This window comes from Streptomyces sp. LBL (genome assembly GCF_029893585.1).
Classification (GTDB): domain Bacteria; phylum Actinomycetota; class Actinomycetes; order Streptomycetales; family Streptomycetaceae; genus Streptomyces.
Window position 1 is genome coordinate 57,672 of record NZ_JARXYX010000023.1, and the last position, 90,813, is coordinate 148,484.

Sequence of the window (90,813 nt, forward strand, 5' to 3'; positions counted from 1 at the left end):
CGGTGACGCCCCCGACATCCACGTCCTCCCGGTCGGCAACGCGGGCAACATCACCGCGTACTGGAAGGGGTACCAGGAGTACGCCGTCGACGGATTGGCCGGAAAGACTCCCCGGATGTGGGGCTTCCAGGCCTCCGGCAGTGCCCCGATCGTGCGCGGTGAGGTGGTCAAGGACCCGTCGACCATCGCCACCGCGATCCGTATCGGCAACCCGGCCTCGTGGCAGTTCGCGCTCGCCGCCCGGGACGAGTCGGGCGGCCTCATCGACGAGGTGACGGACCGTGAAATCCTGCGCGCCTACCGGCTGTTGGCCGCTCAGGAGGGCGTGTTCGTCGAGCCCGCGTCCGCCGCGTCCGTCGCCGGTCTGCTGAAGATGGCCGAGCAGGGCAAGGTCGACCCCGGGCAGACGATCGTGTGCACGGTCACCGGTAACGGTCTCAAGGACCCCGACTGGGCCGTCGCGGGCGCCCCGCAGCCGGTCACCGTCCCGGTCGACGCGGCGACGGCGGCCGAGCGGCTGGGCCTCGTCTGAGCCGTGCGATGACCTCAGGGAACGGGTGAACTCCTCAGGGAACGGGTGAACCCCGGAGGGAACGGACGAGCCCAGAGGGCGGGGACGGATGAGCCCCAGGACGAGCCCAGAGGGCGGGGACGGGTGAGTTCCAGAAGAGGGGTGCACAAGGGGCTTACGACACGCATCGTGCGCCTCCTGTGCGCCCTATGTCGCCACAGAACCTTCCTTCGATAAGCTGTACCGAACCCGCCCGCCGCATATGCCCTCGCATACGGCCGGGTGCTGCGCCGTTTCCGCGGCCCGGCAGCGGCCCCACGGTTCCCCAGAGGTCCCCAAGGTCCTCAGGTATGTATCGAATGCCGTATGTATCCAATGCCGTATGTATCGAATGTCTTCGACAGTCACGCAGCTCAAGGAGAGTCATCGATCGATGGCCGGTCCAGCTTTCCGCGCCGCCGCCGTCCGGGTGCGCGTCCCCGCCACCAGTGCCAACCTCGGCCCGGGCTTCGACGCCTTCGGCCTGTCGCTGGGGCTCTACGACGACGTGGTCGTCCGGGTGGCCGACACCGGGCTGCATATCGACATCGCGGGGGAGGGAAGCGAGACGCTCCCGCGTGACGAGAACCACCTTCTCGTACGGTCCCTGCGCACCGCCTTCGATCTGCTGGGCGGACAGCCGCGCGGCCTGGAGATCGTCTGCGCCAACCGCATTCCGCACGGCAGGGGACTGGGCTCCTCCTCGGCCGCCATCTGCGCCGGCATCGTCGCCGCGCGCGCCGTGACCATAGGCGGAGACTCCCGGCTCGACGACGCGGCGGTGCTGGAGCTCGCCACCGAGATCGAGGGTCACCCCGACAACGTGGCGGCCTGCCTGCTCGGCGGTTTCACGCTCTCCTGGATGGAGGCCGGAGCCGCCCGGGCGATCAGGATGGAGCCCGCCGATTCCATCGTTCCGGTGGTTTTCGTGCCCGGTAAGCCGGTCCTGACGGAGACCGCGCGCGGACTGCTCCCACGCACCGTGCCGCATGTCGACGCCGCCACCAACGCGGGCCGCGCGGCCCTGCTCGTCGAAGCCCTGACCAGGCGCCCCGAGCTGCTGCTGCCCGCCACCGAGGACCGGCTCCACCAGGAGTACCGCGCACCGGCCATGCCGGAGAGCGCCGCGCTCGTGGAGCGGCTGCGCGCCGACGGGGTCCCGGCAGTGATCTCCGGCGCGGGACCGACGGTGCTGGCCCTCGCCGACGAGGACAGCGCCGACAAGGTCGCCCATCTGGCGGGCGGGGGCTGGGCCGCGAACCGGCTGGAGCTCGACGCCAAGGGAGCGGTCGTACTGCCGCTCGCGCCCACCAGTGACATCTGACAGTGGCAGGGAAATCCGGCGGCGCTCGCCGGATTTCGAGAGGGGGAATGTTTGTTGGATCCGGTAGTGTTAACCTCAAGTCTGCACCCGACCCCACCATGGCGAGGTGCTTCACGTCCCCGTCCGGGACAGACATTCTTCCGGGAGCCTCCCAAGTCGCACTGTGTTCCGTACGACGTACGCGGGCAGTACGCCGTACGCGGGCGCTGAGCGACCTGCCGGGCACGCTCCGGAACCGGTGCGACCAAGCCACGTGACACAGACACTCAGTGCCACTGCTTTGGGAAGCGCCGTCACCACATTTTCCGCCGCCGTAGGCGGACCATCGCCCCGGCACGGTCCACACAGCAAGGACCGAAGCCGGACAGCACAACCGGTCGCCGAGCCAGACAGGCCGACGTCCGCTCCAGGGAAGGACCCTTCGTGAGCGACACCACCGATCTGATGGGCGCACGTGTCGAGGAGACCGCTGCCGCGCCCGCCACGGACGCCTCCGCGCCTGCCACCGGTGCCGGCTCCCGGCGGCGCCGCGGTACCGGCCTCGACGGCATGGTGCTGGCCGAACTGCAGCAGGTCGCATCCGGCCTCGGCATCAGGGGCACCGCGCGGATGCGCAAGAGCCAGCTGATCGAGGTCATCAAGGAGGCGCAGGGGGGAGGGGGCGCCCCGGCCGCGAAGGCCGCGAACGCCGCCGCCGACGCCACCGAGACCAAGCCGAAGCGCCGGGCCACCTCCAAGGCCCGTACCGGCGACGACGCCGCTCCCGCCGCTGAGAAGAAGGCGGTAGCTGTCAAGACCGAGGCGGCCGCCGACAAGGCAGCCGCGCAGCAGCAGATCGAGATCCCCGGCCAGCCGGACGGGGCCCCCTCCCGCGCGAACGCAGCCGAGCGTGGGGGAGAAGCCGAGCGTGGGGGAGACGACGCTCCCACGGAGCGCCGCCGTCGCCGTGCCACGGCCGAGGCCGGCACCCCCGAGACGGTCACCGCCGAGGCCCAGAACGAGCCGAAGGCCGAGACGTCCGCGCAGCAGCAGCCGCAGGGCGACGCCAAGGGTGGCGACGCCGGTGACGGCGAGAACCGCCGTCGCGACCGCCGCGAGCGCGGCCGCGACCGTGACCGCCGTGGCGGCAAGGGCGACGAGCAGCAGGCCGGCCAGCAGGGCGGCCAGGGTGGCGGTCAGCAGGGCGGCCAGGGTGGCGGTCAGCAGCGTCAGGACCGCCCGGACCGTTCGGACCGTCAGCAGCAGAGTGGCGGACGCCAGGACCGTCAGGACCGCCAGGACCGTCAGCGCGACAACGGCCCGCAGGACGACGACGACTTCGACGGTGGACGCCGTGGCCGTCGCGGCCGTTACCGGGACCGCCGTGGCCGTCGTGGCCGCGACGAGATGACCCCCGAGCCGCAGGTCAACGACGACGACGTCCTGATCCCGGTCGCGGGCATCCTCGACATCCTCGACAACTACGCCTTCATCCGTACGTCGGGCTACCTGCCCGGCCCCAACGACGTGTACGTCTCCCTCGCCCAGGTCCGCAAGAACGGCCTGCGCAAGGGCGACCACATCACCGGTGCCGTGCGTCAGCCCAAGGACGGCGAGCGGCGGGAGAAGTTCAACGCGCTGGTGCGGCTCGACTCCGTCAACGGCATGGCGCCCGAACACGGCCGTGGGCGCCCGGAGTTCAACAAGCTGACGCCGCTCTACCCGCAGGAGCGCCTCCGTCTGGAGACGGACCCGGGCATCCTCACCACCCGCATCATCGACCTCGTCGCGCCGATCGGTAAGGGCCAGCGCGGTCTGATCGTGGCCCCGCCGAAGACCGGCAAGACCATGATCATGCAGGCGATCGCCAACGCGATCACGCACAACAACCCCGAGTGCCACCTGATGGTCGTCCTGGTCGACGAGCGTCCGGAAGAGGTCACCGACATGCAGCGGTCGGTGAAGGGTGAGGTCATCTCCTCGACCTTCGACCGCCCGGCCGAGGACCACACCACCGTCGCCGAGCTCGCCATCGAGCGCGCCAAGCGTCTGGTGGAGCTGGGTCACGACGTCGTCGTGCTGCTCGACTCGATCACGCGTCTGGGCCGTGCGTACAACCTCGCGGCGCCCGCCTCCGGCCGCATCCTGTCCGGTGGTGTCGACTCGACGGCCCTGTACCCGCCGAAGCGCTTCTTCGGTGCGGCCCGCAACATCGAGGACGGCGGCTCGCTGACCATCCTCGCCACCGCGCTGGTGGACACCGGGTCCCGCATGGACGAGGTCATCTTCGAGGAGTTCAAGGGCACGGGCAACGCCGAGCTCAAGCTCGACCGCAAGCTCGCCGACAAGCGCGTCTTCCCGGCGGTGGACGTCGACGCGTCCGGTACCCGTAAGGAAGAGCTCCTGCTCGGCAGCGACGAGCTCGCCATCGTCTGGAAGCTGCGCCGGGTGCTGCACGCCCTCGACCAGCAGCAGGCGGTCGAGCTGCTTCTCGACAAGATGAAGCAGACGAAGTCGAACGCCGAGTTCCTGATGCAGATCCAGAAGACGACGCCGACGCCGGGTAACGGTGACTAGTCGCCGCTGAGCGCTGACACAAGGGCCGTCCCTGCCAGGGGCGGCCTTTGCGCTGGCCTTTCAGCTTGCGCCGGCACTTCACCCTGCCGGCCCTTTCTGCCTGTGCCGACCCAGCCTGTGCCGGCCCTGCAGCCTGCGCCGATCCAGCCTGTGCCGGCCCTTCTGCCTGTGCCGGCCCTTCAGCTCGTCATCCCAGAGACCTTTGCCACAGGAACCCTCGCCGGAGGCGATTTCGCGCCGTACGGCATTCATGGTGGTAACCGCAGGTGGACGGGGCTTGTCCCGAAGAGGGCGTTACGCGCTGTTGCTGTCGATGTACAGGGCGGTCGCAGCGCGTTGTGCAACCCTTTGCCGAGTTTCGCCGTCTGACCAGGCGGAGCGACGATGGTGCGGTACCTGTGTCCCGGGTGACCGCGCCTGACCCTGAAAGCAGGGGGTAACCGACCAGACGAGATGCGAGGAGCACATGTCCGCCGAGAGCACGCCGGAACCCGGCATACCGGGTGAGGACGGCACCAACGGGCGCCACCGCGCCAAGGGCGGCCGTCGCAAGCCCCACGGAAGACGCAAGGGTGTCCTGATCGCGGCCTGGACCGCGGCGGGGATCGTCGTGCTGGGCGGCACCGGAGCCGGGTACCTGTACTTCAAGCTCAACGGCAACATCAAGAGCGTGGACATCGACTCCGCCCTCGGCACCGACCGGCCCACCAAGCTCGACAACGGTTCGGAGAACATCCTCGTCCTCGGCTCGGACACCCGCGCCGGCAGCAACAAGAAGCTCGGCGGCGGCACCGACGACGGCAGCGCCCGCTCCGACACCGCGATGGTCGTGCACGTATACGAGGGCCACCGGAAGGCCTCCGTGGTCTCCATCCCGCGCGACACCATCGTCGAACGCCCCCAGTGCACCGACATCAAGGGCGCCCGGCACGACGCCGCGTCCGGTGTGATGTTCAACTCCGCGTACACCACCGGCGGGGCGGCCTGCGCGGTGAAGACCGTCGAGTCCCTCAGCGGCGTCCGCATGGACCACTACCTGGAGGTCGACTTCAACGGCTTCCAGAAGCTCATCGACGAGCTCGGCGGGGTCCAGGTCACCACCACCAAGGCCATCAAGGACCCCGACAGCCACCTCGACCTGAAGGCCGGCACCCACCAGCTCGACGGCGAGCAGGCCCTCGGCCTGGTCCGCACCCGGCACGGCGTCGGCGACGGCTCCGACCTCGGCCGCATCCAGCTCCAGCAGGCCTTCATCAAGGCGCTGATCAACCAGGTCAAGCACGTCGGCCTGTTCGGCAACCCCAAGGGCCTGTACGACCTCGCCGACACCGCGACCAAGACCGTGACCACCGACTCCGACCTCGGCTCGGTCAACAAGCTCATGTCCTTCGCCGGCGGCCTCAAGGGCATCGGCTCCTCGGACATGAAGATGGTCACGATGCCGGTCCAGTACGACCCGACCAACCGCAACCGCGTGATCGTCCTGAAGGCCAAGGCCCAGCAGGTGTGGACTGCCCTGAAGAACGACCGGGCGATCCCGAAGTCGGCCACCGAGGACAACGCCACCGGAAACGCCGACGGCGTCGTGACCTCGTCCTGAGCCCGCGGGAACAGACCCCACGGGAATAGACCGCAGCGGCCCCCGGTTTTGGGGGATGGCACCAGTCCTGGCAGACTGGTACGTCGGCTCCGGTTCACGCCTCCGCACCCCGCGGCTGCGACCCGGCGCCCTCCCGAAACTAGGAGACACCTTGAAGCGCGACATCCACCCCGAGTACGTCGAGACCCAGGTCAGCTGCACCTGTGGCGCGTCGTTCACCACCCGTAGCACGATCTCCAGCGGCGCCATCCGTGCCGACGTCTGCTCCGAGTGCCACCCGTTCTACACGGGCAAGCAGAAGATCCTCGACACCGGTGGCCGTGTGGCCCGCTTCGAGGCCCGCTTCGGCAAGGCCGCCGGCTCCCAGAAGTAGCGAGCCCCCATTCGCCGGTCCACGGTCGCGCCCCCTTCCGGGGCGCACCGGGACCGGCGTTTTTGGTCGCCCGCCGTTCCCTTCACCGCAGTATCAGGAGCACAAGATGTTCGAGGCCGTCGAGGAACTCGTCGCCGAGCAAGCCGACCTGGAGACGAAGCTCGCCGACCCGTCGGTCCACTCCGACCAGGCCAACGCGCGCAAGCTGAACAAGCGGTACGCCGAGCTCACCCCGATCGTCGCGACGTACCGCTCCTGGAAGCAGACCGGCGACGACATCGAGACCGGGCGTGAATACGCCGCCGTCGACCCCGACTTCGCCGCCGAGGTCAAGGAGCTGGAGAAGCAGCGCGAGGAGCTGACGGAGAAGCTGCGCCTTCTCCTCGTCCCGCGCGACCCCAGCGACGACAAGGACGTCATCCTCGAGATCAAGGCGGGCGCGGGCGGCGACGAGTCGGCTCTGTTCGCCGGTGACCTGCTGCGCATGTACCTGCGGTACGCGGAGCGGGTCGGCTGGAAGACCGAGATCATCGACGCCACCGAGTCCGAGCTGGGCGGCTACAAGGACGTCCAGGTCGCCGTGAAGACCAAGGGCGGCCAGGGCGCCACCGAGCCGGGGCAGGGCGTCTGGGCCCGTATGAAGTACGAGGGCGGGGTGCACCGCGTGCAGCGGGTGCCCGCGACCGAGTCCCAGGGCCGTATCCACACCTCCGCCGCCGGCGTGCTCGTCACGCCCGAGGCCGAGGAGGTCGACGTCGAGATCAACGCGAACGACCTCCGCATCGACGTCTACCGCTCCTCCGGGCCCGGCGGACAGTCCGTCAACACCACCGACTCCGCGGTGCGCATCACCCACGTTCCCACCGGAGTCGTCGCCTCCTGCCAGAACGAGAAGAGCCAGCTGCAGAACAAGGAGCAGGCGATGCGTATCCTGCGCTCCAGGCTGCTTGCCGCGGCGCAGGAGGAGGCGGAGAGGGAGGCCGCCGACGCCCGCCGCAGCCAGGTCCGCACCGTCGACCGCTCCGAGAAGATCCGCACCTACAACTTCCCGGAGAACCGCATCTCGGACCACCGCGTCGGCTTCAAGTCGTACAACCTGGACCAGGTCCTGGACGGCGACCTCGACGCGGTGATCCAGGCCTGCGTCGACGCGGACTCGGCCGCCAAGCTCGCAGCCGCGTAAGAGGCGTACCCACACACGAGTACGACACGGAGGACATGCGTGCAGCAATCATTTGGGGGGCGACCCTCAAGCCCCCGCAGCCTGCTGCTCGCTGAGGTAGCTCAGGCCACCCAGCGGCTGGCCGTCGCCGGCGTGCCCTCGCCGCGCAACGACGCGGAGGAGCTCGCCGCGTATGTGCACGGCGTGAAGCGGGGCGAGCTGCACTCCGTGAAGGACCCGGACTTCGACGCCCGCTACTGGGAGGTCATCGCCCGGCGTGAACAGCGCGAGCCGCTGCAGCACATCACCGGGCGGGCCTTCTTCCGGTACCTGGAACTCCAGGTCGGGCCCGGGGTGTTCGTCCCGCGTCCGGAGACCGAGTCGGTCGTCGGGTGGGCCATAGACGCGGTCCGCGCGATGGACGTCGTCGAGCCGCTGATCGTCGATCTGTGCACCGGCTCCGGCGCCATCGCGCTCGCTCTCGCCCAGGAGGTCCCGCGCTCCCGGGTGCACGCCGTGGAGCTGTCCGAGGACGCCCTGCGGTGGACCCGCAAGAACATGGACGGGTCCAGGGTCGACCTGCGCCAGGGCAACGCCCTGGACGCCTTCCCGGACCTCGACGGCGAGGTCGACCTGGTGATCTCCAACCCGCCGTACATCCCGCTCACCGAATGGGAGTACGTCGCTCCCGAGGCGCGGGACTACGACCCCGAACTCTCCCTGTTCTCGGGCGAGGACGGCCTCGACCTCATCCGCGGCATCGAACGCACCGCACACCGGCTCCTGCGCCCGGGCGGTGTGGTCGTCATCGAGCACGCCGACACCCAGGGCGGCCAGGTGCCGTGGATCTTCACCGAGGAACGGGGCTGGGCCGACGCGGCCGACCACCCCGACCTCAACAACCGCCCGCGCTTCGCCACAGCCCGCAGGGCGATGCCGTGAGCACCCCGCGGACTCTCGACCCGCAGACTCTCGACCCGCGGACTCTCGACCCGCACAGACTCGACCCGCAGCAGTTCGTGTACTTCGTGTACGAGGAGGCCCGCTAGACATGGCACGGCGATACGACACCAACGACGCGACCGACCGCACGACCGGTCTGCGCGAGGCCGCGTCCGCCGTCCGCCGGGGCGAGCTCGTGGTACTACCGACCGATACCGTCTACGGCATCGGCGCGGACGCGTTCTCGTCGGAAGCGGTGCACGATCTGCTGGAGGCCAAGGGCCGGGGCCGCAACATGCCCACCCCCGTCCTCATCGGCTCCCCGAACACGCTGCACGGCCTCGTCACGGACTTCTCCGAGCTGGCCTGGGAACTGGTCGACGCCTTCTGGCCGGGCGCGCTCACGCTGGTCGCCAGGCACCAGCCGTCCCTCCAGTGGGACCTGGGCGACACCCGTGGCACCGTCGCCGTCCGCATGCCGCTGCACCCGGTCGCCATCGAGCTGCTGACCGAGGTCGGCCCCATGGCGGTCTCCTCCGCCAACCTGACGGGTCACCCCGCGCCGGAGGACTGTGACGCGGCGCAGGAGATGCTCGGCGACTCGGTCTCCGTGTACCTGGACGGCGGCCCGACCCCGGGCAACGTGCCGTCCTCGATCGTCGACGTCACCCGCGAGGTGCCCCTGCTGCTGCGCGCGGGCGCGCTCACCGCGGACGAACTCAGGAAGGTCGTACCCGACCTCGAGGTGGCGAATTGACGGCCCCTGACGCGGGGCGTGGCATATGGAACGGGGAAGAGACGCGGACCTTCACAGGCCTTCCGCGGGACAGCTTCCGCATCCTCCACGTCAGCACCGGCAACGTGTGCCGCTCGCCGATCACCGAGCGGCTGACCCGTCATGCCCTGGCGGACCGGCTCGGCGACCCGCTGTGGGGCGGGCTGATCGTGGAGAGCGCGGGCACCTGGGGCCATGAGGGCGCGCCCATGGAGGCCAACGCGGAGACCGTGCTGGCCGACTTCGGCGCGGACGCCTCCGGCTTCGTCGGCCGGGAACTGCTCGACGAGCACGTCATCATGGCCGACCTGGTGCTGACGGCCACCCGCGACCACCGCGCCCAGGTCATCTCCATGGGCCACTCGGCGGGCCTGCGCACCTTCACGCTGAAGGAGTTCACCCGCCTGGTGAAGGCGATAGACACGGCGACCCTCCCGCCCCTGGAGGACGGCATGGTCGCCCGGGCCCGGGCCCTGGTCCGCGCGGCGGCCGCGCTACGCGGGTGGCTCCTGGCCCCCACGGCCGAGGCGGACGAGGTCTACGACCCGTACGGCGCCCCGCTGCCGTTCTTCCGCTCGATCGGCGACGAGATAAACCAGGCGCTGGATCCGGTGGTCACGGCGCTCACGGGTGTCCCCGCAAGGACGTAACCCCCGCGCGCCCCCTGCACCCCGGGCCTACATTGGACATACGTCAGGACGCACGTCACCGTCGACGCCCGGAGTCCATCATGTTGGTCACCCCTGCCCTTGAGACCGCCGACGACGTCCTGCGGCGGCAGGATCCCGAGCTGGCCGACATCCTGCTCGGGGAAGCCGACCGGCAGGCGACGACGCTGCAGTTCGTCGCCGCCGAGAACTTCACCTCGCCGGCCGTGCTCGCCGCTCTCGGCTCGCGCCTCGCCAACAAGTACGCGGAGGGCTATCCGGGCGCCCGGTACCACGGCGGCTGCGAGTTCGTGGACGTCGCCGAGCGCATCGCCGTGGAGCGGGCGAAAGCGCTGTTCGGGGCCGAACACGCCAATGTGCAGGCGCACTCGGGGTCGTCGGCCGTCCTCGCCGCGTACGCCGCGCTGCTGCGGCCCGGCGACACCGTCCTCGCCCTGGGTCTGCCCTACGGCGGCCATCTCACCCACGGCTCACCCGCCAACTTCTCCGGCCGTTGGTTCGACTTCCTCGGCTACGGCGTGGACGCGGAGACCGGGCTCATCGACCACGACCAGGTGCGCACGCTCGCCCGTACGCACCGGCCCAAGGCGATCGTCTGCGGGTCCATCGCCTATCCCCGGCACATCGACTACGCCTTCTTCCGTGAGGTCGCCGACGAGGTGGGCGCCTATCTCATCGCCGACGCCGCCCACCCCATCGGACTCGTCGCCGGGGGAGCGGCGCCCAACCCGGTGCCGTACGCCGACGTGGTGTGCGCCACCACCCACAAGGTGCTGCGGGGCCCGCGCGGCGGCATGATCCTGTGCGGCTCCGAACTGGCGGAGCGGGTGGACCGGGCCGTCTTCCCCTTCACCCAGGGAGGGGCCCAGATGCACACCATCGCCGCCAAGGCCGTCGCGTTCGGCGAGGCGGCGACACCGGCCTTCACGGCGTACGCCCACCAGGTCGTCGCCAACGCACGGGTGCTCGCGGCCGGGCTGGCCGCCGAAGGGCTCGTCGTCACCACGGGAGGGACCGACACGCATCTGGTCACGGCAGACCCGGCACCGCTCGGCGTCGACGGGCGCAGGGCGCGGGGGCTGCTCGCGGCCGCCGGGATGGTGCTGGACTGCTGTGCGCTGCCGCACGCCCATGTCCGCGGTCTGCGCCTGGGCACGGCCGCGGTGACCACACAGGGCATGGGAGAGCTGGAGATGGCACGGATCGCGAGGCTGTTCGGGGCGGCACTACGCCAACAGTCCGGGGTTCTTGAAGAGGTTCGGGAGCTCGCGCGCACATTTCCGCCGTACTCCTGAAGGCGCTCTGCAGACACCTTCAGACACCTTCACAGACACCTTCACAACGGCGCGCGTCAGGCCCGCGGGGTTCTGTGAGCCTTGAACTACGGGGAGGGCCGGAGCGCGCTACCGTCTAAGCTACTGGCTCTGATCGACTCCGGAACGCCAGGGAGCAGCCCGTGCGTGAATACCTGCTGACGCTCTGCGTCACGGCCGCGGTGACGTATCTGCTGACAGGGCCGGTGCGGAAGTTCGCGATCGTGGCGGGAGCGGTGCCGGAGGTGCGGGCCCGTGACGTGCACCGGGAGCCCACCCCGCGGCTCGGCGGGATCGCCATGTTCTTCGGCCTGTGCGCGGGCCTCCTGGTCGCCGACCACCTCACCAACCTCAGCGAGGTCTTCGACAACTCCAACGAACCGCGGGCCCTGCTGAGCGGGGCCGCCCTGATCTGGCTGCTGGGCGTCCTCGACGACAAGTTCGGGGTGGACGCGCTCATCAAGCTCGGCGGGCAGATGATCGCGGCCGGCGTGATGGTGATGCAGGGTCTGACCATTCTGTGGCTGCCGGTGCCGGGCGTGGGCTCCGTGTCGATCACACCGTGGCAGGGCAACCTCCTCACGGTCGCGCTCATCGTGATCACCATCAACGCGGTCAACTTCGTCGACGGGCTCGACGGTCTGGCCGCCGGCATGGTGTGCATCGCGTCGGGCGCGTTCTTCCTGTACTCCTACCGTCTCTGGTACGGCTACGGCATCGAGGCCGCCGCTCCCGCCACGCTGTTCTCGGCCCTGCTCATCGGCATGTGCCTGGGGTTCCTCCCGCACAACATGCACCCCGCCCGCATCTTCATGGGGGACACCGGCTCCATGCTCATCGGGCTGGTGCTGGCCGCGGGCGCGGTGTCGATCACCGGCCAGGTGGACCCCGACCGCATCGCCTTCAGCGCGGGTTCCCTGCGCAGCGCGGTCCACACGATGGTGCCGGTCTACATGCCGATCATCCTGCCGCTGACCATCATCGCGATCCCGCTGGCCGACCTGATCCTGGCGATCGTGCGCCGCGCCTGGAAGGGACAGTCGCCGTTCGCCGCCGACCGCGGGCATCTGCACCACCGGCTGCTGGAGATCGGCCACTCGCACAGCCGCGCGGTGCTGATCATGTACTTCTGGTCGGCGCTGATCTCGTTCGGCACGGTGCTGTACTCGGTGCACTCGGCGTCCATGTGGATCGTCTTCGCGGTGGTCGCGATGAGCGCCATCGGTCTCCTCCTGCTGCTCCTGCCGCGTTTCCAGCCGCGCATCCCGCGTTGGGCCGAGGGCTTCGTGCCGCCGCGCTACCGCCGTCGCCGGGCCATCGAGGAGCCGGTGGAGGAGCCGGTGGTGGAGTCGGTGGACCAGCCGGTCGGGGAACCGGTCGAGGAGCCCGCGGCCGGCGGTCCGCGCACGCCGGTCGCCGCCGGAGTGGCAGGGGCCAACGGGGCGACCGCCCTCGGTGCCCGTGCACGGCTCCTGGACGAGCGCAAGGCCGGGACCTCGCGCTGACCGTCGCGCTGTCCGTCGCAAGGTAAGAATCTGACGAGAGCATTGCCAAGTCGTGGGGAAGCAAAGCTCCCCAATACCAGACAAGTCACCCCGGTTCCCGCGCAGACGCGCACTCTCACCCTCATGTGTGACAGCGAGCACACCCACTTGGTAAAGACCGCATCAAATAGTTTGTGATACGGTTCACGAGAACTCGGGGTGGAGCCGAAGGGCCGCGGTGCGACGGTCTCTTGGCGTGAGGCTCACACTCAACCCGGGTCTACGCTCGTCCATGACGACACCCCTGCCCCCTGCGAAAGCGGAGTTGCCGCCATGCCGTCCAACGACGTCCGAATCCTGCTCCAAGCCGCTGTACCCACAGCTGCCGTCGGCGCCATCGCCGCCGTTGTCAGTGGTGTGGTCGCCGGTGGCAAGGGTGCGATCGGAGCGGTCATTGCGACGCTGGTCGTGATCCTCTTCATGGGGCTCGGTCTTTACATCCTGCAGCGCACCGCCAAATCGCTTCCACACCTGTTCCAGTCGATGGGCCTCATGCTGTATGCGGCGCAGATCCTGCTGCTGTTCATCTTCCTGGCCGTCTTCAAGAACACCACGCTCTTCCACCCCAGGGCCTTCGCGGTCACGCTGGTCGCCGGCACGCTCGCGTGGATCGCCGCGCAGACCCGTGCGCACATGAAGGCCAAGATCCTCTACGTCGAACCCGAGTCCTCGAAGGCCAACAACCCTGAGAAGACAGGGCACTCGTCGTGATGGGTAGGGCCGGGATAAGGACGCAAGAGATCTCCTGCTATCGTCCGGTGCCAACTGCGGCATCGCGGGCGCGGGCATCTGAGCTGACGCCTGCTCTAGCGCGAGGCTTGATGCCCCACAGCCGCCCCCACATCCGAAACACCAGTCCCGTGCCGAACCGCGGCTGCACGCCGCGCCGACACAACGAGGTTGCCGTACCTATGCGCCACGATGAAGGAGCCCGCGGTGAGTGCTGACCCGACGCAGGTGCTCGCCTTCGAGACCGACTGCCACCTGTTCGACGGTTGTGGCTTCCCGGCTCCTGGCCTGCACTCGTTCCTGTTCGAGCCGCTCCTCGGCGACGCGGACGGCAACTCGTACTTCAACAAGACGATGCTGCTGGCCCTCCTCGGCTCGGTCATCATCGTCGGCTTCTTCTGGGCCGCCTTCGCCCGACCGAAGGTCGTCCCCGGCAAGCTCCAGATGATCGCCGAGGCCGGTTACGACTTCGTCCGACGCGGCGTCGTCTACGAGACCATCGGCAAGAAGGAGGGTGAGAAGTACGTACCGCTCGTCGTCTCGCTCTTCTTCTTCGTCTGGATGATGAACCTCTGGTCGATCGTCCCGATCGCCCAGTTCCCGGTCACCGCGATCATTTCCTACCCCGCGGTCCTCGCCGGCATCGTCTACATCGTGTGGGTCTCGCTGACCTTCAAGCGTCAGGGCTTCGTCGGTGCCTGGAAGAACTTCACCGGCTACGACAAGTCCCTCGGCGCGGTCCTCCCGCTGTCGATGACGATCGAGCTGTTCTCGAACCTGATCGTGCGGCCCTTCACACATGCCGTCCGACTCTTCGCGAACATGTTCGCCGGTCACACCCTCCTGCTGCTCTTCACGATCGCCACCTGGTACATGCTTAACGGCATCGGTATCGCCTACTCCGGCGTCTCGTTCGTGATGGTCCTCGTGATGACGGCCTTCGAGCTCTTCATCCAGGCGGTCCAGGCCTACGTCTTCGTCCTGCTGACCTGCAGCTTCATCCAGGGCGCGCTCGCCGAGAACCACTGAGCACGCCCGACCCCCAACCAGACATCCGGTGGCCAACCCCCACCGGTCCTTGAAGAGAAGGAAGAACCGGCATGTCCGCTCTCCAGACCCTTGCAGCCGGCGTCGAGATCAAGGGCAACCTCGGCTCGATCGGTTACGGCCTCGCGGCGATCGGCCCGGGCGTCGGCGTCGGCATCATCTTCGGTAACGGCACCCAGGCGCTCGCCCGCCAGCCCGAGGCGGCCGGCCTCATCCGCGCCAACCAGATCCTCGGCTTCGCCTTCTGTGAGGCGCTCGCGCTGATCGGTCTGGTCATGCCGTTCGTCTACCCGACCTCCTGACCAGACGTCGGACCGCCCCTTTCGACGAAAGGCATTGATATGAGCCCCCTGGTTCAGCTGGCGGCTGAGGAAGCGGAAAACCCGCTGATCCCGCCGATTCCGGAGCTCGTGATCGGCCTGATCGCCTTCGTCATCGTCTTCGGCTTCCTCGCCAAGAAGCTCCTCCCGAACATCAACAAGGTTCTGGAAGAGCGTCGCGAGGCCATCGAGGGCGGTATCGAGAAGGCCGAGGCCGCGCAGACCGAGGCCCAGAGCGTCCTCGAGCAGTACAAGGCCCAGCTCGCCGAGGCCCGTCACGAAGCCGCGCGGCTGCGCCAGGAGGCGCAGGAGCAGGGCGCCACGCTCATCGCGGAGATGCGCGCGGAAGGCCAGCGGCAGCGTGAGGAGATCGTCGCCGCCGGTCACGCCCAGATCGAGGCCGACCGCAAGGCCGCCTCGTCCGCGCTGCGTCAGGACGTCGGCAAGCTCGCCACCGACCTGGCCGGCAAGCTCGTCGGCGAGTCCCTTGAGGACCACGCCCGGCAGAGCCGCGTCATCGACCGTTTCCTCGGAGAGCTCGAGGAGAAGGCCGAGGCGACTCGATGACTGCGCACGGAGCCAGCCGCGAGGCACTCGCAGCAGCCCGTGAGCGTCTCGACGCGCTGACGGACTCGACGTCCGTGGACGCGGGCCGGCTCGGCGACGAGCTGGCCGCCGTCACCGCGCTGCTCAACCGTGAGGTGTCGCTGCGTCGGGTCCTCACCGATCCGTCGCAGTCCGGCGAGGCCAAGGCCGAGCTGGCCCAGCGCCTCCTCGGCAGCCAGGTCGGCGGCCCGACCCTCGACCTGGTGTCCGGCACGGTGCGTTCCCGTTGGTCGCAGTCGCGCGACCTGGTGGACGCGCTGGAGGAGCTGGCGGCCGGCGCCGACCTCACCGCCGCGCAGCGGTCGGGCGAGCTCGACGACGTCGAGGACGAGCTGTTCCGGTTCGGCCGGATCGTCTCCTCGAACACCGGGCTGCGCGCCGCGCTGACCGACCGCAAGGCCACGGCCGCGGCCAAGGTCGAGCTGCTGCACCGGCTGCTCGGCGGCCGCGCACGGCCCACCACCGAGCGTCTGGTGACGCGTCTGGTGACCGCGCCGCGGGGACGTAGCCTTGAGGCGGGACTCGAATCCCTGTCCAAGCTCGCCGCCGAGCGCCGGAACCGCCTGGTGGCCGTCGTCACCTCGGCCGTTCCGCTGAGTGACGTGCAGAAGCAGCGCCTGGGCGCCGCCCTGGCGAAGCTCTACGGTCACCCGATGCACCTCAACATCGACGTGGACCCCGAGGTTCTCGGGGGAATCCGGGTGCAGGTCGGCGACGAGGTCATCAACGGCTCCATCGCGGACCGCATCGAGGACGCCGGCCGCCGCCTGGCGAGCTGACAGCAACTTCATAAGCAGTAAGTACGCACAGTACGCACCTACGGCCCATGTTGGGCCGTGCAGAGGATTCACCTCGTTCAGGGGGGAGTCCCCATCCCCCCAAGTGAAACTTCGGGCCCAACAAGGAGAGCAGGGAACCCAGATGGCGGAGCTCACGATCCGGCCGGAGGAGATCCGGGATGCGCTGGACAACTTCGTCCAGTCGTACAAGCCGGACGCGGCCTCGCGCGAGGAGGTCGGTACGGTCACCCTTGCCGGCGACGGCATCGCGAAGGTCGAGGGCCTCCCCTCGGCCATGGCCAACGAACTGCTGAAGTTCGAGGACGGCACCCTCGGTCTTGCGCTCAACCTCGAAGAGCGCGAGATCGGTTGCGTCGTCCTCGGTGAGTTCAGCGGCATCGAGGAGGGACAGCCGGTCACCCGTACCGGCGAGGTGCTCTCCGTGGCTGTCGGCGAGGGCTACCTCGGCCGCGTCGTCGACCCGCTCGGTGCCCCGATCGACGGTCTCGGCGAGATCGAGACGTCCGGCCGCCGCGCCCTTGAGCTGCAGGCTCCGGGCGTCATGGCCCGTAAGTCGGTGCACGAGCCGATGGAGACCGGCTACAAGGCCGTCGACGCGATGACCCCGATCGGCCGCGGTCAGCGTCAGCTGATCATCGGTGACCGTCAGACCGGCAAGACCGCCCTGGCCGTCGACACGATCATCAACCAGCGCGACAACTGGCGCTCGGGCGACCCGAAGAAGCAGGTCCGCTGCGTCTACGTCGCCATCGGCCAGAAGGGCTCGACCATCGCCTCCGTGCGTGGCGCCCTCGACGAGGCCGGCGCGCTGGAGTACACGACCATCGTCGCCGCCCCGGCGTCCGACCCGGCCGGCTTCAAGTACCTGGCGCCGTACACCGGCTCGGCCATCGGCCAGCAGTGGATGTACGAGGGCAAGCACGTCCTCATCATCTTCGACGACCTCTCGAAGCAGGCCGACGCCTACCGCGCCGTGTCCCTGCTGCTGCGCCGTCCGCCGGGCCGCGAGGCCTACCCGGGCGACGTCTTCTACCTGCACTCCCGTCTGCTGGAGCGTTGCGCGAAGCTCTCCGACGAGCTGGGCGCCGGCTCGATGACCGGTCTGCCGATCGTCGAGACCAAGGCCAACGACGTGTCGGCGTTCATCCCGACCAACGTCATCTCCATCACCGACGGCCAGTGCTTCCTGGAGTCGGACCTGTTCAACGCCGGTCAGCGCCCCGCGCTGAACGTCGGTATCTCCGTCTCCCGAGTCGGTGGTTCCGCGCAGCACAAGGCGATGAGGCAGGTCTCCGGCCGGCTCCGCCTCGACCTCGCCCAGTACCGTGAGCTGGAGGCGTTCGCCGCCTTCGGTTCCGACCTGGACGCCGCGTCGAAGTCGCAGCTGGAGCGCGGTCAGCGGCTGGTCGAGCTGCTCAAGCAGCCGCAGTACCAGCCGATGCCGACCGAGGACCAGGTCGTCTCCGTCTGGGCCGGTACCACCGGCAAGATGGACGAGGTTCCGGTCTCCGACGTCCGCCGCTTCGAGAAGGAGCTCCTGGAGTACCTGCACCGCAAGGAGCAGGGCCTCATGACCTCCATCAAGGAGGGCGCCAAGATGTCGGAAGACACCCTCACCGCCATCGCGGACGCCATCGCCGAGTTCAAGAAGCAGTTCGAGACCTCGGACGGCAAGCTCCTCGGCGAGGACGCCCCGGCCGCGGCCAAGTGACGTAAAGGAAGGGACCTGACTCATGGGAGCCCAGCTCCGGGTCTACAAGCGTCGCATCCGATCCGTCACCGCGACCAAGAAGATCACCAAGGCGATGGAGATGATCGCCGCCTCGCGCGTCGTCAAGGCGCAGCGCAAGGTGACGGCCTCCACGCCGTACGCGACCGAGCTCACCCGCGCGGTCACGGCGGTCGGAACCGGCTCGAACACGAAGCACCCGCTGACCACGCAGGCCGAGACGGTCGTGCGGTCCGCGGTACTGCTCCTGACCAGCGACCGCGGTCTGGCCGGTGCCTTCAACTCCAACGCCATCAAGGCCGCGGAGAAGCTGACCGAGCGCCTGGAGCGCGAGGGCAAGCAGGTCGACACGTACATCGTCGGCCGTCGTGGGCTCGCCCACTACAACTTCCGTGAGCGCAAGGTCGCGGAGTCGTGGTCCGGGTTCACCGACGAGCCGACGTACGCGGACGCCAAGAAGGTCGCGGCCCCGCTGATCGAGGCCATCGAGACGGACACGGCGGACGGCGGTGTGGACGAGATCCACATCGTGTTCACCGAGTTCGTGTCGATGATGACGCAGACGGCGCTCGACGACCGGTTGCTGCCGCTCAGCCTCGACGAGGTGGTGCAGGAGTCGACGACGAAGGACGAGATCCTTCCGCTGTACGACTTCGAGCCGTCGGCGGAGGACGTCCTCGACGCCCTGCTGCCGCGCTATGTCGAGAGCCGTATCTACAACGCGCTGCTCCAGTCGGCCGCCTCCAAGCACGCCGCGACGCGGCGCGCGATGAAGTCGGCGACCGACAACGCCGGAGAGCTCATCGAGACGCTCTCCCGCCTTGCCAACGCGGCCCGCCAGGCCGAAATCACCCAGGAAATCAGCGAGATCGTCGGTGGCTCCGCAGCCTTGGCCGACGCGTCCGCGGGGAGTGACAGGTAATGACGACGACAGTTGAGACGGCCGTTGCCACGGGCCGCGTCGCCCGGGTCATCGGCCCGGTCGTCGACGTGGAATTCCCCGTCGACGCCATGCCGGAGATCTACAACGCCCTTCACGTCGAGATCTCCGACCCGGCCGAGGCCGGTAAGAAGAAGACGCTGACCCTGGAGGTCGCCCAGCACCTGGGTGACGGCCTGGTCCGCACGATCTCGATGCAGCCCACCGACGGTCTGGTCCGCCAGGCCCCGGTCACCGACACCGGCACGGGCATCACCGTCCCGGTCGGCGAGTTCACCAAGGGCAAGGTGTTCAACACCCTCGGTGAGGTGCTGAACAGCGACGAGACCTACGACGGTGAGCGCTGGACCATCCACCGCAAGGCGCCGAACTTCGACGAGCTCGAGTCGAAGACCGAGATGTTCGAGACCGGCGTCAAGGTCATCGACCTGCTGACCCCGTACGTCAAGGGCGGCAAGATCGGTCTGTTCGGCGGTGCCGGCGTCGGCAAGACGGTGCTCATCCAGGAGATGATCTACCGCGTCGCCAACAACCACGACGGTGTCTCCGTGTTCGCCGGTGTCGGCGAGCGCACCCGTGAGGGCAACGACCTCATCGAGGAGATGGCGGAGTCGGGCGTCATCGACAAGACCGCCCTGGTCTTCGGTCAGATGGACGAGCCCCCGGGCACCCGTCTGCGCGTGGCCCTCGCGGGTCTGACCATGGCGGAGTACTTCCGCGATGTGCAGAAGCAGGACGTGCTGTTCTTCATCGACAACATCTTCCGCTTCACGCAGGCCGGTTCCGAGGTCTCGACCCTGCTCGGCCGGATGCCCTCCGCGGTGGGCTACCAGCCGAACCTGGCCGACGAGATGGGTCTCCTCCAGGAGCGCATCACCTCGACCCGTGGTCACTCGATCACCTCGATGCAGGCGATCTACGTCCCCGCGGACGACCTGACCGACCCGGCCCCGGCCACCACGTTCGCCCACCTCGACGCGACGACGGTGCTCTCCCGTCCGATCTCCGAGAAGGGCATCTACCCGGCCGTGGACCCGCTGGACTCCACGTCCCGCATCCTGGACCCGCGCTACATCGCGGCGGATCACTACAACACCGCGATGCGCGTCAAGACGGTCCTCCAGAAGTACAAGGACCTCCAGGACATCATCGCGATCCTCGGTATCGACGAGCTGGGCGAGGAGGACAAGCTCACCGTCCACCGCGCCCGTCGCGTGGAGCGCTTCCTGTCCCAGAACACCCACGTCGCCAAGCAGTTCACCGGCGTCGACGGGTCGGACGTCCCGCTGGAAGAGTCGATCATCGCGTTCAACGCGATCATCGACGGCGACTACGACCACTTCCCGGAGCAGGCGTTCTTCCTGTGCGGTGGTATCGAGGACCTGAAGGCCAACGCCAAGGAGCTGGGCGTCTCCTGACTCCCCGGTTCGAAGTGAGCCCTTCGGCTCACGCCTGAGGGGGCGGGGTACGTCCCGCCCCCTCTTCCACGCCCACTAGACTTGTAACCAACACCCGGCACAACCGCCGGGTGGTGACCCGAGGAGCCACCTTGGCTGCTGAGCTGCACGTCGCGCTGGTCGCGGCCGACCGAGAGGTCTGGTCCGGCGAGGCCACCCTGGTCGTCGCGCGCACCACGTCCGGCGACATCGGCGTCATGCCCGGTCACCAGCCGCTGCTCGGTGTGCTGGAGTCGGGCCCGGTGACCATCCGTACGAGTGACGGCGGAACGGTCGTCGCCGCGGTGCACGGCGGTTTCATCTCGTTCGCCGACAACAAGCTGTCGCTGCTCGCCGAGATCGCCGAGCTGTCGGACGAGATCGACGTCCAGCGCGTGGAGCGCGAGCTCGAACGCGCGAAGGCGGAGGGCGACGCCTCCGCGGAACGTCGTGCGGACGTCCGACTGCGGGCGGCGACGGCGACACGCTGACCCCGGCGGGCATATGACGTCACTCAGCCGCGGCAGGCACCGGAGCAATCCGGAGCCGGCCGCGGCTGAGGCAGATAGAGGTGTTTTTTCCGTTCCGTTACCTACTTTCGGTACCTAGGAGACGAGGAGGTCGGTGTCGATGGTCCTCGCTCTGACTGTGTGCGGAGTCGTGGTCGCCTTTGTGGTGCTGGCGCTGTTCGTCTTCGGCCTGCGCCGCAGGCTCATCCAGCGCTCCGGCGGCACCTTCGACTGCAGTCTGCGCTGGGACGTCCCGGAGAAACCCGACACCAGCGGCAAGGGCTGGAGCTACGGCGTCGCCCGCTACAACGGCGACCGCGTCGAGTGGTACCGCATCTTCTCCTACTCCCCTCGCCCGCGCCGCGTCCTGGAACGCTTCGCGATCGAGGTGGCCGGCCGCCGGGTCCCCGAGGGTGAGGAGGAACTGGCGCTGATCTCCGACCACATCGTCCTCACCTGCCTGCACCGGGGCACGCGCCTGGAACTCGCGATGAGCGAGGACGCGCTGACCGGTTTCCTCGCGTGGCTGGAGGCGGCCCCGCCCGGGCAACGGGTGAATGTGGCGTAGCGATGGGGTGGCCACATTCACCCGTCGGCACGTAAGCCGGTTACGACAGCCCGCTGTTGATGGCGCTCACCAGTTCGCCGTTGCTGGTGTCACCGCTGAACTCCCAGAAGAACGCGCCGCCCAGGCCCTGGTTCTTCGCCCACGTCATCTTCCCGGCGATTGTCGAGGGAGTGTCGTAGGACCACCAGTTGGTGCCGCAGTGCGCGTACGCCGTGCCCGCGACGGTGCCGGTGACCGGGCAGGAGTTCTTCAGGACCTTGTAGTCCTCGATGCCGGCCTCGTAGGTGCCGGGTGCCGCGCCGGTCGCCGTGCCGCCGGGCGCGGACTGGGTGACGCCGGTCCAGCCGCGGCCGTAGAAGCCGATGCCGAGCAGCAGTTTGGCGGACGGGACGCCCTTCGCCTTCAGCTTGGCGATGGCGTCGGCGGTGTCGAAGCCGGCGGTCGGGATGCCGGAGTACGAGGTGAGCGGCGCGTGCGGGGCGGTGGGGCCGGTGCTCGCCCAGGCGCCGAAGTAGTCGTACGTCATCACGTTGTACCAGTCGACATAGTTCGAGGCGCCCCCGTAGTCGGCCGCGTCGATCTTGCCGCCGGAGGAGCCGTCGGCGGTGATGGCCGCGGTGACGAGGGACGTGGAGCCGAACTCCGAACGCAGCGCCGACATCAGGTTCCTGAAGGCCGCCGCCCCGCTGGTGTCGCAGGTCAGGCCGCAGGCGTTCGGGTACTCCCAGTCGATGTCGATGCCGTCGAAGACGTCGGCCCAGCGCGGGTCCTCCACCACGGCCTTGCAGGAGGCGGCGAAGGCGGCCGGGTTGGCCGCGGCCTGCGCGAAGCCGCCGGAGTAGGTCCAGCCGCCGAACGAGTACAGCACCTTCAGGTGCGGGTACTTGGCCTTGAGCTGGCGCAGCTGGTTGAAGTTGCCGCGCAGCGGCTGGTCCCAGGTGTCGGCGGTGCCGCTGACCGACTGGTCGGCCGTGTACGCCTTGTCGTAGGCGGCGAAGGTGTCGTCGACGACGCACTTGCCGTCCTTGACGTTGCCGAACGCGTAGTTGATGTGCGTGATCTTCGACGCGGAGCCGGAGGTCACCAGGTTCTTGACCTGGTAGTTGCGGCCGTAGACACCCCACTCGGTGAAGTAGCCGAGCTTGACCTTGGCACCGGTCGGCGGGGGATCGGTGGGGCCGCCGGTGGTGCGCACGGCGACCGCGGCACTGGCCGGGCCGGTCTGGTCGGCGGTGTCGCGGGCCTGGACGGTGTAGGAGTAGTCGGTGCCGGCGGTGAGTCCGGTGTCCGTGTAACTCGTACTGGTGACGGTCGCGACCTTGGTGCCGTCGCGCAGTACGTCGTAGTTCTTGATGCCCTTGTCGTCGGTGGCCGCGCTCCAGGCCAGCTTCACCGAGGTGTTGGTGACGCCGGAGGCGGTGGGTTTGCCGGGGGCGGAGGGGGCCGCGTCACCGGGGACCGTGCCGCCGTCGCAGCTGCCGCCGTTGAGCTTGCAGTTGGCGGGCGAGCCGGTGCCGGCGCCGTTGAAGCCGAAGGAGACGGAGGCGCCGGGGGCGAGGGAGCCGTTCCAGGACTTGTTCCTGGCGGTCCAGTGGGTGCCGGCGGAGGTGACGTCGGCGTCCCAGGCGGAGGTGACGGACGTACCGGAGGGGAAGTCCCACTCGACGGTCCAGGAGCTGAGGGCGGTGGTGCCGGTGTTCTTCACCGTCCATTTGCCCTCGAAGCCGGATCCCCAGTCCTGCGTCTTGGCGTAGGTGGCGGTGGCGCCAGCAGCGGCGGTAGCAGCGGTGGCGGTGGTGGTGGCGCTGGTCGCGGCGTGGGCGGGGCCGGCGAGTCCCATCAGACCGGTGAAGGGGAGCAGCAGGGTGGTGAACCCTGCCGCGGCTCTGTGTCTGAAGCGCATGCTGTGCGCCTCCTTCGGGGAGTGGTGGGGTGTGATCTGAGCCATCACGCCCGCAGTGTCGCGAGAATAGAAAGGTCTGGACCATAGGTCAATAGGTCTGGACCAGTGCCCCGCGTCTCTGCTAGATCCCCAACTCCTGCGCCAGTACGGCCGCCTGGACCCGACTGCGCAGCTCCAGCTTCCCCAGCAACCGGCTGACGTGCGTCTTCACCGTCGCCTCCGCCATGTCGAGGCGGGTCGCGATGCCCGCGTTGGACAGCCCCTCGCCGAGGCACGAGGGCCGGCTCTGGCTGCGTACGGTCCTGGCGGCGGCCGTCGCGTGCGCGCTGCTGCAGGGGGCCATCTGGTACGTCGGCGCCCGCGGCGACGTCTCGTCCCTGCGGGCCTTCCAGTGGACGGCGCTGCGGACCGCCGGCATCCACGGCCTGGTCGCGCTGGGCTACCTGGTCCGGCCGAAGAAGGCACCGACCGGGACCGGGCAGGAGCCGCGGCCCACGTCACCGAAGGAAGAGGTTCGCCGATGAGTCAGACGTCGTCCAGAAACCTGCTGGAAGGAGTCGGCACCTTCGCCGCCGGCCTGGTGCTGTGGCTGTCCACCGAAGGAGTGGAGGTCCCGGTCGTCACCCTGACGAAGGTCGGCGTGGTGATGATGTGCGTCCCAGGCGTGTACATCGCCCTGGGCCTGTACCGGGCGGCACACCAGCGGTCGCGCTGACGCTCCCCGCCGGCACACCACCGGTCGCGTCAACGCTCCCCGCCCGGCACCCACAGCACGTCCCCGATCTCCCGGTTCGCCGCCCTCGCGAGGATGAACAGGAGATCGGACAGGCGGTTGAGGTAGGTCGCGGTGAGCGGGTTCATGGTCTCGCCGTGGGCCTCCAGCGCGAACCAGGTGGAGCGCTCGGCCCGGCGGACGACCGTGCAGGCCTGGTGGAGGAGGGCCGCGCCCGGGGTGCCGCCGGGGAGGATGAAGGAGCGGAGCTTCTCCAGCTGCTCGTTGAAGCGGTCGCAGTCCGCCTCCAGCTTGTCGACGTAGAACTGCTCGACCCGCAGGGGCGGGTACTCCGGGTTCACCGCCACCGGGGTCGACAGGTCCGCGCCCACGTCGAACAGGTCGTTCTGGACGCGGGTGAGGACCTTGACGATCTCCTCGTCCAGGCTGCCCAGCGCGATCGCCGTGCCGATCACCGCGTTCGCCTCGTTGGCGTCCGCGTACGCGGAGATCCGCAGATCGGTCTTGGCGACCCGGCTCATGTCACCGAGGTTGGTGGTGCCCTTGTCGCCGGTCTTCGTGTAGATGCGCGTCAGATTGACCATGAGTCCAGACTAATTACGCCCCGGACGTCCGGAAGACCCGTGTGCCCACTGTCACGGACAGCACGGTGAGCCCGACGGCCACCAGGACGCCGTACAGCATGGCGGCCGTGGTGTACGAGCCCACGTACGCGTCCCGCATCGCGTCCACCAGATAGCGGAACGGCATGAAGTGGGAGAGGACGTCCAGCCAGCCCGGGGCCAGGGTCATGGGGAGCATCAGGCCGGACAGCAGCATGGACGGCATGCTCACCGCGTTGATCATGGGGCCGAACTCCCCCGGGCGGTGGACCTTCATCGCCAGCGCGTACGACAGCGAGGCCAGCGAGACGGTGAGCAGCGCGACGAACGCGAAGCCGATCAGCACACCCGCGAGGGGTGCGCGCAGGCCCGCCACCAGCGCGGCCAGCACCAGCAGTACGGCCTGGAAGACGAACACCGTGGCGTCGCGCAGCACCCGGCCCAGCAGGAGCGCGAGGCGGCTGACGGGGGTCACCCGCATGCGCTCGACCACGCCCTGGCTGTTCTCGACGATGATCATGAATCCCGCGAACAGCGCCCCGAACAGCCCGAGTTGGAGCAGCAGGCCGGGGACCAGTACCTGCCACGAACTGCCCCGCCCGCCCAACGGCAGATCGGTCAGCAGCGGGCCGAAGAACACCAGATACAGCAGCGGCATCAGCATGCCGAAGAGCAGCGCGAAGCGGGAGCGGAGGGACTGGCGGAGGTAGCGGCCGTAGATGAGGGCCGTGTCGTGGAGCAGCATCATGTCGGGGTCCTGTACGGCTGAGGGGTCCTGTACGGCCAGGGGTTCCTATACGGCGACGGGGGCGGCGTCGGTCGGTGTGGCGCTGCGGCCGGTGATCGCGAGGAACGTGTCCTGGAGGGACGCGTCGATCGAGCCGCCATACTCCAGCTTCAGCGCGCTCGGTGTGCCCTCCGCCACGACCACGCCCCGGTCGACGATCACGAGTCGGTCGGCGAGGGTGTCGGCCTCGTCGAGGTAGTGGGTGGTCAGGAAGACGGTCGTGCCGTGCTCGTCGCGCAGCCGCCGGACCAGGTCCCACAGGTCGGCCCGGCTGCCCGGGTCCAGGCCGGTCGTCGGCTCGTCCAGGAACAGCAGCCGCGGGCGGTGGGTGAGCGCCATCGCGATGTCCAGGCGTCGCCGCTCGCCGCCGGAGAGCGCGCCCGCCTTGCGGTCCAGCAGCTCGGTGAGGCCGAGATCGCGAGCCAACTCATCGGCCCGGTCGGTCGCCTGAGCCTTCGTCAGACGGTAAAGGCGGCCCTGGGTGACCAGTTCCTCCCGCACGGTGATCTGCGGGTCGACCCCGCCGGACTGCGCCACATAGCCGCACGCCCGCCGCACTCCGGCCGGGTCGGACACCAGATCGCAGCCGGCGACGGTGGCCGCGCCGCCGGTGGGGGTGAGCAAAGTGGTCAACATGCGCAGGGTCGTGGTCTTCCCGGCGCCGTTCGGGCCCAGGAAGCCGAGGATCTCGCCCTCGCGGACGGTGAGGTCGATGCCGCGCACGGCGTCCACGGGGCCGTTCTTCGTCCGGAAGGTACGAGCCAGACCGGCCGTACTGATGATTGCCATGGCCCCAGAAAAACAGAGTCTCTTAAATTTTGCAATGTCCCCAAAATTTCAGGGAACCCAAGAAGCGCTAGAATCCGGACATGGCTGAGGGACTCAGGGAGCGGAAGAAGCGCGAGACCAGGCAGCGCATCTCGGACATCGCCACCGGGCTGTTTCTGGAGCACGGCTTCGTGACCGTGACCATCGCGGACGTGGCGGAGGCCGCCGACGTCTCCGCGAACACCGTCTACAACTACTTCCCGGCCAAGGAGGACCTCTTCTTCGACCGCTCCGCCGGTGTCGTCGAGCAACTCTCGCGCTGGGTCCGGGCCCGGGACCCGGGGGAGTCGGCCGCCCGGTCCGTCCTGCGTGAGCTGCGCCGTGAGGTCGAGACGGTCTCGCCCCGGGTCGGCCTCATGGAGGGATACGACCGCTTCATGCGCTGCATCCATGACGCGCCGCCGCTGCGCTCCCGGCTGTGGAGCCTTCAGCAGGAGATCCACGAGCACCTGGAGGCGACCCTCCGCGAGGAGACCGGTGCCGCTCCCGACGACCCGCTGCCGGGCCTGATCGCCGGTCAGATCTGCTGGATCCACCAGACGGTTTTCGTCGCCGTCGGCCGAGAGATGGTCGCCGGACGCAATCCGGACGAAGTGTCACGAGAGATACTCGTGCTTCTCGATGGCATCGAGGAGCTGTTGAGTGAGAAGGTGCTCAACTACGGCGCACGAGGCGTCCGGTGATCCGCGCCGGTGTGATGTCCGTCAGATGAGACGTGACGCGCGTTACTTAGCGGTCACAGCACCCCTCGCGAGCGCTATGGTCCGCCGAAGAGCCAATTTGAACAGCGTGTGAGCGCTCGTGTGCAGTCATCAAAGGGGAGTCGCACAGTGGCACGGAAGCTTGCCGTCATCGGCGCCGGCCTGATGGGTTCCGGTATCGCCCAGGTCTCCGCACAGGCCGGCTGGGACGTCGTCCTGCGCGACGTGACCGACGAGGCACTCAAACGGGGCACCGACGGCATCAAGGCCTCGTACGACAAGTTCGTGAGCAAGGGCAAGCTGGAGGCGCACGACGCCGACGCCGCCCTCGCCCGGATCACCGCGACCACCGATCTGGACGCCGCCGCCGACGCGGACATCGTCGTCGAGGCCGTCTTCGAGAAGCTGGAAGTCAAGCACGAGATCTTCCGCACGCTCGACAAGATCGTCCGCGACGACGCCGTCCTCGCCTCCAACACCTCCGCCATCCCGATCACCAAGATCGCGGCCGTGACGGAGCGCCCGGAGCGCGTCGTCGGCACGCACTTCTTCTCGCCGGTTCCGATGATGCAGCTGTGCGAACTCGTGCGCGGCTACAAGACGAGCGACGAAACCCTCGCCATCGCACGGGAGTTCGCCGAGTCCGTCGGCAAGACCTGCATCGTCGTCAACCGGGACGTGGCCGGCTTTGTGACGACCCGTCTCATCTCGGCGCTCGTGGTCGAGGCCGCCAAGCTCTACGAGTCGGGCGTGGCCACCGCCGAGGACATCGACCTCGCCTGCAAGCTGGGCTTCGGCCACGCGATGGGCCCGTTGGCGACGGCGGACCTGACCGGCGTCGACATCCTGCTGCACGCCACCAGCAACATCTACACCGAGTCGCAGGACGAGAAGTTCGCCCCGCCGGAGCTGATGCGCCGGATGGTGGACGCCGGTGACATCGGACGCAAGAGCGGGCAGGGCTTCTACAAGCACTGAGATGCAGGGAGATCCCCGATGCAAGCACCGTGACCTCCGGCGTGAGCACCGGAACCTCCGGCGTAAGCACCGCGACCTCCGGCGTAAGCACTGAAACCTCCGAGACAAGCACCGGGACCTCCGGCGCAAGCACTGAAACCTCCGAGACAAGCACTGACACCTCCGGAACCGCACACGCCCCCGGCGCCGCACACGCCCGGGTGAATTCGGTATCGGTTCGCTTACAGACGGCAACCTCTGAGCGTCGAGCGGCGTCAGAGGTTGCATCACCTGGCACACGGCAAGGCGACACATTCGCGGAGCACGGCACCCAGCCACAGGGGAGCGCATATGTACATCAGGGGCGACCACGCCGAGCTGGTCGTCGGGGGCCGCCTCGACGTCCGCAGCGCGGCGGACGCCCGTACGGTCCTGCACTCGGCCGTCGACGACGGAGTCGGCGATCTGGTACTGGACCTGTCCGAGCTGGACTCCTGGGACGCCACCGGACTCGGGGTGATCATGGGAGCGCACCGACGGGCCGGCCGCTGCGGCCGACGCCTGGTCCTGCGCGACGTACCGCCACAGATGCAGCGCCTGCTCGTCGCCACGAGACTGCACCGCATCCTGGCGATCGAGGGCGGCATCGGGGTGGAGTCCCTGCCCCGGGTGTGACACCCGGAACCGATGTGGTCCGGCGGAGCGGGAGAGAATGTCCGATACGACGCGAAACGTATGACGCTCGCAATCCTGATGAGAATGTAACGTCTCGGACGGCGCGGGGCCCCCGGCTGTCGTGGATACTGTGCCAAGGTTTAGGGTTCGGTCGCCCGCAGTGTGACAACCCTCGAGCGGGCCCGGACCAGAAGCGACAGCGCGGTGTGCAACAGGCCGGGAGGGGCCGGAACTGGCACACGACGCTTTTGGGGGGCTTGAACCTATGGACCCGAACGACCGGGAACCCGAGGAGTACGGCCACGACGATGGGAGCATCTCCCAGTCGAGTGCATTCGAGACCGGTGCAGGCCCCGCGCCGCGCCCGCGTCCGCCCAGGGACTCCCGCACGCCCGACTTCACACCCCACGCACCCGCACCGGCCCGCACGGTGCGGCTCGTCACGGGCGACTACCTGCTCACCGTCAACCCCGTCGACGGCAGCGAGATAGAGCTCCGCCCGCCTGTGCACACCTCCCGCTCGAGCGCGACCGAGAGCGGGGGAGCACCACCTGCCAGGCCCGCGAAACTCACCACCGCCGAACGCGCCGAGGCCGCCCGCGCCGCCACCCCACCGGTCCCGCCCGGCCCGCCCCGGCCCGAGCTGCCACTGCTGGCCCGCCAGGACGTACGCGAACGTCTCGTACGGCTGCTCGCCCGCGGCCGCTCCGTCCGGCTGACCGGCCCGGCCGGCTCCGGCCGCACCAGCCTCCTCGACGTCGTCGCCGAGGACTGCGCGGACCTCGCCCCCGACGGCGTCATCCGCCTCAGCGGCTTCCGCCGCGCCGCGAGCGACCTGCTGTACGACCTCTTCTACGCCGTCCACAACGCGCCCCTGCACCGCCCCGGCCGGGACGAGCTGCTCGGCCTGGTCCGGGAGATCGGTGCGGTCGTCGTCCTCGACGACGTCGAGTTCGGCGGGACCGCCCTCGACGAGCTGCTGGACGCCACACCCGAGTGCGCCTTCCTGATCGCGGCCACCCCCGATGTGCCCGCCCCGTCCGCCGGTTCCGCCCTCGAAGAGGTCTCCCTCGGCGGCCTGGAACGCGCCGACGGCGTGGAACTCCTGGAGCGCGCGGTCGGCCGGGTGCTCACGGAGGAGGAGTCCAACTGGGCCGGCGACCTCTGGTTCGAGTCCGAAGGGCTGCCCCTGCGTTTCGTCCAGGCCGGGGCCCTGCTGCGGCAGCGCGACCGGCTGCGGGCGGGCGCCGGTGCCGTCGACGAGTTCGGTGTCTTCGCGGACGCCCTCCCGGCCGACGTGCCCTTCGAACCGGACGAGAACGAGAACGTCCCCCTGTCCTCGGTCGGCGAGACCGCCGCGCCCGCCCCGCTGCTCGCCTCCCGGCTCAGCGACTCGGCGCGCGCCACCCTGCGGTTCGCCGTCGCCCTCGGCGGCGAGGTGCCCCACCAGGCCCATCTGCCCGCACTCGTCGGCGACACCCACGCGGACGCCGCGCTCGGTGAACTGGCCGTCTGCGGACTGGTCTCCCCGGTCGGCTCCCGCTATCGGCTCGCCACCGGCGTCCAGGCCCAGCTGGAGGCCGCCGGATACGGCGACGAGGCCGAGGCCCGCGCACTCGCCGCCGCCCAGCACTACACCTGGTGGGCCGGACACCCCTCGGTCACCCCGGAGCGGGTGTGCGCCGAGGCGGACGCCCTGCTCGGCGCCCTCACCGGCCTCGTCCCGGCCACGGCCCCGCCCGCCGAGGGCGAGGAGAGCCCCGGTGTTCAGCTGGCCCGCACGGCGGCACCCGCGTTCGCCGCGGGCGGGCACTGGAGTGCCTGGGAGCGAGCGCTGCGCTCCGGCGCCGAGGCCTCCCGGCTCGCCGGTGAGGTCGCCGAACAGGCCTACTTCCACCACGAACTGGGCGTCCTCGCGCTCTGCGACGGACAGCTCGACCGGGCCCGCGCCGAACTGGAGGCCTCCATCGGCCTGCGCGGCGCCCTCTCCGACAAGCGCGGTACCGTCGCCGGCCGCCGCGCCCTGGCCCTGGTCGCCGACCGCTCCGGCGACACCCCCGGCCTGGCCCTTCTGCCCGGCCTCGGTGCCATGGCAGGGGAGGAGGTGCCCGACGCGCGGTCCGAGGAGTCCCAGTCGCCCCCGGGCGGCGTCCTGGCCGCGTTCCCGCCGCTCCAACCGCCCTCCGACAGCGGCACGCTGGTCACGTACCGCTCGTCGTCCTCCGCACCCGCCGCGTCCCGGCCCACCGGGCTGACTCCGTCGACGCACAAGGCGCGCGGCGGTCTCAGGGGCCTGGCCCGGCGCAACCTCGTGGCGGCGGGCGCGGGCGCGCTGCTGGTGGCCGTACTGGGCACGGTGGTGACGCTCGGCGCCACCTCCGACAACGACGCCAACCCGCCGGCCAAGCAGGTCAGCGTGGACCCGTCCGCCAGCCAGGGCACGGACGACGGCAGCCTGGGCGCCGACGTACCGAAGAACGACGACGGCAGCAGCGGCGCCGACACGGTGGCCGTCCGGCCGAGCGACCTGGGCCCCGACGGCATGCTCGGTACGTCCGACGACCCGACGCCGACGGATCCGGCGACGCCGTCCGGCGACCCGAGCACGACGAAGGAACCGAGCAGCGGCCCGTCGAGCTCCTCGAAGCCGTCCACGACGACTCCGCCCACGTCCCCGTCCAAGCCGCCCACGTCCCCGTCGACACCGCCGACGGTTCCCTCGACCGATCCGTCCACGGACCCGCCGACGGGCACCCCGACGGATCCTCCGACGGACCCGCCCACGGACCCGCCGACGACCTCCCCGGGGAGCTCCGACTCGGCCAGCGGCCCCGCGTCCTCCAGCGCCCCCGTGGAGACCAGCAGCTCCGCGAGCGCCGGCGCCCCGCAGAGCAGCGAGGCGGGCTCACCGGGCACCTCGGACCCGGTGATCTGACGACCCGTTCAGCACGGAAGGGCCCGGTCCGCCGACGACAGCGGACCGGGCCCTTCTCGTCGTGGCGGATCGACCGGGTGGGGGAGCGACCGTCAGAACAGCCGCGGCGTGTGACCGTCAGGACAACCGCAGCGTGTGACCGTCAGGACAACCGCAGCGTGTGACCGTCAGGACAACCGCAGCGTGTGACCGTCAGGACAACCCGCAGCGTGTGACTCTCAGAACAGCCGCAGCTTGTCGTCCTCGATGCCGCGCAGCCCGTTGTAGTCGAGGACCGTGCAGCCGATGCCCCGGTCCGTGGCGAGGACGCGGGCCTGGGGCTTGATCTCCTGCGCGGCGAAGACGCCGCGGACCGGGGCGAGATGGGGATCGCGGTTCAACAGTTCGAGATAGCGGGTGAGTTGCTCGACCCCGTCGATCTCACCGCGCCGTTTGATCTCGACCGCGACGGTCTGCCCGTCCGCGTCCCGGCACAGGATGTCGACCGGCCCGATGGCCGTCATGTACTCGCGGCGGATGAGGGTGTAGCCCTCGCCGAGGGTCTCGATGCGATCGGCGAGGAGCTCCTGAAGGTGTGCTTCCACGCCGTCCTTGATCAGGCCGGGGTCCACGCCCAGTTCGTGCGAGGAGTCGTGGAGGACTTCCTCCATCGTGATGATGAGCTTCTCGCCCGCTTTGTTGATGACGGTCCAGACGCCTTCCTCGTCGCCCGCACCCTCCTTCAGCGTGCAGGGCGGCGACATCCAGTTCAGTGGCTTGTAGGCCCGGTCGTCCGCGTGGATCGAGACGCTGCCGTCCGCCTTCACCAGGATCAGACGGGGGGCCGAGGGAAGGTGGGCGGTGAGCCGGCCCGCGTAGTCGACGGAGCAACGGGCAATGACGAGACGCATGGTCGGCAACGCTACTCGACAGCCACAGGTACGCGCGATTCGCCCTCCGACGCCCAGCCCTCCCGGCACCCACCACCCCCCTCACCCGAGGGTCCGCGGCACGTCCCTCCAGCCCTCCCGCCCTACCCAGCCACCCGCACGCGAGGACCTGCGGCACATCCCTCCAGCCCTCCCCTCGCCCACCACCCCCCTCACCCGAGGGCTCGCGGCACGTCCCTCTTGTTCTGGAACATGCCTGTTCGGTTGTGGCCGAAGTGTGCCCAACGAGGCGTGGCTATGTACGCGTTTTCCTGGTGCCGTCACCGTCGGTTGCCTACGGTAGTAAACGGGAGGTCGCGACTCGTGTACGCAGCGTGTTTGAGTCCCGAACTCCCCTTATCTGTCCGGCAACCCCCGTGACCCGGGGGTGCGAGAGGAGAACTCATGTCGCTCGACGTCTCACCGGCCCTACTGGAACAGGCCGAGCGAGGCGAGGTCGACGAAGCTGCCTTCGTCGACTGCGTCCGGACCTCCCTGCCCTACGCATGGGAGATGATCAGCTCTCTGGTGGCCCAACTGAAGGTCGACGGCGGCTCGTTCGCCGACAACCAGACGCCTCCGCCGGACGAGCAGGCACGCGGCCAGTTACTGCGTGCGCTTGCGAGCGACGCGATACGCGGCGCGCTGCAACGGCACTTCGGGGTCAGGCTGGCCTTCCAGAACTGCCACCGCGTGGCCGTCTTCCCGTTGGACTCCTCTGTCGACGAGACGCTGGCCCGCTTCACCTCGGCGCGCAACCAGTTGTTGAACCAGTCCCCGGAACTTCGGGACTGCTGACGCAGTGAGCGTCGGTTTGCCGCTCCGTACCCGGGAGGTGCATTGTGTGCCGGAGCGGCAAGTTCCCTGCCGACCAGATGAGTCGGCGGGGGGCGGTTCAACCAAGGTGCGGGACGACTTCGGCACCGAGCCGCCGTACGTTCTCCTCCGTCGCCGCCAGATCTCCCGAACCCTCGACGAGCAGGGCGAAACGGGAGACACCGGTGCGCTCGCTGGTCGCCGCGAGCCGGTCGGCGCACAGTCGCGGAGGGCCCACCGGGTGCAGCCCGCAGAGCAGTTCGGTGTACGCCAGCGGGTCGCGCATCCCGCGCTCGCGGCCGTCCACCGTGACATGGGCGCCGAGCCCCTGTTTCAGCCAGCTGGGCATCGCCTTCGTCAGCGTCTCCACCGCGTCCTGGCGCCGGTCCGCGATCTGGCAGACGCCCGCCGAGACATGGGCCGCGCCGAGGATCCGCTCCGGCGGATGCCCGCAGACGCGGGCGTGCCTGCGCCACAGGGCGACCATCTCGGCCTTCTCCTCGTCTCCGGAATGCATCCCGAGCAGCATCGGCAGCCCGCGCTCGGCGGCCAGCCGCACACTCGCCGGTGATGTGCACGCGACGATCACCTCGGGGCCCGCGGTGTCGGTCAGCGCCTCCGACGGACGGGGGACGACGGGCACTTCGCGGAACGTGAACCGCTCGCCGGAGGCCGCGACCGCCGGTTCCCGCAGCCAGCGGACCAGCAGATCGAGTGATTCCGGGAACCCCGACTCGTACGCCTCCAGCCCCGTGCCGAAGACCTCCAGGTCGACCCACGGACCGCCGCGCCCCACACCCAGCGAGAAGCGGCCGCCGCTCGTCAGGTGCAGCAGCGCGGCCTGTTCGCCGAGGGACACGGGGTGGGTGGTGGACAGCACGCTCACGGCCGTGCCGACGGTGATGCGGCGGGTGCGGCCGAGCAGTAACGCGGCCAGGGTGACTGCCGACGGGCAGGTGCCGTACGGCACGAAGTGGTGCTCGGCCAGCCAGACCGCGTCCAGCCCGGCCTCCTCGGCGACCTCCGCCGAGCGGACCGCGCGGTGCAGCGCCTCCCCCTGGCCCTGCCCCGGGAACTGGGCCGCCAATACGAAACAACCTACGCGCATCGCTCTTCCTGCTTCCTTGGCTCCGACAGGAGCTCCCCCACACCGCATAACCGTCCGACACGTGCCGAGGACACGGTCCGGCGAAGAGATTTGCAGATTGTCTGCAGAATGGGTCCCCCGGAAGGGGGCTTGTGGGGTCGGTTCTCCCCGCGGGCCCCGGCCCGCGCCGCGTAGGCTGGACATGAGCCCTGCAACCTGAAGAGCCCCGTGAGGTGTCCTGTGTCCCCGCGTCGCAACCGACCCAAGGGAACCGACTCGTCCGGCCGCAGTGCCGAGGACGACCGGCCCCGCAGTTACGGCGGCTGGCAGAGCGTGGAGGACTGGCGGGGCGAGCAGTGGAGCGTACGGAACGTGGCCGGGGCGAGCGCGCAGGGCAAGACGTACCGCTGCCCGGGCTGCGAGCAGCTCATCCCGGACGGCGTCCCGCACGTGGTGGCCTGGCCGGAGCACTCGGGGGTCGACGAGCGCCGGCACTGGCACAAGGCGTGCTGGAACGCCAAGGACCGCCGCACCACGCGGGTGCAGCGGCCCCGTAACGCGCCGAGGTTCTGACCGACCGACCGACCGACCGACCGGACGAACGGCCGACCGAACCCGAGCTCTCGCAGCGGGCTACACGTCCCGCTTCTCCAGCAGCGCGTAGGCGCCGGCGAACGCGGCCGCCGTCACGCCGAAGGCGATCCACAGCGGGTCCCAGCCGGAGGGGCCGGACTCGGTGAGGGAGTTGGAGTAGAAGACGCTGAGCTGGTTCGGGATGGAGTACTCGAACAGGGCCTCACGCAGGCTCTCCAGTGACTGCGAGAACATGAACAGCGCGAGGACCAGCGGGGCCAGCACCAGGCCGATCATGACGGTGATCGCGCCCGCCGAGTGCCGGATGATCGAGCCGATGACCAGCGAGAGCAGCCCGAGCAGCGCGATGTACAGCGAGATGCCGACCGTGCCTTTCAGCCACTCCTGAGCGGTCGGCTCCTTGGCACCGTCCAGCAGGGCGACGTCCACGAGGGCGACGACGACGGCCGACGCCAGCGTGACCACGAACGCGACCGCGAAGAACACGATCGCCTTCGCCGCGAGGACCCGGCCGCGGGAGGGACAGGCGACCATCGTGGTGCGGATCATGCCGGTTCCGTACTCGGAGGCCGTGGTCAGCACGCCGAGCGTGATGACGCACATGCTGCCGAGCAGCAGCCCGAAGAACCCCAACGACAGCGGGTTCTGGCCCTCCATGTCGCCCGTTTCGGAGCTGGAGGCGACCAGTGCACCGGCCCCCAGCCCGATACCGATGACGAGCAGCACGAAGACACCGAGCGTCCACATCGTGGAGCGCACCGACTTGATCTTCGTCCACTCGGAGGCGATCGCATGCCCGAGGTGCGTGCGCACCACCGGGATCGGCGAGGTGTACGAGGGGTACGACGGTCCGGGCGCCGCCGGCCGGCTGGGGGCGGCCTGTGGCATCGGGGGCTGCGGGGTACTCATCGGGCGTCCTCGGGCTCGGTCAGGTCGGAGGCGGGTGCGGAGGGCTGCGGCGCCGCGGACTGCGGGGCCGCCGGCGTCGCCTGCGCGTACGGGTTGGGTGTGCCGCCCGCGGCGGGAGCCCCGCCGGGCGCGGGCGTGAGGGGCGTCCCGTACGGACCGGCGGCCGGCTGCCCGGGAGCGCCCGGGAAGGGCTGTGCCCCCTGCTGGGGCGGCGGCGGGGCGTACCAGCCCGTCTGGCCCTGCCCCGGTACCGGCATCGGCGGCTGCACACCCGGCGGCAGCGGCTGCTGGAGGCCCGCCTTCTCGTCGATGGTCGAGCGGTAGTCGACCGCGCCCTGCGTCATCCGCATGTACGCCTCCTCCAGCGAGGCCTGGTGCGGCGACAGCTCCCACAGGCGTACGTCGGTGCCGTGCGCGATGTCGCTGATGCGGGGGAGGGGAAGTCCCGTCACGCGCAGCGCGCCGTCCTGCTCCGGCATGACGTGGCCGCCCGCCCCGGTGAGCGCGGACGACAGCTTCTCGCGCAGTTGCGGCTCGGTGGCGGGCGTCCGCACGCGTGCGAAGTCGGCCGAGTTCGCCGAGATGAACTCCTTGATGTTCATGTCGGCGAGCAGCTGCCCGCGCCCGATGACGATCAGGTGGTCCGCGGTCACCGCCATCTCGCTCATCAGGTGGGAGGAGACGAAGACGGTACGGCCCTCCGCCGCGAGCGCCTTCATCAGGTTCCGCACCCAGAGGATGCCCTCGGGGTCGAGCCCGTTGACCGGCTCGTCGAACAGCAGCACCTGGGGGTCGCCGAGCAGGGCGGCGGCGATGCCGAGCCGCTGTCCCATGCCGAGCGAGAAGCCCCTGGACCGCTTCCTCGCCACGTCCTGGAGGCCGACCACGCCCAGTACCTCGTCGACCCGGCGGGCCGGGATGCCGGACAGCTGGGCCAGGCACAGCAGGTGGTTGCGGGCGGCCCGGCCACCGTGGACGGCCTTGGCGTCCAGCAGGGCGCCGACCTGGCGGGGGGCGTTGGGCAGCCTGCGATACGGGTAGCCGCCGATCGTCACCTGCCCCGAGGTGGGGTTGTCCAGGCCGAGGATCATCCGCATGGTCGTCGACTTGCCCGAGCCGTTGGGCCCGAGGAAGCCGGTGACGGCCCCGGGCCGCACCTGGAAGGAGAGGTTGGACACAGCGGTCTTGTCGCCGTAGCGCTTGGTCAGGCCGACTGCCTCGATCATGCTGCGCACCCATCGCAATGGTTCAGGACAGCGGGGCACACGCCCCCGTAAGGGTTAGGAGCTTATCGGGGCGTTGACGGTTCCGTTCAAATGAAAGCAAAGCCCGGAGGTTCAGGCGTCTCGCTTCCTGAGCAGGACGTAACCACCGATGAGCGCCACGGCCACCCACAGCGCCATGATCCCGAGGCCGCCCCAGGGACCGTACGGAGTGTCGTCGTCGAGCGGGGTGACGACCTGCATGATCTTGCTGCCGGCCTGGTCGGGCAGGAAGCGGCCGATCTTCTTCGTGGCCGGGACGTTCCCCAGGATGTTGGAGATCAGGAAGAAGAACGGCATCAGGATGCCCAGCGACAGCATCGGCGAGCGCAGCATCGCGGCGACGCCCATCGAGAACATCGCGATGAGGGCCATGTAGATCCCGCCGCCGATGACCGCCCGCAGCACGCCGGGATCGCCGATCGACGCCTTGTGCTCGCCGAGCATCGCCTGCCCGAGGAAGAAGGCGACGAAGCTGGTGACGAGGCCCACCGCGAGGGCCAGGCCGGCGGCCACCACGATCTTGCTGACCAGGAAGGTCGCGCGCTGCGGCACGGCGGCCAGTGAGGTGCGGATCATGCCGGTGCTGTACTCGTTCGACACCACGAGCACGCCGAACACGATCATCGCGAGCTGGCCGAGGCTCATGCCCGCGAAGCTGATGAAGGTCGGGTCGAAGGAGAGCCGGTCGTTGCGGCTCATGTCGTCGAACTGGTTCTTCGACAGTGCCGAGATCAGCATGCCGAGCGCGACGGTGACGACCACGGCCAGCGAGAGCGTCCACACCGTGGACGCCACCGACCGGATCTTGGTCCATTCGGACCGGACGACCTGGATCGCCGCCATGCTCAGTTCCCCTTCCAGCCGTCGCCCCACGGCTGCGGTGCCGCCGAGGGCGCGTCGGAGTGTGCGTGATACTCGACCGACTCCGCGGTGAGCTGCATGAACGCCTCCTCCAGGGAGGCCTGCTGGGGGCTCAGCTCGTGCAGCACGATGTGGTGCTGCGCGGCCAGCTCACCGATGTACTCCGCCTTGCTGCCGTCGACCTCCAGCGAACCGTTGCCGGTCTCCACGACGGTGACGCCGACATCGTGCAGCACGTCGAGCAGCCGCTCGCGCTGCGGGGTGCGGATGCGGACGTACGACCGCGAGTTCTGCGCGATGAAGTCGGCCATGGAGGTGTCGGCGAGCAGCCGCCCCTGCCCGATGACGACGAGGTGGTCGGCGGTCAGCGCCATCTCGCTCATCAGGTGGGAGGAGACGAAGACCGTACGGCCCTGCGCGGCCAGCGACTTCATCAGGTTGCGGATCCAGTGGATGCCCTCGGGGTCGAGCCCGTTGACCGGCTCGTCGAACATCAGGATCCGCGGGTCGCCGAGCAGCGCGCCGGCGATGCCGAGCCGCTGTCCCATGCCGAGCGAGAACCCCTTGGCCTTCTTCTTCGCCACCGTGGTGAGCCCGACGGTGTCGAGCACCTCGTGCACCCGCCGCGTCGGGATGCCGTTGCTCTGCGCGAGGCACAGCAGGTGGTGGTAGGCGCTGCGGCCGCCGTGCATGGCCTTGGCGTCCAGCAGGGCGCCGATGTACGTCAGCGGGTCCTTGAGCTGCTCGTAGTGCTTGCCGTCGATGCGGACGTCCCCCGCGGTGGGACGGTCGAGGCCGAGCATCATGCGCATCGTCGTCGACTTCCCGGCCCCGTTCGGTCCGAGGAAGCCGGTCACGATGCCCGCTCTGACGCCGAAGGTCAGGTTGTCGACCGCCACCTTCTCGCCGTACCGCTTGGTCAGCCCCTCGAGCTCGATCATGCCGACCACGCTAGGACGCGGGATCGGCGAATGCTACCCGGGCGGGCAAACGGAGACCGACGAAGTAGTCAACAACCGCAGATCCACGACGAAGGCCCACGCTCCCGGAGGGAACGCGGGCCCAGGCCGCACTACTCGAAACCTCTCACACGGTCACCGGGACTGCTGCGCCGGAACACCCCGGGAGATCGGCTCGTCGTCGGCCGGCGAACCGGCCGCGGCCACCGCGGCGCCCGTGAGCGTGGCGAGCATCTCGCGCACGTTCGTCAGCTGGGCGTTGATGGAGTCGCGGCGGTTGGTGAGAGCCGCCAGCTCCCGCTCGGATTCCGAACGGATCCGGTCCGCCTTGGCGTTGGCGTCGGCCACGATGTCCTCGGCCTGGCGCTGCGCCGTCTCGACGGTCTGGCGGGCGCGGCGCTCGGCGTCCGTGCGCAGCTTCTCCGCCTCCAGGCGCAGCTGCTCCGCGCGGTGCTCGATCTCCGCGAGACGCTTCTCCGCCTTCTGCTGACGGGACGCCAGGTCGCGCTCGGACTGCTCGCGGCGCTTGGCCAGGTTCGTCTCGAAGTCGGCGGCGGCCTGCGCGGCCTTCGCGCGGGTCTCCTCGAAGAGGGCGTCGGCCTCCTCACGCTTGGACTGCGCGTCCTTCTGAGCCTCGGAACGCAGCTGCGAGGCGTCGCTCTTCGCCTTCTCGATGACCCGGACGCCCTCGTCCTCGGCCTTGGCCTTGCGCTCCGCAGCGAACGACTCCGCGTCGTTGCGGACCTGCTGCGCCGCCGACTCGGCGAGCTCGCGGTGCTGCTCGGCCGCGCGCCGGGCCTCCTCGCGCAGATCCTTGGCCTCTTCCTCGGCGAGGCGGAGGATCTTCTCGACCCGTGCGCCGAGACCGGCGTACGACGGCTCGGCGTCGGTCATCTGAGCCTGGGCGTTCTGCGTCTCGAGGTGGAGCTCCTCGATGCGCTTTTCCAGAGCGGTGATGCGGGCCAGAGCGCTGTCGCGGTCGGAGACGAGCTTCGAGATGCGTTCGTCCACCTGCGCGCGGTCGTACCCACGCCGCACAAGCTCGAAGCCGTAGGGGGAAGTGTCGCTCATGGGGTTCCTGTCGACTGAGACCGGTGAGGTGATAGGGGGAATCCTAGGGGCCGAAGCGGTGTGTCATCGAGCGGATACGCGTTTGATCTGGAGAATGAGACCCCTTTTGGGTGGTTGACCGTAGGACGACTTGCCAAAGACCTGGGCAAAGGCCCCAGAAGGCACCGGAATTCGGCCTTAGTTCTAGCTGCCGGAAGGGTCTCCGCGCTAGCTGTCCGACCCCTTGCCACCCGAACGGGGGGCGCCGACCGTCGCACCCGCTCTGACACCGCCGTCCTTGCCCGCTGTCGGGGCCTCGAAGGATTCCAACGCCTCCAGGACGTCCTGGACACGGGAGATCTCGACATTGATGTCCTCGCGTCGGCGCACCAGGGTCTCCAGCTCGCGCTTGCCCTCCTCGACGGTGCGCTTCGCCTCGCGCACCGCCTCGGCCTTGAGCTCCTCGGCCTCCCGGACCAGCGAAGCCTTCTTCTGCTCAGCCTCCTTGAGGAGCCCCTCCGCCTTCCTGACGGCGGCGATCCGCACCTTACCGGCCTCGGAGTTCGCCTCCGACACCAGCTCCTTGGCCTTCGACTGTGCCTTCTGCAGCTGCTCCTCGGCGGCCTTGATCAGCGCGTCGCAGCGGTCGCCGGTCGACTTCATCGTCTCGGCGGCCTCGCGGCGGGCCCGCTCGTGCAGCCCCTCGATCTCGCCCGTGAGACGGTCGCGCAGCTCCTCCGCGCGCTCCCTGATCGCGGTGGCGTCCCGGCGGGCGCCGACGAGCAGTTCGTCCGCGTCCGCACGCGCCTTCTCCACCCGCGCGTTGCCCTCGACCGTCGCCTCGGACACCAGCCGGTCGGCCTCGGTACGGGCCGCGCCGACCATGCCGTCGGACCGCGCCTCCGCCTCCGCGGTGGTCTTCTGCGCCTGCTGCTGTGCCTCGGTGAGCAGCTTGTCGGCCTCGGCGGTGGTCTCCGTGATGAGCGTGTCGACCTGCTCGGCCGCTTCGGAGCGCCGCTTGTTGGCGTCCCTGCGGGCCTCGTCGAGGGTGCGCTCGGCGTCCTCGCGCGCGGAGTTGACCAGCCGCTCGGCCGCCGCTGCCGCCTCGGACCTGACCCGTGCGGACTCGCTGCGGATCCGCTCGGCGTGCTGCTGGGCCGCCCCGACCGTGTCGGCGGCCTCGGCCCGCAACCGCTCCGCCTCGCCGGTGGCCTCGCCGACCAACTGCTCGGCCTGGGCGCGCGCCTCGGACCTGACCCGCTCAGCCTCGGTCATCGTCTCCGAGCGCAGCCGCTCCGCCTCGGTGATCGTCTCCGAGCGCAGCCGCTCGGCCTCGGCGACCGTCTCCCGGCGCAGCCGGTCGGTGTCCCGGATCGTCTCGGTGGTGAGCCGCTCGGCCTCGTTGCTCGCCTCCGAGATGAGCATGTCGGCCTGGGTCGCCGCGTCCGACCGGATGCGGTTGGCGTCCTGGCGGGCCTCCGCCCGGGTGCGCGCGGCGGCCTGCTCGGCCTCGGCGACGGTGTCCGACGCCTGCGTCCGCACCCGCTGGGCGTGCTCGGCCGCGTCCGACCGCAGCTGCTCCGACTCCGCGATCGCGTCCGACACCGTGCGCTCCGCGAGTGCCCTGGCGGCCTCGCTCTCCTCGCTCGCCTCCCGCCGTACCCGGCCAGCGTCCTCGGCGGCCCGCTCCCGCTCGGCGTAGGCGTCGGCACGGACCCGGTCCGACTCCTCCTGGGCCTCCCGGCGCATCCGGTCCGCCACGTGCTCGGCGGCGCTGCGCAGCCCGGCGATCTCGTCCTGGGCCTGCTCGTGCAGCCCGGCGACCGACTCCCGTACCTGCTGGGCGTGCTGCTCGGCGGCCGACACCATCTCGGTGGCCCGGCGGTCCGCCTCCTCGACCAGACGTACCGCCTCGGCCTGCGCGTCCTCCACCCGCCTGCGCGCCGAGGCCAGCAGCTCCTCGCTCTGCTCGCGGGCCCGTTCCCGTTCCTGGTCGGCCTCCTGGCGGGCCGCTCCGAGGTACTCCTCGGCCTCGCGGCGGCGCCGGTTGGCCTCGTCCCGCGCGGCGGTGAGGGTCTCCGTCGCCTCCGCCGCCAGCCGCTCGGCGGCGGCCTGCGCCTCCGCCCGTACCCGGTCGGCGGTGTCCTGCGCCTCCGACTTCAGCCGCTCGGCCTCGGCCGCCGCTTCCGACCGCAGGCGTACGGCGATGGCCTCGCCCTCCGCGCGGGACGCGGACGCGTCCGAGGCGGCCTCGTCACGGAGCCGCTCCGCCTCGGCCTCGGCCTGCTGCTGGAGCGTACGGATCCGCTCGGCGGCCTCGCCGCGCAGCCGCTCGGTCTCCTCGGCGGCCTCCCGACGGATCCGGGACGCCTCCTCGCGGGCGTCGCTCAGCGCCTGCTCGGCGGCGACGAGCCGGTCCTCGGCCTCGGTGTGCAGCCGGGTCAGTTCCCCGGCGGCCTCCACCCGACGGGCCTCCACGGCCCGCTCGGTCTCCTCGCGCAGCTCGCCCGCGGCCCGCTCGGCGGCGGCCTCGATCTCCTCGGACAGCTCGACGGCCTCGGCACGCTGCCGCTCGGCCTCGTTGCGGGTGCGCTCCAGGGTGTCCTCGGCCTGCCGACGCAGCGTCGTCGCCCGCTCGATGGCCTCCGTACGGACCTTCTCGCTGTCCGTGGTCGCCTTCTGCCGCAGCTCGTCCGCGTCCTGCCTGGCCCTCGCCAGCAGATCCTCGGCGGTCTTCGCCGCCTCCTCGATCTGCTGGACGGCCTCCCTGCGGGCCTCCGCACGGATCTTCTCGCCCTCGGCGGCCGCGTCGGAGCCCAGCTGCTCGGCCTCGCCGCGCAGCCGACGGGCCTCCTCCTGCAGCTCGACCGTCTTGGCGCGGTACTCCTTGGTGTCGTCCTTCGCCGCGCCCTTGAGCTGCTCGGCGATGTCGTGCGCCTCGGCCCGCAGCCGGTCCGCCTCGGTCTCCGCCTCCCGGCGGATCCGCTCGGCCTCCTCGGCAGCGGCCTTGGTGGTGTTCCGCGCGTCCTCCTGCGCCTTGTTGAGGACGTCCTCGGCCGTCTTGGCCGCCTTCGACAGCTGGGTCGCGCTCTCCTCGGCGGTGAGCGTGCGGGCCTTCTCGGCGGCCTCGGTGAGCAGCTTCTCGGCCTCGGCCCGCGCGTCCGCGACGAGCTGCTCGGCGTCCGACTTGGTGGTCTCGGCCTCCTTGGTGGCCTCGTTGACCAGCCGGGCGACCTGCTCCTTCGCCGTACGCGTGCGCTGCTCGTTCGCCGACTCCGCGCTGGAGAGAGCCTTCTCGGCGGCCGCCTTGGCCTCGGCGACCACCTTGTCCGCCTCGCTGCGCGCCTCCCGCAGGGCCGCGTCGGCCTCCTGGATGCGCTGCTCGGCGGTCCGGCTCAGCTCCTGCGCCTCACGGCGGGCCGTCTCCGACTCCGACGTGGTCGACGTACGCAGCTGCTCGGCGTGTTCGGTGGTCTCCTGGGCCTGTGTGGAGGCGGTGTTCAGCAGACGTTCGGCGTCCGCGCGGGCGCGGCGCAGCAGCTGCTCGGCCTCGGCGCGGGCCGACTCGGCATCGCCCTGCAGCCGCTGACGGGCCTCGGCGGTCACCCGTTCGGCCTCCGCGCGGGCCGCGGCCATGGCCTGCTCGGCCTCCGCGCGGGACTCGTCGAGGAGCCGGCGGGCCTGCTGCTCGCTGCGGGCGCGCAGCTGCTCCGCCCAGGCCACGTTCTCGTTGACGTGCGACTCGACGGTCTGCCGGCGCTCCGCCAGCTCCTGGTCCAGCTGCTGGCGGCGGGTGACCGCCTCCTGGTGCAGCTCCGCCTGGAGCCGGGCGGCCTGCTCGGCGTGCTCCTGGAGGATGCGCTGGGTCTGCGACCGGGCCTGGCTCAGCTCGCGCTCGGCGTCCTGACGCAGCTGGTCGGCCTGCATCTGGGCGTTGCGCAGCATCTGTTCGGCCTGGTAGCCGAGGTCACCGCCGTCGAAGGCGGGCCGGGACATGATGGTGCGCCGCGCCTCGTGCAACTTGGCGCGCAGCACCTCGACCTGGTAACCGAGGTCCTCGGCATGCTGGATCGCCTTTTCCCGCTCGGTCTTCAGCCGCTTCATCTCGGCTTCGAAACGAGTGAGGTGATCGACGTCAGCCGCCGGTTCCCGCTCCTGGCTCTCGTAGCCCCGCACTGCGCGGTCCCATCCGTCCCCTGGTCGCAAGTCTCTCCGAACGAGCACCGTCCACCCGCCGGACGGGGCTCCCGGGGAATGGTGCCAGATCAATGGCGGAGCATGGGCTGCTGCCCCGACGCTCGTCCCCCGAAACCCGGACCCCGGCCAGGTCCCGCCGTCACGACAGGACCCTGGTCGCCCTGGTTGAGAGCGGCGACTGCCCCCAACCCTACCGGCCCCTATGTACGAGGGTCAGTGCTCAGGTGACTCAACAGGCGCGGAAGTGACCAGTTCTGTCAGTACGCCATGGCAATCCTTCGGGTGGAGGAACGTGATCCGTGACCCCATGGAGCCGCGTCGCGGCTCTTCGTACAGGACGCGTACGCCCTTCTCCTTGATGTCGGTGGCCTCCGCGTCCACGTCCGCCGTGCCGAAGGCGATGTGGTGGACGCCCTCCCCGTTCTTCGCCAGCCACTTCGCGACGGTGGAGTCCTCCCGGGTCGGCTCCAGGAGCTGCAGGTAGGAAGCCCCGCCGTCAGACGTATCGTTGATCTTGAGCATGGCCTCGCGCACGCCCTGCTCCTCGTTGACCTCGGAGTGGAACACCTCGAAGCCGTAGGTCGCCCGGTAGAACTCGACGGTCGTGTCGAGGTCGTGGCAGGCGATCCCGATGTGGTCGATTCGCGTCAGCATGATTTCAGTGCAGCGCTCCTGAGGTGGTTGCGCAAGGTGCGCGCGATCACACCGACAGCCGGATGACGGAGTGTGCTACCGCTCAGTACATTCGAAGTAAACCCTCGTTCACTCCGCGGCCTGTGCGGGCCGGTAAGGGGATCGCAGCTCATGACTGGATCGAACGGCAGTACCTCGGTGATCGTCGCGGGCGCCCGGACGCCCATGGGGCGGTTGCTGGGCTCGCTGAAGTCCTTCTCGGGAGCCGACCTCGGCGGCTTCGCGATCAAGGCCGCCCTCGACCGTGCGGGAATCGGTGGCGACCAGGTGCAGTACGTGATCATGGGCCAGGTGCTCCAGGCCGGGGCAGGGCAGATCCCGGCACGTCAGGCCGCGGTCAAGGCCGGTATCCCGATGAGCGTCCCGGCGCTCACCGTCAACAAGGTCTGTCTGTCCGGCCTCGACGCCATCGCGCTGGCCGATCAGCTGATCCGCGCGGGTGAGTTCGATGTGATCGTCGCGGGCGGCCAGGAGTCCATGACCAACGCCCCCCACCTGCTGCCGAAGTCCCGCGAGGGCTTCAAGTACGGCGCGATCGAGATGCTCGACGCCATGGCGTACGACGGGCTCACCGACGCCTTCGAGAACATCGCCATGGGCGAGTCCACGGAGAAGCACAACACCCGCCTCGGCATCCAGCGCCCCGAGCAGGACGAGTTCGCGGCCCTGTCCCACCAGCGCGCCGCCGCCGCCCAGAAGAACGGCCTGTTCGAGGCGGAGATCACCCCGGTGGAGATCCCGCAGCGCAAGGGCGAGCCGGTCGTCTTCAGCGGGGACGAGGGCATCCGCGCCGAGACCACGGCCCAGTCGCTGGGCAAGCTGCGCCCGGCCTTCGCGAAGGACGGCACGATCACCGCGGGGTCGGCCTCGCAGATCTCCGACGGTGCCGCCGCGGTCGTCGTGATGAGCAAGGCCAAGGCGCAGGAGCTCGGCCTGGAGTGGATCGCGGAGATCGGCGCGCACGGCAATGTGGCGGGCCCGGACAACTCCCTCCAGTCCCAGCCGTCGAACGCGATCGTCCACGCCCTGAAGAAGGAGGGCCTGGAGGTCTCGGACCTCGACCTGATCGAGATCAACGAGGCCTTCGCGGCGGTCGCGGTCCAGTCAATGAAAGACCTCGGGGTTTCCACCGAAAAGGTGAACGTCAACGGTGGTGCCATCGCCCTCGGCCACCCGATCGGCATGTCCGGCGCCCGTCTCGTGCTGCACCTGGCGCTGGAGCTGAAGCGGCGCGGTGGTGGCGTGGGTGCGGCGGCGCTGTGCGGTGGCGGCGGTCAGGGTGACGCGCTGATCGTGCGGGTTCCGAGGCCCTGAGGGGGTTGTACGACCTCGGTTCGACCTCTCTCCGACCTCTCTCCGGCCAGGCCTCTTTCTGGCCTCTCTCCGGCCTTTCTCTGGCCTTTCTCTGGCCTCTCTCTGGTTTCGCTGAACGGAGCTGTGATGCAGGACGTCTCCTCGCTGGTCGCCCAGGCCAGGGAAGGCCGGCCCCGGGCCGTCGCCCGGCTGATCTCCCTGGTGGAGGGGGCGTCCCCGCAGCTCAGGGAGGTCATGGCGACGCTGGCCCCGTTGACGGGCGGGGCGTACGTGGTGGGGCTGACGGGTTCGCCGGGCGTGGGCAAGTCCACGTCGACCTCCGCCCTGGTGACCGCGTACCGCAAGCAGGGCAAGCGGGTCGGCGTCCTGGCCGTCGACCCGTCCTCGCCGTTCTCCGGCGGGGCGCTGCTGGGTGACCGGGTCCGCATGTCCGAACACGCGTCCGATCCGGGCGTCTATATCCGCTCCATGGCCACCCGAGGCCACCTGGGCGGCCTGGCCTGGGCCGCCCCGCAGGCGATCCGGGTCCTGGACGCGGCGGGCTGCGACGTGGTCCTGGTGGAGACGGTCGGCGTCGGCCAGTCGGAGGTGGAGATCGCCTCCCAGGCTGACACGTCGGTCGTCCTCCTGGCCCCTGGCATGGGCGACGGCATCCAGGCGGCCAAGGCCGGCATCCTGGAGATCGGCGACGTGTACGTCGTCAACAAGGCCGACCGGGACGGCGCCGACGCGACCGCCCGCGAGCTGAACCACATGCTCGGCCTGGGCGAGTCCCGCGACCCCGGCGACTGGCGCCCTCCGATCGTCAAGACGGTCGCCGCACGGGGTGAGGGCGTCGAGGAGGTCGTCGAGGCCCTGGAGAAACACCGGGCGTGGATGGAGGGCCGGGGAGTCCTGTCCGAGCGCCGGCGGGCCCGGGCCGCGCACGAGGTGGAAGCCATCGCCGTCACCACCCTGCGGGAGCGGATCGGCGACCTCCACGGCGACCGGCGTCTCAGCGCGCTGGCGGAGCGGATCGTGGCGGGAGAGCTGGACCCGTACCGGGCGGCGGACGAGCTGGTGGCGGGGCTGACGGAGGGATGACGGAGGGATACCCGGGCGGGGACGGACGGGCAGGGACGGACGGACGGGCGGAGGGGCAGGGGCAGACGGGCCGGTGCGGCGGGCGAGGAACTCCCAGCCTGAAGTGATCTTCAGCGAGATTCTTGCGAAATCGCATCGTGTGTTGGCGACGCGGAGCGTCGCAGTGTCCGGGGGTTCGGGCGCGGAGTGCCCGCAGGGGCTGTCGGGCGGAGCCGGGGCAGTATCGAACGTGCGGTCGGTGGGTCGCTGGATGGTGGGGTGGGTGTGCGGAAGGCGTCTGTGTGTGCGGGCGGTTGTTTAGGTTCGGGTGTCATGAAGCTGGTGGTGCAGGTCAAGCTGTTGCCGACGCCCGTACAGGCGGCGGCGCTTGAGGCGACCCTGCGCTCCTGCAACGAGGCGGCGTGCTGGGTGTCCGAGGTGGCCTTCGCCAAGGATGTGAAGCGGAACTTCGCGTTGCGTGAGCACACCTACACCGAGGTCAGGCAGCGGTGGGGGCTGGGCGCGCAGGCCGCTCAGCACGTCATCAAGAAGACCTGTGACGCCTACCGCACACTGGCGGCGAACCTGAAGGCCGGAAACCTGGGCAAGCCGTGGTCGAAGCGGTACCGGCGGGCCACCGGGAAACCGGTCACCTTCCGGCCCGAGGGCGCGCAGCCCTATGACGACCGAATGCTGTCCTGGCAGATCACCGAGCGGACCGTCTCCGTCTGGACCCTGTCCGGGCGGATGAAGGGGGTGGCGTTCACCGCCTCCCCGGAGCAACTGGCCACTCTGGCGCTGTACCGCAAGGGCGAGTCCGACCTGCTCTGTCGGGACGGCATGTGGTTCCTGAACGCCACCTGCGAGATCCCCGAAACCGAACCGAACACCGACCCGGACAGCTTCCTCGGCATCGACCTGGGGATCGTGAACATCGCCACCACGAGTGACGGCCAGATCATGGCCGGACGCACCCTGAACCGGGGACGGCTGCGCGAACGCACCCTGCGCACCAAACTGCAACGCAAGAACACCCCCTCCGCCAAACGCCGGCTGAAGAAACGCAGGCGCAAGGAAGCACGGCGGGCGAAGGACATCAACCACAAGATCGCGAAACATGTGGTGGCCGAGGCAGAACGCACCTCGCGCGGCATCGCCCTCGAAGAACTGACGGGCATCCGCGAGAGGGTACGGCTTCGCAAGCCCCAACGGGCCGCCCACTCCAGCTGGTCGTTTGCCCAGCTGGGGCAGTTCATCGCGTACAAGGCCAGGAAGGCCGGGGTGCCGGTGGTGTACGTCGATCCGGCGTACACATCACGCACCTGCACCGAATGCGGCCACATCGACAAGGCGAACCGGGTCTCCCAGGCCTGGTTCGCGTGCCGGTCCTGCGGATTCGTTGATCACGCAGACCGGAACAGCTCCCGCAACATCCGTGCCCGCGCGGAAGAGTTGTGGCGACGCGGGGCGCAGTCAACCGCCCCAGACCCACCCCCGAAACCCGAGGGCGGGACCGGACGCAAGCGCAGCACCACAACCAGTGGCGCCCGCTGTGCAAACCCGGGACTTCGTCCCCGGGTCGTTGACCTCGGCTTTGCGACACTGTGACGTATGCGCTTGTTGATCGTCGAAGACGAAAAGCGGCTGGCCCTGTCGCTCGCCAAGGGGCTGACCGCCGAGGGGTACGCCGTCGACGTCGTCCACGACGGACGGGAGGGCCTGCACCGGGCCACCGAGGGGCCGTACGACCTCGTGATCCTCGACATCATGCTGCCCGGCCTCAACGGCTACCGCGTCTGCGCCGCCCTGCGCGCCGCCGGGCACGAGGTCCCGATCCTGATGCTCACCGCCAAGGACGGCGAGTACGACGAGGCGGAGGGCCTGGACACCGGCGCCGACGACTACCTCACCAAGCCGTTCTCGTACGTCGTCCTCGTCGCCCGCGTCAAGGCCCTGCTCCGACGGGGCGGGCAGGGCGGCGCCGGGGTCTCTCCCGTGCGCGTCCACGGCGACCTCAAGGTCGACACCGCCGCCCACCGGGTGTTCCTCGCCGACGACGAAGTGACGCTCACCGCGAAGGAGTTCGCCGTCCTGGAGCAGTTGGTGCTGCGGCCCGGCGAGGTGGTGTCCAAGGCCGGCATCCTGGAGCACGTCTGGGACCACGCGTACGACGGGGATCCGAACATCGTCGAGGTGTACGTCAGCACCCTCCGGCGCAAGCTGCGGGCCGGGCTCATCCGGACGGTCCGCGGCGCCGGTTACCGGCTGGAGGCGGATCAGCGATGAGACGCCTGCTCGGTTCCGTACGGGCCCGGGCGACCCTCGCCGCCTCCCTCGTCGTCGCGGTGGCGCTGGTCGCCGCCGGGGCGTCCGTGCTGCTGTCGCTGCGTTCCAACCTGCTCGGCCAGGCCGGGACCCAGGCGGAGCACACCGCGCGCATGGTCGCCGGCCATCTGTCCGCGGGGAAGACGGCCCACCAGCTGTCCCTGGAGGCGGGCGAGGAGCCGGTCCAGATCGTCGACGACGACGGCACCCTGCTGGCGGCCTCCAAGGACCTGGAGCGGATCACCGGCACGGGCACGGACGCCGTACGGCCGCAGGCGCCGGCCGCCTCCGCACCCGACGCCGGCGAGGACAGCGGCGACGACCCCCACGACGCCGACGACCAGCTGGAACCTGGCGAGATCGACGACTCCACCACCTTCACCCACGGCTCCGCGACCATCGACAAGGACACCACCGACTACCGCTTCGCGGCCGTGAAGGTGGCGTCCGAGAAGCAGGGCCGGCTCACCGTCTACGCCGGCGCCCCGCTCTCCGCCGAACAGGGTGCGGTGAGCACCGCGCTGACCGTGATGCTGACCGGCTTCCCGCTGCTGCTCGCCGTCGTCGCCGCGGTGACCTCGCTGGTCACCCGACGCGCCCTGCGTCCGGTGGAGGGCATCCGCGGCGAGATGGCCGCGATCACCGCCTCCGAGGACCTGGGGCGGCGCGTCCCGGTGCCGGACACGCACGACGAGGTGGCCCGCCTCGCCCGCACCACCAACGAGACGCTGGCCGTCCTGGAGGCCTCGGTGGAGCGCCAGCGCCGGTTCGTCGCCGACGCCTCGCACGAGCTGCGCAGCCCGATCGCCAGCCTCCGCACCCAGCTCGAAGTGGGCGCCGCCCACCCCGGCCTGCTGGACGTGGAAGGGGCGGTCGAGGACACCGTACGACTGCAACGCCTCGCCGCCGACCTGCTGCTGCTCGCCCGGCTGGACGCGGGGGAGCGGCCCGGCGGCGCGCGGTGCGACCTCGCCGCGCTCGCGCGGGAGGCGGCGGCCGGGCGGCCGGACGTGACCGTACGGGCGGCAGAGGCGGTGGAGGCGGCCGGCTCCCGGGGGCAGCTGGGGCGACTGCTCACCAACCTGCTGGACAACGCGCGGCGGCACGCCCGGTCGGAGATCACCCTGACCGTGCGGCGGACGGCGGAGTGGGCCGTGGCCGAGGTCGCCGACGACGGGGACGGGGTGCCCGAGGGGGACCGGGAGCGGATCTTCGAGCGGTTCGTACGGCTCGACGACGCCCGCAGCCGGGACGACGGCGGCGCCGGTCTCGGGCTCGCCATCGCCCGGGATGTCGCCGTACGGCACGGCGGCGCCCTCACGGTCCGGGACGCGCCGGCAGGCGGAGCCCTGTTCGAACTCCGCCTGCCGCTCACTTAGCGTCCGTCCGGTAGGCCCGTCCGGGTCACGTCCGTCCGGGTCACGTCCGTCCGGGTTACGGGCGTCCCCGCTGCCCGCGGAGGTGTTCCGCGATGGGCTTCAGGGACTTGTCGAGTTCCGTCAGGGCGTCGGGGGACACCAGGTCGACGAAGTGCCTCCGCACGGACGCCACATGGTGAGGCGCGACCTTCTTCATCGTCTCCATGCCGTGCTCGGTGAGGACCGCGAACAGACCCCGGCGGTCCGACTCGCAGTTCTCCCGCCGTACAAGGTCCGCGTTCTCCATCCGGGTGATCTGGTGGGAGAGGCGGCTCTTCGACTGGAGGGTGGCGGACGCGAGGTCGCTCATCCGCATCCGTACGCCCTCCGACTCGGAGAGATTCACCAGGATCTCGTAGTCGTTCATCGTCAGGCCGAACGGCTGCAGGTCCTTTTCGAGCTGGTACGTCAACAGCCTGTTGACATCCAGGTGGGTGCGCCAGGCGCACTGCTCCGCATCGGTCAGCCAGCGCGTGGCCGTCTCGGTCTCCATGAATGAAGTCTACCTAAAAAGTTGAAAGGTGAACTAGCGGGAGGGTGCTGACGGCGACGCGCGCCCGTTCGACGTCACACTCCGCAGAATACCGCTCACAGACCGAAGCGGCGCTGGAGGTCTCCCAGCTGTCCGGGAAGGCGCGGTGCCCCCGCCTGCGGTGAGTGGCCCGTGGGGCCTCCGCCGCCGGGCACTCCGGCCTCCTGTGGCACCGCCCCCGTGGCCTGCTCGGCCATGAGTGCCTCCGACGACTGGAGGAGGACCGTACCGGCCCCGACGAACTCGAACTGGTGCTCCTCCCCGGAAGCCCCACCGAGGCCTGTCATCGCACGGAGACCGCCCATCAGGCCGGTCATGTAACCGTGGTCGTAGTGATGGCACGGCGAGGGGCAGTCGGCCCAGCCGACGAGGGCCTGCGGGTCCACCCGGATCGGGGGTTCCATGAACACCACGGGGCCGTTGGAAGCCGCCACGAACTTTCCGGTTCCGATGAGTGTCAGAAAACCCGGCACGATCGACTGTTTGAGGGCAAGACTTGGCTGAAAAGCGAGCAGGTTGCCCGAGCGAATGGTCAGATTGCCGTTCTCCAGGTCGTAGGAGTTCACGTCGAAGGCCCGGTCGGCGAGCAGCATCTTGCCCGAGCCACCCGCCACGACCCAGTCACTCGCGTGCAGAGGCGAATGGAAGGACGTACGGACAAGACGGTCCAGCCGGCCGTGCCCGATGCCGTTGAACTCCATCTGGCCGTAGTAGGCGATCATCTTCCCCTTCTGCAGGAACCACTGGCTCCCCTTGAGCTCCACGCAGAAGGTGTAGTTGTTGACGTTGTCGTCGACCGGCAGCGTCATCGGGTCGTAGACCGTCGGGCCGCCGCCCGGAGCCCCGTACATGCTCACAGCTTCTCCTCCGAGGCCTGGACGTACACCGAGCCGTTGCCGCTGAGCTCCAGCTGGAACGCCTCGCCGGAGCCACGGCCCACCATGTCCCGCCAGCCCAGCGCGGTGGACAGCTTGTTGCGTACGTCGCCGTGGTGGGCGACGTACGCCTGCGGGTCGACATGGACCGGGCGCTGCGGGGTGATCGGGACCTCGATGACCCCGCCGTGCGCCATCACCGCCACCGAGCCGTGTCCGCGCAGGGTGGTCGTGAACAGTCCCTGGCCGGTGACCTGGCCACGGACCATGCCCATGACGCCGCCCTGGGAGCCCATGAACATCGTGCCCTGCTCCAGCGTGCCCTCGAAGGCGAGCAGCCGGTCCGCCTCCACGTAGAGCGTGTCGCCGGTCAGGCCGATCACCTGGACATGGTGGCCGCCGTGCCCGAACAGCACGGTGCCGCTGCCCTCGACGGACATCAGGGGCGTCGCCTCGTTCGCCACCCGGCGGCCGATCATCGACATGACCCCGCCCTGGCCGCCCTGGATGTTCGGGGTGAAGGACACCTCGCCCCGGTAGGCGAGCATCGCCCCGCGCTGGCTGAACAGCCGCTGCCCGGGCAGGACGGTCGCCTCGACGATCTTGGAGTTGATCTCACGCAAGGCCATGTCACACGTCCCCCGCGATCGTGTTCCGCTCGCTCGGCTGGACGTACACCAGACCGTCCCCCTCGAAGCGGATCTGGAAGGCCTCGCCGCCGCCCTCGCCCATGAACGTACGGAACGTCACACCGGACTGGAAGGACTGCCGCAGGTTCCCCTGGTGGGCGATGTACGCTCCCGGGTCGACGGTCAGCGGATACTGCGCGCTGACCCGCAGCACGACCGCCGGCCCGTCCGACATGAGCGCGGCCTGTCCGTGCCCCTCGATCGTCGTCGTGAACAGCCCGTTGCCCTGCGAGGCCCCGCGCACCCCCGTGAACGACGTGCCCGTGCGCAGGCCCGAGTCCGTCGCGAGCAGGTTGCTCGACTCCACGTAGAGCTTGTCGCCCTGGAGGGCGACGAGGTTGATCTCCGAGGCCCGGTCCGCGAACCAGCAGGTGCCGTGCCCCTTCACCTCCATCAGAGTCATCTGCTCGCCGGTGATCCGCCGGGTCACCATCCCCCGGATGCCCTCACCGCCGCCGCTGAGTTTCTTGAAGTCCATCTGCCCGTCGTACGCCACCATCGAGCCGTTCTTCGCCTTTACGGCGTCCCCGGTCATGTCGACGGCCAGCACCTTGCTGCCTTGAAGTCGGAACATCGCCACGGAGCGAAGGTAGCCGCCGGAAGGCTCCGCCGACAGGTCCTACGGGTGGAGAGAGACCCTGATCGTGCCCTTAGGGGGTCGTCGCTCGCCCCGGGGAGCCGTTTGCCACAATGGGCGAGCCTTTGTGCTTCCCTTCACAAACCGTCTGACGTCTTTCCCACCGAACTGCGCCGATCTCCCGCCGATCTCCCACCGAAGGTGACCCGTGGACATCAAGACCGCCACCGCCCTCCGCCGCCTCCGCCTGGTCTCCGCCCCCGAGGCCGTCTCCTTCCTCCTCCTGCTGGTCTGCTCGGTACTGAAGCGGACCACGGAGTTCAACGCGGTCCCCGCGATGGGCATGATCCACGGCGTTCTCTTCATCCTGTACGTGATCTTCTGGGCGGACGCCTGGAACCGTACGAAGTGGCCCCTGAAGACCGCCGCCCTGTACTTCGTCCTCTCCGTACTGCCCACCGGCGGCTTCTTCGCCGAGCGCAAGCTGCGGCGCGAGGCCGAGGACGCGGTCATCGCCTCCCGCGCCCGCCAGGCGAAGGAAGGGGCGGTCGGCGCATGATCGTCGCATTCTCCGTGACGCCGCTCGGGGTCGGTGAGGACGTGGGGGAGTACGTCGCCGACGCCGTCCGGGTCGTCCGCGAATCGGGCCTGCCGAACCGCACCGACGCGATGTTCACCTCGGTCGAGGGCGAGTGGGACGAGGTCATGGACGTCGTCAGGCGTGCCGTGGCGGCCGTGGAGGCACGGGCGCCACGCGTGTCGCTGGTCCTCAAGGCGGACATCCGCCCCGGAGTGACGGACGGCCTCACCTCCAAGGTGGAGACGGTGGAGACGTATCTGGCGCGGCCGGCGGAGTAGAGCCGTGCCCGGCCGCTTTCCGGTGCCGCCGACCGAAAGGCGAGACGGAGCTGACCGGCATGTGACCGGCCGGTAAGGTCGAGGCGTGCCGAAGCCGCTCAGTCTTCCCTTCGATCCCATCGCGCGCGCCGACGAACTCTGGAAGCAGCGTTGGGGAAACGTGCCCTCCATGGCCGCGATCACCTCGATCATGCGGGCGCACCAGATCCTGCTCGCCGAGGTCGACGCGGTCGTCAAGCCGTACGGACTGACGTTCGCGCGGTACGAGGCGCTGGTGCTGCTCACCTTCTCCAAGGCCGGCGAGCTGACCATGTCCAAGATCGGCGAGCGGCTCATGGTGCACCCCACGTCCGTGACGAACACGGTGGACCGGCTGGTGAAGTCGGGTTTGGTGGCCAGGAAGCCCAACCCCAACGACGGCCGCGGCACCCTCGCCGTCATCACGGACAAGGGCCGCGAGGTCGTCGAGGAGGCCACCCGCGACCTGATGGCGATGGACTTCGGGCTCGGGGCGTACGACGCCGAGGAGTGCGGCGAGCTCTTCGCGATGCTCAGGCCGCTGCGGGTGTCCGCGCACGACTTCGACGGGGACTGACCGTCAGGAGCATCCCGGGGCAAGATCTCCCGGAGTGCGTGGTTACGCTCGTACGCATGAAAAAGAGCGTGCTGACCCGCTATCGCGTCATGGCCTACGTCACCGGTGTGCTGCTGGTCCTGCTGACCCTCGGTGTGATCGCCAAGTACCTGCTCGACATGGACGGCGCCGACAGCTTCACCCGCGTCGTGGGTATCGCGCACGGCTGGCTGTACGTCGTCTACCTGGTCTTCGCGTTCGACCTCGGCTCCAAGGCGAAGTGGCCGGTCGCCAAGCAGGTGTGGGTGCTGCTGGCGGGGACCATCCCCACGGCCGCCTTCTTCGTGGAGCGCAAGGTCACCCGTGAGCTGGAGGCGAAGATCGCCGACGGCACTCCGGTGGCCGCCAAGGCGTAAGCGCCGGCCGCCGGCGCTTGGGCGGTGGCCGCCGAGGCGTAAAGGGGGCCGCCAAGGCGTAAGCGGTGGTCGCCGCGGTGGTCACCGACGCGTGAACGGTGGCCGTTGACGCATACACGATGGTCGCCGACGCATGAATGTGTCCGGTTCCACTCCGCCGTACGGGACACGTACGGCGGTCTGCCGTCGACATTTACTAGGACGTCCTAGTAAATTGGAGGTATGGACGCTGACGCCATCGAAGGGGGCCGCCGACGCTGGCAGGCCCGGTACGACGCCGCACGCAAGCGTGAGGCGGACTTCACCACGCTCTCCGGAGATCCGGTGGAGCCGGTGTACGGGCCGCGGCCGGGGGACCGGTACGAGGGCTTCGGGCGGATCGGGTGGCCGGGTGAGTACCCCTTCACCCGAGGTCTGTACGCGACCGGCTACCGGGGGCGCACCTGGACCATCCGGCAGTTCGCCGGGTTCGGCAACGCCGAGCAGACCAACGAGCGCTACAAGAAGATCCTCGCCAACGGCGGCGGCGGGCTGTCCGTGGCCTTCGACATGCCGACCCTCATGGGCCGGGACTCCGACGACCCGCGCTCGCTCGGCGAGGTCGGGCACTGCGGGGTCGCCATCGACTCGGCGGCCGACATGGAGGTCCTGTTCAAGGACATCCCGCTGGGGGACGTGACCACGTCCATGACCATCAGCGGGCCGGCCGTGCCCGTCTTCTGCATGTACCTCGTCGCCGCCGAGCGGCAGGGTGTGGATCCGGGCGTGCTCAACGGGACCCTCCAGACCGACATCTTCAAGGAGTACATCGCGCAGAAGGAGTGGCTCTTCCAGCCGGAGCCCCATCTGCGCCTGATCGGCGACCTCATGGAGCACTGCGCCGCCGGGATCCCCGCGTACAAGCCGCTGTCCGTCTCCGGGTACCACATCCGCGAGGCCGGCTCCACGGCCGCGCAGGAGCTGGCGTACACGCTGGCTGACGGCTTCGGATACGTGGAGCTGGGACTCAGTCGCGGGCTCGACGTCGACGTCTTCGCGCCCGGTCTGTCCTTCTTCTTCGACGCGCATGTCGACTTCTTCGAGGAGATCGCCAAGTTCCGCGCGGCGCGCAGGATCTGGGCGCGCTGGATGCGGGACGTGTACGGGGCGCAGTCCGAGAAGGCGCAGTGGCTGCGCTTCCACACGCAGACCGCTGGTGTCTCGCTGACCGCCCAGCAGCCGTACAACAACGTCGTGCGCACGGCCGTGGAGGCGCTCGCGGCGGTGCTGGGCGGCACCAACTCCCTGCACACCAACGCCCTGGACGAGACGCTCGCCCTGCCCTCCGAGCGGGCGGCGGAGATCGCGCTGCGCACGCAGCAGGTACTGATGGAGGAGACCGGCGTCGCCAACGTGGCCGATCCGCTGGGCGGTTCGTGGTACATCGAGCAGCTCACCGACCGCATCGAGGCCGACGCCGAGAAGATCTTCGACCAGATCAGGGAGCGGGCGCTGCGGGCCCACCCCGACGGCCGGCACCCCATCGGTCCCATCACCTCCGGCATCCTGCGCGGCATCGAGGACGGCTGGTTCACCGGCGAGATCGCCGAGTCGGCCTTCCAGTACCAGAAGGCGCTGGAGAAGGGCGACAAGCGGGTGGTGGGGGTCAACGTCCACACCGGGTCCGTCACCGGCGACCTGGAGATCCTGCGGGTCAGCCACGAGGTGGAGCGGGAGCAGGTGCGCGAACTCGGCGCTCGCAAGGCCGCCCGGGACGACGCCGCTGTGCGCTCCGCTCTGGACGCGATGCTCGCTGCCGCGCGAGACGGTTCGAACATGATCGAGCCGATGCTGGACGCCGTACGCGCCGAAGCCACGTTGGGGGAGATCTGCGGTGTGCTGCGGGACGAGTGGGGGGTGTACACGGAGCCGGCCGGGTTCTGACCTCGCCGTTTCGGCCGGGCTGAGGCCGGAAACGGGGCGTACACGCGAGAGTGCCTTCTGAGCTGGGCCGATGATCCTTGTCGAGGGGTTCTGTCGGTCCAGGCGGAGGGCACTTTCTGCATGCAGGATGCCGGAAGTGATGCGCCCGATGCGCCTGATGTGCCCCACGGGGTGGGGAGCGGCGGTGGGCGCCGGTGGTTCCCGTGCCGGAACACCGAGGCGTGACGTGGGCCCGGCATGCGGCCACATCGCATGGATTTCGGCTCCCCCTGTAAGAAGTGGGCCGCTGCGCGCATTGCTTGGTGTGACAGCCGATACGCCGATACAAGGGGACGGCGCGTGACGCATGCCCAACGCTTCAGGGACATCTATGAGGAGTGCTATCCGCGCGTCCTCGCCTACACCACGAGTCTCGTGGGACGGCAGACAGGGGAGGACATCACCAGCGAGACGTTCACCGTCGCCTGGCGGCGGGTGAGGGACATGCCGCAGCCCGCGTTGCCCTGGCTGTTGGGCGTGGCCCGCAACCTGGTGCGTGAGCTGCGCCGCCGGGACGCCCACCAGTACGCCCTCGCCGCCGAGGAGGCACGGCTCGTCAGCACCGGTGCCCGGAGCGGGGACGGCGACGTCGCGGCGGACGTGACCGATCGGGAAGCCGCGCTGCAGGCCCTGGCGAGCCTGTCCGACGCTGACCGGGAACTGCTGACGCTCATCGCCTGGCAGGGGCTGAGCGCCAAGCAGGCCGCACGGGTCCTGGGCTGCACCACCGCGACGCTGACCGTCCGGCTGCACCGGGCCCGCCGCCGGCTGGAGAAAGCCCTGGAGCCGGCGTACCTGGCGGATACGGCACCTGTGCGGGCGGCGGCACCCGTACCGGAACCGGTGGCTTCTGCACGGACACCGGTGTCCGTACGGAAACCGGTGTCCGTACGGAAGCCGGAATCCGCACAGCAGACGGACTCCGCACCACGAGCCCTGGCCCCGCGCCGCACTGATCGTGATCGTGATCGAAAAGGAGCACTCACATGAAGAACACCCACGAACGGTCCGGGCGGCCCGACGTCATGAAGGTGCTCGCGGGCGCCCGGCCCGACGAACTGGACCCGTCCAGGCTGGCCGGCTCCCGGCGGCAGCGCGAGGACCTGGCACGCATCCTGGCCGGAGCTGCGGAGAGTCGCGCGGCACGCTTCCGGGTGCCGGAGCGACTCCGGGGCGGGATCCGGCCGCTCGGGACCGTAGCGGCCCTCGCGGCCGTCGCGGCGTCCGCGGTGGTCGTGAGCACGCTCGACCGGGAACCTTCGGGCGTGCGCCCGGGCGGCCCGCCGCAGTCCTCCTCCGTTGCCGCGGGGCCGGGTTCGTCGACGTCGGACGGCCAGGGTGACGTCCGCGTCGACGGCCGCCTCGAACTGCTCAGTGTGGCGAAGAAGGCGGAGACGTCGGCCGCCGAGGGAACGTACTGGCAGACCACCACGCGCTCGGAGGACGTGAACGTCGTCAGCGCGGCGGGAGGCAAGGGCCGGCCCTTCGCCGTACGCGGCACGGCGACCGCGGAGTGGTCGGTGGGTGTGCGCCCGGGAACGCGGAGCCTGATGGTCTCCGATCTGGACGCCGTGTCCGCCCTCCGCACGAAGGCGGACGAGGCGCGCTGGCGGGCCGCCGGCTCACCCGAGCAGATGCAGATCGAGGACACCGCGAACGAAGAAGGCGGCACCCTCGGGTACACGCTGGGAACCCGGCGGCCGATGGTCATGCGGACGGACGCCGACGACAAGATCTACGCCCTCGGCCCGCGGAACGTCTCCTACCAGGACCTGCGCGAACTGCCGTCCGACAGCGGGGCGTTGCGTCGACAGCTGGAGAAGGCGTACGCGGAGGACAAGGGTGCCGAGACCAGCGCCGGCCGCACGGCCTACGTGCTGCGCCAGGCGGCCGACCTCATCACGATGCCGGTGAAGCCCGCTGTCCGGGCGGCCGCGTACCGGGTGATGGCGGAACTGCCCGGCGTCCGGGGGCTGGGGCGGGTCACCGATCCGCTGGGTCGCGCGGGTGTCGGTGTCGTGTTCCCCGACACGGGGCGGACACCGCTGGGGAGCGTGGAGCAGCGGCTGGTCGTGGACCCGTCCACCGGCGCGATGCTCGCTGAGCAGGTCGTGCTGGTCGAACCGTCGGACAGGGCCCAGGAGGTCGGTCTCGACGCGGGCACGACGGTGAACTACACGGCGACGACCCGGATGAGCTGGGGCGAGAACCAGATCACGGTGCCGGAGAACGCTCAGCGCTGAGCGCGCGTGATCCGCAGAAACACCCTCCGGTAAGAGCACGAACTCCAGTAAGAGCAGGAAACGGACCGCCTGTGGCCCGCACACGAGTGCGGGCCACAGGCGAACGTGCGTTCACCTGTCGGCATGTGATGCCACCGCCGCCCGCAACTCGGGCTCGCGCTGCGTTCGGGCGCGCTCCTGGCCGTCAACCTCGACGACCTGAGCACCGAGCGAAACATCGGCCGCGGCGCCGACATGCTGCGCTTGCCGGATCCCGCGGGCGGCCACCGCATGGTGGCCCTGCCGCCACTGGTCGGCGAGGCCGTGAACGCCTGCCTTCCGCGCCGCCGGCCGCCGCGTGACAGCACGCACGGCGGCCCGCTCTTCACCAGCCGCACCGGCATCAAGATGCCGCACCACTATCCACACGACCTGCTGCGTACGGTGGCCACGGCGAGCGGCCTGCTCTTGCCGCCCGTATGAGGTGGCCCAGAGGTGCGGGCGTGGTGGCGATGATCTCGTCCGGGGTGTCGCTCTCGCGGAGGCGGAGGGTGCCGTCGGGGGCAGCGGCGAGATAGAGACAGTTGCCGGACTCGTCGCCGCTGAACGACGACTTCTGCCAGGTGAGTTGGGGCACTGAGAGCCTCTCTAGAAGTCGTACAGCAGATGCTGGATCAGTAGAAGGGAGCTTGGAACCGCCTGAGCTTCGGTTGTGGTTGAGGGGGTGATCGGAGGGAGCGCGGACTCCTTCAACCGGTCGAAGAGCACGCGGTATTGGGACAGGTGAGCCAGTGCGTCACGGTAGATCGGCTCGTTCGGATGCTCCAGTACGACAGTGGCCAGTTCCTCGACCGGCGGTCGCATGTACAGGAACGGGGTGCTGACGCCCAGGAAGGTTCGTGCGCGGAACGGGAAGACCTGGATGGTCACGTTGGGCAGTCTCGACAGTTCGATGAGATGCAGCAACTGCCTGCGGGTGACACTGGGGCCGCCGTATTGCATGTGCAGGGCTGCCTCGTGGATCACGGCGTGTACAGCCGGGGCGTTCTCGCCCACCAAGATCCGCTGGCGCTCCAACCTGAAGGCGATGGCGTCCTCGGTCGTGGCGTGTTTGGGCTTCACATCTCCGAACAAGGCCCGGATGTACTCCTCGGTCTGGAACAGGCCCGGGATGAGCAAAGGTTCGTACGAGCACAGGTGGACCGAGCAGGCTTCCAGTTCCGCGAGGTTGAGCGCGTGTCGGGTGACCCGTTCCTGATAGGCGCTCCACCAGCCCTTGCCACTGGACTCGGACATGGCAACCAGGGCCTCAAGGTGCGGGGTAGAAATACTCCCGTAATGTTCGCACAGGTTGCGGAGCCGCTCCGTGGCGATGGCCGTACGGCCGGCTTCGATGTTGCTCAGGAATGAGGCTCTGAGCCCTGTCGCCGCAGCGGCGTCATTCGTACTAACTCCGCCGTTCTCGCGGATCCTTCGCAGCTCGGCACCTAGGCGTCGCTGTCGTTCGCTGATCTTGGTGCGGAGCGCCAAAACTCGTCCTCTCTCCGGAAACTGAAAAGTCACCCTTTCGAGGAAGCGGGTAGAAAATCTACTCCGCTATCTCTACCGTCAGTATCGCAATCAACACACACCGTGTGCATCCAGGTTGCGCATCTTCCTTGGAACGGAGGCCTCATGACCAACGAGGACGACTGGGAGTACGGCATCAACCTCCCGCACAATCCCCTCGCCGTCGGTGTCGCGAGGGGTGCCCTGCGGTTGATCCTCCGTGCCCACGGGCTCGGTGAACTCCTTGTCACCGCCGAGCTGTTGGCCTCCGAGTTGGTCACCAACGCGCATGTGCACGCCCCCGGGCCCTCCTGCCTCCGGGTGAAGCGCTCGGGGAAGTGGCTGCGACTCTCGGTGTGGGACACCAGCGGCGAACCGCCCCGGCTTCCGCGCCCGTGCGGCCCGGACCGTGAAGAGGGGCGCGGGATGGGGATCGTGGAAGAGCTGGCTGACCGGTGGGGGCATTACGCCCTTGGCGTGCACGTCCCGCGCGGGAAACTGGTCTGGTGCGAGCTGGGGGCGGATGACCATGGCCGGGAAGGTGGGGAGGCAGGGGTGAACGTCAGGCCCGTGCCGACGGGGTCAGGCCGTTCAGCAGGAGCGTGGTGAAGGCCTGGGTCCATTCCGGGTCGATGGGCTCCGCGCTCACCAGGGCCCGGTGGACCACCGCGCCGGCGATCACGTCGAAGATGAGGTCCGCGGTGCGGGCCGCGGCTTCGGGGTCGCTCTCGGTCGGCAGTTCCCCGCGACGCTGGGCACGTGCGCGTCCCTCCAGGACGAGCAGCTTCTGGCGGTCGACGATGGATGCGCGGATACGTGTCCGGAGCGTGGCGTCCGTCGTCGACTCGGCGATCAGCGCCATCAGCGCGGTCTTGGCCTCAGGGTGCTCAAGGAGCGCGGCGAAGCGGAGGACCACGCCCTCGATGTCGGCGGCCAGGGTGCCGCAGTCGGGCAGGCGTAGTTCGTCGAAGAGTTCGGCGACCGCGTCCACCACGAGTTCGTTCTTGCCGGCCCAGCGGCGATAGAGGGTCGTTTTTGCAACCCCGGCCCGCGTCGCCACGTCTCCCAGGGTGAGCTTCGACCAGCCGAGCTCCACCAGGGCCTGCCGGGTGGCCGCGAGGATCGCGGTGTCCGCGGCGGCGCTGCGGGGGCGTCCTGCGGCGCGCGGGGCGGGAGTGCGGCGCTGCATCCCTTGACCCTAACGGCCGACGGTTCGGGCAAGGTCGTGAGGGAGATCACCGAGGGGTGCTGGCCGGGAGGCACTCCGTGCCATTACGCTACGACCCGTAGCGAAACCGTGCCTGGCGTGGGGTGAGGACCCGGTGCCGGGCGCGTGACACGGCCCGGCGCGGGCATCGGCCGGGGGGTGTGGGGGTTGTCCCCCGGGGTTTGGGGCACAGGGGTGCGCGGACGAGGGAGGATAGACGCATGCAGCCACGGAACATGTCCATGAGCGGAGTCGTCGACCTCGCCGCGGTGAAGGCGGCCCAGGAGGCCAAGGCGAAGGCGGAGCAGGCGCGCGCCGAAGCGGCCCGACAGGGCGGCGGGGCGGGCGCGCTCTCCCCGGCCGATCTCGTCATCGACGTCGATGAAGCAGGGTTCGAGCAGGATGTTCTGCAGCGGTCCGCCGAGGTGCCAGTCGTCATCGACTTCTGGGCCGAGTGGTGTGAGCCCTGCAAGCAGCTGAGCCCGGTGCTGGAGCGGCTCGCCGTCGAGTACAACGGGCGCTTCCTGCTTGCCAAGGTCGACGTCGACGCCAACCAGATGCTGATGCAGCAGTTCGGGATCCAGGGGATCCCGGCGGTGTTCGCCGTCGTCGCCGGGCAGGCCCTGCCGCTCTTCCAGGGGGCCGCCGGTGAGGCGCAGATCCGGGAGACCCTGGACCAGCTGGTGCAGGTCGCCGAGCAGCGCTTCGGTCTGACCGGCCTGGTGGTCGACCCGGACGGCGAGCCCGGCGGTGCCGACCAGTCCGCGCCCGAGGCGCCGGTCGGGCCGTACGACGCACTCCTCGAAGCCGCCGTACGGGCCCTGGATGCTGGGGACTTCGGCGGTGCCGTCCAGGCGTACCGGAACGTGCTGAACGACGACCCGGGCAACACGGAGGCCAAACTGGGTCTCGCCCAAGCCGAGTTGCTCCACCGGGTGTCGGGCCTCGACCCGCAGCAGGTGCGCAAGGAAGCGGCCGACAAGCCGTCCGACCCGCAGGCGCAGATCGCCGCCGCCGACCTGGACCTGGTGGGCGGGCACGTGGAGGACGCCTTCGGGCGGCTCATCGACACGGTACGCCGCACAGCGGGCGACGACCGGGACGCCGTACGGCTGCGGCTGTTGGAGCTGTTCGAGGTCGTCGGCGGCGACGATCCGCGGGTGGCGGCGGCGCGCAGGTCGCTGGCGCGGGCGCTGTTCTGACCGGTCCGACAGGCCGGTTCTGACCAGTCGTTAAACGTCACGGCATGTGATGCCCGCGTGAAAGATTGGCCGACAGACGGCGGATGCGGTCGCGCTTTACCAAAACTTGGTAATCGCGACCGCTGTTACTTCCAGTAAGGCATGGCCGTTGATCTGTCGGATTCTGTCCGATGATCAATGGTTTTGTTCAGCCCTTGGATGCCACCCAGCGTCGCCGACCGAGGCCAGCGGGTCGTTGTTCGGTTATCCGCCCGTTACTAGCGAGTAACGAACCCCCTTGTGTCGACGGCGAGAATGCACCACGATCGGCGACGCTCGGTCCATTCCCGTACCCCGGCAGCCGGTTGGGTCGACGGGAACTCAGGGTCCCCACCGAGCAGAGCCGGCGGCAGTGGCGCCGGCTCTCGGGCAGGGGGGTCTTCGTCCACTCGGCGGAGCCTGTCCAGCAAGGTTGTGCGTGATGCGTGTCAGGCGCGACCAGTGGTTGTCGCTCGGGGGTGATCGCCGGTGATTCGGGTGCGATTCGCGCCTCCGAGTGCAGGCGCTCTCCTTCCCGAGGACGTAGCACTTCTCCCATCCCTGCCCGGCTGAGTTGTCGACCTGACAGGGGCAGCCAGGGCCAGGGGATGTACGTCCGAGAAGGAGGAAATATGGAGTCCCAGGTGCGTGGCGGGACAAGATGGAAGCGGTTCGCTGTGGTGATGGTGCCCAGCGTCGCCGCTACGGCCGCGATAGGTGTCGCTCTCGCACAGGGCGCGCTCGCCGCGTCGTTCAGTGTGTCGGGGCAGGAGTTCAAGGTAAAGGCCGGCAAGCTCGTCGGCTACGACATGAATCAGTACGGCTCCATAGACTCGGGCAAGAGTCTTAAGGGTGAGGACGAGAACCACCCGGTGTCGGTTTCGGCGTTCCGCCACGCCACCATCACCGACATGTGCCAGTCCGTGGTCACCCCGATTCCGTTCCTGAACAAGTCGGTCACCCTGAAGCTGACCGCGGGTGACAAGGGCACGGATGTAGTGGCCGACCAGATCTACATCGATGTCGCCCAACTCGACTCTACGCAGGCCGAGTTCAGCAACATCAACATCGGCGTCGCAGCCGGGAGCGGCGGCGACAACATCCCGAAGCCCAAGAGCGATGAGAGGGCCAGCGCGTTCGGGTTCGCTCAGCAGGCCGACAAGGCCGTCTTGAGCAATGTGGAGCAGACGGCGTGGGCCACCACGGCCGGCACCTTCAAGCTCGCCAACCTCCACATGGGGCTGACCATGGGCAGCGGCAAGGGAATCGAGTGCTACTAGGCGCTCAGTGACGGGCGGGGGAGCCGTTACGGTCCCCCGCCCGCCATCCCTCCGTCCACGCCTTCACATCCGCCCACAATCTCCATCGCGTTACACCCTCACCAAGAGCAACGCCGCACCAGGGAGCTGTTTTCCATGAGCGCCGAGAGTCCTGCCGCGCCCGGCCAGTTCGCCCGCCGGAGGCAGCAGTTCCGCGCCTGGCGGGGCACCCGCCCGTTCTGGGCGGGGCTGTTCGTCATGATCAGCGGCTTTCCGATCATGTACTTCCCGTATGCGCACATCAAGCTCGGTGGCCTGACCATCGCCATGGCCACCACGGCGGGCGCCGGTTCTCTGATCATCGGCGTGCTGCTCGTCGTCCTTGGCATCACCCTCTGGTTCCAGAAGCACGTACGCACGTTCGCGGGTGTCGCGGCGATCCTGCTCGGGCTGGTGTCCCTCCCCGTCTCCAACTTCGGCGGCTTCATCGTCGGCTTCCTCTTCGCGTTGATCGGCGGGGCGATGGCAGTGGCGTGGGTTCCGGGCGTAGCGCCCGCGGACGAGCCGGCCAAGCAGGACACGACAGGTGAGGGCGGCGTGCCCGAGGCCACGGACTACGACACCGCACTGCTGCGGCCCGTGAACCCGGTGGGCGAGCCGAACCATCTGTCAGGAACGAGCCCGGTCAACGGGGCGAACGGGAGGCACAGTGCCGGCTGACGAGGTGACCCACGGGACTGAAGTGGAAGCTTCCCGTGCGAGATCCGGGCCGCGCCACGCGGCACCCAAGAAGCCGCTGTTCACCAGGATCCACGTGCCCGCGGGCAAGGCGATAGCCCTGGCGGCGATGCCGACGGCCGTCCTCATGGGGATGGGGTTCACACCGACGCTCGCCCTCGCCGACGACCAGCCGGCGTCCAGGAGCCTGACGGCCGACGAGTACAAGGCTTGCATGGCGGCACTGGAGGACGGCGCCTCGCCGTCGGCCAGCCCGTCACCGTCCGCGAGCGACGAGTCGAAGGACCCGTCCGGGGAAGCCTCCAAGGGCTCCTCCGACTCCTCGGGTTCTTCGGGTTCTCCGGGCAAGGGCGGCACGGCCACGCCCAAACCCTCCGCCTCTCCGGGCGGTTCGGGTTCCTCCGGTGACTCCTCTTCGTCGGGTTCAGGTTCCGGTGACAAGGCCGATCCCACGCCGACGCCCACAACCGGCGGCTCCGCCTCGACGGGCAAGGGGAGCGACACCGCGTCCCCGGCGCCCTCCAAGAGCGACGGGAACCTGCTGGAGGACATCGGCGACGCCATCACCGGCGTCTTCACCGGCGGTTCCAAGGCGACCGGGAGCGCGAGCCCGACGCCGTCGGCCACTCCGTCCGCCTCGCAGAGCCCGGCGGCCGGATCGGCCCGTTCGGACGGTTCGGCGGGCTCCGGCAAGGACACGTCGGACGCCCTCAAGGACACCACCAAGAAGCTCACCGACACGGTGGACGACACCGTGAAGGGGGCGACGGACACCGCTTCCAAGGCCGCCAAGGACACCACCAAGGCCGTCGAGAAGGCCGCCCAAGCCGCCGAGGACGCCGCCGGGAAGGCCACCTCCTCGCCCAGCCCGTCCGCGAGTTCCACGACGGCGACGGATGCCGAGGACTGCCCGGTCGCCACCGATGCCGTCGGCGACGTCGACAATTCCGTCTTGCTGCCCGACGACCCCTGGTACCTCGACGCCAGCTCGCTGACGCTGAAGGGTGCCGACTACAAGGGCGTCGTCGAGGTGCGGACCGCGAGCGGCAAGGTCAAGAAGGTCCTGAAGTACGTCATCTCCGGCGGGACCGACATCGGCGACCTGCATCAGACCGTGCGTGACAAGCAGTCCGGCAAGACGTACCACGTCCAGGCCGGCAAGGGCACGAAGTCCACCATCACCGACGGCGACACGGTGATGTACACGGAGAGCATCTCCGGGAACCTGCTCGGCCTGCTTCCGATCACCTTCGACCCGGAGCACCCGCCGCCGCTGAACATCCCGCTGATCTACTTCACCAACGCGAAGGTCACGCAGGCCGGCCAGTTCGGCGGCACGCTGACCGTCCCCGGGATGCGCCAGTACATCACCGACTGAGTGTCACCCTCCACGAACTTTTCCGGGAGCCGCAAGAGACCGTGCCCCGCCGGGCGTTGATCCGGCGGGGCACGGTCGTGCGTGGGGGCGGCGAGATGGTCGACGCTCTTCTTCGTGTACCGGTTCGTGCACCGGTTCGCGCACCAACGGGGCGCGTGAGACGGAGGAGATGTCGAACACAAGGGCGAAGTAAGGGTTCCGTAAAGGCTTTCCCGCTGCCATGATGATGCGGTCCCCTGGGGAGGGGGCGCGGGGGCGCGCGTGTTGACCGCACGCGGCATGGACGGGGATCTCTCTACTTCCTGGCATTTTCCTGCGCGACGGGCCTGTCGGCATGACCGCCGACCGGGCACCGCCGGCGATTCGTCGTGCCTTCTTCCCGTGTGGACGAGACCGACCATCCGGACCGACCACCCAGGCAGGCATCGACGTGCGAACCACACGAAAAAGATCCCAGGCAAGACGTTTACAGAAGGGCTTCGTGGCCGTCGCACTCGCGACCGCCTCGGCGCTGCTCGGCGGACTCGTCTCCGCCGCCCCCGCGAGCGCTGACGAACCGGGAGACAACCCGTCCGATCCGTACTTGCGCACCCTGCGCATCAGCCTGGGCGCGCAGGCACGCAAGGACCGCTGCCAAGGGGGGCGGGCCGTACACTACGGCGGCCCCGAGCTGAAGTCGGCCGCGGCCGCGAAGCTCACCGGAACGGACGCCGACCTGCGCGAGTTCGTAAGTCCGGACCGCCTCGGCTTCGAGTGGGGCCAGGCCGCCCAGCGCGACGACGACGCGGGCATCGCCGACCTGAAGGTCTTCCGGGACCGCCAGGACAAACTGAACACCGCCAACAAGCCCTATGCCGCGGTGAATTCCTCCGGCGGCCGGGACTACTGGGCGCCCGAGTTCGGCAAGGACATCGTCGCCTTCACCCTCGGCACCCAGCAGGATCTGTACAACAAGGCGACAGAGAACCCGACGCCGAGGCCGGGCCAGGCCTCGCTGGACCAGGCCCGGAAGGTGCTCGACGCGTTCGACACCGGCGACGACGGGTGGGCCGCCGCGTACAAGAACGTCGCCGGGCGGGAACTGCTCGACACAACCAACCTGGGCTACTCGTCGGCGAACGACGTCGCGACGTTCCTGCGGTTCGGCGGTTTCCCGACCAAGGCCCCCGAGCCGGAGTCGCTGGAGTTCCGCACGGAGGTCGAGGCGCTGAAGACGGCCTGGGCGGCCTGTGACAGCGCCAACCCGATCGACCACTACCGGGTGCTGACCGGCCCGGTCCTTCAGGCCTACTCGGAGTGGGAGGCGGAGTACGCCGGCCAGGCCGAGCAGCGCATGGCGATCGTCACCGCCGAGGCCGCCGCGGCGAAGGAGACGCGGGTCGCCACGAACACGATGATCGAGGCGGTCCGGCAGGCCTGGCAGGCGGACCAGATCCTGTACTGGCAGAAGTACTGGGCTGCCCACAAGGACGCCATCGACTACCCGACGAAGGCCGAGTTCACCAAGGCGACGGCGGGTCTGAACGCGGCGAAGGCGGCAGCCGCCGCGCAGGTGACCCTGGCGGACGCGGCGGCCACCCGGGCCAAGACGGCCGCGGACACGGCGGGCACCCAGCAGACGAAGGCGTGGACGATCGCCGACGCCGCGCGGCTGCCGCGTGGTCGTGGCCTGCTGTACGCGCAGCAGTCGGTGCAGGTTGCCAAGGCATCGGCCGCGGCCACCCTGGCGGCGGCGAAGGCCACGCTGACGGCGTCGAACGCGGCGAAGGCCACCGTGGCGGACTCCCAGACGCTGCTGGCGCTGGCGAAGACCCAGACGCACGCGCTGAACACGGAGTTCCGCAAGACGGCGGCGCTGGAGGCGAAGGCGCAGGCCAAGGCCGCGGCTGAGTCCGCCGCCAAGCTGGCCGCGGAGGCCGCGGCCAACGCCACCACCGCGAAGAACGCCCGCGCGACCGCCGAGAAGGCGGAGCAGACCGCCAAGACCCAGGCGGCCGAGGCGAAGCGGCAGCGCGGGATCGCGGAGGCCGAGAAGGCCACCGCCGAGCGGGAGCGGGACACCGCGGCGAGCGAGCGGGCGAAAGCCGGCGCGGCCGAGGAACGGGCGCGGGGCGAGCAGGACAACGCCCGCCAGGCCCGTACGGACGCGGAGACGGCAGGCTCGACGGCGGCGGAGAAGCTGGCGGTGGCCGAGGACGCCGAGGCGCGCGCGTTCACGTCACGCGACCAGGCGGTGAAGGCCGAGCAGGAGAAGAACGCCACCGCGTCCCGGGCGGCCGCCCTGGAGTCCGCCGCCGCGGCGGCCGAGGGCACCGAGGCCGCGGCCGAGACCCGGCAGGCGGCTACGGAGGCACGCTCCGCCGCCAACGAGGCGGCGGGCGCGGCGACCCGGGCCCGCAGCGCGGCCAATGAGGCGACCACGGCAGCGGTGAACGCCCGCGCGGCGGCGACCCGTGCGGACGGCGCGGCCAAACGGTCCCGGTCCGCCGCCGAGGCGGCGCAGTCGGCGTACACGAAGACGCACGCGGCCGCGGCCACCGCGCACGCCGCGGCGGCCGAGGCGATCGACGCCGCGGCGTCGGCGAAGGAGAACGCCAAGAAGGCGGACGCCGAGGCCAAGAAGGCCCAGGCCGCGGCGATCACCGCACGCAAGGAGGCCACCGCGGCGGTGGCCGAGGCCGCGAAGACGGCCGAGTGGTCGGCGAAGACCGCCGGTTACGCCGCCGCCACGGCGCAGTACGCGCAGGCCGCACGGGACGCCGCGACCGCGGTGACCAAGGCCGCCGACGAGGCGATCACCATCGGCTCCCCGTACATCGAGAGCGACTCCTCGGCGGCGTACGCGGTCCTGATCGGGCAGACCTCCAAGACCCTCGCCGAGCAGCAGGCCAACGCGGCCAAGGCCAAGTCGGACGAGGCGAAGAAGGCGGCGGCGCAGGCCAAGGCACTCGCCGACAAGGCCGCCGGCGACGCGAAGATCGCCCTCCAGGCGGCGGCCGACGCCGCGGACTACGCGGTGCAGGCGGTCAACTCCGCTGCGGCGGCGAACGCTTCGGCCGCCGCTGCGGCGACCGACGCGGCAGCCGCTAAAAAGGCCGACGCGAACGCCCAGAAGTACGACGAACAGGCGGGCACCGACGCCTTCTACGCCAACTTCGCCGCGAACGACGCCGAATCGGCGGCCGCCCAGGCCGACAACTCCGCCACGGAGGCGGAGAAGGACGCCGCCGGCGCCCGCGCCGCGGCTTCCGCGGCCGAGTCCGACGCTTCCGCGGCGGACCGAGCCGCCACCGACGCCGAGTCGAACGCGGTCGACGCCGAGAAGGCGGCGTCCAACGCGGAGAACTCGGCGAAGGAGGCGGACGCGGCCGCCACCCGCGCCGAGGCGGAGGAGCGGGAGCGGCTTCAAGCCGAGCAGGCCGCGCGAGCCGAGGCCGGCACCGTCGATGTGGGCGGCGACCTCACAGCGGACGAGGAAGCGATCCTCCTTGCCCAGTGCGGCCAGGACTGCGTTGACGAGTTCCGCAGGGCCAAGGCACTGGCGTCCAAGGACGTGATCGACTGGGTCAAGGAAAACGGCGCCGACATCCTGCTTGAGGTGCTGGGCGTGAACAACGTCCGGCGCTGCCTCGGTTCCTTCGACATCGAGAGTTGCCTGTGGTCGCTGGTCGACGCGGCGTCGTTGCTCGTCGTCGTCGGCAAGCTGCCCGCGGTGTCCAAGGCCATCTACCGGGTGATGTCGGGTATCGGCAAGTTCTTCGAACAGTCGCGCACCGCGACGAAGACGCTGCAGTGGCTCCGTAAGGTCATCGAGAAGTACAAGGCGGCGGAATGCGTCATCGATGAGGTCACGCCATCGAGCAGCAAGGCCGTCCAGGGCTCGGTGAGCAGTGCCGTCCATCGCGCTGCGAACGGTGCCGCGACCGTCCGGCCGGCGGGCCTTCCCGCGGCTCTGCTGGCCGCGGGCAGCAAGAAGTTCTGCGGCATCAAGTGGGTCTCGATGGTGGACCAGGACTGGGGTACGAAGGGAGCCCACATCAACCTGAAGAACGGCAGGGAAGTGCGCGTCTACCCGGACCACAAGGGCGGGATCGGTGGCGAGGGCATCAAAGTGAAGGCGGGCCTCGCCACGCAGGAGGAGATCGATGCCACCCTCGATGCCATCAAGTCGGATCCTGCTCTGCGTGCCGACTTCATCGCCAAGGCGACCGAAGCGATGAACATCATGAACACCCCCCTGTCGAAGGGCGGTAACTGGGGTATGGCCGTCAACAAGGCCGCGGAGATGGCCTGGCTCATCAAGAATTTGAAGGCGATAGGGTGAGGAAATGAGTGCTGCGGACGAGCTTTCCCGAGCCTTGGTGACGGGCACGTTCCTCGGCGTTGGCGCCGGATCTCCGCTGGCTGACGTGGAGAAACGGCTCGGAGTTGGCGTGCGTCAATTCCACGGGCGGAAGCCGAATCGATTCCTTCGGGTCGATTTCGGATTGGTGGAGGTCACCTTCGACGGTGAAGCCGACTGGGTGTGCCGGTGGCTGGCCATTCATATGCACCGGCTCGACGAAGTTCCCGGGATGGCTGTGGAAGTTCTCGAGAGATACGATCTCGACTTCTCCGGCGCAGTCACCTGGGGGCAGTTGTCGCCCGAGGCCCGGCAGGCTGCTGAACCTGTAGTCCCGTCGACCGTTGAGGGGCTGCGCCCACCGGTGGCGCCGCCGCGCTACAGCATTCCCACGGTGAAGGCGACTGTTCATCTTTCCCAACTCGTGGAAGGCGACGAGCTCAGCAGGGCGATCGAGAAGATAACGATCGGCGTCTGAGCAGCGCAGCCACGGGAAAGGGCCACTCCTCCGGGAGTGGCCCTTTCCGGTCGGCCGGCAGTGAGCCGCACGCGCTCCGCAGCCAAACTGCTCCAACTGCGCCTTGATCACCCACTCCGAGATCCCGCAGTCCTTCGGCGTCAGCATGTTTACGCCGTAGAACGCGGCGAGAGCCAGAGGCCAACGCTTTCGTCTCCGCTTTCCTCATGCCCCGGGCAGGCGTCGTCGCCCAGCGCCTGAACGACGCCTCGGTGGAGCGGATCCTCAGTGCCAAGCGTCGGTGGGGCGTCTCCGCCATGGCCCTGGCCTACCGGCTCCGCGCCCTTGGTTTGCTGTCCGAATGGCGCCACACCCAGACCGTCAAGAAACTCGCCAGTTGGGATACCGCACCGGCGAGCCAGGTTCGAGAAGGGAATCCATTCCGACGACCGCCTGTGAGCCCGGACAGGACGGCCCGAGCGCTACCAGTGGGTCAGGTCGAATACTTCCGAGCAATAGGGGTCCACGGCGTCCGAGGGGTTGTACTGCAACTGGTCGCCGGCGATGAGTGAGGGCAGGGCAGCGGCCAGGCCCGTGATGCCCACGGTCACGGCTCCTTCTTCGTCGCGAAGTGACACGTCGAGGCCGACCGTGTCGGACAGCCCCTCGCCGGTCACGTAGAGACGCGCGCTGTGCTGGTCGAGGAGGAGGAAGCCGAGCAGGTACAGCTTCCCGGCGCGCTCGTGACCCCCGGACGGGGTGATTCCTGCGGCTGCCGCGTGGAGAGCGTCCGTGAGGTCGAACTCCGGACCGTCCTGCAAGAGCCGCTCCACGTTCTCCGCGGCCACGACGGGGATGCCGTGCCCCTCACGGTCGTGGCCCGCTGCGTTCCGTGGATCGTCGGACGCCTGCCGTACGGCCTGCCGCAGAGCCGCTGCCAGTGCGGAGGCGGGGATGTTGTCGCCGTGGTGGTCCACCAGAGGCAGGTCGTAGGCCACCGAGGTCCCGATGTCGTGGCCGTCCCAGACGGCCACTCTCCCTACGCCTCGTTTCGTCGGGATGGGAAGCACGCCCCGGACGACAGGGCCATCACCCAGGGGTGCCGCCGTGAACCGGAGCATGCCCCGGACGAGAGCGGTTTGCAGCCGGGCCAGCCCTTCGTTATCCCACCGCTGCATCGGCGAGGGCTCCTGACTGCCGCCGGTGAGTGGAGTCGTCATGTCTTGTTCACCGCATCGGGGCACTTGTTGCGAGCAACCCGCTCACAGTACGCCGTGATGGTGCCGATCTTGTGGCTGTGGTCGGCGAGCTCGTAGTCGCCGTCCGCGGTCCTGTAGCTGTACTGGGCGATCAGGGTCCCCGGGATGGCGTGAGGCCGAGTACGAGTTGGTGGTCGACCGGGAGTCCCTGTTCGACTGGCCCAAGCCCTGGCCCCCGGACTACCCGGTGGACTGGGGCAACGTGGGCTGAGCCCGGGAAGCGCTGAGGGCGCCCCCACCAGTCGCAGGGGGCGCCCTCAGCGTCATACAAGAACCTTTACGGGGCGATCAGTTGGCGCCGCCCAGGTGGTGCACCCGCAGCATGTTGGTCGTGCCGGCGACGCCGGGGGGTGAGCCGGCGGTGATGATGCAGATGTCGCCGGGGTTGAAGCGGTTGAGCTTGGCGATCTCCTGGTCGACCAGGTCGACCATCTCGTCGGTGCTGTTCACGAACGGCACGACGTGGGACTCGACGCCCCAGCTGAGTGCCAGCTGGTTGCGGGTGGCCTCGTCGGTGGTGAACGCGATGATCGGCTGGACCGCGCGGTAGCGCGAGAGGCGGCGGGCGGTGTCGCCGGACTGGGTGAAGGCCACCAGGCCGCGGCCGCCGAGGAAGTCGGCGATCTCGCAGGCGGCGCGGGCGACGGAACCGCCCTGGGTGCGGGGCTTCTTGCCCGGGACGAGCGGCTGCAGGCCCTTGGACATCAGCTCCTGCTCGGCCGCGGTGACGATCTTCGACATCGTCTTCACGGTCTCGATCGGGTAGGCGCCCACCGAGGACTCCGCCGACAGCATGACCGCGTCCGCGCCGTCCAGGATCGCGTTGGCCACGTCGGAGGCCTCGGCGCGGGTCGGACGGGAGTTGGTGATCATCGACTCCATCATCTGGGTCGCCACGATCACCGGCTTGGCGTTGCGCCGGCACAGCTCGATCAGGCGCTTCTGCACCATGGGGACCTTCTCGAGCGGGTACTCGACGGCCAGGTCGCCACGGGCGACCATCACACCGTCGAACGCCATCACGACGTCCTCCATGTTCTCCACCGCCTGCGGCTTCTCCACCTTGGCGATGACGGGGGCCCGGCGGCCCTCCTCGTCCATGATCTTGTGGACGTCGGCCACGTCCGTGGCGTCCCGGACGAAGGACAGGGCGACCAGGTCGCAGCCCATGCGCAGCGCGAAGCGCAGGTCTTCTATGTCCTTCTCGGACAGCGCCGGCACGTTCACGGCCGCGCCGGGCAGGTTGATGCCCTTGTGGTCGGAGACGACGCCGCCCTCGATGACGATCGTCTTCACCCTCGGGCCCTCGACCTCGGTGACCTTCAGCTCGACGTTGCCGTCGTTGATGAGGATCTGGTCGCCCTTGGCCACGTCACCGGGCAGGCCCTTGTAGGTCGTCCCGCAGATCTGCTTGTCGCCGGCGACGTCCTCGGTGGTGATGACGAACTCGTCACCCCGCTCCAGCTCGACCGGACCCTCGGCGAAGGTCTCCAGCCGGATCTTCGGGCCCTGCAGGTCGGCGAGGACACCGATGGCCCGGCCGGTCTCCTTGGCGGCGGCACGGACGCGGTCGTACCGCCCCTGGTGCTCGGCGTGCGAGCCGTGGCTGAAGTTGAAGCGGGCCACATTCATGCCGGCTTCGATCAGCGACACGAGTTGTTCATGGGAGTCGACCGCGGGGCCGAGAGTACAGACGATTTTCGAACGACGCATGGAGCGATCCTATCGGTTTGTTTCGCCACGGAATATTCCGCCTGGTGGAAGTGCAAGTGGAAGTGGAAGTGCAGGTGGAAGAGCAGCGGGAGGGCAGGGGAAGAACACGCGGAAGAGCAGTCGGAAGAACAAATGGGCGGCACTGCGCTCAGGCGTGTTACCGCCGTGTATTGCTCAGCCGGCCACGCGGCGGAGCCGCATATTGTTACTGCCCGACCAGTGCGTAGGTCTGTGTGGCGATCTCCAGTTCTTCGTCGGTCGGCACCACGGCGACGGCCACCCGTGCGCCCGCGGGCGAGATCAGTCGCGGCTCGTCCCCGCGTACGGCGTTGAGCGCGCCGTCCACCGCCAGGCCCAGCCCCTCCAGGCCCGCCACCGCGGCTTCCCGCACCGGGATCGCGTTCTCCCCGACGCCCGCCGTGAATGCGACCGCGTCCACCCGGCCGAGCACGGCGTAATAGGCGCCTATGTACTTCTTCAACCGGTGAATGTAGATGTCGAAGGCGAGCTGGGCTTGTTGGTCACCCGCATCGACCCGGCGGCGGATCTCCCGCATGTCGTTGTCCCCGCACAGACCGATCAATCCGCTCTTCTTGTTGAGAAGAGTGTCGATCTCGTCCGTGGACATTTTGCCAACGCGCATCAAATGGAAGATGACGGCCGGGTCCATGTCTCCGGAGCGCGTACCCATCACGAGCCCCTCCAAGGGTGTCAGCCCCATGGAGGTGTCCACGCACTTCCCGCCCCGTACGGCGGAGGCGGACGCCCCGTTGCCGAGGTGCAGCACGATCACGTTGACGTCCTCGGGCGCCTTGCCCAGCAGCTCGGCCGTCGCGCGGGACACGTACGCGTGCGAGGTCCCGTGGAAGCCGTACCGCCGGATCCGGTGCTCGTCGGCGGTCTTCACGTCGATCGCGTAGCGGGCGGCCGACTCCGGCATCGTGGTGTGGAAGGCGGTGTCGAAGACGGCGACCTGGGGCAGGTCCGGGCGCAGCGCCTGGGCGGTGCGGATGCCGGTGAGGTTGGCCGGGTTGTGCAGCGGGGCGACCGGGATCAGCCGCTCGATCTCGGCGAGCACGGTGTCGTCGACGACCGTCGGCTCGGTGAACAACTTTCCGCCGTGCACCACCCGGTGGCCGATCGCGGCCAGCTCCGGCGAGTCCAGCCCGAGCCCGTCCTTGGCCAGCTCTTCCGCTACGGCCTTCAGAGCGGCCTCGTGATCGGCGATCGGGCCGGTCCGCTCACGGGACTCCCCGCCGAGCGCGAGAGGCGTGTGCTTGAGCCGGGAGGTCTCTTCACCGATGCGCTCCACGAGCCCCACGGCCAGCCGGCTGCTGTCGCGCATGTCGAGCAGCTGGTACTTCACCGACGAGGAACCGGAGTTGAGGACGAGGACGCGGGAGGGAAGGGGGGCCGAGCGCAGCCCGCCGGATGGGGTGGTGGTGGGCGACGGGTGGGAGCTCACTGGGTGGCGGCCTTCTCGATCGGAGACAGTGCTGGGGACTGGGACTGGGACTGGGAGGGGGAGGGGGAGGGGGACGAGGACTGGGCCGCGGCCTGGGTCTGGGCCTGGATGGCCGTGATGGCGACGGTGTTGACGATGTCCTGGACGAGCGCGCCCCGGGACAGGTCGTTGACCGGCTTGCGCAGACCCTGCAGCACCGGGCCGACGGCGATCGCGCCGGCCGAGCGCTGCACGGCCTTGTAGGTGTTGTTGCCCGTGTTGAGGTCCGGGAAGATCAACACGCTGGCCTGACCGGCGACTTCGGAGCCCGGCAGTTTGGTCGCGGCGACCGACGGCTCCACGGCGGCGTCGTACTGGATCGGCCCCTCGATCTTCAGGTCGGGGCGCCGCGAGCGCACCAGCTCGGTCGCCTCCCGCACCTTGTCGACATCGGCGCCCGAGCCGGACGTACCCGTCGAGTACGACAGCATCGCGATCCGCGGCTCCACGCCGAACTGCTCGGCGGTGGACGCCGACTGGATCGCGATGTCGGCGAGCTGCTCGGCGTTCGGGTCGGGGTTGACCGCGCAGTCGCCGTAGACGAGGACCTTGTCGGCGAGGCACATGAAGAAGACGGACGACACGATGTCGGCGTCCGGCTTGGTCTTGATGATCTCGAAGGCGGGCCGGATGGTCGCGGCCGTGGAGTGCACCGAGCCCGACACCATGCCGTCGGCGAGGCCCTCCTGGACCATCAAGGTGCCGAAGTAGTTCACGTCGGAGACGACGTCGTACGCCAGTTCCACGGTGACGCCCTTGTGGGCGCGCAGGGCCGCGTACTGCTCGGCGAAGGCGTCCCGCAGCTCGCTGGTGGCCGGGTCGATCAGCCGGGCCTCGCCCAGGTCGATCCCCAGGTCGGCGGCCTTCTTGCGGATCTGGTCGACCGGGCCGAGGAGAGTGAGATCGCACACCCCGCGGCGCAGCAGGACCTCGGCCGCGTGCAGGACGCGCGGCTCGGTGCCCTCGGGCAGCACGACGCACCGCTTGTCCGAGCGGGCCTGCTCCAGGAGCTTGTGCTCGAACATCATCGGGGTGAGTCGGTCGCTGCTCGGCGCGGACACCCGCCGGTTGAGGCCCGCGGTGTCGACGTACCGCTCGAAGAGGCCGAGGGCGGTCTCCGCCTTGCGCGGGGTGGCCGCGTTCAGCTTCCCCTCCAGGGAGAAGAGTTCGGCGGCGGTGGGGAAGCTGTTGCCGGGTACCGACAGGACCGGGGTGCCGGGGGCGAGGCGGGCGGCGAGGGTGAGGATGTCGTCGCCCGGGACCTCGTTCAGGGTGAGAAGGACGCCGGCGATCGGTGGGGTGCCGGCGCTGTGCGCGGCCAGCGAGCCGACGACCAGGTCCGCGCGGTCGCCGGGGGTGACGACCAGGCAGCCCGGGGTCAGGGCACCCAGGAAGTTCGGCAGCATCGCGCCGCCGAAGACGAAGTCCAGCGCGTCCCGGGCCAGCCCCGAGTCGTCGCCGAGGACGACCCTGGCGCCGAGGGCGTGCGCGATCTGGGCGACGGTCGGCGCGGACAGGGCGGGCTCGTCGGGCAGGACGTAGCAGGGGACGGGGAGCCGCGAGTCGAGCTGCTCGGCGATCTTGTCCCGGTCGTCCCGGGCGACCCGGTTGGTGACCATGGCGAGGACGTCGCAGCCCAGGCCCTCGTAGGCGCGGTAGGCGTTGCGGGTCTCGGAGAGCACCGATTCGGCGGTCTGCCCCCGGCCGCCCACCACCGGGATCACGGACGCGCCGAACTCGTTCGCCAGCCGGGCGTTGAGCGACAGCTCGTCCGGGAACTGGGTGTCGGCGTAGTCGGTGCCGAGGACCAGGACGACGTCGTAGTCCCGGGCGACGCGGTGGAAGCGGTCGACGAGCGTCGACACCAGCTCGTCGGCGCCGCGCTCGGCCTGGAGGGCGGAGGCCTCGTGGTAGTCCATGCCGTAGACCGTCGCCGGGTCCTGGGACAGTCGGTACCGGGCCCGCAGCAGCTCGAACAGGCGGTCCGGGCCGTCGTGGACAAGGGGACGGAACACGCCCACCCGGTCGACCTGCCGGGTCAGCAGCTCCATGACCCCCAGCTCGACGACCTGGCGGCCGTCGCCGCGGTCGATACCGGTCACGTACACGCTGCGCGTCACGTGTGCTCTCCGTTTCGTCTCTCGTCCAGGAACCCGGCTGGAACCCGGCTGGAACCCGGCTGGACCCGCTTCACAAAAACCGGCGGGAACCCGGTCCATGCATGAACCCGGCGGGAGCCAGGTCCATGAGCCCGGCGGGAACCCGCTCCATAAAAATCGCCCACCGAGGTGAGCAGAACCCTCTTGACAATACCTCCGGCGATATATAAGACGCCCGTCAGGTCTCGGGGCGGCAGCCCCGCTGTGGGGGCATGAAACAATCGGACCTGGCTCACCGGTCTCAACAGCGAGCAGGAGACACGCACGATGCGTATCGGAGTTCTCACCGCAGGCGGCGACTGCCCCGGCCTGAACGCCGTGATCCGGTCGGTCGTGCACCGAGCGGTCGACCACTACGGCGACGAGGTCATCGGCTTCGAGGACGGGTACGCCGGTCTGCTCGACGGCCACTACCGCACCCTCGACCTCGACGCGGTCAGCGGCATCCTGGCCCGCGGCGGCACCATCCTCGGCTCCTCCCGCCTCCAGCGCGACCGCCTGCGCGAGGCCTGTGAGAACGCGTACGACATCGCCCGCGACTTCGGTATCGACGCGCTGATCCCGATCGGCGGCGAGGGCACACTGACGGCCGCGCGGATGCTGTCCGACGCGGGGCTGCCGGTGGTCGGCGTCCCGAAGACCATCGACAACGACATCTCCTCCACGGACCGCACCTTCGGCTTCGACACCGCGGTCGGTGTCGCCACCGAGGCGATGGACCGACTCAAGACCACCGCCGAGTCCCACCAGCGGGTGATGGTCGTCGAGGTCATGGGCCGGCACGCGGGCTGGATCGCCCTGGAGTCCGGCATGGCGGCCGGCGCCCACGGCATCTGCCTGCCCGAGCGGCCCTTCGACCCCGCCGACCTGGTCACGATGGTCGAGGAACGCTTCGCCCGCGGCAAGAAGTTCGCGGTCGTCTGCGTCGCCGAGGGCGCCCACCCCGCCGAGGGCACCATGGACTACGGCACGGGCGCGATCGACCAGTTCGGCCACGAGCGCTTCCAGGGCATCGGTACGGCACTGGCGTTCGAGCTGGAGCGCCGGCTCGGCAAGGAGGCCAAGCCGGTCATCCTCGGGCATGTACAGCGCGGCGGCACACCGACCGCGTACGACAGGGTGCTCGCCACGCGTTTCGGCTGGCATGCGGTGGAGGCCGCGCACCAGAGCCGGTTCGGCAGGATGACCGCCCTGCGCGGCACCGACATCGTGATGGTGCCGCTGGCGGAGGCGGTGACCGAGCTGAAGACGGTCCCGAAGGAGCGGATGGACGAGACGGAGTCGGTCTTCTGAACCACCCGGCACCTGGCATCGTTCTGATCCGGCACCTGCCGTCGGTCTCGTCCGCCCTGCCGGGCAGTCAGTCCCTCTGTCGAGGGTGACCGAGCACGGCGAAGGCCAACGCTTCGTTGAGCCAGGTCTCGGACTCGTCCAAGGACCAGCCGAGGTCGTCGGTGCGGACGAAGTAGGCGGCGTTGCAGAGATGGAGCCAGAGCAGGTCGGTGGCGCGGGCGACGTCCACACCTTCACGGAGAGCGCCCATCCGGTCGAGCTGACCGGCCGTCAGTGCCAGGCCGCCACGCATGCTGTCGTGAGCGGTCTGCAGGATCTCCCGTACGCCCGGCTCCTGGGGTGCCGCGGCGACGACCTGCCGCATCAGACCTGACCACTGCTCGAACTTGTCACGTGTGGCGTGCACGATGAAGCGGATCAGCTCGTGCGGCTCGGTGATCGATTCGATGTGCGCGAGGATGCCCGGGATGTCCTCGGCGTCGGTGCCGGACTCGATCAGGGTGCGGAGCAGCCCGTTCTTTCCGCCGCCGACCGCGTACACCGTTGCCGGCGCGACGCGGGCGATCCGAGCGATCTCATCAACCCTCGTGGCGAAGTATCCCTTCTGGACGAACAGTTCACGCGCCACGTCCAGGATGGCCTGACGCGTGAGCTGGGCGTATTCGGCCCTCCTGCCAGTTCCTGCGGTGGTGTTCCGAGCGCGCGCCATGGCGCCAATCGTACGTGCCCTTCTTTCGTCAGAGTCGACTCTGGCGAATGTGTTGTACTCTGACGCTCGCCAGCGCGTGATCACAGGAGCGCAGTCGTCGACGCGGTGCGTCCTGCTGATCACGGGCCTTGCGATCGCCATCGCCATCGCCATCGCGAACGCCAACGCCATCGCCATCGCGTTACGCATCAGTTCGAAGGGAACAACACCGCTGTTATGAAAGCGCTTTTCACCACCTTTCCCGCGTACGGCCATCTGCTGCCGATGCTTCCGCTCGCCCAGGCGGCCGCCGCCGCAGGGGACGAGGTGGTCATCGCCGCGCCGAAGGATCTGCACCAGGCGGTCGACGGCCTGACGACGCGTGTCCTGGGGCCGTCGTTGCCGGACATCCTCGCCGAGAACGACCGCCGTTCCGGGGAGGACGTTCTCGGTTACCGAAGCGACAGTTCCCGACTGCTCGATGCGACCGTCGCCATGTTCACGACGACCCGCGCCGACATGGCCTTCGACGAGCTGTGCGCCATAGCCACGGACGAGCGCCCGGACGTCATCGTCGCGGAGATGTGGGACTACGTCGCGCCGCTGGTCGCGCGGCGGCTCGGCATCCCGTGGGTGACCTTCGTCCACAGCCCGGCCACCGCCATCGACGCGGTTCTCGAAGGTGGAATGGTCAAGGCACTGGAGCAGCGTGAGCTGACCACGCCTGCCCCGCTGGCGACCGTCCAGTTGTGGCCGGACTGGCTGGAGAGTGAGCGGAACGCTGCTCCCGAGGAGGCCGAGTTGGCGATCGGGGCCACTCCGTACACCACCTCGGCGGTGGTCGACATCCCTGCCTTCGACGGTGAACGCCCAGTGGTGCTGGTGACCTTCGGTACGGTCGTGGACGATGTGGCGCTGCTCAACTCCGCCGTGCGGGGTGTGCTCGACGCCGGCGCCGATGCCCTGGTCACGACCGGCTTCGCCGCGGGACCCGAGGCCATTGAGGGCATCGAGGCCGACTCCGACCGGGTGCGCGCCGTCCCGTTCGCCCCGATCGGGCAACTGCTGGACCGGGTACAGGCGGTGGTCGCGGCAGGCGGATCGGGGACCACGCTGGCCGCGCTCTCACGCGGCCTGCCCCTGGCCTTCGTGCCCCGCATCGCGAACCAGCCGCAGGTGGCGTCCGTTGTCGCGGGCTTCGGTGCCGGTGTCGTCTGCGACGACCCGGCCAAGCTGACCACGACGGTGGAGCAGCTGCTGGCCGAGCCGGGGCTACGAGCGCAGGCGCGGGCCGCGTCCGACCTGCTGGCCCGACGCCCCGCGCCGGATGCCGTGTGGTCGGCGCTGCGGGACCGGATCGGCGTGTCCGGGCGATGAATCGTCCTTCCTGGCGCAGGACACCAGGAAGGTCTGCCGTCGGCGTCCCCTAACCGGTGCTCTTCTGGACCGTGGCCCAGAAGTGGTCGATCACCCGGTCCAGGAAGTCCTGCCCGCTGTCCACGGCGTCGTCACCGCCACGGCCGCCGCCACCGCCACCGCCACCCCATCTGAGAGTGGAGGCCGACTGCCTGTGGTACTGCCGGTGCAGTGTCCGGAGGGTGTCCTCCAGGAGCCGTTTGTCCAGCAGCACGATCTTCGCGACCGGACGGACGTACGCCTGCCACCGCGTCGTCGCGGCGTTGCGCAGCAGCTCGGTGAGCTTCGGTTCATGCCCTGTCACGGCGATGAGATCGGGCAGCGACAGCTCCAGCAGATCGGACAACGTGGACGACTGACGGGCGGTGCCGCGCCACTCGTCGTGCTCCTCCATGCTGAGGTAGGCGAGCAGTTCGAGCCCGACGGCCCGGGCCACGTCCTCGGGCGCGAACCCGTGGAAGAGTCGGTGCTCGCGCAAGGTGCGCGGTCTGCCGACAAGTTCACCGGGGGAGCACCACAACACGCCTGCGAGCGCGGTGAGTTCGGAGTTGGTGGTGGGTGAGGTGATCCCGCGTTCCCAGGCGATCACCAGGTCCGGGGTCACGTACGGGAGGCCGTACGAGGCCCGCATGTCGTAGGCGACATGCTCGGGTCCCATTCCGAGGGCGGTCCGGAGTTGGCGGGCGGCGGGGGCGTCGAACGGGGGAGGCGGCGGTGGGCTGGACGGTCGGGTCTGCAGGGATCGGCGCACGGGGCTCAAATTAGGGGCGCGGGCGTGCGGCGACTACGGTCAGTTCGGCCAGGATCACAGATTGTAGGAACATACGGTTTCGGCCGTGAGTTCGGGGTGGCCGAAGATCGTCCGTCGGTGGCCCGGTGCCGGTCGTGAGAACGGCGTCGGGTCGCCTGGGCGGGCGTCCGGATCGAGTGCGGCTGTCCCGCATGTGGCGAATGGCAAGGTGGAGAGGCATATTCGCCGAACATCTGCCGACGCCGACCGCCGACACCCGGCGACGATCGCCCCCGACGCGACGCCGCAGGTCTCGCCCGTGCGGGCGGACCTCGAAGGTGTGTACCTCATGGTCGACACGGCGATCGACCGGGTGAGCGAGAAGAACCCGCGGCGCAATCCGAACGGTCCCGCTCCCCGGACGACCTCTTCACGGCCCCGTTCCCTGGCTCACCCCTTCACGGTCCCGTTCCCTGGCTCACCCCTTGACGGTCCCGTTCCCCGGATCCCCCTTCACCGTCCCGCTCCCTGACTCCCCCCTTCACGGTCCCCCTTCCCCCGCTCACCCCTTCACGGCCCCGCCCAGCGCGAACCCCCCGCCCAGTCGCCGTGAGATCAGCACGTACAGCAGGATCACCGGGGTCGAGTGCACGATCAAGAACGCGGCGAGCTGCCCATAGGCCACCATCCCCCGGTTGCCGAAGAACTCGTTGATGCTCACCGAGGCCGGCATCTGGTCCGGCGTGAGCAGGAGCATGAACGGCACGAAGAAGTTGCCCCACATCATGATCCTTGCGGTTCTGCGACGTTGTGTCGGCTGATGCCTTGCCGTGCCTCGTCCCCCCTCGGCTCCGTGACCGAGGTATAACGGCGGTCGTGGTACAGCAGCGGTCCGGGCTGGTCTCGGCCGCCATGTCCGCCCCTTTCCGGCGCGGCCAGGACGATGTGGTGGTCGCCCGCCGGGATGCGGTCGACGATCCGGCATTCGGTAAACTCCGCGTTCGCTGACAGCCTCGGCACTGTTATGGCGTGGCCGTGTGCGGTTGCCGTCGGGTGGTCCGATCCTCGGGGTGAGGGGGTGGATTGAAGCTTCCCCTTGATCAAGGTGGCCGTTGTCCTTGGACAACGAAGCCAGTCGCCCTGACATTCAATCGAGGTGTTTGACACCGAACCCAGGCGACGCTGATCTTTGCCATCCAGCCGAGTCGTCGCAGATCAGCCGACCGTGTCAGTGTCCGGTCGCATACTGACGCCCATGCAGATATCGGCGTACACACTCAAGCGGGCCTGGCACCGGGTGTCCGCGGGCTCTGACGTGCTCGACGACGCGATGCTCCCGCCCATCGGCACCTCACCCGACCAGTACGAGCAGCACGTGGGCGAGTCGCACGGTCGTCTCTTCCTGGTCCTGGACGACGACGGCACGGTGCGCGGCCACATCGGTCCCTATCGGGAGGTCTTCGTCACTCAGGACCTGGATCAGGTGCTGTACTTCGCCGCCGAGGACGCGGTCCGCAAGCTCGCCGAGCACATCGCGGCCCGGTCCCCGGGTCGCGGCCCGGTGGCCAATCTCGTCTCCGGGCAGGCCGAGCTGCTGGACCGGATCAACCTCGCCTGGGGCAGCCGATTCCGCAACGGCGGCATGGACGGTACGCAGCCCTCCGCTGCGTGCGGGCGCGACCCGCTGGAGCGCCTCGCCTGGATCGCTGGCAGCTGGCGCGAGCAGGCCCCCTACACCCACCTCGCCTTCTTCCGCGGCGAGAGCATCAGCGCCGAACGGATCGCCCTGCTCCACGGAGCCGACCCCGCACAGATCGCCGCCGGGACCCGTCTTGCGGATCTGCGCAGCATGGACGGCGGGACCTTCGACTACTGGGACATCGTCTGGGAAACCTGCTGCTACGGGCAGGCCGGCGACTGGGCGTTCCTGATGTACCACAAGACCCCCGGCTTCGGGCCCGATCTTGAGGCTCTCGCCCGGCTCGGTGTCACCGAGGCGGTGCACCTGAACGCCACCTCCGCGAAGGCCATCTACACCTTCGACTACATGCGCGACGGCCACCGTATCGACGACGACTGGGGCGTCCTGGAGCTGATCTGGTACGACCGAGGCCGCGCCCCCTACTTCCGAGGCGGCCAGCTCGACTTCCTCAACCAGGCCATACGCCGTGCCGAATTGGACCACCCCGAACTCACCAGCGAGTTCGAGCTGTACTTCCACGCCCTGGAGGACGCATTCGACCTCCAACTGCCCCGGCAGGACATTCAGGAGGGAACGGTCCGGGCCGCGCAGTGGACACGCCGCAACAGTTGACAGTTCCATCCTGAGAGCCGGCCGAGGGCCGTGGCATCTCATGGCAGCCCGCCTGCCCGCGTGCATGGTCCCGCCTCGACGGCTGCACAGACATGAAGGGCACAAGGCAGCGATCCACGTCTCTCAAGTCGTCTACTGCTCCCAGGGCCTGGAGCCGGTCGATTGCCCGGGTGATCTCGATGGTGCAGGGCCATCGGGTGGTGAAGCGGAGCCAGCGGCGGCGGCCGGTGGCGACGAGCTGGGCGGCGGCGGAGAACAGGCGCAGGCGGAGTTTCTTGGGTTCCCAGCGGCGGGTTTGGCCGGTCAGGGCGAGCATCGGCATCCAGGCGAGGAGGTCGAATGCGAGGGAGACGATCTCCAGCCAGATCTGGTTCTGGGCGGTGTCGTGCAGGGGCAGGTGGCGCGGGCGTTTCGGATGCGGTCCTCGCAGCGGGCCCGGCGGCGGTGACGCAGTTCGAGGTCGGCGAGTTGGCCGCCCTGGGTGTTGGTCGCGAAGCAGGTGAGGCGTAGTCCGTCGAGGTCGGTGAAGCGCATCTGGGCGCCAGGGTGGGGGCGTTCCTTGCGGACGATCAGCCGCATGCCCCTGGGCCAGGTGCTCAGGTCGGGTATGTCGGTGATCTCTGCGACCCGGGAGCAATGCTCAAGACCTGTGGATCGGCCTGGGGAGGGCTGTCTCGCGAAATGTGGAGGGCGGACCTTCCCGAGTGATCGATTGATGGTCACCGAGTAGACCCGCGTTGCACCGCGGGTTGGGAAGGCACACCCGTGCTCAGCGTACTCAACAACGACGGAACCACCGAGACTGGATCCCTGATGGACGACATCGTCCGCGAGGGTGCTCGGCGGGTCGGGGACGGCGCGATGGGACTGTGGAGGGCCCTCGCAGAGGTATTTCCGCGGGCCAGGCGCCAGAGGTGCTGGGTTCACAAGGTCCGCAATGTCATGAACGCGCTACCGAAGTCGGCTCAGCCCGGCGCGAAGAAGGCCCTGCAGGAGATCTACAACGCCGAGGACCGCGACCACGCCGAGAAGGCGATCAAGGACTTCGAGCGCACCTACGGTGCGAAGTGGCCGAAAGCGACCAAGAAGGTCACCGACGAGACCGACGAGCTCCTCGCGTTCTACGACTTCCCCGCCGAGCACTGGGTGCACCTGCGCACGACAAATCCCATCGAGAGCACTTTCAGCACCGTGAAGCTGAGGACCAAAGTCACCCGCGGGGCCGGCAGCCCGGCCGCGGCGCTGGCGATGGTGTTCAAACTCGTCGAGTCCGCCCAGGCCCGCTGGCGCGCGATCACCGCACCCCATCTTGTTGCCCTCGTCCGCAACGGCGCCCGCTTCAAGAACGGTCACCTCGTGGAACGTCCCGAAGTCATTGCAGCCTGAACAACCCCGCTGCTGTTGACAATTACTCTTCCGCGTCGAACATGACCGCCCCCATCAGATGTGCTCGCACGTGATCGCCGCAGCATAGGGCGACTGGGATACGGCCGATCCGACCCCCTCGTGGCTACGAGGTCATCACGAAGGAGGCGGGAGAGTGGTGAGCAGGTTTGCGGGCGTTCTACCGTAAGGGCGGATCCGGGGGGGGGGGCGATGAGGCATCGGTGGCGGCGAGGGCTACTGACCGTGGTGGTGGGGCTGCTGGTGGCGGGCTGTTTCGCCCCGTCGCCGCCGATGTTCGGCGATGGGGAGGCGGTGCCCGAGGAGGCCTCGCGTGTTCCACTGCCGGTGCGGCCGGGCCCCGATGGCACCTGGGCGCTGAACGCCCCGGCGGCGGCGGGGCTGCTCGGCCAGGGCCGCACGCTGGTCCGCCTGGATGGCGCAGAGAACGGGGGCTGGCGGCTGGCATTGCCGGCCGAATTCGCGTTGACCTCGCATCAGCCCGGCGCGGCGCACTCCGTGCTCGGCGGTGGTCGCCGCGTGGTGCTGGTCGGCGGCAGGGACGGCCGCCGAGGGCCGAGTGCGATCGCCGGGCTCGACCCGGACCAGGGGCTCCTGATCTGGCGTCAGGCCTTGCCGCCCGGCAGCCAGGTTTTCCTGTTGGAAAACAGCTCCGTGGTACTGACGGCGGTATGCCGCCCCAGGTCCTGCCGCCTCACCGGCTGGGACGCGGGTGTACTCCAGTGGACGCGCGCAGTGTCCGGGGCGGTAGGGGTCGTCTGCCAGGCCGACGCGCTCGCCACCGCCGACGGCCGCAGTGGGGACCATTGCGGGCCCTATCTGGTCACCCCCGACCGTGTCGGCACTGTTGACCCGGGCGACGGCGGGCTTCACTGGCAGGCTGGGCTGCGGCCGCCCGACGGCATCGTCGATCGAATCATCAAGGACAACGACCGGGTCATCATGGTCACCGCACCGGCCAAGGGCAGCTGCCGCGCCACCGTCCTCGCCAGCGCCAGCGGGGTGGAATCCGGTGACGGGGACCGCGGCTGGCGGTACAGCTTCGTCTGGGACCAGCCTCAGGCCCCGCGCGACGCGCGCACCGGATGCCGCTGGGACCGCACTCTTCCCCTGATCGTCGGCTTCCGCATGGTACTGCCGGACGCCAAAGGCGCCCTGGTCGTCGATCCCTACTTCGGCACCATGCGCCCCTCCCGGCGACTGGCCCCGGGCGAGTACCTGGTCACCTACGGCACCATGAACGAGATCATCCGCGCGCCCGGCCGCCCGGACCGGCTCCTGTACGCGGGCGCCGACCAGCTGGTCCGGCCCCACGGGCTGAGCCCCGCGGCGCGGTCCGTCACCGGCGGCTTCTGGCAGGACGGTCACCGCCTGCTCCTGCTGGACCACCGGGGCAATACCCTCTGGCGGGGCACATCGGACTGCCAGGCGTTCCGGCACGCCGACAAAGCCGTCGGCGGGCCGCTCACCTACTGCGAAGGCAACGACCTGGTGACCCTGCGGCCCGTGCACAAAGACTGACAGCCCCGTACGACCGGTCGGCAGGCACCGCTTGGTGGCGTACCGGCCTGGGCAGGGCCGCGCCGGCCGGGTGGCCTGTCGCACATTCGCCCCACGGACGCGAGTGACGGTGCGAAGTAGACGGAACCCATCCACCGCGGTCACAGGCCCAAAGCGGAGTGGCCCGGAGCTTGCGAGCAGTCCCATCCACAGGATTTGACAATTCCTCGCGACCCGGGCGCCGAGAACGCATTGGCCAGGGCGTGCGCCTACCAGCAGACCAGTCCCTCCCGCACCGTAGGCAGGTGTGGCGCTTGGCGGCCCATGACCGTGAACCGGCGAACCCCGTCCAGGGCATCGGCAGCCCCCTGGGCCCTGACCGGCTTGGTCTTCGAAGCAGAGCCGGGCGCCCAAGTCCGCCGGCTGGATGAGATCCCGGGAGGCTTGCGGTGGCCTTGGCTACAGGAGGTGGTCGACCTTGCCGGACTTGATGTCGCGGATGAGGGTGCGGAGGGCTTCGCGGGTGTCGGTGAGGGGGTGGTCCTCTTGTCCGGCGGTGGCGATGTAGGGGTTGCCTTGGCGGCCAGATCTCGGGGAGGCGGGCGCCATGGCCGTCCCTTGTCGGGAGTGCGGCAGTAGTCGCCTGGCCGTCCGCCCGTGTGCGCGGCGAGGTGGGCGCGGTAGCCGTCTTCCTCCAGACTCACTGAGCTTCTTCGAGCCGGCCACCGATCAGGTGAGCCAGGCGACGTCATCATCAAAACACTGAATCCGGGAAGAATGCGTTGACCAAAGACCTTCCATCGGCCGCGGCAGACGGTGACGAACAGCGTGTGGCACTCCTCCTCGGAGACGGAGCGCCCGTAGACATGAAGGATGAGCGCGGCCGTACGGCACTTGACCTCGCCGTGTGGGGCAGACATGCCTCAGTGGTCCGCCTGCTCCTGGCCGCCGGGGCGGACCCGGAGCAGCGCATCGGTGAGTTCGGCGAGGAAACGCCACTGCGCTTCGCCGCGGCCCAAGGGGCGGCGGAAATCGTCGAGCTCCTGCTTGATGCGGGCGCGATGCCGGACTACCGCCTGGACCCGACCCGCGCGACGCCGCTGATGGTGGCGGCCGCCGAGAACCAGGCAGACATCGTGCGCATGCTTCTGGACCACGGCGCGGACCTCAAGCTGAGAGGCAGGGACAAGACGGCCCTGGAATGGGCACGTGGTCGCGGCCCGGATGCAACGGCCGTACTTCTGAGCCGCGGGGCGGTGGATGCCACATCAGAGGCCAGGAAAAGAAAATCTCCGCCGACGACGGGCACTCCTCGGATCTGATACCCGTGAAGGCACGCCATGACATGTTCCGTTCCCGGTCCCGGGCGGGGGCGTGTGGGTGATCAGGAGGGCCCGTAGGACGGTCAGGCAGGCGTGGACGACCATGGTCAGGGAGAAGCGCACAGGTGCTCCGCCTGGGTGCAGCCCTGGGGCCATCCGACGTTCAGGTCGGCCCGGCATATTTCGCCTGTCTGGGTTTCAACTCAACAGGAGTGACATGTCTACCCCCAACCGCCGAGGCGTCCTCTTCGGCGCTGCCGGCGCTGCTGCCGGTCTCGCGATCGTCCCCGCCCCGGCGTTCGCCGCCTCGCAGCGCCCAGGGCGCCGTGAGCCGCTGGCCGCCGGACCCGGCAAGAAGTGGGACCTCGACGGCAACGCGCAGCGCTTCCGTGGCAACACGTTCGTCTGCCCCGTGCCCCAGGACTCGGCCTTCTTCCGCGCCGAGACCGAGGCGATGGAGATCATGAAGCGGTCCTCCCTCGCCGATCAGTACGTCTGCCTGCCGCGCCAGAGCATGCACATGACGGTGTTCGACGCCATGACACAGGACGACATCAGCAAGAAGCAGCTCCCGGCCTGGCTGGCTGACTGCACGGATGTCTCCGAGGTGTCCCAGCGGATCCTCGCGCGCCTCCAGAAGTCGACGCTGACCCCCATGGGCCCGATCACGATGAAGGTCAAGGGGTTCCGTCCCTTCGACGCCAACTTCACGATGGACCTCACCCCCGCCGACGACGCCACCTTCAACACACTCTGGACGACCCGACGGGAGCTGAGTGCCCTGCTGGAGATCCGGGCGTCGAACTTCGAGACGTACCAGTTCCACTCGACCATCGGCTACCGCCTGGTCAAGCCGCTGGCGTCCGACGTGCCGCCCATGGAGCGACTGGCGGCGAGGTGCTCCGCACTCTTCACCGGCGACGCCGCCACCGTGACCATGGAGCACCCGGCGTTCGACCTCTTCGACGACATGCTCGCGTTCCCGCAGGTGTGGCGGCTGCCGAAGGCCTGACACCCAGAGGACTGTTCTCACGCCAACGTTTCGAAGAAGGGATACGCGACCCACTGATGCGGTTCTCCCCGGACGATGTGGTTTTCCGCATCCAACTCAACCTGGAGCAGGCGCACACCGCCGAGGCGGCGTTGCGCGCGTGGCTGCCCCTGGTCGCCGAACTCCGCCCCCTGGCAATGGAGTTCGAGACGGCTGAGCCGTCCGGCCTGCCGGGGGTTCATGGCCGACCTGCTTGTGGTCGCCCCTCGCGCGGATGGGGAGACCGCCGAGGACCAACTGCGTGCCTCGGTGAGGCCGGTCATCGAACGGCTGGGCCTGGACGAGAAGCGGTTCGAGGTGAACGACGACGGCACGGGCGGTCGGGTGTCGGCGAAGGACAAGTTCACTGCCGGGAAGGACGCCGGCCTGTCCCACGGGGATTACCTCCTCTTCGCCATGATCGGTGCGGACCCGTTGAACCTAGCCTCGCGCTTTCATGAAGTTCGTACCGAGGGCGGTGGCCGGGCGGTGGTCTCGCAGGCAGGTGGGGTGCTGCTGGTCGAGACCGTCCGCAAGACAGGCCTGGACATGGCGAT

The 90,813-nt window shown here is 69.4% G+C and carries 84 protein-coding genes and 7 pseudogenes (1 of these 91 cut by a window edge); 57 read left to right on the forward strand and 34 right to left on the reverse strand.

The features are described from left to right. From thrC to M2271_RS26450, 21 genes are all read left to right on the forward strand, one after another. A protein-coding gene (gene thrC / locus M2271_RS26350; RefSeq protein WP_280889813.1) for a threonine synthase crosses the window boundary here: on the forward strand, positions 1-532 show its 3' portion. The gene continues 527 nt to the left of window position 1, outside the view; 532 of the gene's 1,059 nt are visible here — the last part of the coding sequence; its start codon lies beyond the left edge, outside the window; the stop codon is at positions 530-532. Positions 533-944: 412 nt separating this feature from the next. Continuing rightward, entirely contained in the window at positions 945-1,874 is a 930-nt protein-coding gene (thrB, locus tag M2271_RS26355) for a homoserine kinase (protein ID WP_280889814.1), read from the forward strand. A gap of 423 nt (positions 1,875-2,297) precedes the next feature. Further along, positions 2,298-4,430 carry a transcription termination factor Rho gene (gene rho / locus M2271_RS26360; protein ID WP_280889815.1) on the forward strand — a complete coding sequence of 711 codons (2,133 nt, stop codon included), beginning with the start codon at positions 2,298-2,300 and terminating at the stop codon, positions 4,428-4,430. A gap of 466 nt (positions 4,431-4,896) precedes the next feature. Next, positions 4,897-6,030: an LCP family protein gene (locus M2271_RS26365; protein WP_280889816.1), complete on the forward strand. Its 1,134-nt coding sequence runs from the start codon at positions 4,897-4,899 to the stop codon at positions 6,028-6,030. 151 nt (positions 6,031-6,181) lie between these two features. Further along, positions 6,182-6,403: a 50S ribosomal protein L31 gene (gene rpmE / locus M2271_RS26370; protein WP_280889817.1), complete on the forward strand. Its 222-nt coding sequence runs from the start codon at positions 6,182-6,184 to the stop codon at positions 6,401-6,403. Between the two features lie 106 nt (positions 6,404-6,509). Continuing rightward, entirely contained in the window at positions 6,510-7,586 is a 1,077-nt protein-coding gene (gene prfA, locus M2271_RS26375) for a peptide chain release factor 1 (RefSeq protein WP_280889818.1), read from the forward strand. Positions 7,587-7,667: 81 nt separating this feature from the next. Beyond that, positions 7,668-8,507 carry a peptide chain release factor N(5)-glutamine methyltransferase gene (prmC, locus tag M2271_RS26380; RefSeq protein ID WP_280889891.1) on the forward strand — a complete coding sequence of 280 codons (840 nt, stop codon included), beginning with the start codon at positions 7,668-7,670 and terminating at the stop codon, positions 8,505-8,507. A 109-nt stretch (positions 8,508-8,616) separates the two neighbouring features. Continuing rightward, positions 8,617-9,264 carry an L-threonylcarbamoyladenylate synthase gene (locus M2271_RS26385; protein WP_280889819.1) on the forward strand — a complete coding sequence of 216 codons (648 nt, stop codon included), beginning with the start codon at positions 8,617-8,619 and terminating at the stop codon, positions 9,262-9,264. Further along, positions 9,261-9,932, forward strand: a complete 672-nt coding sequence (locus M2271_RS26390; protein ID WP_280889820.1) for a protein-tyrosine-phosphatase — start codon at positions 9,261-9,263, stop codon at positions 9,930-9,932. The genes M2271_RS26385 and M2271_RS26390 overlap by 4 nt, the downstream gene beginning before the upstream one ends. A gap of 80 nt (positions 9,933-10,012) precedes the next feature. Continuing rightward, the gene (glyA, locus tag M2271_RS26395) at positions 10,013-11,245 is read left to right on the forward strand and encodes a serine hydroxymethyltransferase (RefSeq protein WP_280889821.1); all 1,233 of its coding nucleotides are present in this window, start codon (positions 10,013-10,015) and stop codon (positions 11,243-11,245) included. A 161-nt stretch (positions 11,246-11,406) separates the two neighbouring features. Next, complete coding sequence (locus M2271_RS26400; protein WP_280889822.1) at positions 11,407-12,768, forward strand: MraY family glycosyltransferase; 1,362 nt, start codon at positions 11,407-11,409, stop codon at positions 12,766-12,768. A 312-nt stretch (positions 12,769-13,080) separates the two neighbouring features. Next, the gene (locus tag M2271_RS26405; RefSeq protein WP_280889823.1) at positions 13,081-13,518 is read left to right on the forward strand and encodes a hypothetical protein; all 438 of its coding nucleotides are present in this window, start codon (positions 13,081-13,083) and stop codon (positions 13,516-13,518) included. A 210-nt stretch (positions 13,519-13,728) separates the two neighbouring features. Further along, complete coding sequence (gene atpB, locus M2271_RS26410; protein ID WP_280889824.1) at positions 13,729-14,565, forward strand: F0F1 ATP synthase subunit A; 837 nt, start codon at positions 13,729-13,731, stop codon at positions 14,563-14,565. 71 nt (positions 14,566-14,636) lie between these two features. Continuing rightward, positions 14,637-14,885 (forward strand): ATP synthase subunit C, encoded by a 249-nt coding sequence (locus tag M2271_RS26415; protein ID WP_030008695.1) that lies wholly within the window; start codon positions 14,637-14,639, stop codon positions 14,883-14,885. Positions 14,886-14,924: 39 nt separating this feature from the next. Beyond that, a complete protein-coding gene (locus M2271_RS26420; RefSeq protein ID WP_280889825.1) occupies positions 14,925-15,470 on the forward strand; it encodes a F0F1 ATP synthase subunit B in 546 nt (181 codons plus the stop codon). Then, positions 15,467-16,288 (forward strand): F0F1 ATP synthase subunit delta, encoded by an 822-nt coding sequence (locus M2271_RS26425; RefSeq protein ID WP_280889826.1) that lies wholly within the window; start codon positions 15,467-15,469, stop codon positions 16,286-16,288. The genes M2271_RS26420 and M2271_RS26425 overlap by 4 nt, the downstream gene beginning before the upstream one ends. A gap of 142 nt (positions 16,289-16,430) precedes the next feature. Beyond that, positions 16,431-18,020, forward strand: coding sequence for a F0F1 ATP synthase subunit alpha (gene atpA / locus M2271_RS26430; RefSeq protein WP_280889827.1), 1,590 nt, complete (start codon positions 16,431-16,433; stop codon positions 18,018-18,020). Positions 18,021-18,042: 22 nt separating this feature from the next. Further along, positions 18,043-18,960, forward strand: a complete 918-nt coding sequence (locus tag M2271_RS26435) for a F0F1 ATP synthase subunit gamma (RefSeq protein ID WP_280889828.1) — start codon at positions 18,043-18,045, stop codon at positions 18,958-18,960. After that, positions 18,960-20,396: a F0F1 ATP synthase subunit beta gene (gene atpD, locus M2271_RS26440; RefSeq protein ID WP_280889829.1), complete on the forward strand. Its 1,437-nt coding sequence runs from the start codon at positions 18,960-18,962 to the stop codon at positions 20,394-20,396. The genes M2271_RS26435 and atpD overlap by 1 nt, the downstream gene beginning before the upstream one ends. A 131-nt stretch (positions 20,397-20,527) precedes the next feature. Beyond that, complete coding sequence (locus M2271_RS26445) at positions 20,528-20,905, forward strand: F0F1 ATP synthase subunit epsilon (RefSeq protein WP_030929143.1); 378 nt, start codon at positions 20,528-20,530, stop codon at positions 20,903-20,905. A 139-nt stretch (positions 20,906-21,044) separates the two neighbouring features. Next, a complete protein-coding gene (locus M2271_RS26450) occupies positions 21,045-21,491 on the forward strand; it encodes a DUF2550 domain-containing protein (protein WP_280889830.1) in 447 nt (148 codons plus the stop codon). A 40-nt stretch (positions 21,492-21,531) separates the two neighbouring features. Here M2271_RS26450 and M2271_RS26455 read toward each other — a convergent pair whose 3' ends face one another. After that, complete coding sequence (locus M2271_RS26455; protein WP_280889831.1) at positions 21,532-23,394, reverse strand: glycoside hydrolase family 18 chitinase; 1,863 nt, start codon at positions 23,392-23,394, stop codon at positions 21,532-21,534. Positions 23,395-23,515: 121 nt separating this feature from the next. Next, a pseudogene (locus M2271_RS26460) lies at positions 23,516-23,671 on the reverse strand (LuxR C-terminal-related transcriptional regulator); the annotation flags it as partial. On the opposite strand from M2271_RS26460, the pseudogene M2271_RS26465 reads away from it, so the two are divergent. After that, positions 23,664-23,918, forward strand: a pseudogene (locus M2271_RS26465) (hypothetical protein); the annotation flags it as partial. The pseudogenes M2271_RS26460 and M2271_RS26465 overlap by 8 nt on opposite strands. Continuing rightward, positions 23,915-24,109 (forward strand): DUF5708 family protein, encoded by a 195-nt coding sequence (locus tag M2271_RS26470; protein WP_280889832.1) that lies wholly within the window; start codon positions 23,915-23,917, stop codon positions 24,107-24,109. The pseudogene M2271_RS26465 and the gene M2271_RS26470, both read left to right, overlap by 4 nt. A 29-nt stretch (positions 24,110-24,138) precedes the next feature. Here the strand turns inward: M2271_RS26470 and M2271_RS26475 are convergent, their stop codons facing one another. From M2271_RS26475 to M2271_RS26485, 3 genes are read right to left on the reverse strand one after another with little or no spacing between them, the layout of a single operon-like run. Beyond that, the gene (locus M2271_RS26475; RefSeq protein ID WP_280889833.1) at positions 24,139-24,711 is read right to left on the reverse strand and encodes a cob(I)yrinic acid a,c-diamide adenosyltransferase; all 573 of its coding nucleotides are present in this window, start codon (positions 24,709-24,711) and stop codon (positions 24,139-24,141) included. Positions 24,712-24,724: 13 nt separating this feature from the next. Next, positions 24,725-25,474: an ABC transporter permease gene (locus M2271_RS26480; protein ID WP_280889892.1), complete on the reverse strand. Its 750-nt coding sequence runs from the start codon at positions 25,472-25,474 to the stop codon at positions 24,725-24,727. 48 nt (positions 25,475-25,522) lie between these two features. Continuing rightward, on the reverse strand, positions 25,523-26,305 hold the full coding sequence (locus M2271_RS26485) for an ATP-binding cassette domain-containing protein (protein WP_280889834.1): 783 nt from the start codon (positions 26,303-26,305) through the stop codon (positions 25,523-25,525). An 80-nt stretch (positions 26,306-26,385) separates the two neighbouring features. Here M2271_RS26485 and M2271_RS26490 point away from each other — a divergent pair, with 80 nt between their 5' ends. The 4 genes from M2271_RS26490 (at position 26,386) to M2271_RS26505 (ending at position 31,612) form a co-directional block, all read left to right on the forward strand. Continuing rightward, complete coding sequence (locus tag M2271_RS26490) at positions 26,386-27,027, forward strand: TetR/AcrR family transcriptional regulator (RefSeq protein WP_280889835.1); 642 nt, start codon at positions 26,386-26,388, stop codon at positions 27,025-27,027. Positions 27,028-27,174: 147 nt separating this feature from the next. Then, the gene (locus M2271_RS26495) at positions 27,175-28,023 is read left to right on the forward strand and encodes a 3-hydroxyacyl-CoA dehydrogenase family protein (RefSeq protein WP_280889836.1); all 849 of its coding nucleotides are present in this window, start codon (positions 27,175-27,177) and stop codon (positions 28,021-28,023) included. Between the two features lie 330 nt (positions 28,024-28,353). Next, entirely contained in the window at positions 28,354-28,677 is a 324-nt protein-coding gene (locus M2271_RS26500) for an STAS domain-containing protein (RefSeq protein WP_031040714.1), read from the forward strand. A 265-nt stretch (positions 28,678-28,942) separates the two neighbouring features. Beyond that, the gene (locus tag M2271_RS26505; protein ID WP_280889837.1) at positions 28,943-31,612 is read left to right on the forward strand and encodes an ATP-binding protein; all 2,670 of its coding nucleotides are present in this window, start codon (positions 28,943-28,945) and stop codon (positions 31,610-31,612) included. 218 nt (positions 31,613-31,830) lie between these two features. Here the strand turns inward: M2271_RS26505 and nucS are convergent, their stop codons facing one another. Next, positions 31,831-32,502, reverse strand: coding sequence for an endonuclease NucS (gene nucS, locus M2271_RS26510; RefSeq protein WP_280889838.1), 672 nt, complete (start codon positions 32,500-32,502; stop codon positions 31,831-31,833). 423 nt (positions 32,503-32,925) lie between these two features. Here nucS and M2271_RS26515 point away from each other — a divergent pair, with 423 nt between their 5' ends. Beyond that, entirely contained in the window at positions 32,926-33,318 is a 393-nt protein-coding gene (locus M2271_RS26515; protein WP_280889839.1) for an SCO5389 family protein, read from the forward strand. A gap of 97 nt (positions 33,319-33,415) precedes the next feature. Here M2271_RS26515 and M2271_RS26520 read toward each other — a convergent pair whose 3' ends face one another. Continuing rightward, positions 33,416-34,444, reverse strand: coding sequence for an LLM class flavin-dependent oxidoreductase (locus tag M2271_RS26520; RefSeq protein WP_280889840.1), 1,029 nt, complete (start codon positions 34,442-34,444; stop codon positions 33,416-33,418). 219 nt (positions 34,445-34,663) lie between these two features. On the opposite strand from M2271_RS26520, the gene M2271_RS26525 reads away from it, so the two are divergent. Further along, positions 34,664-34,996, forward strand: coding sequence for an ATP/GTP-binding protein (locus M2271_RS26525; RefSeq protein ID WP_280889841.1), 333 nt, complete (start codon positions 34,664-34,666; stop codon positions 34,994-34,996). A 60-nt stretch (positions 34,997-35,056) separates the two neighbouring features. On the opposite strand, the gene M2271_RS26530 is transcribed toward M2271_RS26525, so the two are convergent. From M2271_RS26530 to mce, 7 genes are all read right to left on the reverse strand, one after another. After that, positions 35,057-35,926, reverse strand: coding sequence for an ABC transporter permease subunit (locus M2271_RS26530; RefSeq protein WP_280889842.1), 870 nt, complete (start codon positions 35,924-35,926; stop codon positions 35,057-35,059). Further along, positions 35,923-37,152: an ABC transporter ATP-binding protein gene (locus tag M2271_RS26535; RefSeq protein ID WP_280889843.1), complete on the reverse strand. Its 1,230-nt coding sequence runs from the start codon at positions 37,150-37,152 to the stop codon at positions 35,923-35,925. Before M2271_RS26535 ends, M2271_RS26530 begins: the two co-directional genes overlap by 4 nt. Positions 37,153-37,263: 111 nt before the next feature. Beyond that, positions 37,264-38,034 carry an ABC transporter permease gene (locus M2271_RS26540; RefSeq protein WP_280889844.1) on the reverse strand — a complete coding sequence of 257 codons (771 nt, stop codon included), beginning with the start codon at positions 38,032-38,034 and terminating at the stop codon, positions 37,264-37,266. A gap of 2 nt (positions 38,035-38,036) precedes the next feature. Then, entirely contained in the window at positions 38,037-38,993 is a 957-nt protein-coding gene (locus M2271_RS26545; protein WP_280889845.1) for an ABC transporter ATP-binding protein, read from the reverse strand. A 153-nt stretch (positions 38,994-39,146) separates the two neighbouring features. Then, positions 39,147-40,082, reverse strand: coding sequence for a cellulose-binding protein (locus tag M2271_RS26550; protein ID WP_280889846.1), 936 nt, complete (start codon positions 40,080-40,082; stop codon positions 39,147-39,149). A gap of 207 nt (positions 40,083-40,289) precedes the next feature. Then, complete coding sequence (scy, locus tag M2271_RS26555; RefSeq protein ID WP_280889847.1) at positions 40,290-44,237, reverse strand: polarized growth protein Scy; 3,948 nt, start codon at positions 44,235-44,237, stop codon at positions 40,290-40,292. 234 nt (positions 44,238-44,471) lie between these two features. Next, positions 44,472-44,912: a methylmalonyl-CoA epimerase gene (mce, locus tag M2271_RS26560; protein WP_280889848.1), complete on the reverse strand. Its 441-nt coding sequence runs from the start codon at positions 44,910-44,912 to the stop codon at positions 44,472-44,474. A gap of 150 nt (positions 44,913-45,062) precedes the next feature. Here mce and M2271_RS26565 point away from each other — a divergent pair, with 150 nt between their 5' ends. The 5 genes from M2271_RS26565 (at position 45,063) to M2271_RS26585 (ending at position 51,031) form a co-directional block, all read left to right on the forward strand. Next, positions 45,063-46,265, forward strand: coding sequence for an acetyl-CoA C-acetyltransferase (locus tag M2271_RS26565; RefSeq protein ID WP_280889849.1), 1,203 nt, complete (start codon positions 45,063-45,065; stop codon positions 46,263-46,265). 126 nt (positions 46,266-46,391) lie between these two features. After that, on the forward strand, positions 46,392-47,348 hold the full coding sequence (gene meaB / locus M2271_RS26570; RefSeq protein ID WP_280889850.1) for a methylmalonyl Co-A mutase-associated GTPase MeaB: 957 nt from the start codon (positions 46,392-46,394) through the stop codon (positions 47,346-47,348). A gap of 312 nt (positions 47,349-47,660) precedes the next feature. Further along, the gene (locus M2271_RS26575) at positions 47,661-48,935 is read left to right on the forward strand and encodes a transposase (protein WP_280889851.1); all 1,275 of its coding nucleotides are present in this window, start codon (positions 47,661-47,663) and stop codon (positions 48,933-48,935) included. A 3-nt stretch (positions 48,936-48,938) separates the two neighbouring features. Then, entirely contained in the window at positions 48,939-49,613 is a 675-nt protein-coding gene (locus M2271_RS26580; protein ID WP_280889852.1) for a response regulator transcription factor, read from the forward strand. After that, positions 49,610-51,031 carry a HAMP domain-containing sensor histidine kinase gene (locus M2271_RS26585; RefSeq protein WP_280889853.1) on the forward strand — a complete coding sequence of 474 codons (1,422 nt, stop codon included), beginning with the start codon at positions 49,610-49,612 and terminating at the stop codon, positions 51,029-51,031. Before M2271_RS26580 ends, M2271_RS26585 begins: the two co-directional genes overlap by 4 nt. A 55-nt stretch (positions 51,032-51,086) precedes the next feature. On the opposite strand, the gene M2271_RS26590 is transcribed toward M2271_RS26585, so the two are convergent. From M2271_RS26590 to M2271_RS26605, 4 genes are all read right to left on the reverse strand, one after another. Next, positions 51,087-51,563 (reverse strand): MarR family transcriptional regulator, encoded by a 477-nt coding sequence (locus M2271_RS26590; protein ID WP_280889854.1) that lies wholly within the window; start codon positions 51,561-51,563, stop codon positions 51,087-51,089. A gap of 95 nt (positions 51,564-51,658) precedes the next feature. Further along, complete coding sequence (locus M2271_RS26595; RefSeq protein WP_280889893.1) at positions 51,659-52,453, reverse strand: AIM24 family protein; 795 nt, start codon at positions 52,451-52,453, stop codon at positions 51,659-51,661. A 2-nt stretch (positions 52,454-52,455) separates the two neighbouring features. Next, on the reverse strand, positions 52,456-53,106 hold the full coding sequence (locus M2271_RS26600) for an AIM24 family protein (protein ID WP_280889855.1): 651 nt from the start codon (positions 53,104-53,106) through the stop codon (positions 52,456-52,458). A gap of 1 nt (position 53,107) precedes the next feature. Beyond that, a complete protein-coding gene (locus M2271_RS26605; RefSeq protein ID WP_280889894.1) occupies positions 53,108-53,740 on the reverse strand; it encodes an AIM24 family protein in 633 nt (210 codons plus the stop codon). A gap of 211 nt (positions 53,741-53,951) precedes the next feature. On the opposite strand from M2271_RS26605, the gene M2271_RS26610 reads away from it, so the two are divergent. From M2271_RS26610 to M2271_RS26640, 7 genes are all read left to right on the forward strand, one after another. Next, positions 53,952-54,302, forward strand: coding sequence for a DUF3817 domain-containing protein (locus tag M2271_RS26610; RefSeq protein ID WP_280889856.1), 351 nt, complete (start codon positions 53,952-53,954; stop codon positions 54,300-54,302). Next, positions 54,299-54,601, forward strand: a complete 303-nt coding sequence (locus M2271_RS26615; RefSeq protein ID WP_280889857.1) for an MTH1187 family thiamine-binding protein — start codon at positions 54,299-54,301, stop codon at positions 54,599-54,601. Before M2271_RS26610 ends, M2271_RS26615 begins: the two co-directional genes overlap by 4 nt. A gap of 85 nt (positions 54,602-54,686) precedes the next feature. Next, complete coding sequence (locus M2271_RS26620; protein WP_280889858.1) at positions 54,687-55,196, forward strand: MarR family transcriptional regulator; 510 nt, start codon at positions 54,687-54,689, stop codon at positions 55,194-55,196. 56 nt (positions 55,197-55,252) lie between these two features. Continuing rightward, positions 55,253-55,591: a DUF3817 domain-containing protein gene (locus tag M2271_RS26625; RefSeq protein WP_280889859.1), complete on the forward strand. Its 339-nt coding sequence runs from the start codon at positions 55,253-55,255 to the stop codon at positions 55,589-55,591. A gap of 222 nt (positions 55,592-55,813) precedes the next feature. After that, positions 55,814-57,514, forward strand: coding sequence for a methylmalonyl-CoA mutase family protein (locus tag M2271_RS26630; protein WP_280889860.1), 1,701 nt, complete (start codon positions 55,814-55,816; stop codon positions 57,512-57,514). A 339-nt stretch (positions 57,515-57,853) separates the two neighbouring features. Continuing rightward, positions 57,854-58,543, forward strand: coding sequence for a sigma-70 family RNA polymerase sigma factor (locus M2271_RS26635; RefSeq protein ID WP_280889861.1), 690 nt, complete (start codon positions 57,854-57,856; stop codon positions 58,541-58,543). Further along, positions 58,540-59,796: a CU044_5270 family protein gene (locus M2271_RS26640; protein WP_280889862.1), complete on the forward strand. Its 1,257-nt coding sequence runs from the start codon at positions 58,540-58,542 to the stop codon at positions 59,794-59,796. The genes M2271_RS26635 and M2271_RS26640 overlap by 4 nt, the downstream gene beginning before the upstream one ends. A 111-nt stretch (positions 59,797-59,907) precedes the next feature. Here the strand turns inward: M2271_RS26640 and M2271_RS26645 are convergent, their stop codons facing one another. The 4 genes and pseudogenes from M2271_RS26645 to M2271_RS26660 all read right to left on the reverse strand — a co-directional run. Continuing rightward, positions 59,908-60,204, reverse strand: a complete 297-nt coding sequence (locus M2271_RS26645; RefSeq protein WP_280889863.1) for a hypothetical protein — start codon at positions 60,202-60,204, stop codon at positions 59,908-59,910. Continuing rightward, complete coding sequence (locus M2271_RS26650) at positions 60,179-60,412, reverse strand: DUF397 domain-containing protein (RefSeq protein WP_280889864.1); 234 nt, start codon at positions 60,410-60,412, stop codon at positions 60,179-60,181. The genes M2271_RS26645 and M2271_RS26650 overlap by 26 nt, the downstream gene beginning before the upstream one ends. An 11-nt stretch (positions 60,413-60,423) precedes the next feature. Continuing rightward, positions 60,424-61,071, reverse strand: a complete 648-nt coding sequence (locus M2271_RS26655) for a DUF5753 domain-containing protein (RefSeq protein WP_280889895.1) — start codon at positions 61,069-61,071, stop codon at positions 60,424-60,426. A 39-nt stretch (positions 61,072-61,110) separates the two neighbouring features. Beyond that, positions 61,111-61,338: pseudogene (locus tag M2271_RS26660) on the reverse strand (helix-turn-helix transcriptional regulator); the annotation flags it as partial. Positions 61,339-61,449: 111 nt separating this feature from the next. On the opposite strand from M2271_RS26660, the gene M2271_RS26665 reads away from it, so the two are divergent. Further along, positions 61,450-61,932, forward strand: a complete 483-nt coding sequence (locus M2271_RS26665) for an ATP-binding protein (RefSeq protein WP_280889865.1) — start codon at positions 61,450-61,452, stop codon at positions 61,930-61,932. On the opposite strand, the gene M2271_RS26670 is transcribed toward M2271_RS26665, so the two are convergent. Next, entirely contained in the window at positions 61,886-62,512 is a 627-nt protein-coding gene (locus tag M2271_RS26670; protein WP_280889866.1) for a TetR/AcrR family transcriptional regulator, read from the reverse strand. The genes M2271_RS26665 and M2271_RS26670 overlap by 47 nt on opposite strands. Before the next feature lie 239 nt (positions 62,513-62,751). Between M2271_RS26670 and M2271_RS26675 the strand changes: the two genes are divergently transcribed. The 6 genes from M2271_RS26675 to M2271_RS26700 all read left to right on the forward strand — a co-directional run bounded on the left by M2271_RS26675 (position 62,752) and on the right by M2271_RS26700 (position 71,945). Continuing rightward, positions 62,752-63,732, forward strand: a complete 981-nt coding sequence (locus tag M2271_RS26675; protein ID WP_280889867.1) for a tetratricopeptide repeat protein — start codon at positions 62,752-62,754, stop codon at positions 63,730-63,732. Positions 63,733-64,382: 650 nt separating this feature from the next. Further along, the gene (locus M2271_RS26680) at positions 64,383-65,030 is read left to right on the forward strand and encodes a DUF6230 family protein (protein ID WP_280889868.1); all 648 of its coding nucleotides are present in this window, start codon (positions 64,383-64,385) and stop codon (positions 65,028-65,030) included. A gap of 135 nt (positions 65,031-65,165) precedes the next feature. After that, complete coding sequence (locus M2271_RS26685; RefSeq protein ID WP_280889869.1) at positions 65,166-65,729, forward strand: DUF6114 domain-containing protein; 564 nt, start codon at positions 65,166-65,168, stop codon at positions 65,727-65,729. Next, positions 65,719-67,125, forward strand: coding sequence for a hypothetical protein (locus M2271_RS26690; protein WP_280889870.1), 1,407 nt, complete (start codon positions 65,719-65,721; stop codon positions 67,123-67,125). The genes M2271_RS26685 and M2271_RS26690 overlap by 11 nt, the downstream gene beginning before the upstream one ends. Before the next feature lie 481 nt (positions 67,126-67,606). After that, entirely contained in the window at positions 67,607-71,449 is a 3,843-nt protein-coding gene (locus tag M2271_RS26695) for a hypothetical protein (RefSeq protein ID WP_280889871.1), read from the forward strand. Positions 71,450-71,453: 4 nt separating this feature from the next. After that, positions 71,454-71,945 (forward strand): hypothetical protein, encoded by a 492-nt coding sequence (locus M2271_RS26700; RefSeq protein WP_280889872.1) that lies wholly within the window; start codon positions 71,454-71,456, stop codon positions 71,943-71,945. Between the two features lie 461 nt (positions 71,946-72,406). On the opposite strand, the gene M2271_RS26705 is transcribed toward M2271_RS26700, so the two are convergent. The 4 genes from M2271_RS26705 to pta form a co-directional block, all read right to left on the reverse strand. Next, a complete protein-coding gene (locus M2271_RS26705) occupies positions 72,407-72,958 on the reverse strand; it encodes a hypothetical protein (RefSeq protein ID WP_280889873.1) in 552 nt (183 codons plus the stop codon). A 513-nt stretch (positions 72,959-73,471) separates the two neighbouring features. Continuing rightward, entirely contained in the window at positions 73,472-74,896 is a 1,425-nt protein-coding gene (pyk, locus tag M2271_RS26710) for a pyruvate kinase (protein ID WP_280889874.1), read from the reverse strand. 205 nt (positions 74,897-75,101) lie between these two features. Continuing rightward, positions 75,102-76,319, reverse strand: coding sequence for an acetate kinase (locus M2271_RS26715; RefSeq protein WP_280889896.1), 1,218 nt, complete (start codon positions 76,317-76,319; stop codon positions 75,102-75,104). Between the two features lie 38 nt (positions 76,320-76,357). After that, positions 76,358-78,520 carry a phosphate acetyltransferase gene (pta, locus tag M2271_RS26720; RefSeq protein WP_280889875.1) on the reverse strand — a complete coding sequence of 721 codons (2,163 nt, stop codon included), beginning with the start codon at positions 78,518-78,520 and terminating at the stop codon, positions 76,358-76,360. A 306-nt stretch (positions 78,521-78,826) separates the two neighbouring features. On the opposite strand from pta, the gene M2271_RS26725 reads away from it, so the two are divergent. Then, positions 78,827-79,852: an ATP-dependent 6-phosphofructokinase gene (locus M2271_RS26725; protein ID WP_280889876.1), complete on the forward strand. Its 1,026-nt coding sequence runs from the start codon at positions 78,827-78,829 to the stop codon at positions 79,850-79,852. Between the two features lie 67 nt (positions 79,853-79,919). Here M2271_RS26725 and M2271_RS26730 read toward each other — a convergent pair whose 3' ends face one another. Continuing rightward, positions 79,920-80,561 (reverse strand): TetR/AcrR family transcriptional regulator, encoded by a 642-nt coding sequence (locus M2271_RS26730; protein WP_280889877.1) that lies wholly within the window; start codon positions 80,559-80,561, stop codon positions 79,920-79,922. Positions 80,562-80,610: 49 nt separating this feature from the next. Between M2271_RS26730 and M2271_RS26735 the strand changes: the two genes are divergently transcribed. Both M2271_RS26735 and M2271_RS26740 read left to right on the forward strand, forming a co-directional pair. Further along, complete coding sequence (locus M2271_RS26735; RefSeq protein WP_280889878.1) at positions 80,611-80,781, forward strand: hypothetical protein; 171 nt, start codon at positions 80,611-80,613, stop codon at positions 80,779-80,781. Next, on the forward strand, positions 80,778-81,917 hold the full coding sequence (locus M2271_RS26740; RefSeq protein ID WP_280889879.1) for a glycosyltransferase: 1,140 nt from the start codon (positions 80,778-80,780) through the stop codon (positions 81,915-81,917). Before M2271_RS26735 ends, M2271_RS26740 begins: the two co-directional genes overlap by 4 nt. A 49-nt stretch (positions 81,918-81,966) precedes the next feature. Here M2271_RS26740 and M2271_RS26745 read toward each other — a convergent pair whose 3' ends face one another. The 3 genes and pseudogenes from M2271_RS26745 to M2271_RS26755 all read right to left on the reverse strand — a co-directional run bounded on the left by M2271_RS26745 (position 81,967) and on the right by M2271_RS26755 (position 83,853). Continuing rightward, positions 81,967-82,614 (reverse strand): XRE family transcriptional regulator, encoded by a 648-nt coding sequence (locus M2271_RS26745; RefSeq protein ID WP_348539195.1) that lies wholly within the window; start codon positions 82,612-82,614, stop codon positions 81,967-81,969. A 634-nt stretch (positions 82,615-83,248) separates the two neighbouring features. Beyond that, a pseudogene (locus M2271_RS26750) lies at positions 83,249-83,476 on the reverse strand (carbohydrate ABC transporter permease); the annotation flags it as partial. Then, positions 83,470-83,853, reverse strand: coding sequence for a flavin reductase (locus M2271_RS26755; protein ID WP_280889881.1), 384 nt, complete (start codon positions 83,851-83,853; stop codon positions 83,470-83,472). The pseudogene M2271_RS26750 and the gene M2271_RS26755, both read right to left, overlap by 7 nt. 88 nt (positions 83,854-83,941) lie before the next feature. Between M2271_RS26755 and M2271_RS26760 the strand changes: the two genes are divergently transcribed. Beyond that, positions 83,942-85,000 (forward strand): hypothetical protein, encoded by a 1,059-nt coding sequence (locus tag M2271_RS26760; protein ID WP_280889882.1) that lies wholly within the window; start codon positions 83,942-83,944, stop codon positions 84,998-85,000. A 199-nt stretch (positions 85,001-85,199) separates the two neighbouring features. On the opposite strand, the pseudogene M2271_RS26765 reads toward M2271_RS26760, so the two are convergent. Continuing rightward, positions 85,200-85,633: pseudogene (locus M2271_RS26765) on the reverse strand (transposase); the annotation flags it as partial. Positions 85,634-85,846: 213 nt separating this feature from the next. Between M2271_RS26765 and M2271_RS26770 the strand changes: the two are divergent. Together M2271_RS26770 and M2271_RS26775 are read left to right on the forward strand one after the other, a co-directional pair. Further along, a pseudogene (locus M2271_RS26770) lies at positions 85,847-86,386 on the forward strand (transposase); the annotation flags it as partial. A gap of 210 nt (positions 86,387-86,596) precedes the next feature. Then, complete coding sequence (locus M2271_RS26775; RefSeq protein WP_280889883.1) at positions 86,597-87,925, forward strand: PQQ-binding-like beta-propeller repeat protein; 1,329 nt, start codon at positions 86,597-86,599, stop codon at positions 87,923-87,925. Positions 87,926-88,363: 438 nt separating this feature from the next. Here M2271_RS26775 and M2271_RS26780 read toward each other — a convergent pair whose 3' ends face one another. Further along, on the reverse strand, positions 88,364-88,513 hold the full coding sequence (locus M2271_RS26780) for a hypothetical protein (protein ID WP_280889884.1): 150 nt from the start codon (positions 88,511-88,513) through the stop codon (positions 88,364-88,366). A 173-nt stretch (positions 88,514-88,686) separates the two neighbouring features. Here M2271_RS26780 and M2271_RS26785 point away from each other — a divergent pair, with 173 nt between their 5' ends. Beyond that, positions 88,687-89,226: an ankyrin repeat domain-containing protein gene (locus M2271_RS26785; protein WP_280889885.1), complete on the forward strand. Its 540-nt coding sequence runs from the start codon at positions 88,687-88,689 to the stop codon at positions 89,224-89,226. A gap of 217 nt (positions 89,227-89,443) precedes the next feature. After that, positions 89,444-90,238 carry a DUF1868 domain-containing protein gene (locus tag M2271_RS26790; RefSeq protein WP_280889886.1) on the forward strand — a complete coding sequence of 265 codons (795 nt, stop codon included), beginning with the start codon at positions 89,444-89,446 and terminating at the stop codon, positions 90,236-90,238. 17 nt (positions 90,239-90,255) lie between these two features. On the opposite strand, the gene M2271_RS26795 is transcribed toward M2271_RS26790, so the two are convergent. Continuing rightward, positions 90,256-90,459 (reverse strand): hypothetical protein, encoded by a 204-nt coding sequence (locus tag M2271_RS26795; RefSeq protein ID WP_280889887.1) that lies wholly within the window; start codon positions 90,457-90,459, stop codon positions 90,256-90,258. Between M2271_RS26795 and M2271_RS26800 the strand changes: the two are divergent. Then, positions 90,458-90,813, forward strand: a pseudogene (locus M2271_RS26800) (hypothetical protein); the annotation flags it as partial. The gene M2271_RS26795 and the pseudogene M2271_RS26800 overlap by 2 nt on opposite strands.

Coding starts and splice junctions, on each gene's coding strand:
- thrB (WP_280889814.1), top strand. CDS start 945: ATGGCCGGTCCAGCTTTCCGCGCCGCCGCCGTCCGGGTGCGCGTCCCC.
- M2271_RS26365 (WP_280889816.1), top strand. CDS start 4,897: ATGTCCGCCGAGAGCACGCCGGAACCCGGCATACCGGGTGAGGACGGC.
- prfA (WP_280889818.1), top strand. CDS start 6,510: ATGTTCGAGGCCGTCGAGGAACTCGTCGCCGAGCAAGCCGACCTGGAG.
- M2271_RS26385 (WP_280889819.1), top strand. CDS start 8,617: ATGGCACGGCGATACGACACCAACGACGCGACCGACCGCACGACCGGT.
- glyA (WP_280889821.1), top strand. CDS start 10,013: ATGTTGGTCACCCCTGCCCTTGAGACCGCCGACGACGTCCTGCGGCGG.
- M2271_RS26405 (WP_280889823.1), top strand. CDS start 13,081: ATGCCGTCCAACGACGTCCGAATCCTGCTCCAAGCCGCTGTACCCACA.
- atpB (WP_280889824.1), top strand. CDS start 13,729: ATGAAGGAGCCCGCGGTGAGTGCTGACCCGACGCAGGTGCTCGCCTTC.
- M2271_RS26415 (WP_030008695.1), top strand. CDS start 14,637: ATGTCCGCTCTCCAGACCCTTGCAGCCGGCGTCGAGATCAAGGGCAAC.
- M2271_RS26420 (WP_280889825.1), top strand. CDS start 14,925: ATGAGCCCCCTGGTTCAGCTGGCGGCTGAGGAAGCGGAAAACCCGCTG.
- M2271_RS26425 (WP_280889826.1), top strand. CDS start 15,467: ATGACTGCGCACGGAGCCAGCCGCGAGGCACTCGCAGCAGCCCGTGAG.
- atpA (WP_280889827.1), top strand. CDS start 16,431: ATGGCGGAGCTCACGATCCGGCCGGAGGAGATCCGGGATGCGCTGGAC.
- M2271_RS26435 (WP_280889828.1), top strand. CDS start 18,043: ATGGGAGCCCAGCTCCGGGTCTACAAGCGTCGCATCCGATCCGTCACC.
- atpD (WP_280889829.1), top strand. CDS start 18,960: ATGACGACGACAGTTGAGACGGCCGTTGCCACGGGCCGCGTCGCCCGG.
- M2271_RS26450 (WP_280889830.1), top strand. CDS start 21,045: ATGGTCCTCGCTCTGACTGTGTGCGGAGTCGTGGTCGCCTTTGTGGTG.
- M2271_RS26455 (WP_280889831.1), bottom strand. CDS start 23,394: ATGCGCTTCAGACACAGAGCCGCGGCAGGGTTCACCACCCTGCTGCTC.
- M2271_RS26470 (WP_280889832.1), top strand. CDS start 23,915: ATGAGTCAGACGTCGTCCAGAAACCTGCTGGAAGGAGTCGGCACCTTC.
- M2271_RS26475 (WP_280889833.1), bottom strand. CDS start 24,711: ATGGTCAATCTGACGCGCATCTACACGAAGACCGGCGACAAGGGCACC.
- M2271_RS26480 (WP_280889892.1), bottom strand. CDS start 25,474: ATGCTGCTCCACGACACGGCCCTCATCTACGGCCGCTACCTCCGCCAG.
- M2271_RS26485 (WP_280889834.1), bottom strand. CDS start 26,305: ATGGCAATCATCAGTACGGCCGGTCTGGCTCGTACCTTCCGGACGAAG.
- M2271_RS26490 (WP_280889835.1), top strand. CDS start 26,386: ATGGCTGAGGGACTCAGGGAGCGGAAGAAGCGCGAGACCAGGCAGCGC.
- M2271_RS26500 (WP_031040714.1), top strand. CDS start 28,354: ATGTACATCAGGGGCGACCACGCCGAGCTGGTCGTCGGGGGCCGCCTC.
- M2271_RS26505 (WP_280889837.1), top strand. CDS start 28,943: ATGGACCCGAACGACCGGGAACCCGAGGAGTACGGCCACGACGATGGG.
- nucS (WP_280889838.1), bottom strand. CDS start 32,502: ATGCGTCTCGTCATTGCCCGTTGCTCCGTCGACTACGCGGGCCGGCTC.
- M2271_RS26515 (WP_280889839.1), top strand. CDS start 32,926: ATGTCGCTCGACGTCTCACCGGCCCTACTGGAACAGGCCGAGCGAGGC.
- M2271_RS26520 (WP_280889840.1), bottom strand. CDS start 34,444: ATGCGCGTAGGTTGTTTCGTATTGGCGGCCCAGTTCCCGGGGCAGGGC.
- M2271_RS26530 (WP_280889842.1), bottom strand. CDS start 35,926: ATGAGTACCCCGCAGCCCCCGATGCCACAGGCCGCCCCCAGCCGGCCG.
- M2271_RS26535 (WP_280889843.1), bottom strand. CDS start 37,152: ATGATCGAGGCAGTCGGCCTGACCAAGCGCTACGGCGACAAGACCGCT.
- M2271_RS26540 (WP_280889844.1), bottom strand. CDS start 38,034: ATGGCGGCGATCCAGGTCGTCCGGTCCGAATGGACCAAGATCCGGTCG.
- M2271_RS26545 (WP_280889845.1), bottom strand. CDS start 38,993: ATGATCGAGCTCGAGGGGCTGACCAAGCGGTACGGCGAGAAGGTGGCG.
- M2271_RS26550 (WP_280889846.1), bottom strand. CDS start 40,082: ATGAGCGACACTTCCCCCTACGGCTTCGAGCTTGTGCGGCGTGGGTAC.
- mce (WP_280889848.1), bottom strand. CDS start 44,912: ATGCTGACGCGAATCGACCACATCGGGATCGCCTGCCACGACCTCGAC.
- M2271_RS26565 (WP_280889849.1), top strand. CDS start 45,063: ATGACTGGATCGAACGGCAGTACCTCGGTGATCGTCGCGGGCGCCCGG.
- meaB (WP_280889850.1), top strand. CDS start 46,392: ATGCAGGACGTCTCCTCGCTGGTCGCCCAGGCCAGGGAAGGCCGGCCC.
- M2271_RS26575 (WP_280889851.1), top strand. CDS start 47,661: ATGAAGCTGGTGGTGCAGGTCAAGCTGTTGCCGACGCCCGTACAGGCG.
- M2271_RS26580 (WP_280889852.1), top strand. CDS start 48,939: ATGCGCTTGTTGATCGTCGAAGACGAAAAGCGGCTGGCCCTGTCGCTC.
- M2271_RS26585 (WP_280889853.1), top strand. CDS start 49,610: ATGAGACGCCTGCTCGGTTCCGTACGGGCCCGGGCGACCCTCGCCGCC.
- M2271_RS26590 (WP_280889854.1), bottom strand. CDS start 51,563: ATGGAGACCGAGACGGCCACGCGCTGGCTGACCGATGCGGAGCAGTGC.
- M2271_RS26595 (WP_280889893.1), bottom strand. CDS start 52,453: ATGTACGGGGCTCCGGGCGGCGGCCCGACGGTCTACGACCCGATGACG.
- M2271_RS26600 (WP_280889855.1), bottom strand. CDS start 53,106: ATGGCCTTGCGTGAGATCAACTCCAAGATCGTCGAGGCGACCGTCCTG.
- M2271_RS26605 (WP_280889894.1), bottom strand. CDS start 53,740: ATGTTCCGACTTCAAGGCAGCAAGGTGCTGGCCGTCGACATGACCGGG.
- M2271_RS26615 (WP_280889857.1), top strand. CDS start 54,299: ATGATCGTCGCATTCTCCGTGACGCCGCTCGGGGTCGGTGAGGACGTG.
- M2271_RS26625 (WP_280889859.1), top strand. CDS start 55,253: ATGAAAAAGAGCGTGCTGACCCGCTATCGCGTCATGGCCTACGTCACC.
- M2271_RS26630 (WP_280889860.1), top strand. CDS start 55,814: ATGGACGCTGACGCCATCGAAGGGGGCCGCCGACGCTGGCAGGCCCGG.
- M2271_RS26640 (WP_280889862.1), top strand. CDS start 58,540: ATGAAGAACACCCACGAACGGTCCGGGCGGCCCGACGTCATGAAGGTG.
- M2271_RS26655 (WP_280889895.1), bottom strand. CDS start 61,071: ATGTCCGAGTCCAGTGGCAAGGGCTGGTGGAGCGCCTATCAGGAACGG.
- M2271_RS26665 (WP_280889865.1), top strand. CDS start 61,450: ATGACCAACGAGGACGACTGGGAGTACGGCATCAACCTCCCGCACAAT.
- M2271_RS26670 (WP_280889866.1), bottom strand. CDS start 62,512: ATGCAGCGCCGCACTCCCGCCCCGCGCGCCGCAGGACGCCCCCGCAGC.
- M2271_RS26675 (WP_280889867.1), top strand. CDS start 62,752: ATGCAGCCACGGAACATGTCCATGAGCGGAGTCGTCGACCTCGCCGCG.
- M2271_RS26680 (WP_280889868.1), top strand. CDS start 64,383: ATGGAGTCCCAGGTGCGTGGCGGGACAAGATGGAAGCGGTTCGCTGTG.
- M2271_RS26685 (WP_280889869.1), top strand. CDS start 65,166: ATGAGCGCCGAGAGTCCTGCCGCGCCCGGCCAGTTCGCCCGCCGGAGG.
- M2271_RS26700 (WP_280889872.1), top strand. CDS start 71,454: ATGAGTGCTGCGGACGAGCTTTCCCGAGCCTTGGTGACGGGCACGTTC.
- pyk (WP_280889874.1), bottom strand. CDS start 74,896: ATGCGTCGTTCGAAAATCGTCTGTACTCTCGGCCCCGCGGTCGACTCC.
- M2271_RS26725 (WP_280889876.1), top strand. CDS start 78,827: ATGCGTATCGGAGTTCTCACCGCAGGCGGCGACTGCCCCGGCCTGAAC.
- M2271_RS26730 (WP_280889877.1), bottom strand. CDS start 80,561: ATGGCGCGCGCTCGGAACACCACCGCAGGAACTGGCAGGAGGGCCGAA.
- M2271_RS26740 (WP_280889879.1), top strand. CDS start 80,778: ATGAAAGCGCTTTTCACCACCTTTCCCGCGTACGGCCATCTGCTGCCG.
- M2271_RS26745 (WP_348539195.1), bottom strand. CDS start 82,614: ATGGGACCCGAGCATGTCGCCTACGACATGCGGGCCTCGTACGGCCTC.
- M2271_RS26760 (WP_280889882.1), top strand. CDS start 83,942: ATGCAGATATCGGCGTACACACTCAAGCGGGCCTGGCACCGGGTGTCC.
- M2271_RS26775 (WP_280889883.1), top strand. CDS start 86,597: ATGAGGCATCGGTGGCGGCGAGGGCTACTGACCGTGGTGGTGGGGCTG.
- M2271_RS26780 (WP_280889884.1), bottom strand. CDS start 88,513: ATGGCGCCCGCCTCCCCGAGATCTGGCCGCCAAGGCAACCCCTACATC.
- M2271_RS26790 (WP_280889886.1), top strand. CDS start 89,444: ATGTCTACCCCCAACCGCCGAGGCGTCCTCTTCGGCGCTGCCGGCGCT.
- M2271_RS26795 (WP_280889887.1), bottom strand. CDS start 90,459: ATGAACCCCCGGCAGGCCGGACGGCTCAGCCGTCTCGAACTCCATTGC.